A 115343-nucleotide genomic window follows, 5' to 3' on the forward strand; every position below is an offset into this window, starting at 1 on the left:
CGCTGTACCGGCGGCTGCACGTCTGACGGCGCGGCGCCGCGCGGCCGGGGCGCCGGGGCAGGGTCAGCAAGCGGAGACGGCCGTCTGACGGCACGCGCCGCGCGGCCGGGGCGCCGGGCCGGGTCAGCAGGCGGAGACGGAGCCCCGGTCGACGTGGCCGGCCTGCGGCGGCACGACCAGCGAACCGAAGGGGAACTCGCGCAGCTTGCGCCACACCCCGTCGGCGCCCTGCTCGTAGAGGGCGAACCCGGTGCAAGGCCACTCGGCCTCGTAGCCGGACAGTTCCTCGAAGGCCCGGTCCATGGCCGCTTCCTCGATGCCGTGCGCCACGGTGACATGGGGGTGGTAGGGGAACTGGAGCTCCCGGGCGACCGGACCGGAGGCGTCCCGGATCCGCCCCTGCAGCCAGGCGCAGGCCTCCGCGCCCTCCACCACCTTCACGAACACCACCGGCGACAGCGGCCGGAAGGTGCCGGTGCCGGACAGCCGCATGGGGAACGGACGGCCGCTCGCGGCGACCTCGCTCAGATGCGCCTCGACGGCCGGGACGGTCGCGGCGTCGACCTCCGTCGGCGGCAGCAGCGTGACATGCGTGGGGATACCGTGAGCCGCGGCGTCGCCGAAGCCCGCGCGCAGCTGCTGAAGCCGGCTGCCGTGAGGCTCCGGGACCGCGATCGACACGCCGATCGTTACGGTCCCCACGTCGTCTCCTGTCGTAGTGGTGGTGAAGCTCCGGTGAGCTCCGGGTGACCGTCGTGACGGTCACCCGGATATCGACTGTACGACTCCGGCCCGGCCGCGGGCAGGCGCAGCCGGAGTGATGTGCAGCGCTGTGCGGTGGTACGGATCGGAGCCCGGGGCGTGTTCAGTGCGCCGGCTCCGCGCCGCGCCGGACGCCCGGATCAGTGCTTGGCGGACACGAAACCGACCCGCTCGTACGCGAGGGCCAGGGTCTCCGCGGCGACGGCACGTGCCTTCTCCGCGCCCTTGGCCAGGATCGCGTCGAGGCTCTCGGGGTCGTCCAGGTACTGCTGGGTGCGCTCCCGGAAGGGGGTCACGAACTCGACCATGACCTCGGCCAGGTCCGTCTTCAGGGCGCCGTAGCCCTTTCCGGTGTACTGCTCCTCCAGTTCGGCGACACCCGTCCCGGTGAGGGTCGAGAGGATCGTCAGGAGGTTGCTCACCCCGGGCTTGTTCTCGACGTCGTAGCGGATCACGGTGTCGGTGTCGGTGACCGCGCTGCGGACCTTCTTCGCCGTGGCCTTCGGCTCGTCGAGCAGGTTGATGAGGCCCTTCGGCGTGGACGCCGACTTGCTCATCTTGACCGTCGGGTCCTGCAGGTCGTAGATCTTCGCCGTCTCCTTGAGGATGTGCGCCTTCGGGAGGGTGAAGGTGGGGCCGAACCGGCCGTTGAAGCGCTCGGCGAGGTCGCGGGTCAGCTCGATGTGCTGGCGCTGGTCCTCACCGACCGGCACCTCGTCGGCGTGGTACAGCAGGATGTCGGCGACCTGGAGGACCGGGTAGGTGAACAGGCCCACGGAGGCGCGGTCGCTGCCCTGCCGGGCGGCCTTGTCCTTGAACTGGGTCATGCGGGACGCCTCGCCGAAGCCGGTGAGGCAGTTCATCACCCAGGCGAGCTGGGCGTGCTCGGCCACATGGCTCTGGACGAAGAGCGTGCAGCGGTCCGGGTCGAGCCCCGCGGCCAGCAGCTGGGCGGCCGCCAGACGGGTGTTCGCCTGCAGCTCCTTCGGGTCCTGCGGGATCGTGATCGCGTGCAGGTCGACGACCGAGTAGAACGCGTCGTGGGTCTCCTGCAGGGCCACCCACTGGCGGACGGCGCCGAGGTAGTTGCCGAGGTGGAAGGAGCCCGCCGTGGGCTGGATTCCGGAGAAAACACGGGGTCGGTCAGTCGCCATGGGGCCCATTCTCTCAGGTCCCGGGAGGCCCTCCGGAACCGACCGGAAACAGGTGGGAACCGATCCCGGCCCGGCGGTGTAACAAAGGTGTGAGGACGCGGGAGGGGGGCCGCATCGTCGATGAGGCCGCGGTGATCGCCCGCGTGCGCGCCGGAGAGCCGGAGGCGTACGCGGAGCTGGTGCGCGCCCACACGGGCATCGCGCTCAGGGCGGCCGCCGCGCTCGGGGCGGGGCCGGACGCGGAGGACGTGGTCCAGCAGGCCTTCGTGAAGGCGTACTGCTCGCTGGGCCGGTTCCGCGACGACCTGCCGTTCCGGCCGTGGCTGCTGTCGATCGTGGCGAACGAGACGAGGAACACCGTGCGTGCCGCGGCACGCCGCCACCGGCTGGCCGACCGGGAGGCGGCCCTGACGGAGGCGGACCTCGTGATACCGGAATCGGCGGACCCCGCGGTGGCGACGCTGGAGACGGAGCGCCGCGCGGTGCTGGCCGCCGCCCTGGAGAAACTGAGCGAGGAACACCGGCTGGTCGTGACGTACCGCTATCTGCTGGAGATGGACGAGCGGGAGACCGCCCAGGCTTTGGGCTGGCCCCGGGGCACGGTCAAGTCCCGGCTGAACCGCGCCCTGCGCAAGCTGGAGCGCCTGCTGCCGGACTTCCGGCCCCGGATGTCCCCGGACACCGGGCCGCACCCGGGACCCCGGGTGCCCCGGCAGCCCGGGGAAGGGGGTGAGCCGGCATGAGCGGGCCGACCCCCGACGAGGCCGCCCGGCTGCGGGAGGAGCTCCGTGCGTTCGGCCGGTCCCTGGACGGGCCGGGCGGGACCGCGTCCCCCGAGTCCATGGCAGAGCGCGTGCTGGAACGGATACTGGCCGAGGGCGCGCCGGTGCCGGCGGCGCCGACCGGGGGCGGCCGGACGCGGCTGCGGGCGGTGCGGCAGTGGGCGCGGCTGCGGTGGCGGTCGCTGGTCGCCGCCCTGTGCGGGCTGCTGACGGTGCTCGTCCTGACGCCCCCGGTGCGGGCGACGGTGTCCGACTGGTTCACCTTCGGCGGCGTCGAGGTGCGCCACGACCCCTCGGCGGTGCCCTCGCCGGGTGCGCGGGTGCCGGGCTGCGGACCGTCGGTCACGCTCGGACGGGCCCAGCAGCGGGCCGGGTTCCCGCCGCTGGTGCCCGAGGCGCTCGGGACGCCGGAGGCGGTCACGCTGACCGGGCTGCCGCACGGCCGGTCCCTGGTGAGCCTGTGCTGGCGCGAGGAGGGCCGCACCGTCCGGCTGGACCAGTTCCCGGGCCGCCTGGACCCGACGTTCGTGAAGCTGGTCGCCGAGCAGCCGGAGTGGCTGACTCCGGGCGGGGGCGCCGGTGGGTCCGGCCCGCTGCTGTGGTTCGCCCGGCCGCACCGGCTGACGCTCCGGCTGGTGGACGCGGACGGCCACCGCTTCACCGGGCAGCAGCGCACGGCCGGGCCGACGCTGCTGTGGACCGTCGGCGGCGGCAGCGCCGAGGGGGCGGGCGCGGCGCCGGACGGAGTGACGCTGCGCCTGGAGGGGGTCGCGTCGAAGGCGCGGGCACTGGAGATCGCGCGGTCGCTGGAGCCGGCGGGCGCGGAGGGCGGGACGGCGGACGACTGAGCGGGGCGGGGGCCGGGCGGCGGACGACTCAGCGGCGCGGGGGCCGGGCAGCGGACGACTCAGCGGCACGGGAACCGGGCAGCGGACGACTCAGCGGCACGGGAACCGGGCAGCGGACGACTCAGCGGCGCGGGAACCGGGCAGCGGACGACTCAGCGGCACGGAAACCGGGCAGCGGACGACTCAGCGGCACGGGGGCCGGGCTCGGGCGTGCACGCGGCTTGTGGCTTGGGCTCGCCCGCTCGGGGCTCGGGCTCGGGGCTCGAAGCCTGGGGCTGGGGCATGCGGCTCGCCCGACGTGGCTTGTGGCCCGGGGCTCGGGGCTTGCGGCCCGGGGCTTGCGGCCCGCTCGCTCGGGGCTCGGGCGACGGTTCCCGGGTTGCTCGCGACACGCGCCACGCGGCACGGGCTCGCGGCCCGGGACCCGGCGCCCGGGCGCCCGCCCGCCCGTTGCTCGGGGGCGGCCTTGCGCGCCCGCTCGTGGCTTGTGGCTCGGCGCCCGGGGCTTGCGGTCCGCCCGCTCGGGCCGCCCGGGGCCCGCCTGCTCGAACCTCGCGGATTCTCCTCGTGGCTCGGTGGGAACCCCGGCGGCTCGGGCGGTGTACCAGAAGTGACAGGCGGCCCGTGGGCGGGCCGCACGGGGATCGGCCGGCCGAGTGGGGGTCCGGATGCGCAGGTGGTGGAAGGGCGGGTTCCGACGACTGACGTCGGGGCTCGGGGTGGTGACGGTGTGTGCGGCGCTGCTGGTGTGGGGTGCGTCGCCCGCGGCGGCCGGCGGGCCGACGAGCGTGCTGCTCGTCTCGCCGCCGAGCGGGGAGTCCGCGGCACTGACCCACACCGACAAGGAGTACGCCGAGCTGGAGAAGCTGCTCGGCCCGCCGGAGCGGGGCGTCGAGGACATGCCCCGGGAGGCCGGTGTCACGGCCCTGCTGATCAACGTCACCTGGATGGTGCACGACGTGTGGCCGTGGCGGGTGGACCGGGTCTTCCCCGCGGAGGACGGCGACGTGGTGTGGATCCACACGGAGCAGCGGCTCACGGAGGAACCGACCACCGGTGTGTGGCGGCGTGCCGCCCGTCCGGGCCCGCTGCGCGCGCTGCTGAAGGAGCTGGGGCTGATGGGCCCGGCGTCCGACGCGGGCACCAACTCCGCGATCTACCCGGTGCCCTGGGAGGCGGAGGGGGAGGCCGGCCCCGCGGGACCGGACGACGACGCCTCCGGCACGGAGCCCGACGGCTCCGCCGCCTCCGCACAGGCCGCGCCGCGGCCTGCGGCCGGTGGCACCGACTGGGGGTGGGCGATACCGGGAGCGGCGGCGGGGGCCGTGCTCGCCCTGCTGCTGCGCCCGTACGTGACGCGGCTGCCGTTCCCACGGCGGCGGCCGGGCGGCCGGGGAGGTGAGCCGGGGCCGCGGCAGGAGCTGCTCGACCTGTGAGTCCGGGGGCGGCCCGCCACGGGGGTGCGGGCCGCCGCCGGACGCCGGGCGGGGCGGGCGCGGTGCCCGCCCGCGCGGCCTCAGCCGAGGTCGACCTCCGGGTACAGCGGGAAGCCCGCCACGAGGTCGGTGGCGCGCTGGGAGATCTCGTCGGCGACCTTCGGGTCCAGGACGTGCTGGGCCTTGGAGGGGGCGCCCTTGCTGGTGGTGCCGGCCTCGGTGGCCGTGAGGACGCGGTCGATGAGACCGGCGACCTCGTCCATCTCGCCGGTGCCCAGGCCGCGTGTGGTCAGCGCGGGGGTGCCGATGCGGATGCCCGAGGTGTACCAGGCGCCGTTGGGGTCGGCCGGGATGGCGTTGCGGTTGGTGACGATGCCCGAGTCGAGCAGGGCGGCCTCGGCCTGGCGGCCGGTGAGGCCGTAGGAGGTGGCGACGTCGATCAGGTTGAGGTGGTTGTCGGTGCCGCCGGTGACGAGGGTGGCGCCGCGGCGCGTCAGCCCCTCGGCGAGGGCGCGGGAGTTGTCGACGATGCGCTGGGCGTAGTCCTGGAAGTCGGGGCGGCGGGCTTCCGCCAGGGCGACCGCCTTGGCGGCCATCACGTGCGGGAGCGGGCCGCCGAGGACCATCGGGCAGCCGCGGTCCACCTGGTCCTTGAGCGAGTCGTCGCACAGGACCATGCCGCCGCGCGGGCCGCGCAGCGACTTGTGGGTGGTGGTGGTGACGATCTGCGCGTGCGGGACCGGGTCGAAGTCACCGGTGAGGACCTTGCCGGCGACGAGACCGGCGAAGTGCGCCATGTCGACCATCAGCGTGGCGCCGACCTCGTCGGCGATCTCCCGCATCTTCCGGAAGTTCACCAGCCGGGGGTAGGCGGAGTAGCCGGCCACGATGATGAGCGGCTTGAACTCGCGGGCGGTGGCGCGCACGCCCTCGTAGTCGAGCAGCCCGGTGGCGGGGTCGGTGCCGTAGGACCGCTGGTCGAACATCTTGCCGGAGATGTTCGGGCGGAAGCCGTGGGTGAGGTGGCCGCCGGCGTCCAGGGACATGCCGAGCATGCGCTGGTTGCCGAACGCCTGGCGCAGCTCGGCCCAGTCGGCGTCGGAGAGGTCGTTGATCTGGCGGACGCCGGTCTTCTTCAGGAAGGGCGCCTCGACGCGGTCGGCGAGCACGGCCCAGAAGGCGACGAGGTTGGCGTCGATGCCGGAGTGCGGCTGGACGTAGGCGTGGCGGGCGCCGAAGAGCTCCTTGGCGTGCTCGGCGGCCAGCGACTCGACGGTGTCGACGTTGCGGCAGCCGGCGTAGAAGCGGCGGCCGACGGTGCCCTCGGCGTACTTGTCGCTGAACCAGTTGCCCATCGCCAGGAGAGTGGCCGGGGAGGCGTAGTTCTCGGAGGCGATCAGCTTGAGCATCTCGCGCTGGTCGGCGACCTCCTGGCCGATCGCGTCGGCCACGCGCGGCTCGACGGAGCGGATCACATCGAGGGCGGAGCGGAAGGCGGTGGAAGCGGTGGAGAGGGGCTCGGCTGACATGGGGACCTCCGGACGTGGCGTTCGGCGTTCACGGTGCGGCCCAGGCGCACGGCACGGTGCCGGTCCCGGTGGTGCACGGGCCCGGGGGTCGCTTCCCGATGGTTGCTCCATCCCAGCACGCCAGTCACGACCCGAGGTCAGCGTACCGGGCGGCACCCGGTGCCGTGGCCGGGCGTCCACGATGCGGGAGCGCAGGTGGCGGCCCATGGGGCGGGGTGTGACACGGCTCGGCCCCGCTCCGGATGTCGTGGACGTTCCGGGGCGGGGGCGGGCCGTGACCTGGGTGCTGCTGGAGGGCTACAGGATCACGTGCGGCAGGAAGCGCGCGTACGCGTCGGTGATCAGGCCGGCGGATTCGCGGATGCCGAGTCCGGCGGCCTCGTTCTCCACGACCCAGGTCCCGAGGACGACGTGGTTGCCGTCGAAGTCGGGCAGGGGCGCGAGTTCCTGGTAGCAGCAGCGTTCGTCGCGGACGGCGGGCGCCTCGCCCGGCCGGTGGACGGTCACCCCGGCGCCCTCGCGGCCCAGCAGCGGCTTGGCGACGTACCCGGTGGTGCGGGCCAGCTCGCGGGGGCCGTCGAGATACGAGGCGAGGAGGTTGGGGTGGCCGGGGTGCAGCTCCCAGAGGATGGCGAGCAGCGCCTTGTTGCTCAGCAGCATCTTCCAGGCCGGCTCGATCCACAGGGTGCTGCCGGTGCCGCCGCCGTTGTCGAGGGTCTCCAGGACGTGGTCGGCGAAGCGGTCGGTGGTGAGCCACTCCCACGGGTACAGCTTGAAGATGCTGCGGATGAAGCGCAGCCGGTTGTCCACGAAGCGGCCGGCGAGGCGGTCCCAGCCGATCTCCTCCACGGAGATCCAGTCGGTCTCCAGCCCTGCCTGTTCGGCCGTCTCCTTGAGATAGGCGACGGTCATGAGGTCCTCGCCGATCTCGTCGGCCGAGGAGTGGGCGAAGTAGAGGGGGGAGCCGGGCGGCAGCAGCGCGGCCTGCCGCTTCCAGGCGTCGATGAGGCGTTCGTGGAGGGAGTTCCACTGGTCGGCGCCGGGGAACCGTTCCTCCATCCAGAACCACTGCGGGGAGGCGGCCTCCACCAGTGAGGTGGGCGTGTCGGCGTTGTACTCCAGCAGCTTGGCCGGTCCGGTGCCGTCGTAGCGCAGGTCGAAGCGGCCGTAGAGGGAGGGCAGTTCGTCGCGCCGCTGCCACGCCTCGGTGACCGCGCGGACCACGCGCGGGTCGGTGATGCCGAGGTCGGCGAAGCGGTCCTCGGTGACGATGTGTTCGGCGGCCTCCAGGCACATGCGGTGCAGTTCCTCGACGACCTCCTCCAGCGCCTCGACCTCGTCCAGGGTGAAGACGTAGTGGGCTCTCTCGTCCCAGTAGGGGACCCAGGCGTCGTCGGGCACGGGATGCCCGGCGTCCCGGGCGGCCTCGTGCTCGGCGGGCAGGGTGAGCGGGTAGATGAGCCCCTGTTCCTCGACGGTCTGCTGCCAGCCGGGGCGGGGTGTGATGGTGCGGCGTTCCACGGTCGGGTCCTTCGTCCGCCGGGCCGCTCAGCCGCCACCGCTGCCGGAGCCGGAGCAGCCGAAGCCGCCCCGGTCGACGGCCGCGCTGCGGCTGAAGGTGCCGTGGTCGGCGTAGCCGCGGCTGACGTCGGCGTCGTAGTACCAATCGGCGTTGCCGCCACGGCTCTTGCGGTTCTTCCCGGCGGTCCCGGAGGACCCCCCGGAGGACGACTTGCAGTTCTTGTCGGCGACGACCTTGTAGCCCTTGAGGTAGTCATAACTGTTGCGGTCCACGCAGCGCCGGTCGGGGTCGGATCCGCAGGCGGACAGCGCCGCCGCCAGAACCCCCATCCCGCCGAGTACCACCGTGCTGGAGCGCAGTCGCCGTCGCGTTTCCGCCATGTCGGCCATTCCCCCTTGTATGCGTGTGTCCACGGCCGGGCATCCGCTCCCCGGCTCGCGGCGGACAGCCTAGAGACTCGTGCGACGGCGTGTGCCGCAGGGCCCTTCCCCGGCTCTGCCTCTAGTGTCTTTTTGTGATCTTTGGCATGGTGTGCGCCCTTGGTGCGGCGGTCTGTTACGGCACGGCGACGGTGCTGCAGGCCATCGCCGCCCGCGCGGCGGCGGACACGGACCCCGGCGGCGACGTGGTGCTGCTCCTGCGGGCCCTGCGGCAGTGGCGCTACATCGCCGGACTGGCCCTGGACGGGCTGGGGTTCGGGCTGCAGATCGTCGCCCTGCGGGCGGTGCCCATCTACGCGGTGGGCGCGGCTCTCGCGGCCAGTCTGGCGGTGACCGCGGTCGTGGCGGCGCTGCTCCTCGGGGTGCGGCTGAAGCGCGCCGAGTGGACGGCGGTGGCGGTGGTGTGCGCGGGGCTCGCGATGCTCGGGCTGGCCTCCGGGGCGGAGGGGGATCTGGCGGGACCGGGCTGGCTGGGCTGGGCGATGCTCGGCACGGGGGCCGCGGTGCTGCTGCTCGGCGCGGCGGGCGGACGGCTGCCGGAACGGGCCCGCGCGGGCGTCCTCGGCCTGGGGGCCGGGCTCGGCTTCGGCGTGGTGGAGGTGTCGGTCCGCCTGGTCGACGACGTCTCGCTGCCCTCCCTGTTCACCAACCCGGCCTCCTACGCGCTGGTGCTGGGGGGCGGCGCCGCGTTCCTGCTGCTGACCTCGGCGTTGCAGCGCGGCTCGGTGACCGCCGCCACGGCGGGCCTCGTCCTCGGGGAGACGGTCGGTCCGGCGCTGGCGGGCGTGGTCTGGCTGGGCGACCGCACCCGCCCCGGGTGGGGCTGGCTCGCGGTGCTCGGTTTCGCCGTGGCGGTGGTGGGCGCGCTGGCGCTCAGCCGCTTCGGCGAGGCACCGGAGGAGGCCGGGGCCGGTGCGCGGGAGGCCGGCTGAGGACCCGCCGGGACCGGCTCACGCCGGGGGCTGGCCCTTCACGGACCGGTCACGTCGCACGCGTCACGTCGGCTTGGGAGCGGGGGCGCGCTCCGGGCTCAAGCGGCCGAGGGGACGCAGGACGGCCCCCCGGATCAGGGAAGTGCCTTGCACAGCGCCTCCAGCGTGCCCGCCCAGGCGTGTTCGGGCGGGGTGCCGTAGCCGACGACGAGGCCGTCCACCGGGGTGTCGGTGGCGGCGGGATGGCGGAAGCGGCCGAGGCCGAGCACCCGGAGGCCCTGCCATGTCGCGGCCCGGACCACCGGCTGCTCGGTGCCGGGCGGAAGCCTGAGGACGGCGTGCAGCCCCGCCGCGATGCCGGTGACCCGGACGTCCGGGGCCCGCGTGGCCAGCGCCTCGACCAGGGCGTCGCGGCGACGGCGGTAGCGCAGGCGGGCCGCGCGGACGTGGCGGTCGTAGGCGCCGGAGGTGAGGAACTCGGCCAGCGCCAACTGCTCGACCACGCCGACCGACGGGCTGCCGCCGTGCGCGATGACGTCCGGCAGGAGGGACGGCGGCAGCACCATCCAGGCCAGCCGCAGTCCGGGCGCGAGCGACTTGCTGGCCGTGCCGAGGTACACCACGTGGCCGGGGTCGAGGTCCTGGAGCGCCCCGACGGGCTGCCGGTCGTAGCGGAACTCGCCGTCGTAGTCGTCCTCCAGGACCAGCCCGCCGGTCCGCCGGGCCCAGTCGATCACCTCGGCCCGGCGGGCGGGCGGCAGGGCACCGCCGAGCGGGAACTGGTGGGACGGCGTGAGCAGGATGGCGCCCGCGTCGCCCGGGTCGATGAGGGAACCCTGCTCGTCGAAGGGCAGCGGCACGGTGCGCGGTCCCGAGCGCTCGACGAGGTCCCAGTGGGCGTCCAGGCCGTAGGACTCGACGGCCAGGGTGCGCACGCCCCGGGTCCGCAGGACGTCGGTGAGGCGGCGCAGGCCGTCGGCGAAGCCGGCGCAGACGACGACGTGTTCGGGGTCGGTGCGCACGCCCCGGACCCGCGCGAGGTAGTCCGCCAGGGCCGCGCGCAGTTCCACCCGGCCGCGCGGATCGCCGTAGCCGAAGGCGTCGTTGGGGGCGGCGGCGAGCGCCCGGCGGGTGGCCCGGAGCCAGGCGGCGCGCGGGAAGGAGGAGAGGTCCGGCGTGCCGGGGACGAGGTCGTAGGGCAGCCGGCCGGGCGGGCGCGCGGGGGCCGGCCGGGCCGCCGGCGGGGGCACCGCGCGGTCGGCGACATGGGTGCCGGAGCCCTGCCGTGCGGTGAGCCGGCCCTCGGCGACCAGGTCGGCGTAGGCGTCGGCGACGGTGTTGCGGGCGATGCCCAGGTCGGCGGCGAGCGCGCGGGAGGAGGGCAGCCGGGTGCCGGGGGCGAGGCGGCCGGTGCGGATGGCGTCCCGCAGGGCGTCGGTCAGGCCGCGGCGCAGGCCGGGGCCGCTGCGTTCCAGGTGGAGGTCGACACCGTAAGTGGCCCAGGGTTTTGCCATGGAAATGGACCATACTCCTGGGCTGCCTCGCTTCTAGGCTCCGAAGCATGACGACAACAGCGAAGCAGGAGACCGGCACGCCGACCGCGAGCGGCACGGCGGCCGGGAAGAACGCGCCGGAGCCCGCTCCTCGGCTGGACTGGGCCGCCCTGGCCCCGGACGTGTACAAGGCGATGGTGCGGCTGGACGCGGCGTCCCGCAAGGGGCTCGACCCCACGCTGCTGGAGCTGGTCAAGATCCGCGCCTCGCAGCTCAACCACTGCGCCTTCTGCCTGGACATGCACTCCAAGGACGCGCTGGCGGCGGGCGAGAGCGTGGAGCGGATCGTGCAGCTCGCGGCCTGGGAGGAGTCGCCGCACTTCTACACGGAGAAGGAGCTCGCGGCGATCGAGCTGACGGAGGCGGTGACCGTCCTGACCGACGGGTTCGTGCCGGACGAGGTGTACGGGCGGGCCGCCGCCCACTTCGAGGAGGCGGAACTGGCGCAGCTCGTCGCCGCGATCACGGTGATCAACGCGTGGAACCGGTTCGGGGTGACGTGCCGTCTGACGCCGGGCCACTACCGGCCGGGACAGCAGCACTGACATACCACTCGGGGCGTCGGCCCCCGGAACGCGTCCGGCCCCCACGGCGCCGGTGCCGTGGGGGCCGGACCTGGAACTCCGGCAGCGCGCGGCGCTGCCGGAGTCCGCCGTGTGTTGGTGCCGGGACCGCGGGTCAGGGCAGCCACTTCTCCCAGACGTCCTTGTTGGCCTTGACCCACTTCTCGGCCGCAGCCTCCGAGCTCATCTTCTCGCCCGCGATCATCGCGGCGACCTCGTTCTGCTCCTCGGCGGTCCACTTGAAGTTCTTCAGGAACTTCGCGGCGTCACCGCCCTTCTCGGCGAAGTCCGCGTTGAAGTACTTCTGCAGCGGGGTCTCCGGGTAGGCGCAGGCCACCTTCTCCGGGTCGGCGTCGCAGCCCTCCTTGTGCTCGGGCAGCTTCACCTCGACCAGGTCGATGTCGGCGTTCAGCCACTGCGGGGTCCACCAGTAGCTGATGAAGGGCTTCTTGGCCTTGTAGTTCTCCCGGATCTGGGTGATCTGGGCGGCCTCGGAGCCGGCGTAGACCGTCTTGTACTCCAGGTCGAGGTTCTTGATGATCGCGTCGTCGTTGGTGGTGTACGACGGGGAACCCTCGAGCAGCTGGCCCTTGTTGCCGCTCTCCGCGGTCTTGAACAGGTCCTTGTACTTGTTGAGGTTCTTCCAGTCCGTGATGTCCGGGTGCTTGTCGGCCAGGTACTTCGGCACGAACCAGCCGATGTGGCCGACGACGCCGAGGTCGCCGCCCTCGACCACGGACTTGTTCTCCTCGACGTACAGCTGCACCTTCTTCGGCGCGCCGCCCCAGTCCTCCATGATGGCGTCGACCTTGCCGCTGTGGAGGGCGTCGAAGGCGACCGACTCGTCGAGCTGCTTGAGCTCGGCCTTGGTGTCCAGCTCGTTCTCGAGGATGTACTTGGCGACGGCGCCGTTGGCCTCCGCGCCGACCCACGACGGCACGGCGATGGTGACCTTGCCGGAGGAGCCCTTCGACGACGAGGAACCGGTGTCGGCGGCGCCGCAGGCGCTCACGCCGGTGAGGCCGAGGACCACGACGGCGGCGCTCGCGGCGCGGGTGAGGCGCGATCTGGCCCCTCTGGGCCCGGCGTTCTTGCGGTCGGCGGGCTGCTGGTTCTTCATGCGCATGGCGTCTTCTCTCTCGTTTCGTTTCTTCCGTCGGGACGGATCGTGCGGCGGGCGGTGCGGGGCCGGAGCCCCGCGGGCACGCCGGGACAGGGGGTCAGGGCGTGCCGGTGTCGGAGCGGGTGCGCTGGGTGGTGCGGTCCAGGACCAGGCCGAGCAGCACGATCGCGACGCCGGCGGTGAGGCCGGTGCCCAGGTCGCTCTTCTGGAGGCCGTAGACGACGTCGTAGCCGAGGGCACCGGAGCCGACGAAGCCGCCGACGATGACCATGGCGAGGACGAGCACGACGCCCTGGTTGAGGGCGAGCATCAGGGCCGGGCGGGCCAGCGGCACCTGGACCTGGCGGATCTGCTGGAAGGTGCCGGCCCCCAGGGAGCGGGACGCCTCCAGCGCCGCGGGGTCCACCTGGCGCAGCCCCTGCACGGTGATCCGGATGACGGCGGGCAGCGCGTACAGCACCGCCGCGGCGACGGCCGCGGACCGGCCCACGTTGAACAGCGCCACCACCGGGATCAGGTAGATGAACTGCGGCAGCGTCTGCATCGTGTCGAGCACGGGCCGCAGCACGCGTTCCACGACCGGCACCCGGGCCGCCAGCACACCGATGAGGAAGCCGAGCACCAGGGTGACGACGACGCCCGCGATGGCCTGCGACAGGGTGTCGAGGGACTTGTTCCACACGTCGATGACACCGGCTCCGGCCATGGCCGTGGCCGCCGTCGCCATGGCGCCCCAGCCGCCCGCGAGGAGGCCGAGCACCGCGGCGGCCAGGACCAGCACCCACCACGGGGTGGCGGTCAGCCCGGACCGGATCGGGTCGAGCACCCACGAGGTGAAGCCGTCGGCCCAGGTGCGGGTGCCGCCCAGGACGGGCACGCCCTCGGCGAGGTGGCCGGTGAACCAGTCCATAGCCCGGTTGACCGGCGTGGAGATGTTCACGACCCACAGCTGTGGCCACTCCTCGATGAGCAGCACGGAGCCCACCCAGGAGACCAGGACGCCCACGCCCGCCGTCAGGCCCCAGCCCTGCCAGCCGTGCAGCAGCGGGACGGGGGACGGGCCGGGCCCCTCCCCGAGGCGGTCCCCGGCCGCGGCCGTGGTGCGGTCCAGCCACACGGCCAGCAGCACGATCGGGATGCCCGCGGCGAGCGCCTTGCCGACGTCCACGGTGGACAGGGCCTGGAAGACCTCCTCGCCGAGACCGCCGGCGCCGACGACCGAGGCGATGGTGACCATGGACAGCGCCATCATGATCGTCTGGTTGAGGCCGAGCAGGGTCTCCTTGCGGGCCAGCGGCAGACGGGCCGTCAGCAGCCGCTGCCAGGGGCTCGCGCCCAGGGACTTGGCGGCCTCCATCACGCCCGGGTCGGCGCCCCGCAGGCCGAGCGCGGTGAGCCGGGCCATGGGCGGCGCGGCGTAGATGATGGTGGCGATCAGCGCGGAGGGCACGCCGATGCCGAACAGCAGTACCAGCGGCAGCAGGTAGGCGAACGCCGGCATGATCTGCATGGTGTCCAGCACCGGGCGCAGGATCTTCTGGAAGCGGTCCGACAGACCGCCGCCCAGGCCGAGCAGACCACCGATGACCGCGGACACGAGGACCGCGATCGCCATCAGGGCGAGGGTCTCCATGGTGGCTTCCCACATGCCCAGCACTCCGCACAGCGCGAAGCAGCCCAGGGTGACGCCGGCCAGCTTCGGGCCGCGCCGGCTCTGCAGGCCGCCGATGCGCCAGGAGAGCAGGACCGCCACCGCCGTGACGGGGAACCAGCCGACGTTCACCAGCAGGTCCGTCAGCCAGATCACGGAGTCGTCGGACCAGTTGCTCAGGTGGAGCAGGAAGTAGAGGAAGACGGGGTTGGTGTCCCGGTTGTGCACGACCCAGGTGTAGGCGTCGTCCAGCGGGGTCTTGACGTCGGCGGTCAGTGCGGCGGGCCAGGTCCCGCTGCCCCACAGGAGCGCCGCGGCCGGCACGAGCACGGCCGCGGCGACGAGCAGGGGCAGCAGACGGCGCAGCAGCGGGTGGAGGGTCCGCGCGCCGGTCGCCGGCGGCGTCTGCTGCTCCACCGGTTCGGCGGGCGGGGAGGGCGGGGCCGGGGTGGTGACGGCGCTCATCGTCGGCACCTCCCGGCCGTTGCGGGGGCCGTCGGTGCGGCCGCGGGTCTGGCACGGGTGGTCATCAGGCGGCCTCCTTCACCGGACCGCCGTCGAGACCGGCGACGACCCGCAGGAGGCCGGCGTGGTCGACCTGCCCGAGGCAGCGGCCGTCCTCGACGACGCAGGCGGCCCGGCCGGTGCGGGCGACCGTCTCGATGGCCCCGGAGACGACGGTGTCGGGCGCGAGGGCCCCCGGGTGGTCGGAGCCGCCGCAGTCGCCGGGCTTCATGGCGCTGCGGACGGTCATGACCTGTTCACGGGGGACGTCCCGGACGAAGTCGCGGACGTAGTCGTCGGCCGGCGAGCCGACGATCTCCTCGGGGGTGCCGAGCTGCACCACGCGGCCGTCGCGCATCAGGGCGATCCGGTCGCCGAGCCGGAGGGCCTCCTGGAGGTCGTGGGTGATGAAGACCATCGTGCGGCCCTCCTCGTGGTGCAGCCGGGTCACCTCCTCCTGCATGTCGCGCCGGATCAGCGGGTCGAGTGCGCTGAACGGCTCGTCGAAGAGGAGGACCTCCGGGTCGACGGCGAGGGCGCGGGCCAGGCCGACGCGCTGCTGCTGGCCGCCGGACAGCTGGGAGGGCCTGCGCTGCTCCATGCCCTCCAGGCCGACCTTGGCGACGACCTCGGCAGCCTTCTCGCGGCGTTCGGCCTTGCCCATGCCCTGGATCTCCAGGCCATAGGCGACGTTGTCGAGGACGGTGCGGTGCGGCAGCAGGCCGAAGTGCTGGAACACCATGGCGGCGCGGTGCCGGCGCAGTTCGCGCAGCCGGGCCTTGTCCATGGCGAGCACGTCCTCGCCGTCGATGGCGATGGTGCCCGCGGTCGGCTCGATGAGCCGGGTCAGGCAGCGCACCAGCGTGGACTTGCCGGAACCGGACAGGCCCATGACGACGAAGACCTCGCCCTTGCGGACGTCGAAGCTCACGTCGCGCACGGCGGCGGTGCAGCCGGTGCGGGCGCGCAGCTCGGCGGGTTCGAGGGCGGCGAGTTCCGGGTCCCCGGGGATCCGGTCCGCCTTGGGGCCGAAGACCTTCCACAGCCCCTGGACGGAGAAGACGGGCGCGGTGCCGTCCGGTCCGGCCGCGGGCGGCGTGGCGGGCGCGGCGGAGGTGGTGGTACTCATCGCGCATCGCCGCCGATCAGTTCGACGGCCCGCTCGCCGACCATCAGCACCGCGATCATCGGGTTGACGGCGGTCATGGTCGGGAAGACGGACGCGTCCGCGATGCGGATGCCCTCCAGGCCGCGGATGCGCAGCTCGGGGTCGACGACGGCCTGAGCGTCGTCGGCGGCGCCCATCCTGCAGGTGCCCGCCGGGTGGTAGACGGTGTGGGCGACCTTGCGGGCGTACTCGCTCAGCTCCTCGTCGCCGGTGACGTCCGGCCCCGGGGCGACCTCGCGCTTGAGCCAGTGGGCCAGCGGTTCGGTCTTCGCGATCTCGCGGGCGATGCGGATGCCGTCGACGAGGGTGCGGCCGTCGTAGTCGTCCTCGTCGGTGAAGTAGCGGAAGTCGAGGGCGGGCTTGACGTCGGGGTCGGCGCTGGTGAGGTAGAGGCGGCCGCGGGACTTCGGCTTGGGGATGTTCGGGGTCATCGACACGCCGAACTCCGGCCGCTGGTAGCCCAGTCGCTCCGGGTTGTCGGTGAACGGGATCTGGTAGAAGTGGAACATCAGGTCCGGGCCCGCGTGGCCGGGGTCGCGGCGCACGAACAGACCGGCGTCGGAGTCCATCGCGGAGTTGTCCGGGATGGGCCCGTCCGTCTCCCAGACGATCACGGACTCGGGGTGGTCCAGCAGGTTCTCGCCGACACCGGGCAGGTCGTGCGCCACGGGTATGCCGAGCGCCTCCAGGTCGGCGCGGGGCCCGATGCCGGAGTGCAGCAGCAGCCGCGGCGAGTCGACGGCGCCGGCGCACAGCACCACCTCGTTGCGGGCGGTGACGAGGATCTCCTCGCCGTCCTTGGTGCGGACGTGGACGCCGGTGGCGCGGGTCCCGTCGAGTTCCAGCTTGTACGCCCAGGTCTCCAGCAGGATCGTCAGGTTGGGCCGTTCGTCCATCACCGGGTGCAGGTAGGCCACCGAGGCGGAGGACCGCTTGTTGTTCTCCGGGTGGTAGGCGAGGTCGAAGAAACCGACGCCCTCCTGGAACGGCTTCTTGTTGAAGCTCTCGATCCGCGGCACTTCGAGGGCCTTCTGCGCGGCGTCCACGAAGTCGCGGGCGATCGCGTTCCGGTCCTTCTCGTCGACCGGGACGATGTTGTTCTTCAGGCGGGCGTAGTACGCCTCCATCTGGACCGCGCCCCAGCCCCGGGCGCCGGCCGCCTCCCACTCGTCCCAGTCGGAGGGCAGCGGCTTGAACGCGATGAGCGTGTTGTGGGAGGAGCAGCCGCCGAGCACCCGGGCGCGGCTGTGCCGGATGTGCGAGTTGCCGCGCGGCTGCTCGGTGGTCGGGTAGTCGTAGTCCAGTTCGCCGCCGAGCAGTCCCATCCAGCGGCGCAGGGTCAGCACGTCGTCGCGGCCGACGTCACTGGGGCCGCCCTCGATGACGGCGACGGTCACGTCCGGGTTCTCCGTCAGCCGGGAGGCGATGACGGAGCCCGCCGTGCCGCCGCCGATGACGACGTAGTCGTACAGGTGGGTGTGTTCTGGCATGGGAGCGGTACTCCTCCGGGAGGTTCGGAACGGATGGATGAGGTGAACTGCCGGTCGACGCCGTGCGTCGGACGGGAAGACGAGGACGGGATGCCGCGGCGCGGGGACGGGTGCACGGCACGCGGCCGTGGTGACGTGGTGCGCCGGGGCGGGGCGGGCCGCCGTGCTCCGGCCCGGCCCCCGGGTGGTCCGGGGACCGGGCGGCACCAAGCGGCACCGCGGTCCGCCGGGGCGCGGCGGATGTGCCGTGGGGCGGTGCGCCGCACTCGGGAGGTGTGTCACCGAGGGGCGGAGGTGCCCGGTCCACCGGCCGGTGGCCTGTGATTCAGCCCGCGAACCAGCGCACCGGCTTCGGCGCGAGGTTCTGGTAGACGTGCTTGGTCTCGCGGTACTCGGCAAGTCCGGCCGGGCCGAGTTCGCGGCCCACTCCGCTCTTGCCGAAGCCGCCCCACTCCGCCTGCGGCAGGTAGGGGTGGAAGTCGTTGATCCACACCGTGCCGTGCCGCAGCCGGCCGGCCACCCGCCGGGCACGGCCCGCGTCGGTGGTCCACACGGCGCCGGCCAGCCCGTACTCGGTGTCGTTGGCGAGGGCGACGGCCTCGTCCTCGGTGCGGAAGGTCTCCACGGTGAGGACCGGCCCGAAGACCTCCTCGCGCACCACCCGCATCTCGCGGTGGCAGTGGTCGAGGACGGTCGGCTCGTAGAAGTAGCCGCTCGCGGGGCGTTCGGCGGACGGTTCGGGCCGCTTGCCGCCGGAGCGCAGGACGGCGCCCTCCTCCAGCGCGGAGGCGACGTACGCCTCGACCTTGTCGCGCTGCTGCTCGGACACCAGCGGGCCGCACTCGACGCCGTCCTCGGTGCCCCGGCCGAGCCTGATCCGCTGGGCGCGGCGGGCGAGTTCGGCGACGAAGCGGTCCCGGACGGACTCCTCGACGATGAGCCGCGCCCCGGCCGAGCACACCTGGCCGCTGTGGATGAAGGCCGCGTTGAGGGCCTGGTCGACGGCGGTGTCGAAACCCTCCTCGGTGGCGCAGGCGTCGGCGAAGACCACGTTGGGGTTCTTGCCGCCGAGTTCGAGGGCGACCTTCTTGACGCCGGGCGCGGCGGCCTGGGCGACCTTGGTACCGCTGACCAGCCCGCCGGTGAAGGACACCAGGTCCACGTCGGGGTGTTCGGCGAGCCGGGCGCCGACGGTGTGCCCGGGGCCGGTGACGATGTTGGCCACCCCGGCCGGCAGTCCGGCCTCCAGGAGCAGGTCGATCAGGGCGACGGTGCTCAGCGGGGTGATCTCGCTGGGCTTGATGACGAAGGTGTTGCCGGCCGCCAGCGCCGGGGCGATCTTCCAGCTGGCCTGGAGGAGCGGGTAGTTCCAGGGCGTGATCATCGCGCAGACACCGACGGGTTCGTGCACGACGACGCTGTGGACGTCGGGCGTGCCGGCGTCCACGACCCGGCCGGGGGCCTCGCCCGCGACCAGGTCGGCGAAGTAGCGGAAGGCGTCGGCGACGCAGTCGATGTCGACGCGGCCCTCCTCCGCGGTCTTCCCGGCGTCCCGGCTCTCCAGCAGGCCGAGCGACTCCCGGTCCCGGGTGAGCAGGGCGGCGACCCGGCGCAGCAGTTCGGCCCGTTCGGCGACCGGGGTGTGCGGCCAGGGGCCCTCGTCGAAGGCCCGCCGGGCGGCGGCCACCGCCAGGTCGGTGTCCTTCTCGTCGCCCTCCGCGACCACGGCGAAGGGCTGCGCGTCCGCGGGGTCGATGATCTCGCGCGTGGCGCCGGACACCGCCGCCCGCCACTCGCCCCCCGCGTGGATCGTGCCGCGCGCCTCGAGTTCCGTCTTGTCCGCCATAGTCGGTACTGCCTTCCGTTCCTGGTGCCTCCCATGCGTCACACTGCCGCCACGCATGGGACCGGGTGCACCTGCCCCGAAGTGCCGAAAGCATGCGCGATTCCCGGCCAGAAGTGCGCCGTGTCACGGAAGATGGGCGCTTACGGGGCGAAAACGCCCACGCTGTGAGCGTACGGTCACAGCGCGGGACGTCCTCAAACGCGGATTCCGGTCATCCGCCGCCGGTCCCGCAGGTGGTGGCGGGAGGGCAGAAGCCGCTCAGCGCCGTCCGCAGCAACTCACGCCCGGCCTCCCGGCCCTCCGCGTCCGGCGTGTAGGCGGCGACGGCGTACAGCTTGCCGTCGGCGGCCTCGAAGCGTTCGTCGACCACGTGCCAACCGCCGACGTCCGGCTGCCCCCGCAGGGTGTCCACGCGGTACTCCAGCCGGGAGCCGGGCACCCCGGCGCCGCCCAGGTCCTCCAGGGAGAGCTCGGTGAAGCCCGGGGCCTTGTGCACCGCGTCGGAGAGGAACAGCCCGTGCGACTCGGCGGGCGACGCCTCGGACACCTCGAACACCTGGAGCCGGTGCGTGCGGTCGGCGCTGTAGTAGTTGACCACGTCGATGCCGTACTTGGAGTCCACGTCGTCGCGGCTCCACCCGGCGGGGCGGGCGATGGTGAAGCCTTCCCCGTCGGTGAACAGCTCGTACCCGGCGGGCAGGTCGTCGACGAGGGTGGACGGCTCCGGGATGCTGTCCTGGCCGGTCGGACCGGGCGGCGGCTGCTCCACGGTGCCGGTCGCCGTGGGCTCGGCCGTCGGGGACGGACTCGCCGTGACCGTGGGCCTGTCGTCCGCGCGGTCGTCGGTGCCTCCCCCGTTCCGCACGATCAGGGTGGCCACGAGCCCCACGGTCACCCCGAGGGCGGCGGCGCCCCCGACCACCAGCCAGACGCGCCGCCGGCGGGCCCCCGGCGCGGCTCCCGGCCCGGGCACCGGGGCGCCGGGCTGGTGCGCGGGGCCGTAGTACGGCTCGGCGGGGGTCCAGGGAGCGGGCGGCGGGGCGGCGTTGCCGGGCGGCGGGGGCGGGGGCGGCGCGGCGCCGGGCCACTGCAGGCCCGTGAGGGTCGGCGCCGACGGGGAGACGCCGGGGGCCGCGGGGGCGCCCTGCGCGGGTCCGGCCACGGGGCCGGCTCCGTCCGGTGCGGGAGGGCCGGCGTCGTTCGGCGGCGCGGCGGGGCCGGGGTCGTGGGCGGAGACCACGGTGGGTGTCGGCCACCCGCCCGGCCCTGCGGTGTCGTCCGCTCCTCCCCCTGCCTCCCCGCCGGGCCCGGCGGCGGCGCCGTCGGCGTCCGCCTCCTCCCAGCGCTGGGAGTCCTCGTTCCAGTACCGCGGTCCCCCGGTCATCGCATCCCCCTCGTCTCGCTCGCCGCCCGTGTCACATGCCGAGCAGCCCCGCGACGGTGGCGGCCGAGGCCAGCACCGCCGTCAGGGTCTGGGCATCCGTCAGGAGCTCCCGCACCCTGCGGCGGCGGCTCTCGCCCACCGCACCGGTGCGGTCGATCTCGTCCTCGGTGTCCGCCAGCGCCTCGTCCAGCTGCGCGGTCTGCTCACTCTGCCGCACCCGGGCCAGATCCGCCCGCAAATCGCGGACGGCCCGGAGAAGTTCCCGGGCTGCCGGGTCGGACCCGCCCGGTACGCCGTGGTGGCTCTCGGCATGGGCGTGACTGCCGACGCCGAAGGTGCTGCCCGTGACGTCCCCGATGCGGACGGCCGGTTCATCGTGTCCCATGTGTCCTGGGTCCCCTCTGCGGCCGCGGGCCGCCGTTGGTGGCACGGGCGTGGTCGCCGATGGCGAAGGTGGACCCCTCGACCCGGTCGATGTGCACGGCGCCGTTGCTGATGTTGACGATCTTCTGCATGAACTCGCCGGTCTCGTAGCCGGCTTCGGCCAGCGCCTGGCGCACTCCGCGCCCGATGCGGTCCTGGACGCTGCGCAGGTACCGGGCCACGTCCATCTCCTGGAACTTGGATCCCGAGCTCACCGCCGCCAGCTCCCGCACGGACGCCGCGGGCCCCTCCGGGGGCGCGTCGGTGTGACCGCCGGTCAGCAGCCGCCACAGGTCGGCCGCGCCCCGGCCGAGGGTGCCCAGGGCGGGCCCGGCGGAGCGCGGCACCTGGGCCAGCGCGGCGGCGGCCTTGGCGACCGGGGTGGCGGTGCGGATCCGCAGCGCGTCCCGGTCCGCGTCCTTGAACCCGGGGCGGACCGGGGTCAGCACGTGCGGGGCGATCTCCAGCATGAGCATGCCGCCCTGGGTGTGGACCCGCACGAAGACGGTGACGACCAGTTCCTCCTCCCAGCCGCCGACCCGGATGCGAAGGAAGTGCCGCCGCCGCTCCCCGCCCTCCTCGACGGCACGGTCCCGGTGCTGCTCGAAGGCGGCCGTGGAGTAGGGCGCCTCGTCCCGCCCGGCCAGCCCCTCGACGGGCAGGAACACGCACTCGTCGATCTCCAGCCGGCGCAGCCGGTCACGTACGGCGGGACCGGCGTGCTCGGCGGGCACCCGCAGCTGGGCGAGCAGCGGGCGGATCTTCTCCAGGATGGCGCGGTTGCTGAGCGGCTGCTGGGTGGCGTCCGGGTCCGGCCGCAGCTCGACGGCGAGCACCCAGGTGTCGTACGCCGACCCCGCGCCGCGGAACGGCCGGGCTTCGTCGTACATGACCAGCGGCGCGTGCTGCTCCCGCCGGATGCGGGTGACGACGCGCCGGAAGCGCTCGCCGTCGGCCTGCTCGGCGGGGTCGTCGGCCACGTCCGCGAAGTGCTCGGGGGACAGCTCCTCGGCGAAGACGCGGGCGAACCGGTCGCGCCGGGCGGCGGCGCACAGGGCGATCAGGACGAGCGTCCCGAGGCCGATCCAGGCCCGCCAGGGCTCGACCCCGCCGCCCCCGAACACCGGGAACAGCACGTCGAGCAGGTCGGAGGTGCCGTCCGAACTCCCGTAGGCCGAGGCGTCGCCGTAGGGGCCGTAGGGGTCGTACGACGACGAGGAGTCGTAGGAGGAGCCCGTCCCGGCCGGGGAGAAGGCACCGAACGCGGCGCCCAGCAGCACGGCCAGGGTGACGGCGAAGACGAGGTACCCGGCGGCCAGGACCAGCACCCGGTAGGCGGAGCCCTGTTGACCGCCCCGGCGCTCGGGGGCGAGGGCGAGCACCAGGCCGGCCAGCAGCAGCCCGGTCAACAGCCAGCCGCTGAGCGGCAGTCCCACCGCCCAGAGCGCCAGGACGGCGGCGGACCAGCCCAGTTCCTCCCGGCGGGCCCGCAGGGCGTGGGCGAGGACCCGGGCCGCGTCGTGGCCGAGCGCGGGCGCGGCGATCCGGTGCTCCTTGAGGTAGAGCTCCTCGATGACGCGGTCCCGGTACTTGGCGTCCTGGTAGGTCCCGGCGCACAGCAGCCGGGTGGCTTCGCTGGCGCCCGGCACGGCGGGCGGCGGGTCCGGCGGGGCCGGGCTCTGCGGGTGCGGCGGCTGTCGCGGCACGGGTGCGGTGCTCATGCCGATCCTTCGGGAGCGCGAGGGTCAGGGGTGACCCGAGGAGTGAAGGTGCATCAGCATAGAGGGTGATCTAGAACCAGCGACAGCAGAATGTCAAGATGGTGACCCTGTGATCTGCGTCAACTCTTGGCCAGAGATCGGTGGTCCGACCGCCCGGGCGGGGGACCGCCGGCCGCCCGGACGCAGCGGGGCCCCGTACCGGTCGTGACCGGTACGGGGCCCTGAGCCCGGGGCTCGCGCAGCCGCCGGTTCGCTCAGATCAGGCCGAGACCGCGGACCGCCTCGCGCTCCTCCTCGAGCTCCTTGACGGAGGCGTCGATGCGGGCGCGGGAGAAGTCGTTGATCTCCAGGCCCTGGACGATCTCGTACGCCCCGTCCTTGACGGTCACCGGGAAGGAGGAGATGAGGCCCTCCGGCACGCCGTAGGAACCGTCCGACGGGATGCCCATGGAGGCCCAGTCGCCCTCGGCCGTGCCGTTGACCCAGGTGTGGACGTGGTCGATGGCGGCGTTGGCGGCGGAGGCGGCCGACGAGGCGCCCCGCGCCTCGATGATCGCGGCACCGCGCTTGGCGACGGTCGGGATGAAGTCCTCGGCCAGCCACTTCTCGTCGTTCACGACCTCGGCGGCGTTCTTGCCGGCGACGGTGGCGTGGAAGATGTCCGGGTACTGGGTCGCGGAGTGGTTGCCCCAGATCGTCAGCTTCTTGATCTCGGAGACCGGGACGCCGGTCTTCTTCGACAGCTGGGTCAGCGCGCGGTTGTGGTCCAGGCGGGTCATCGCGGTGAACCGCTCGGCGGGCACGTCCGGCGCCGCGGCCTGGGCGATGAGCGCGTTGGTGTTGGCCGGATTGCCGACGACCAGCACGCGGATGTCGTCCGCCGCGTGGGCGTTGATGGCCTGGCCCTGCGGCTTGAAGATGCCGCCGTTGGCCTCCAGGAGGTCACCGCGCTCCATGCCCTTGGTGCGCGGGCGGGCGCCCACGAGGAGCGCGACGTTGGAGCCGTCGAAGGCCACGTTCGGGTCGTCCGTGATGTCGATGCCCTGAAGAAGCGGGAACGCGCAGTCGTCCAGCTCCATGGCCGTGCCCTCGGCGGCCTTGAGCGCCGGGGTGATCTCCAGCAGGCGCAGCTTGACCGGCACGTCCGCGCCGAGCAGCTGGCCGGAGGCGATGCGGAAGAGCAGGGCGTAACCGATCTGGCCGGCCGCGCCGGTGACGGTGACGTTCACGGGAGTGCGGGTCATGGCGTTCTCCGTATGACAGCTGGCGGTGGGGCGGTCCCTGCCCCGGGGTGCGGGATCCCGCTTCCGGCTCGTGACCGGTGCCCGCCGCGACGATCGATCACCGGTACGGAAGGATCGCCGACGGATGATCGATCTCTTGGCGTCAAGAGAGATCCAGCGGTCAGGCTATCGCGCATCCGCCGGCCCGCACGGTCGGGCTCCCTGTGGCCCACCCCACAGAGCGACCGTCTCCTGTACGCAGCGTGACCGCACCGTCCTCGGTGCGGAGGAGCGGGAGGAGCACGGGAGGCACACGGAGAAGGCGGCCGCCCGTCCGGGAGAGGGGGGACAGGGGCGGCCGCCGTCGGGAAACCGCTGCCGGACTCCCGTGGGGGTACCTGTCGGATGCCCCCGCCGCGGCGGGCCATGCCCGTCGCCACACATCCCCCACGAAGCCCGTTCGAGACCCCCATCGGGGACCGGGCCGGCGACCCGGCCGGCCGTCGGGCCGTCCGGGCACGGGTGCGGGGCGCTTCCCTCGTCGGGCCGGTCGGCGCCCCGGCCGCGTCACTCGGTGCAGCCCTCCTCGCCGGAGGCCAGCACCGCACAGGCGTTCGCCTGTTCCGCGTTCTTCACCGCCACCATCGCCGTGTACGTCACCGTGTCGCCGGCCTCGGTGATGTCGTTGGCCTGCTTGGCCTTGCCCGCGGTGACCTCCACCGCGTCGCCCTGCGTGGCCTGGGTGATGCGGCCCCAGGCGGCGGAGCAGGCCTCGCTGTAGCGGACCTCGACGGTGGTGGTGCCCACGGTCGCGGTCTTCGCCGTCGTCACGAGGTCACCGCTGCACCCCATGCTCTCCGCGTCCTTGCCCGTGCAGCTGTCACCGCTGCACTCCACCCCGGGGGGCAGATCGGCGTCGGTGGTGACGGTGGGCGACGGCGATGTGGTGACGGTGTCCTTCTTCTTGCCGTCCTCGGTGCTCGTGACGTAGAGCGCGGCGGCGATCACCACCAGCACGCCGACGGCGCCCGCGACGAACGTCGACGTGCGCCGCTTGCCGCCGGGACCGCCGGAGCGCGCGCGGCCCGCGCCGCCCCCGGGCGGTGCGCCGTGCGCGCCGGAGGACTTCGGGGCGCCGCGTCCGCGCCCCCCGGGCGGCGTGGCGCCGTGGCCGGGGCGGCCGGGCTGCGCGGGCCCGCCGTAGCCGCCGGTGACCCCCCAGGAGTTGACGTCGGAGGCGTCGCGCACGTCCGAGGCGGTCGGCTGCGGCGGCACGGACGGCGAGACCCCGGCGGGACCGGCGACTCCCGGCCGGACCGCGGCGCCGCCCTTGCGGGACCTGCCTCCTGCGCCCGGCCCGGCGAGCTCGCTGAGCGCGGCGCGCGCCTGGGAGATGCGGATCGCTTCCATGGTCATGTCGTGGCGCATCTCCGAGCGGCTCCAGGCGCGCTCGGCGAGCTCCCACATGGTGGTCAGGTGCATCGGGTTGGTGCCGGTGACCTCGGCCAGGGCCACGATGGCGCCTTTGGGCGCGAGCAGCCGGCCGTTGAGATAACGCTCCCAGGACGTCTTGCTGTAGCCCGTCCGGTCGGAGACCGACGCGACGCTCAGGCCGCTGCGGTCCACGACCCGCCTGAGCTGGCTGGTGAACTCCCTGATCTGCGGATCGAGTTCCTCAGGCAAGGCCTTCCAACGAGGCATTGCTTCCCCCCTCTTCCCCCCGGTACGTGCTGGTATTTCCCTCGCGCATGGTGCCCTTAAGCCGAGTCGCGTGCTGGCTACCCACAGGGATGCCGCCAGCCAGGATCTCAGTTCCCGGGGTGGGGGCGCACGGGAGCGTCAGGGCGCGGGCGTGCACCGTCGCACGCCTACTCGCTTGCGGTCCAGTGTCCCACCGGCGACCCCCTGTTCCGAACGAAACCCGGCACAAGCACGGAGAACACCCCGAAACATCCCGTTTGTCCGAGCTGACCGCACGACCCCGCCCTTGCGCCCCTTGGAGCGACATTCGCGCCCCTGTCAGGACATCCACCCCCACGCCCCCGTCCGCCCGGAGGCGAAGGTCGCGGGTCGGTCCGGGGGTTCCGGGCCCCGTAGCGGAACGGTCACTTCCGTGCCACAGCGGACCGGCAGCCGTTGAACAGGCCCATCGCCTGCCGGAAGGTGGTTCCCGACGGCGGCCCGTCCTTCACGGGGGTGAGGGCGGGCCGCCGCCGCTGGAGGCCCTAACCGCTGACGGTGAAGTGCAGCAGGTCCTTCAGGAACGGGATCTGCAGCTTGGGGTCCGGCTGGACCATCAGCGCCAGCACCACGATCCCCGTGCCGAGCACCCCGTACGTGACGATGTCCGTGAACCGGGAGCGCACGGCGAGCATGCCGACGTCCGGCACCACCCACCGCAGCACGGCACCGGCGAGCAGCGCCACCCCGATCAGCAGGGTGCCCAGCCGGAACAGGTCGAACGCGGTCAGCAGCAGCCCGAGTCCCACCGTGAGCAGCACGGCCAGGATCGGCCACTGCCGGGCGGGCGCGGGGGCGTCGCCGGCCGCGGCCCGGCCGCCGCCCTCCGGGCGCGCGGTGTCCCGGGTGAACAGCGGGAAGCGGCGGGTGGTGCGCCGGGGCCGTCCCTGCGCGTCGGGCGCGCTGACGGGGTCGCGCACCGTGATGTCCTCGTCGTGCTCCCCGTCCTCGCCGGCGGGCGTTTCCTCCCCGGCGGGCGCTTCCTCCGCCGCGGCCGCTTCCGCGCCCGGGGCAACGGGACGGCCGGCCGGGGCGCCGGCGCCCTCCGTGTCCCGGGGCTCGTCCGGGCCTTCGGCCGGGGCCCCGGCATCGCCGAGCACCCGTTCCCCGGCGCCCTCGCGGGTGCTCCGCTCAGCCGACACTGCGCTCCGCCGCCTCGACCACGTTGACCAGCAGCTGGGCCCGGGTCATCGGGCCGACGCCGCCGGGGTTCGGGGAGATCCAGCCGGCCACCTCGGCCACATCGGGGTGGACGTCGCCGACGATCTTCCCCTCGGCGCTGCGGGAGACACCGACGTCCAGCACGGCCGCCCCCGGCTTGACGTCCTCCGCCCGGATCAGGTGCGCGCTGCCCGCGGCGGCCACGATGATGTCGGCGCGCTTGAGGTGGGCCGACAGGTCACGGGTGCCGGTGTGGCACTGGGTCACCGTGGCGTTCTCGCTGCGCCGGGTCAGCAGCAGCGGCATCGGACGGCCGATGGTGACACCGCGGCCGACGACCACGACCTCGGCGCCCTTGATCTCCACGCCGTAGCGGCGCAGCAGGGTCAGCACGCCGTTCGGGGTGCAGGGCAGCGGCGCGGGCTCGTTGAGCACGAGGCGGCCCAGGTTCATCGGGTGGAGGCCGTCGGCGTCCTTGTCCGGGTCCATCAGTTCGAGGATGCGGTTCTCGTCGATGCCCTTGGGCAGCGGCAGCTGGACGATGTAACCGGTGCACGCCGGGTCCTCGTTCAGCTCCCGGACGACCGCCTCGATCTCGTCCTGCGTGGCCGTGGCCGGCAGCTCGCGCTGGATGGAGGCGATCCCGACCTGCGCGCAGTCCCGGTGCTTGCCGGCGACGTACTTCTGGCTGCCGGGGTCGTCCCCGACGAGGACCGTGCCGAGGCCGGGCGTGACCCCCTTCTCCTTCAGCGCCGCCACGCGGGCGGTCAGATCGGTCTTGATCGCGGCTGCGGTGGCCTTGCCATCGAGAATCTGGGCGGTCATGCCCCCATCCTCGCGGATGACGGGCCCCCGGTTCCAATCAGCCCGCAGCACGCCACGGCAGCAACGTCCGCGAACGCGCATCGAGCGACCGCGACCGGGCTCTCCCGCCCCGGTCCGCAGGGGTTCCGCCGCCGGTCCGGTCAAGATCGATGATGTTGCACTTGCACAACACCTGCGGCACGCGGCTGGACAAGTAAGAGAAAGGTCAAGAACGATGAACCCCAGAAGTGCCGCGGGCAGAACCGGGGGGACGGACCGCAACCACAGGACTTCCTCCGAGCCGTGCACGCGTCGTCCCCGCACGAGCGACAACGGAGGAAGGACCGCCATGAGTTTCGGCGACCCGAACAACCCCTACGGGCAGCCGCCCCAGCAGCCCCAGCAGGGCTACGGCCAGCCGCCCCAGTACCCCGGCACGCCCCAGCAGGGCTACGGCTACCCGGCGGCGCCGGCCTACGGCGGCCCGCCGCCCGCGCAGATGCCGATGCCCGGCACCGTCAAGGCCGCCCGCATCATGCTGTACGTCCTGGGCGGATTCCAGGTCATCGGCGGCCTGTTCATGATGGTGGCCTCCAGTTGGTTCACCGAGTACTTCGAGGACCTCGCCAACGACGACCCGTCCATCTCCGCCGAGGACGCCGACCGGGTCGTCAGCATCGGTGTCGGCGTCATGATCGTGTTCGGCGCGATCGTGATCGGCTTCGCCGTGTGGGCCATACTCACCGCGGCCAAGTTCGGCACCGGCCGGGGCGGTGTGCGCGTTTCCGCGATCGTCTACGCCTCGTTCATGGTGCTGTTCAGCGTGATCAGCCTGCTGAGTGCCAACGTGTTCGCGCTGATCAGCCTGGTGCTCGGCATCCTGATCATCGTGTACTGCGCCAACAAGAACGGCGCCGCCTGGTTCAACCGGCCCAAGTTCTGACGCCGGGAGCGCGCGCTCGGGCCGCGCGCCCGCCGCGCGGCACCGCACGGGGCCGTGTCTCATCCTTACGAGGGAGGCACGGCCCCGTGCGTGCGTCCTGGGGTGGACAGGAGGGCCGGAGGACACAGAAGGACTCCGCCTTGTACCGCATCGTCGTCGTACCTCCGCCGGCCACGGGCGTCGCCGCCGCCACGTACGGGGCGGACGAGCTGCGCACCGACCGGGGCGTGCCGCCCGCGTACCGGCTGCTGATCGTGCAGACGGCCCGCGACTGCGGGCGGCCCGGTGTCACCACGGCGCTGATCGCGGCCATGCTGAAGGTCGAGAGCGACTTCGACCCGAACCTCTCCGACCCCGCCCACGACGAGTACGGCATCGCCCGCTGGACGCCGAGGGTGCTGCGCTGGTGGATGCACGCGGGCCTGCCGGCGTCCGGCAGTCCCACCTGGGCCGGGGACACCTCGGCCCGCCGCGCCACCAGGAAGCGGCCGAGTTCGCGGAGGTGAGGAGACGTCACGCGCCTCGTCGAAGCGCCGTTGCTCATCGGGTGCGGTCCCCGTCCGTGGTGGCGGGGCAGGGGGAGGTGCCGGCCGATGCGGCTCCCCCGTGCCGTCACCCGGCAACAACCCTCCTTCCGGGTTTGTTTCCGCCCCCGGGCCCCGCTCACCCGGTCGGCCCCGCACAGCGGTACGACGCCCGTCGTCCGGAGGACGCTCGGCGGCATCCCACGCCACTCGCCGTCCTGCTGTGGCCCCGGCGGGTCCGTTCCGGTCGCTCCGCCCGGTGCCCGGCGTCGGCACCGGGACACGCCCGCGGCAGGGAGGCGGAGGAGAGGGCCCGGGTCGGCGTGGGCGACCGACTCGCCCCGGTGGGAGCCAACCGCCCGCCGTCCCGTACCGATCCGTGTACCGGTGCGGGACAGCGGCCGTCGTGTCAGTGGAAGAAGTGCCGCGTCCCCGTGAAGTACATCGTCACGCCCGCCTTCCGGGCCGCCTCGACAACCTGCTCGTCGCGGACCGAGCCGCCGGGCTGCACCACGGCCTTCACGCCGGCCTCGGTGAGGATCTCCAGGCCGTCGGGGAAGGGGAAGAAGGCGTCCGAGGCGGCGAAGGAACCGGCGGCGCGCTCGGCCCCGGCCCGTTCGACGGCCAGCTTCGCCGAGTCGACGCGGTTGACCTGGCCCATGCCGACGCCGACGGAGGCGCCGTCCTTGGCGAGCAGGATCGCGTTGGACTTCACGGCGCGGCAGGCCCGCCAGGCGAAGGCGAGGTCGGCGAGTTCGGACGGGCTCAGCGCCTCACCGGTGGCCAGCGTCCAGTGGGCCGGGTCGTCGCCCTCGGCCTGGAGCCGGTCGGCGACCTGGAGGAGGACGCCGCCGTCGACCGGCTTGACCTCGACGGGGGCGGCCGGGGCGCCGGGGGCGCGCAGCACGCGGATGTTCTTCTTCCTGGTGAGGGCCTCGAGCGCGCCCTCCTCGTAGTCCGGGGCGACCACGACCTCGGTGAAGATCTCGGCGACCTGCTCGGCCATCTCCCTGGAGACCGGGCGGTTCACGGCGATCACCCCGCCGAACGCGGACAGCGGGTCGCAGGCGTGCGCCTTGCGGTGCGCCTCGGCCACGTCCGCGCCGGTCGCGATGCCGCACGGGTTGGCGTGCTTGATGATCGCGACGGCGGGCTCGTCGTGGTCGTAGGCGGCGCGCAGGGCGGCGTCGGTGTCCGTGTAGTTGTTGTAGGACATCTCCTTGCCGTGCAGCTGCTCGGCCTCGGCGAGTCCGCCCGTGCCGGAGACGTACAGGGCGGCCGGCTGGTGCGGGTTCTCGCCGTACCGCAGGGTGTCCTTGCGCTCCCAGGTGGCGCCGAGGAAGTCGGGGAACCGCGAGTCGTCGACGGGCGCGTAGTCGGAGGCGAACCAGCTCGCGACGGCGACGTCGTAGGCGGCCGTGTGCTGGAACGCCTCGGCGGCGAGCCGCTTGCGGCCGGCGAGGTCGAACCCGCCGTCGCGGACCGCGGCGAGGACGTCGCCGTAGCGGCCGGGGCTGGTCACCACGGCGACGGAGGGGTGGTTCTTGGCGGCGGCCCGCACCATCGACGGACCGCCGATGTCGATCTGCTCGACGCACTCGTCGGGCGTCGCGCCCGAGGCGACGGTCTCGCGGAACGGGTAGAGGTTGACGACGACCAGGTCGAACGGCTTTACACCCAGCTCGCCGAGCTGCTCCCGGTGGGAGTCCAGACGCAGGTCGGCGAGGATGCCGGCGTGCACCTTCGGGTGCAGGGTCTTGACCCGGCCGTCCAGGCACTCGGGGAAGCCGGTGAGCTCCTCGACCTTGGTGACGGGGACGCCCGCGGCGGCGATCCTCGCGGCGGTGGACCCGGTGGAGACGAGCTCCACCCCGGCCTCGTGCAGGCCGCGCGCGAGGTCTTCGAGGCCGGTCTTGTCGTAGACGGAGACGAGCGCCCGTCGGATGGCCCGCTTGTTGCTCTCGGCGGTCACTGGATAACTACCTTTCGTCCCTCAATGCGATAGCCGTTGCGGGCGAGCCGCCCCACGACCTCGACGAGCAGCCTTCGCTCGACGTCCTTGATGCGCTCGTGCAGAGCGCTCTCGTCGTCCTCGTCCCGGATCTCCACCACGCCCTGCGCGATGATCGGACCGGTGTCGACGCCGTCGTCGACGAAGTGGACGGTGCAGCCGGTGACCCGGACGCCGTACGCGAGCGCGTCCCGCACCCCGTGTGCCCCCGGAAAACTGGGCAGCAGCGCGGGGTGGGTGTTGACGAACCGCCCGCCGAAGCGGGCCAGGAACTCCTTGCCCACGATCTTCATGAACCCGGCGGACACCACGAGGTCGGGCGCGTGGGCGGCGACGGCCTCGGTGAGGGCCGCGTCCCACGCCTCCCGGCCCGGGTGGTCCTTCACCCGGCACACGAAGGTCGGCAGCCCGGCCCGCTCGGCCCGGGCCAGCCCCTCGATGCCCGGCCGGTCGGCACCCACGGCCACGACCTCGGCCCCGTACGCCCGCGCACCCGTGGCGTCGATCTCGTCGAGGAGCGCCTGGAGATTGGTACCGGATCCGGAGACCAGCACGACGAGACGCCTGGGGCGTTCGGCCACGGGCTCGGCAGCCACGGTGGGGCCCTTTCTCGGGGAGCGTCTGCACGGTCGACGGCACAGCGCTTTGTACATTCATACGAATGCTTCGGGCCCCCGGATACGGGGAAGCCTACGAAGCGGCCGACCGTCAGCAACGATACCGGCACACCGGGCGGCCCCCGCGGGACGGGGGCGTGGCCGGAAGGTAGCGTCTGGGAAGAGCTGATCCGGGAACGCACGGGGCCAGGGGAACGCCGCCCGCGCACCGAGCGTTCACGGAGAGACGGACCCGGGCCGGAGAGCCGACGGGCACGCTCCAGCTCAGCCGTAGTCGATACGCCGTGCGCGGCGCACGCGCCGCACCACGCCGTACTTCATTAAGGGGAAGACGCTCACTTGATGCCGGACCGCAGCCTGCGATTCCTCACGTTCCCCCAGCAGTCGCCGCAGGGAGGGGAGCGTGGCGCCGTGCTGCTGCGGGAGCGCCCCTCCTCACCGCCCGATGCGCCCCAGAGCGAGGGCAACGGCGACGACCGGCGCCGCGACTCCCGGGGCGGGCCGGGCTCCGAGGGCTCCCAGCAGGACAATCCCTTCGCGCCGCCGCCGGAGGGCACTCCCGACCAGCCGTGGCAGCCCCGCCACCCGTCCGGCGACGAGGGCGGCGACGGCTCCCGGGGCGAGGGCGGCCGCTCCCTGTGGGGCCGGCAGTGGAGCGACCGGCAGCCCGGCCGTTCCTCCGGCGGCTTCGGCGACCGCCCTCGCGGCCCCGAGGGCCAGGGCGGCGGATCGCAGGGCCCGTCCGGCATGCGCTGGGACCCCACGGACCCGGCACAGCGCCGGGCACGCTACGCCCTGCTGTCCGGCATGTGGGCCTTCTTCTTCGCCCTGTTCAGCTGGCCCTACGTCGCCCTGCTGCTGGGCTCCCTCGCCCTGTACTGGGGCATCAGCGCCCTGCGCGCCAAGCCCCGCTCCGGCGACCCGGACTCCCCGGCCCGCGAGCAGAAGGGGCGCCCGCAGACCACCGCCGCGGTCAGCGGCCTGGTCACGGCCTCGCTCGCGCTCGCCCTGGTGGCCGCCTCCTTCACGGCCCAGCTGGTCTACAGCGACTACTACACGTGCACCAACGACGCCCTCACCGAGGAGGCGAAGCAGTCCTGCAACGACCTCCTGCCGGACGAGCTGCGCGGCCTGCTGGGCATGGAGGAGTAGCGCCGGGCGGCACACGCTCGGTCCTTCCTCGTCTGGTCCTCCGGGGCGGACGGGCCCGGGCGGCCGGGAGTTCAGGCCTCCGGGGCGGACGGGCCCGGGGGGGCCGGGGGTTCAGGCCTCCGGGGCGGACGGGCCCGGCCGGCCGGGGGGTGACGGTGGCGGCGGGGGAACGACAAGCGGAAGGTCCCGGTCCGGCCCGGCCTCGTCCGCGCCCCGGGTGCGCTGCGGGTTCGGTTCATCCTGAGCACCGAGGCTCTTCTCCCATCGGTCCGGCCTGACCGCTTCCGCCGACCGGCTCACCCCGGGGGTTTCGTCCGGCCGGCCTGCCCCGGGCGCCTCGTCCGGCCTACCGGTCCCGGGCGCCTCGTCCGGCCTACCGGTCCCAGCCGGTTCGCCGTCGGTGCGGGTGCGGGTCGGGATCATCGCCGCGTTCTCCTCGTCGCCCAGGGGCGACGGACGGGGCGCGTCCGCCACGTACGGCAGGAGGACGGAGTCCTCCCACAGCCTCGCCTCCCAGTCCTTCTCCGACGCGGCGGCCTCCGACGCCGGAGTGCCCCCGGCCCTGGAGGAGGCGGACGGAGCGGAGGCCCACGGCATCCGGAACGTCCGAAGGCGGCCCGCGAGGGTCTCCTGCGGGGGCTCGGTCCGCGGTCGCCCGATCCTCGGTCCTCGCCGCTCCCTCTCCGTCCCCGCACCGCGCGGCGCGCGGCTCCGCCAGGCCCGTACCGTCAGCGCCGTCAGGACGCCCACCAGTCCGGTCCACACCAGCGCCGCTCCCCCTGCCTGCCACCAGACGGGGCCGAAGCGGGACAGCCGGGCCGCGCCCAGGGGGCCGCCCGCGAGGGCGGCGAGCAACGCCACCAGGACCGCGCACAGGGCCGCCGCGAGGAGGGCCGTGCCGGCCGTCCGACCCGGCGACCGGACCGGGGCCGCCGCATCCCGTGCGACGAACCATCCGGTCACCACCCCGGCGGCGAGCGGCACCACTCCGGTCGCCCAGTTCAGCGGCGTCCCGGCGCCCGGGTCCGGAACGGCCGCCAGCAGCGGGAACGGGGGCAACAGCGGGGCCGGGGCGGAGGAGAACGGCGTCACGACGGTACCCGCACCGAGCAGGAAGCCCGGCCCGAGAGCGTACGCCGCCGCCCACACGGCCGCGTTCGGCACCAGGGCGACGGCGAGCAGCAGCACCGCGAACCGGCCCGACCAGCCCTCCGTCAGCCGCAGGAGCGCCCCCTGCGTCTCCGGCCCGTGCCACGCCAGCGACACCGTCAGCAGCAGGACGCCGCCCGCCCCCAGCACGGCCGTCCCGGCACCGGCCGCCCGCGCGGCGACGCCGAGGCGCCCGTCCGGGCGGATGACGAGGTGGCGCACCCGCCGCGGGAACACCGCGCCGAGAGCCCGCGCCGGCGGCCCGCTCGGGCTGCCGTAGGCGGACCACACGCCCGCGCCCGCCGCCACCACTGCGACGAGCGGCACGGCCACACCCACCGACCCCCACGCCGGCCGTAGTCCACCGCCGCCGGCGTACACGGCGGCGGGCGCGGCGACGGCGAGGTAGCCGAGGACGACACCCGCCCACGCCGTCCGGCCGGGCACGAGCGGGGCGTCACCCTCCACCTGCCCGTCGGTCGCGTCCCGGGCCGCCCGGTGCAGCAGCCACACGGGCAGGGCCAGCAGCAGCAGCGGAGGCAGACCCATGGGGGCGGGGACCCCGGAAAGGGTGTCGGTGCGGACCAGTTCGGCCCCATGAGCGAGCAGCCACAGCGCCGCCGCGGTGTGCAGGGCACGGTCGGGGCCGCTGTCGGGGTAGGGCGAACTGATCCACAGCAGCATCACGAGCACGGCGAACGCGGCGAGCCCCAGCCCGGCCGCCAGGGCGCCGCCGAGCAGGCCCCCGGACAGTCCCGGCGAGCGGTCACGCAACCGGGTGAGCAGACGGGCCCGTGCCGACCGGCGAACAGTGGTGTGGATCACGCCCGCCATGCTCCCAACGACACGCACTTTTCCGTTGTAACAGGCGAAGCTCGGCTGTGTCGCTCAATATACGTTTATGTCATTTTTCGTACGGAGGGATGGCGACCCGTGCCGCGAAGTCCAGCCGCCCCACTACCCCCGCCCGAGGAACGCCGACGCCTGCGCGCATCAGGTGCGCTGACGCAGGCTCAGGTCGCCGCGCGCCTGCGCGTCAGCCGCGAGACGGTGCGGGCATGGGAGTCCGGTCGCACGGCACCGCGCGGCCGGAACCGGCAGGAGTACGCGAAACTGCTGGCCGAACTGGCCGAACTCGCCGACCCGGCCGAGCGGACGCGACCAAAAGCCCCTCCGGCGGCAGCGGCGGAAGCGACGGCTCTGGAGGTGTCAACCAGCACGCCTGCCGTTCATGCGGCGCCGGCTGCAACGGCTCCGGAGGCGTCAACCCCTGCGACCGCTGCACCGGCTCTGGAGGTCGTGACGACCTCTGCCACCCCCGCGGCTCCGAAGGCCGTGACGACCTCTGCCACCCCCGCGGCTCCGAAGGCCGGGACGGCCTCTGCCACCCCCGCGGCTCCGGCGGCCCCGGCGGCAGCCGAGCCCGGCGATGCCCGTCGGCCGGCCCGCCCGAAGGCCCGGATCGGCCGCCGCGGCAGAGGCGCGGAAGCCGACGGCGAAGCCGAGGGGGGCGGCGGCGGGGTGACGGTGTGTCCGCAGGAGCCGGAGGCACCCGTCCGCACGGCACCGGAACGGGCGCCGCGGCCGGAGCCTCCCTCCCGGCCTCCGAGGGAGCCCCGGCGGGGACAAAGGCCCCGGTCCGGAAGGGCCCCCGAATCGGCGCCGGTGCCCGGCCGGGGACCGGAACCCGACCGGCGACCGGAGCCCGGGCCCGACGCGGGAGCCGACAGCTGGACGGAGCCGCGCAGGACGCGGCGACCGGATGCCCGAGTCCTGCGGAACCCGGTGGTGGTGGAGCCCGACCCGGACCCCTCCAGGGAGACACCCCCGGGCACGGCCGCCCTGACGCCCGCTCAGGCCTTCGACGCCCTTTACGCCTTCTGCGCCCCCGCGCTGGTCCGCCAGACCTACCTGCTCACCGGGCGCCGCGAGCTGGCTCGCGAGTCGGTGGAACGCGCGTTCCAACTGGCCTGGGAACGCTGGCCCGAGGTGGCCCGTGACCGTGACCCGGCCGGCTGGGTGCGCGCCGCGGCGTACGAGTGGGCGCTCTCGCCCTGGCACCGGTTCCGGCCCCGCTACCGGCACCCCGAGCCGCCCCCCTCCGACACGGCGGACCGCGCCCTCATGGACGCCCTGCTGGCGCTGCCCGCTCCGCACCGCCGCACGCTCGTCCTCTACGACGGTGTCGGCCTCGACCTGCCGGAAACGGCGGCGGAGACGGAGGCGAGCACCCCCGCGACGGCCAACCGGCTGCTGCGCGCACGCGAGACCGTGGCGGAACGGCTGCCCGAACTGTCGGACCCGGGCACGCTGCACGAGCGGCTGACCGTGCTGGCCTCCGCGGAGCGGCTGCGGGCCGCCCAGCCTCCCGCGGTACGCAGCGGCAGTGAGCGCCGGGCCCGCTTCTGGACCCGCGCCGCCATCGCCTTCACGGTCGCCCTGATCGGCACCACGGCGCTGACCCTGCGCACCGCCCCCACCCACTACGAGCCCCCGGTGCCGCCCGGTGAGACGGTGCAGGGTGTCCCGCCGCGCGTGGCCCCGGGACCGCTGTCGGACAAGGAGCGGAAACTGCGCAGCAAGCTGCGCAAGGAGCTGCTGCCGGGGCCCGAACGGCTGGCCCCGCAGTCACGGTGACACCGGGCTTCCGTCAGGACCAACCGATGCGCGGAAACGACGGTGGGCCCGTCCCCCGAGGGGGACGGGCCCAGCCGTGTGTCCTGTGCCGGGTCAGCCGGCGAGGATCTCCCGGGCCAGCTTGGCGGTCTCGGTCGGCGTCTTGCCGACCTTGACGCCGGCGGCCTCGAGGGCCTCCTTCTTGGCCTGAGCGGTGCCGGAGGAACCGGAGACGATGGCGCCGGCGTGGCCCATGGTCTTGCCCTCGGGCGCGGTGAAGCCCGCGACGTAGCCGACGACCGGCTTGGTCACGTTGTCCTTGATGAAGGCCGCGGCCCGCTCCTCGGCGTCGCCGCCGATCTCACCGATCATGACGATCAGGTCGGTGTCGGGGTCGTCCTGGAACGCCTTCAGCGCGTCGATGTGGGTGGTGCCGATGATCGGGTCACCGCCGATGCCGACGCAGGTCGAGAAGCCGATGTCACGCAGCTCGTACATCATCTGGTACGTCAGCGTGCCGGACTTCGAGACCAGGCCGATGCGGCCCGGCTTGGTGATGTCGGCCGGGATGATGCCGGCGTTCGACTGGCCGGGCGTGATCAGGCCGGGGCAGTTCGGGCCGATGATGCGGGTCTTGTTGCCCTTCTTGCCGGCGTACGCCCAGAAGGCGGCGGTGTCGTGGACCGCGACGCCCTCGGTGATGACCACCGCGAGCGGGATCTCGGCGTCGATCGCCTCGATGACCGCGTCCTTGGTGAACTTCTCCGGGACGAAGATGACCGTCACGTCGGCGCCGGTCTTCTCGATGGCGTCCTTGACGGTGCCGAAGACCGGTACCTCGGTGCCGTCGAAGTCGACGCTGGTGCCGGCCTTGCGGGGGTTCACACCGCCGACGATGTTGGTGCCCGACGCCAGCATGCGCTTGGTGTGCTTCTGGCCCTCGGAGCCGGTCATGCCCTGGACGATGACCTTGGATTCCTTGGTGAGGAAGATAGCCATGGTGTTCTGTGACCTCGTCCCTTACTTCGCGGCAGCAGCCAGCTCGGCGGCCTTGTCGGCCGCGCCGTCCATGGTGTCCACGCGCTGCACGAGCGGGTGGTTGCGGTCGTCGAGGATCTTCCGACCGAGCTCGGCGTTGTTGCCGTCGAGACGGACGACCAGCGGCTTGGTGACCTCTTCGCCCTTGCCCTCGAGGAGCTCCAGCGCCTGCACGATGCCGTTGGCGACGGCGTCGCAGGCGGTGATGCCGCCGAAGACGTTGACGAAGACGGACTTGACGTCCGGGTCGCCGAGGATGATCTCCAGGCCGTTGGCCATGACCTCGGCGGAGGCACCGCCGCCGATGTCGAGGAAGTTGGCGGGCTTGACGCCCTTGTGGGCTTCACCGGCGTAGGCCACGACGTCCAGGGTGCTCATCACGAGACCCGCGCCGTTGCCGATGATGCCGACCTCGCCGTCGAGCTTGACGTAGTTGAGGTTCTTCTCCTTGGCGGCGGCCTCGAGCGGGTCGGCGGCGGCCTTGTCCTGGAGAGCCTCGAAGTCGGGGTGACGGAACTCGGCGTTGTCGTCCAGCGACACCTTGCCGTCGAGGGCGATGACCTGGCCGGAGGCGACCTTGGCCAGCGGGTTCACCTCGACCAGGAGGGCGTCCTCCTTGATGAAGACGTCCCACAGGGTCACCAGGACGTCGGCGACCTGGTCCGCGACCTCGGCCGGGAACTTCGCGGCGGCCGCGATCTCCTGGGCCTTGGCCTTGTCCACGCCGTCGATGGCGTCGATCGCGATCTTGGCGACGGCCTCGGGGCGGCTGGCCGCGACCTCCTCGATGTCCATGCCGCCCTCGACGGAGGCGATGGACAGGAAGGTGCGGTTGGCACGGTCGAGGAGGAAGGAGACGTAGTACTCCTCGACGATCTCCGGAGCGGTCTCGGCGATCATCACCTTGTGGACCGTGTGGCCCTTGATGTCCATGCCGAGAATGTCCGTCGCGCGGGCGACGGCCTCGTCTGGGGTGGCGGCCAGCTTGACGCCACCGGCCTTGCCTCGACCACCGACCTTCACCTGGGCCTTGACGACCGACTTGCCGCCCAGACGCTCGGTGATCTCGCGCGCCGCCTCAGGCGTGTCGATGACTTCACCGGCCAGCACCGGTACACCGTGCTTGGCGAAGAGGTCCCTCGCCTGGTACTCGAACAGGTCCACGCGCTTCCGTCCCTATCAGTGATCTCGCGGTTCGTTGGATGCGTGGGCGTGCCGCGAAGGGCAACGTGACGTCCGCTCTGTCACAAGGGAGGCGCACACGGTGACCGAGCGCGCGGCATGTCCGCCTCGCAGGTTATCCCCGCTTCCCTGGCCACCCTAAATCGCGGGTCACACGTGAGCGGTGATACCTGTCACATGATGCCATTCTGTACGGCACGCCGTGCCGCCGCCGGGGGGGCCTCACCGGGCTGGGGTTGACCCGGTGAGGCCCGCTGTACAGCCCGGAGGGAGCGGTGGACCCCCCGTCCTCCGGGTTGCCGGGGAGTGGGCCCCCACCCCAATGGGAACCGCTCTCCCCGTCCGGGGGACTCCGGCCGGACGGTTCCGATGGCTTCGGCCGTCCGGGACCCGATGCCCCGCGGAGCTCTTTGTTACCCGAAAGTCAGGTCTCTGCCGCACGAGGGGTCGGCGCAGCCTGGCGGCAACGGCGGCCTTTGGCCAGGCGAAACCGGAATGTCCCGGCACCGCGCGCCCCTGCCGACCACCCGGCCGCTCCCGCGGGGCCCGGCCGGCCACCTCTGCGGACGACGGGCGTGCACGACGGCACGGCGCGGGCGCCGCCCGGACGCGGTGGACCGTGATCCGCGGCGCGGACCTGGCGCGACGGCCCCGCAGGACCCCGGCCGGGGCCCGCTGGCTGCTGACCGGCCGACGGGGGGCGCGCGGCGGCGTCCAGGGGGCGCCGGCGTGCTCCGTCACCCCTGGCGGGGATCCGGAACGTGTACGGGGCGGTCACCCCGGTCTCAGACGGTTTCCGGCGTTCGGCACCGCCGCGGACGCACCCGGTGACCGGCGCTCCGGCCCGCCACGCGCCGCCTACTGGTTCTCTGCGCCGTCACCCAACCCGGACCCCGTCGGACGGACGCGGGCGTCGGGCGGGCGGCCGGCGGTGGGGTGGCGGGCAGCGGGTGGTGAGTGGCGGGTGGCGGGCTGGGCCGGCGGTGGGATGGCGGGCGGCGGGCAGCCGACGGTGAGTGGCGGGTGGCGGGCTGGGACCGGCGGCCGTCGGAGGGGCCGCGCGCGCCAGGCAGCGACCGGGTGGCGGGCTTCGGTCGCCGGCCCGGCGGCCGTCGGACGGGCGAAGACGTCAGGCGGGCGGTCGTCCCCGGTCCGGCGTGCCGGCCGGGTCGGGTATCGGCAGCGGCCGCTTCTCGATCGCCGCCGCCATCACCTCCGGGAACAGATCCGGTGTGCACGCGAAGGCCGGTGCGCCGAGCGCGGCGAGGGCTGCCGCGTGCTCGCGGTCGTAGGCGGGCGCCCCTTCGTCGGACAGCGCGAGCAGGGCCACGAACTGCACCCCCGACGCCTTCATCGCTGCCACCCGCTTCAGCATCTCGTCGCGTATCCCGCCCTCGTAGAGGTCGCTGATGAGCACCACCACCGTCTCCGCGGGCCGGGTGATGCGCGACTGGCAGTACGCCAGGGCGCGGTTGATGTCCGTACCGCCGCCCAGCCGGGTGCCGAACAGCACGTCGACGGGGTCGTCCAGCTGGTCGGTGAGGTCGGCGACCGCCGTGTCGAAGACGACCAGGCGGGTGTCGAGGGACCGCATGGAGGCGAGGACCGCGCCGAACACCGACGCGTGGACGACGGACGCCGCCATCGACCCCGACTGGTCGACGCAGAGGACGATCTCCTTGCGCACCGACCGCGCGGCACGGCCGTGGCCGACGAGCCGGTCGGGCACCACCGTCCCGTACTCCGGCAGGTAGTGCTTCAGGTTCGCGGCGATCGTGCGGTGCCAGTCGATGTCGTGGTGACGCGGCCGCCGGACACGGGCGCTGCGGTCGAGCGCACCGGTCAGCGTGGCGCGGGTGCGGACCGCGAGCCTCTTCTCCAGGTCGTCGACGACCTTGCGGACCACCGCCCGGGCCGTCTCCCTGGTGGTCTCCGGCATGGCCTTCTCGAGCGACAGCAGGGTGCCGACGAGGTGCACGTCGGCCTCGACCGCCTCCAGCATCTCCGGTTCCAGCAGGAGGCTCGCGAGGCCCAGCCGGTCCATGGCGTCGCGCTGCATGACCTGGACGACCGGGGCGGGGAAGTAGGTGCGGATGTCGCCGAGCCAGCGGGCCACCGACGGCGCCGAGGCCCCGAGTCCCGCCGACCGGTCCTGCCCCGTCGGCGGCCGGTCGCCCTTGCCGTAGAGGGCGGCGAGCGCGCCGTCGATCGCCGAGTCCCGCCCGGACAGCGCGCATTCCGTGCCGTCCGCCGCGTCCCCGCCGAGCACCAGCCGCCACCGCCGCAGCCGCTCCCGCGCCGGGTCGGCCGGTTCCACCACCGGCATGCGCCCCTCCCCCGCTTCCCGCTCTGCCGTCCGCCGGCCGTTCGTCATGCCGTCACCCCCTCCGGCCCGGTGCGGGCCACCGCACCGTCTTCCTCCCGCCCCAGCAGCAGCCGTACGACGGGGAGCACGGCGTCGGCCCGCCCGGTGTCGAGGCCGGGTGTGCCGGGGCCGGTGACCGGCGTGCGCCCCGGTGCCCCCGGCCCGCGCCGGACCAGTTCCCCGAGGGTGCGGCGCACCCCCGGCTCGTACTCCGAGAACGTCCGTCTCAGCAGCGGCAGCACGTCGGTGAACGCCTCCGCCGGGACACCGGCCAGCCAGGTGTCGACCAGTGCGCGGAGCCGCTCGTCGTGCAGCAGGAGCATTCCGCCGCCGGAACCGCCGCCCAGGAAGCCCTCGATCCACGCGGCGGCGTCGGCCGGTGCCGTCCCCGGGGACAGCACGAGCCCCATGAGCCGCGCCGCCTCGTCGGGCACCAGGGCGCCGCCGTCCAGCAGCAGGCGTACCGCCCGCCCGCGGATGACGCCGGGCACGGTGTCCCGGCCGGACAGCGTCCGCAGCACCGCCTGCCAGCGTGTCCGCAGGGTGCCGTGGCCGCCCGGCGCGGAGGAGTCACCGAGCAGCCCCAGCGCCGTGTGCACCGCGTCGAGGTGACCGCGCATCTCCTGCGCCGCGTCGGCGTCCAGCGCGGCGCACGCCGGGGGCAGTCCGACGAAGACGCGCTCGGCCAGGCCGGTGGCGACGCCGGCCAGTGCCGCCGCGTCCGTGCCCCGTACGTCGCCGTAGCGCAGCGCACGCACGAGGGCCGGCAGCGCCTGGGCGAGGTGACCGACGTCGGTGTCGAGGGCGGCGCGGTCCGCGAGGACCCGCATCACCGTCGGCAGCGCGTCCGGCAGTCCGGCGAGCAGGCACTGCTCGGCGAGACCGGTGACCTCGGCGAGACCGCGCGCGGCGATCGCGTCGGCCTCCGCCCTGGCGGTCGCGGCACCGAGCACGGTCGTCCCCCACACGCCCGCCTCGGCGACCCGCACGGACAGCTCGGGCTCCCAGCGCAGCCGCCAGGTCTCCCGGAAGGTGCCGGTGCTGCCCCGCGAGGCCGCCGGTTCGCCCCAGCGGACGCCGAGCAGGCGCAGCCGGTGCAGCAGTCTGCTGCGGCCCGCGTCGGTGTCCTTGCGCAGGTCGAGTTCCACCTCCCGCTCGGCCGCCTCCGGTTTCAGCCGCAGCCGTCGCTGAGTCCGCGTCAAGTCGCGTTGCAACGGCACCGCGGGCGCGTCCGCCGGAACCTCGCCCAGCACGTCCCCGACGACCAGCCGGTCGTGCACCAGGGCCAGCGGTACGTCGGAACCGTCGCAGAGAACGGCCCGCACGGCGTCGGTGGTCTCGCCCAGCCCGGCCAGCGGGCGTCCGCGCATCGCGGCCAGCGTCTCCGCCAGGCGCACGGCCTCGATGACATGGGCGGCGGAGACGATCCGGTCCTCGGCCCGCAGCAGACCCGCCACCTTGGTCATCCAGCGCTCGACCGGCCGGTCCGGTGCGGCGAACAGGTGCCCGTACCAGCCCGGCGAGTCGATGCCCGCGCCGTAGCCGCTGCTCCGGGACAGCCTGCGGTGGGTCCAGGGGACCCAGGTGACGTCCGTCCGTACCCGGGGCAGTCCCCTCACCAGGGCCCGGTCGGCGGCGACGGTCGTCCTCCGGCGCAGCGCGGGCACGTGCCAGGCCCCGCACACCACGGCAACGCGCTCCCCGGCCTCCCGCCGGGCCGCCCGGATCGCCAGCCGCATGTGAGCCTCGCGCAGCAGGTCCCGGTGGTGTCCGCCGCTGCCGTAGGTGTCCCGGAGGGCCGTCATGGCCTCCTCCAGCGCGGTGAACGGTGCCAGGGCATCCCCCTTGTCCCCGCCTCGGTGCTCGACGACGTCCTCCCACCAGCGTTCGGCGTCGTCGTGGCCGGCGGTGCGGGCCAGCACGCCCAGGGGGTCGATCCGTATCGCGTCCCCCGGGCCGTCGGCTTCCCCCGGGCCGTCGGCTTCCCCCGGACCATCGGCTTCCCCCGGACCATCGGCTTCCCCCGGACCATCGGCTTCCCCCGGACCGTCGGCTTCCCCCGGGCCGTCGGCCCCGCCCGGTCCGTCCGCATCTTCCCTCCCGTCCCGGTCGGTGTCCCCCGCGTCCTCGGCGTCGTCGTCCTCCCACGCCAGGGTGTGGGCGGCGGGCAGGTCGATGAAGCGGGCCGGGATCCCGTGGTCGAGGGCCCACCGCAGGGCGACCCATTCCGGGGAGAACTCCGCCATCGGCCAGAACGCCGAACGTCCCGGCTCGTCCACAGCATGGGCGAGCAGCGCGACCGGCGGTCGCATGTCCGTCCCGGCGGCCAGCGGGACCAGCGGGTCCGCCTCGGGTGGCCCCTCGATCAGCACGACTGCGGGCCGGGCCGCCTCCAGGGCCGCCCGTACCGCCCGCGCCGATCCCGGGCCGTGGTGCCGGACGCCGAGCAGCAGCGGCCCCACCGCCGGCCACCCGGGCTCCGGCAGGCCCTCGTTCGTCACGTCGGCCGTTTCACCGCTCGTCCCACCAGTCGTCCCACTGGCCGTCATGCCTTCCGCCATGTCGTCCCCCTCCTGCCCGGACCCGGCGGGCCGGGCGGACCGGACGGACCCGGTGGGTGCTCCGGCCGGTGCCGCGGCGTCGGCGGCCCGCCGCTCACGCGCCGGCCTCCCGGCAGGCGCGGTAGAAGTCCTGCCAGCCGTCGCGTCCGCGGACCACGGTCTCGAGATACTCCTGCCAGACGACCCGGTCCGCCGCGGGATCGCGCACGATTGCGCCGAGCAGGCCCGCCGCCACATCCCCGGCCCTCAGCACCCCGTCGCCGAAGTGGGCGGCGAGGGCCAGCCCGTTGGTGACGACCGAGATGGCCTCCGCCGTCGACAGCGTGCCGCTGGGGGACTTGAGCTTCGTGCGGCCGTCGGCCGTGACTCCGCCGCGCAGCTCGCGGAAGACGGTGACGACCCGGCGGATCTCGTCGATGCCGTCGGGCAGTACCGGCAGGTCGAGGGAGCGCCCGATCTGGTCCACCCGCCGGGCGACGATGCCGACCTCCTCCTCGGGCGTGTCCGGCAGTGGCAGGACGACGGTGTTGAACCGGCGGCGCAGGGCGCTGGAGAGGTCGTTGACCCCGCGGTCGCGGTCGTTGGCCGTGGCGATGAGGTTGAAGCCGCGGACCGCCTGCACCTCCTCGCCCAGCTCCGGCACCGGCAGCGTCTTCTCGGACAGGATCGTGATGAGCGTGTCCTGCACATCGGCCGGTATGCGGGTCAGTTCCTCGACCCGGACGGTCATCCCCTGCGTCATCGCCCGCATCACCGGACTGGGCACGAGGGCGTCACGGCTGGGGCCTTGGGCGAGCAGCCGGGCGTAGTTCCAGCCGTAGCGGATGGCCTCCTCGGGGGTGCCGGCGGTGCCCTGGACGAGCAGGGTCGAATCACCGCTGACCGCCGCGGCCAGGTGCTCGGACACCCAGGTCTTCGCCGTGCCGGGCACACCCAGGAGCAGCAGGGCCCGGTCGGTGGCGAGGGTGGTGACCGCGACCTCGACGATGCGCCGCGGGCCCACGTACTTGGGGGTGATCACCGTGCCGTCGGGCAGGGTGCCGCCGAGGAGGTAGGTTGCGACGGCCCACGGCGAGAGCTTCCAGTTGGCCGGCCTGGGACGGTCGTCCTGGGCGGCCAGCGCGGCGAGTTCCGCGGCGAAGGCGTCCTCGGCGTGCGGCCGCAGCACCGGCGCGGCGGCATCGGCCGGCGGCGCGGGAACGGGCGCCGGGGCAGAGGGGAACGGGGCCCGCGAGGCGTCGGCGCCCACCGGCACGGAGCCGTTACGGCGCGGGGCGTCGGACGTCGGTTCAACGGGTACGGACATGGCTGAGTCGTCCCCCTCCAGCTCGGCCGGTTCGGATCTGGTTCCACCGTGCACCACACCACTGACAATCGGCTCGGCCTGTGGAAAACCTCCGTCGGGGCGGTTGTCAGTGGCGGCGCATACCGTCGGAGACATGAGTCAGCAGGGGGCGCTCCCGACCGCTGATCAGGTGTCGGCACTGGCGCCTGACCGGGCGTCAAGGGTGGCGGGAAGCGAACTGGCCGTGCCCGGCGCGTGGTCGGACACGGGATGGTCGGACGACGGTGTGGTGTGGGGGCTGTGCGTGGGCGGCGGCCCCCAACCCCACCGGACGGTCGTCGACGTCGCGGATGCGTGGTCCCCGGGCAGGTCGGCTCCCGGGTCCGCCGGGCCCGCGTACGAGTGCAGTTGCCCGAGCGGCACGACCCCGTGCGCGCACGCGCTGGGGCTGCTCCTGCTCCGGTCCGCCGAGGACGCGTCGGTCCGGCGGGCCGAGGCGCCGGGGTGGGCCGCGCGCTGGGCGGCGGACCGGCGCGGCCGGGCCGGCCGTGGGCGGGATGCGGGGCACGGGGAGGCACCGGAGGCCGTGCCGGGACCGGCCGATCCGGAGGCGGCGCGGCGCAGGGCGGAGCGCCGGGCCGAGCGCGTCACCGCGGGCGCCACGGAACTGGAGCAGCGCCTGGCGGACCTGCTGCGCGGCGGCCTGGCCGCGGCGGAGCAGGCCGGGTACTCCCTGTGGGAGGAGACGGCGGCCCGCATGGTCGACGCCCAGGCGCCGGGACTGGCCGCGCGGGTCCGGGAGTTGGGGACGATCCCGGGCACCGGCCCGGACTGGCCGGTGCGACTGCTGCAGGAGTGCGCGCTGCTCCACCTCCTCGTCCGAGGCTGGCTGCGGCGCGAGCGGCTGCCCGCGGACCTCGCGACGACGGTCCGCTCCCGTGTCGGCCTGCCCGCGTCGGCCGTGGGCCCGCCGGTGCGCGACCGCTGGCTGGTCCTCGCCCAGTACGACACGGCTGACGCCCGTCTGACGACCCGCCGGATCTGGCTGTACGGCACGGAGTCGGAACGCACGGCACTGCACCTCTCCTACGGTGCGGCGGGCCGCGTGCCGGAGCCGGCGCTGCCGGTGGGCCTGGCGGTGGACGCGGAACTGGCCGCCTACCCGGGCGCGGGGCAGGTGCGCGCCGCGCTCCGGGAGCGGTTCGGATCCCCCACGCCGACGACGGTGCGGCCCGCGGGCACGTCCACGGCCGGGGCGGTCCGCCGCTACGGCGAGGCGCTGCGCGAGGATCCCTGGCTGGACAGCGTTCCGGTCACGCTGGACCGGGTCGTTCCGGCCCCGGACGGCGGGCGCTGGCAACTCACGGACGCCGACGCCGGCACGGCCCTGCCGCTCACGCCGACGGCCCGGTCCGGGCTGTGGCGCCTGGTGGCTCTGTCCGGCGGGGCGCCGGTGCGTGTCTTCGGCGAGTACGGCCACCGGGGATTCACCCCTTTGGCGGCATGGCCCGAAGGACCCGGTGAGGTGGTGCCCCTGTGCTGAACCGGCTCGACCGCTCCGTTCACTCCTGTCCCCCGCACCTCATGCATGGCACGGGCCTCACGGGACACCCGATGCTCGTGATTCTTCGACCGCTCCGGGACACCCGACGGAAGGGAAGCTCATGAGCAGGATCTCCGCCGCCGCGGACCCGGCCGGCCCCCCGGCCGCGGCCCCGCCCGGAGACGCCCCGGCCCCCCTCGGGGCCCCCGAGGGGCGCTCCCGCTCCGCCGCCGTCGGCGCCGCGACAGTCCCCGAGGCGGCCGGGGCCGGTTCCTGGGAGGCACCGACGGGGTCCGGGCACGGCGCGCCGCTCTCCGACGAGAGCGCCCGGGAGGTAGAAGACGAGGGCGCCTGGGAGGAACTCGTCACCACCGCGCTCCTGGGCACCGACCGCCGTACCCCACCGGGGGCCGTGCCCGGCCCCGGCGCCCCCCTGCACCTGCTCGACGCGGCGGCCGAAGCGACCGTCCGGCGGCGCGCCGGGGCGCGTCCGGGCCGGGCCGCCGAGCGGCCCGCGCCCGCGCCGCCGGACCCGCGCCCCGCACTGCCCCCGGCCGCCGCCCGCCGGCTCGCCCTGCTGCTCACCGACCGCCCCGGACCCTCCGGCGGCCGCCGTGGCACCGCGCCGGACCTGAGGGAACTGCTCCCGCAATGGCTCGCCGCAGCGAACGACCGGGGCTTCGCCGCACCGGCCGCACTGCTGCCCGCCCTGCTGGACGCCGCGCGGGCACGGACGGACCTGCGTCCGGCGGCCCTGCGGTTCGCGGGCCCGCGCGCCCTGTGGCTGGCGCGGCTCAACCCGGACTGGCGCTTCGCGCTCCGTGCCACGTCGGGCGGTGGCCCGTCCCGGCCCGGCATCGAGGACCCGGCGGCGTGCCGGCGGCTGTGGCAGGAGGGCCTGTTCGCCGAGCGGGTCGCGCTGCTCGCCGCCCTGCGTTCGCGCCGGCCCGCCGCCGCCCGTGATCTGCTCGCCGGCACCTGGGCCACGGAGCGGGCGGAGGACCGCCTGATGTTCCTGGACTCGTTGCGCACCGGGCTCGGCCCCGGCGACGAGCCGTTCCTCGAACAGGCCCTGGCCGACCGCAGCCGCAATGTCAGGGCGACGGCGGCAGAACTGCTGTCGGCCCTCCCGGGCTCGGCACTGGCGGGCCGGATGGCGGCCCGGGCCACGGCGTGCGTGGCCATGGACCACACCCGGGACACCCCGACGATCGTCGTCGAGGCCCCGCACACCTGCGACGCGGGCATGGAACGCGACGGCATCGCCGCCAAGGCGCCCGCCGGACGGGGGGAACGGTCCTGGTGGCTGGGGCGGCTCGTGGAGTCGGCACCGCTGGACACCTGGCCGCGGCGGCTCGGCGGGCGGACACCGCGGGAGATCGTGGCGCTGCCGGTGGCCGACGACTGGCAGGGCGAACTGCACGCGGCCTGGTGCCGGGCGGCGGTACGGCAGCGGGATCCCGCCTGGTCGCGGGCCCTGCTGGGCGACCCTTCGGCGCCGGAGGCCGGTGGGCCGGGCGCCGTGTCGCTGGCCGAGCGGGCCCGGCTGCTCGCCACGCTCGCTCCGGACGAACGCGCCGCCTGGGTCGCCGGGTTCATCGAGACCCACGGCCTGTCCGAGGCGTTCCAACTGCTCGGGGTCTGTGCGGTCCCGTGGGCCGGGCCGCTGGGGCGTGCCGTGGTCGACGCGCTCAACATCGCTCGCGACGCGGGGAGTTACCCATGGAGTTTCAGTGGAGTGATGGGGCTGGCCGAGCGCTGCCTCGACCCTGGCGAGGCGGTGCGTCTCGACGCGCTGCTGGCCCTGCCGGACGAGCCCGAGGACGCCTCACCGGGGGCCGGCAGCTACTGGGCGGAGGCGTTCCAGCGGCTGGTCACGACGCTGCGCCTGCGCGCGGCGATGCTGGAGGAGCTGGGTCCGCCACGGACGCCCTGAGCCGCGCCACCACCGACGGCGCACGGCGCCGTCCCGCGGACCGGGCCGTGCCGTACAGCGGGACCTGCTGCTCCGGGCCGTGGGGCGGGAGCACGCCGCCCATGCCCCTCACCGGCTCCCCCTCCGGCTCCGCGTCCGGCCTCGCCGCTGGTCCGGGATCACGCCTCGGCGGGCTGCCGTACGTTCGCGCGCACCCAGTCGACGATCGACGCGGTCGTCGCACCCGGCGTGAAGATCTCCGCGACGCCCTTCTCCTTCAGCGGTGCGATGTCCGCCTCGGGGATGATGCCGCCGCCGAAGACCAGGATGTCCGCCGCGTCGCGCTCCTCGAGCAGCTCGATCACGGCGGAGAAGAGCGTGTTGTGCGCGCCGGAGAGGATCGACAGGCCGATGGCGTCCGCGTCCTCCTGGATCGCGGTGTCGACGATCTGCTCGGGGGTCTGGTGGAGCCCGGTGTAGATGACCTCCATACCGGCGTCGCGCAGCGCCCGCGCGATCACCTTGGCCCCGCGATCGTGGCCGTCGAGACCCGGCTTGGCCACCACCACGCGGATCGGACCGGCTGCCACACCCATCACTGCCTCCATGAAGCGACTACATCCATCCGTACCGACAAGTACCGCACACATCCGGCATGCCGTACACCTCACGCACACCGGCCCGGCCGCACCGGCCGCGTGTGCGGCCCCTGCCTCCGCCCGCTGCGCCGGGCGCACGACCGCGGCACGGAGGCCCCGGCCGGGTCCGCCCGGGGAGTGAACGAACGTTATCTCCAGCATCCCGCACCCGCCCGTTTCGCGGTGCGGAGCGAGGGGGAAATCACACACAGGGACACGTTCACCGCGCAGCGTTCCCGGGCCCCCGGGTCCGGACACCGCGTGCTCGTGCGACACGCGGGCAACAGTGGGAACATGCGCATAAGGGATCCGCGACGAGGTCGCCGCAGTACCGCGACCGTCCGACGCGACGCGTGCGCGCAGCGTCGGCCCTCGTCGTCGCGACGTCCCATGAGGGCACACGGGGGACAGGGCTGTCCTTCCGCGTGCCGACAGGAGGTCGGCCCATGAAGGTCACCCAGGCAGCTCTTCCTCTTCTTCCGCTGTGCCGGCGTCTTCTGCCGACCCGGCTCGCGGATCTCTCCCTGGCCCTGCTCAAAGCCACCGCCCTGGAACTCGCGATCTTCGCGGGCCACCTCCTCCTCTATCCCGCCGGCATCGTGCAGGAACGCCGGGGCGCCCGGCCGGTGCTTCCCGCCTCCGAAAGCACCGCGCAGCTGCCCGCGGAGGCCAAGCCGCCGGTCGTCCTCCTGCACGGCTTCATCGACAACCGCTCGGTGTTCCTCCTGCTGCGGCGCAGCCTCGCCCAGCACGGCAGGCAGCAGATCGAGTCGCTCAACTACTCCCCGCTCACGTGCGACATCCGCACCGCCGCAGAGTTGCTCGGCCGCCATATAGAGGAGGTGTGCGCACGCACGGGCAGCCGCCAGGTGGACGTGGTCGGGCACAGCCTCGGCGGTCTGATCGCCCGCTACTACGTGCAGCGCCTCGGCGGGGACGCCCGTGTGCGCACGCTGGTCACGCTCGGCACCCCGCACTCCGGCACCCGCGTGGCGCCGCTCGCCAACGCGCACCCCATCGTGCGTCAGATGCGGCCCGGCTCGGAGGTGCTCAAGGAGCTCACCCTTCCCGCACCGGGCTGCCGGACGCACTTCGTGGCGTTCTGGAGCGACCTCGACCACATCATGGACCCGCTGGAGACGGCCTGCATCGAGCACCCGGACCTCACCGTGGACAACGTGCGGGTGAGCGGCGTGGGGCACCTCGCCCTGCCGGTCCATCCGGCCGTGGCCACCGGCATCCGGCAGGCCCTCGACACGGCCCGGCCGGGAGAGCCGACCGCCGGCCGCGCGGGCGGGCTGACGGTGGCCTGAGGCCGACGCGGCCGACACGCCCGGGGGCACATGCCACCTGCCGGTGGCGTCCCGTCCACGAGCGGTCCGAACAACAGCCGTCCCATGGGGCCGACTTGTCGCCGTCAACCCCACCTCTTCCTCGAACGCATTTCGAACGCAGAGCCAAGACCTCGTGTGGGCGCCGCCAAAACGCAACCGAATGCCCGTTTCCTGCGAGCCTGAAACCTGCGGAAGATTGTCGCGCCCGCATACCGCCGGGTACAGTCGCCGCACTGCTCTGGCAGCCACCGTTGTCGAGGCGAAAGAGAAGTTGGTGAACGACCGTCACCCGTCGGGGACCATGCCCCCGGCCCCGGCTTCCGACGCCGCCTCGGCGCCCTACGCGGCCTACGGCACGCAGGAAGCCCAGTACGGCGACTTCACCACCTACGGTGCCTACGACGCCACCGGTTATGCGGCCGGCTCCACGACCAGCTTCGCGACCGATCCGCTCTTCGGTGACATGCCGGGCAGCGCCGGTGCCGCGGGCCCCTACGACTCTCGGCAGTGGACCGCCGACGGTCACGGCACCGCCCCCTACGACGCGTACGCGGCCCAGCACTACGCCGCCTACGACACCGGGTTCCACGACGCGACCGGCTGGGCCACCGGCCAGGCGCAGATGGCCGTGATCCCCACGCAGGTCGGCGCTCCCGACATCAGCGGCCAGTGGGACGCCTCCGCCTGGCTCCAGCCCGAGCAGTCCGGGCTTCCCTCGGACGGGACCCAGCAGTGGGACTGGGGCACGCAGACCTTCGACAGCGGCACCTACGACGCCACCCAGTGGAACTCCGACGGCAGCGCCGCGGGAGGGACGCCCGACTCCTACGAGCCGGGGGCCGTGCCCTTCGACCAGCAGGCCACCGCGACCTTCCAGCAGACCCCCGGGGACGAGCCGGACGTCGACGACGCCCCGGCGGAGGACGTCCGGGACACCGGCGAACTGCCCGCGGTGTCCCTGCTCGACGGCCAGGAGGAGATCGTCCCGGCGCCCGCCCCGCGGGCGGCCCCCCGCAGCGGCTCCCGCTCCCGCCGCCGTACGCCCCCGAAGCGCTCGGCGCTGCTGACCGTGGCCGTGCCGTCGATGTGCGTCATGGGCGTCGCCGGCATCGCCGCCGCCTCGGTCGGTGACCTGAGCGGCGACACGGGCGGCCAGGACACGAACACCTCCGCGGCGGACGCCCAGCCGGTGAAACCGTCCGCCGCGAACATCAAGCTGGACACACAGCTGGAGAGCCTCGCCGCCGGGGCCGACGACTTCGCCGACCGGGCCAGCCGTACCCAGGAACGCATCGACCTCAGGGCGCAGCAGGAGGCGGACCGCAAGCGCGCCGCCCAGGAGGCGGCCCGCAAGGAGCGGCTGCGTCCCAAGTTCGCTCTCCCGGTCGCCCTGCACGGACTGAGCGCCTTCTACGGCCAGGCGGGCACCAACTGGATGTCCGTGCACACCGGCATCGACTTCCCCGTGCCGTACGGCTCGACCGTGATGGCCGCGACCGACGGCACGGTCCGCACGCAGTTCAACGTCTCCTACGGCAACATGATGATCGTGACCGCGAAGGACGGCACGGAGACGTGGTACTGCCACCTCTCCAGCTACAAGGTCGCGCCGGGCACGACCGTGAAGGCCGGCGACCCGATCGCGTTCTCCGGCAATTCGGGCAAGTCGACCGGACCGCACCTGCACTTCGAGGTCCGTCCCGGCGGCGGCTCCACGATCGACCCGCTCGCCTGGCTGCGCAGCCACGGCCTCAACCCGTCCTGACGCACCGGCGCACCGCCCGCGGTACCGGCCGGGCCCCCGCCGTACCGCGCGAGGCCCCGGCCGTCCCCGCTACAGCTTCTCCACCGGCGCGTACCGCAGCAGCAGCCGCTTCGGCTTGGTGTCGCCGAAGTCGATGGTCGCCTCCGCGTTCGCGCCCGTGCCCTTGACCCCGACCACGGTGCCCAGCCCGAACTGGTCGTGCGTGACCCGGTCGCCGACCGCCAGCGACACCACCGGCTTCTCGGCCGTCCGCCGGGTGGCGAACCCGGAGGCACCCGACGCCGACGAACGGGACCGCGACGACGACAGCGAGGCCGCGATCCCCGACGCCGGTCCGGAGGACACCGGTGCGCTCGCCCCGGTGCGCTTCCAGTCCAGGTACGTCGCCGGGATCTCCTCCAGGAAACGCGAGGGCGGGTTGTAGGAGGGCTGCCCCCAGGCGCTGCGCAGTGTCGACCGGGTGAGGTACAGCCGCTCCCGGGCGCGCGTGATACCGACGTAGGCCAGGCGGCGCTCCTCCTCCAGTTCCTTCGTCTCGCCGAGGGCGCGCATGTGCGGGAACACGCCGTCCTCCATGCCGGTGAGGAAGACCACCGGGAACTCCAGGCCCTTGGCGGTGTGCAGGGTCATCAAAGTGATGACGCCCGAGCCGTCCTCCTCCTCGTCGGGGATCTGGTCGGAGTCGGCGACCAGCGCGACCTGCTCCAGGAAGTCGGCCAGGGTGCCGGTCTCCCCCTCGGCGCGCTCCTGCTCGAACTCCAGGGCCACCGCGGCGAGTTCCTGGAGGTTCTCGATCCTGGTCTCGTCCTGCGGATCGGTGGACGCCTGCAACTCGGCGAGGTAGCCGGTGCGTTCCAGGACCGCCTCCAGCACCGTGGCCGGGCCGGCGCCGGACTCGACGACCGTGCGCAGGTCCTCCATCAGCGTGTTGAACCGCTTCACGGCGTTCGACGAGCGGGCGGCCATGCCGTACGCCTCGTCGACCCGCTTGAGCGCCTGCGGGAAGCTGATCCTCTCGCGCTGGGCGAGCGCGTCGATCATGGCCTCGGCGCGGTCGCCGATGCCCCGCTTGGGCACGTTGAGGATGCGGCGCAGCGGCACCGAGTCCTCGGGGTTGGCGAGCACCCGCAGGTAGGCCAGGACGTCCCGGACCTCCTTGCGCTCGTAGAAGCGGACCCCGCCGACGACCTTGTAGGGCAGGCCGACGCGGATGAAGACCTCTTCGAAGACACGGGACTGTGCGTTGGTGCGGTAGAAGACGGCGACGTCGCCCGCCTTGGCCTCACCGGCGTCCGTGAGCCGGTCTATCTCGTCGGCGACGAACTGTGCCTCGTCGTGCTCGATGTCGGCGACGTACCCGGTGATCCGCGCCCCGGCGCCGGCGTTGGTCCACAGGTTCTTCGGCCGGCGGGACTCGTTGCGCTCGATGACCGCGTTGGCCGCGCTGAGGATGGTCTGCGTGGAGCGGTAGTTCTGCTCCAGCAGGATCGTGGTCGCGTCCGGGTAGTCCTCCTCGAACTGGAGGATGTTGCGGATCGTCGCGCCGCGGAAAGCGTAGATCGACTGGTCGGCGTCGCCCACCACGCACAGCTCGGCGGGCGGGACCTCCGCCTCCGGCGGCACGTCGACAGGGTGCTCCGAGGTGCCGACGAGCTCGCGGACCAGGGCGTACTGGGCGTGGTTGGTGTCCTGGTACTCGTCGACCAGGACATGCCGGAAGCGACGGCGGTAGTGCTCGGCGACGTCCGGGAAGGCACGCAGCAGATTGACCGTGGTCATGATCAGGTCGTCGAAGTCCAGCGCGTTGGCCTCGCGCAGCCGCGACTGGTAGAGCGCGTAGGCCTGGGCGAGGGTCTTCTCGAAGCCGTCGCTCGCCTGGGCCGCGAAGTCCTCCTCGTCGATCAGCTCGTTCTTCAGATTGCTGATCTTCGCGCTGAAGGACTTCGGCGGGTACCGCTTGGGGTCGAGGTCCAGGTCGCGGCAGACCAGGGCCATCAGACGCTTGGAGTCGGCGGCGTCGTAGATCGAGAACGACGACGTGAAGCCCAGCTTCTTGCTCTCCCGGCGCAGGATGCGCACACACGCGCTGTGGAACGTCATGACCCACATCGCGTTCGCCCGGGGGCCGACGAGCTGCTCGACGCGCTCCTTCATCTCGCCCGCGGCCTTGTTGGTGAAGGTGATCGCGAGGATCTGGCCGGGGTGGACACCCCGCTCGCCGAGCAGATGGGCGATGCGGTGGGTCAGCACGCGGGTCTTGCCGGAGCCGGCACCGGCCACGATGAGCAGGGGCGAGCCGGAGTGCACCACGGCGGCGCGCTGGTTGTCGTTGAGCCCCTCCAGGAGGGCGGCGGAGTCCACCACGGGGCGGGGGGCGCCGTCCCGGTAATAGGCGTCACGGTCCGGCGGCACGTCGAACTTCCCGCCGAACAGGTCGTCCGGAACCGGCTCCGGTCCGTGCTCGTCCTCGGGCGGCGGCGGGGGCTCGTCCACAGGGCCGCGCTGGGCCTGGAGGTCCGCCAGGAAGCTGTCGTCAAAGAGGCTGCTCATCGCTCTACGAGTCTAGGGCGCCCCACCGACAGCCCGGGGCCGCCCCGGAAACATCGCGCGGTTCCCTCCGTCTCCCCTCCCTCACCCCGCCCCGCGCACCGTGCAGCGCGGCACGGTCACCAAGGGTGACCACATCGGTCAGGTCACGAAAATGTATCGGGCATATCACCCATCAACCTTCACAAGGGCCACATCAGTTGGCTACGGTGCGGGCGGGCCGCTCGTCCCCCGCCGGCGAACCTCGCCGGGCCGTGCGGCCTCCGCCGAGTCCGTCACTGTCCGTCGTGGCAGCCGGAGCCGGGGAACCACCGAGACCATGGGGTGAATCGGCCCACTCCCCCGCGGAGCGGCCGTAGGGCAACCCTTCCGAAGCACCCGCCCGAACCCTCCCCGGCGCCCGCACGGCTCCGGGCGGGCCCCCCGCCGTTCCCCGCTGGGCGGAGTTCTGGAAGGAGTCGCCTCCCTTGGCGTCGCACCGCAAGTCGCGCACCCCCGGCACGCGCGTGGCAGGCATCCGCACCCCCGCGCTGGCCACGGCCGCCCTCACCTCCGTGGCCCTGTTGTCGCAGACGGCCGACGCCGCCCCGGTGGACGACGGGAAGCCCAGCCTGGAGGAGGTCGAGAAGAAGGTCGGCGACCTCTACCGGCAGGCGGAGTCCGCGACGGAGAAGTACAACGCGGCCAAGGAGAAGACGGCCAAGCAGCGCGAACGCGCCGACGCCCTCCTCGACGACGTGGCCAAGCGCACCCAGAAGCTGAACGACGCGCGCGAGGAGCTGGGTTCCTACGCCGCCGCCCAGTACCGCACCGGCGCCGGCGTCCCCGACACGGCCACCTTCCTGCTCGCCGACTCCCCGCAGGACTTCTTCGACGGCAGCCGGCTGATGGACCGGATGACCGGCCGCCAGAAGGAAGCGGTCGACGACTACGTCACCCAGCAGTCCGAGACGATGAAGAAGCGCCAGGAGGCGACCGAGAGCCTGGCGACGCTCACCGAGACGCAGAACGACCTGAAGACGGCCAAGGCGACCGTCCAGCGCAAACTGGCCGACGCGCGCGAGCTGATGTCGAAGCTGACCGCCGAGGAGAAGGCCCGGCTGGCGGCGATCGAGAAGAAGAAGCAGGAGGAGGCCGCCCGCAAGGCCGCCGAACTCGCCCGGCAGCAGGCCGAACGGCAGCAGGCCCAGGAGGATGCCCAGCAGGACGGCGGCGGCCAGGGCGGCACCTCCGGGTCCACCGGCTCCACGGCCACACCCCCCGCGTCGTCCGACGCCGGCTACGCCACCAAGGCCGACAAGGCGCTCTCGTTCGCCCGCGGCCAGATCGGCAAGCCGTACGTCTGGGGCGCCACCGGCCCCGGCTCCTACGACTGCTCCGGGCTGACCCAGGCCGCCTGGAAGGCCGCCGGTGTCGCCCTTCCGCGCACCACCTACGACCAGGTCAAGGCCGGCACGACGGTCCCCCTGGCGCAGGCACAGCCCGGTGACCTGGTCTTCTTCTACGACGACATCACCCACGTCGGCCTGTACATCGGCAACGGCAAGATGATCCACGCCCCGAAGCCGGGCACCTTCGTCCGCGAGGAGTCGGTGTACTACGACGGCGAGGCGTCCATCCACAGCGTGGTACGCCCGGCCTGAAGTCCCGGGGCCCGAGCCCGGGAGGCCGCCGGCCGACGGCACGCCACCCGCCGCCCGGCCTCGTCCGGCGCCGACGCGGGAGCGGGCCGGGCCGCGCTGCCAGGAGGCGTGCACCACCGGCGGCCGGGAGACGGGCGTTCGGGCGGCACGCGCGCGCCCCGGTGATCAGCGGGTGGTGCGCTCTTCTAGCATTCCGCCCATGCGCCGCGCCTCTCCCTCCCCCGTCCGCGCCTGGTGGGCGCAGCGTTCCCCGGCGGCCGGAGCCGCCGTGATGGCCACCGGCATCGTGTCGGTGGCCCTGCACCTGGCGGGCTACGAGATCCTGTCGCGCATCACCCTGGTCCTGGCCTGCGCCGCGTGGCTGGGGCTGGCGGCGGAGTTCGTCCTGCGGCTGCTGCGGGAGCACGAACGCTGGATCGCGGAGGCGGCGACACCGGGGGCGCTCACCGCCGTGGCCGCCACGACCGTGCTCGGCGCCGGGTTCGCGGCTCTGGATTTGCTCCACCTGTCCGAGGCGCTGCTGGCGCTGGCGACGGTGCTCTGGCCGGTGCTGCTCGTCCTGGTGGTCAGCCGCTGGCGGCCGAGGATGCCCGGGGCGGTGTTCCTGTGCTGTGTGGCCACGGAGGGACTCGCCCTGCTCGGTGCCACGCTCGCCGCGGCCGAGTCGACGGCCTGGCTCGCGCGCCCCGCGATGGTGCTGTTCTGGTTCGGGCTGGTGCTCTACGTGCTCGCCCTGTTCCGCTTCGACTGGCGGCAGGTCTTCGAGGGAGCGGGGGACCACTGGGTCGCGGGCGGGGCGCTCGCCATCTCGGGGCTGGCCGGCTCGAAGCTGCTCGCCGCCGACAGTTCGCGGCTGTACCTGTGGAACGAGGACGACAGCGGTGTGCTGCGGTTCGTGACGCTGAGCCTGCTGGTGCTGGATCTCGCCTGGTACGTGGTCCTGCTGGCCGGCGAGGTCCTGCGGCCCCGGCTCCGCTACGACACCCGGCGCTGGGCGACCGTGTTCCCCCTGGGAATGACGGCGGCGGCGACGCTGTCCGCGTCCGCCGCCGTCGGCGTCCCGTGGCTGGAGCACCTGGGACACGTGCTGGTGTGGGTGGCGGTGGCCGCCTGGCTGGCGGTCGGCGCCGGAGCGCTGGGCTCCGCGCGGACCGCCTGGGCCGGCCTGCCCGTGCCGGAGGGGATCAGGTCCAGAGCACGGCGATGAAGATGTTCGCCGTGGTCAGCAGGCCGACCAGCCCGAACAGGCCCTTGTCCGCCTTCTCCTCGTCCCGCTTCACATAGACGAGCCCCAGGATCACGATCAGCAGGGCCAGCTTGATGCCGATCTTGATGTGGTTGACGGTGTGGTCCTGGGCCTCGTTGAGGCCGACCAGGATGACTCCGGTGACCAGCATCGTCAGCGCGCCGTGCAGCATGGCGGGGCTGAAGCGGGCGGTGCCCTCGCCCATCGCCTTCATCTGCGTGAGGAAACCGCCGAGGAGCGACGCGATGCCGATGATGTGCAGGCCGACGAAGAGGTGGATGAGTACGTCCATGAGGCCGGAGCCTAGCCAGGCCCTTCACGGCTCCGGGCACCGGGCCGGTGATGCCGGTACGTCCCCCGTCCGGGCCCCGCGGCCGGCCGCCGGACCGGTGCCCCCTCGGCCGCGGGCCGGCCGCCCCGCCGGAGCGCCATAGCATCCGGTTCCCCGCGCTCCACGGGCCTTCCCCGCATCGGTCACCGGGCTCGGTGAAGGCGGCGGCGACGCGACGGGATCACGGTCGCATCCGGTCGTCGCCGGTCCGCCCGCATCACTTCCGCGCAACCCGGGGACAGGCCCCCGGCACCGGGTCTAGCGTCCTTCCCCAGGTGCCCGGCATCCCACCGCCGCCCGGACCAGGGGCGGCCGCCGGACACCACCGCAGAGAAGGTCCGGCGGCGGCCCGCTCCCCCTGTGCACACCGCCGCCGGACGCGCGGCCCACGGCCGTCCCTCCCGGGGGCGGGGCCCGCGTCCCGGGCCGTGCCGGCGGGTCAGACCAGCCGGCGGGCCGTCGCCCAGCGGGTCAGCTCGTGCCGGTTGGACAGCTGCAGCTTGCGCAGCACCGCCGAGACGTGCGACTCCACCGTCTTCACGGAGATGAACAGCTGCTTGGCGATCTCCTTGTAGGCGTATCCGCGGGCGATCAGCCGCAGCACCTCCCGCTCCCGCTGGGTGAGCCGGTCGAGGTCCTCGTCGACCGGAGGGGCGTCGGTCGAGGCGAAGGCGTCCAGCACGAAGCCGGCCAGGCGCGGCGAGAAGACGGCGTCGCCCTCCTGGACGCGGAAGATGGAGTCGACGAGGTCGGTCCCCGTGATCGTCTTGGTCACGTAGCCGCGGGCGCCGCCCCTGATCACCCCGATCACGTCCTCGGCCGCGTCCGACACCGACAGGGCGAGGAAGCGGACCGGCTGCTCGGTGTCGCCCATCAAGGGGGCGCAGCGGCGCAGCACTTCCACTCCGCCTCCGCCGGGCAGGTGCACGTCGAGCAGCACCACCTCGGGCCGGGTGGCGGTGATCACGGTGACGGCCTGGTCGACGTCGGCGGCCTCGCCGACGACCTCGACACCCGTCTGCTCGGTCTGCCCGATCTCGGCCTGGACGCCGGTGCGGAACATGCGGTGGTCGTCGACCAGGACGACCCGCACATGGCGTCGTCCGGCGGCGTCGGCCGGTGCCGCGGATCCGGCCGCCTCCGCCGGTCCCGTCGGTCGGTTCGCCTCGGTCGGCTCGCTCATGACTTCTCCGCCCTCTCCATCTCCAGCTCGACCTCCGTGCCGCCGTCCGGCACCGCGCGCAGCCGCGCCGTGCCGCCGTTGCGCTCCATGCGGCCGATGATCGATTCTCTGACGCCCATGCGATCGGCGGGTATCGAGTCGAGGTCGAAGCCCGGGCCGCGGTCCCGGACGGACACGAACACCGTCTTCCCCTCGACCTCGGCGTAGACCTGCACGGCACCCCCCTCGCCACCGTACTTGGCGGCGTTCACCATCGCCTCGCGCGCGGCCTGCATCTGCGCGCCGATCCGCTCGTCGAGGGGGCAGTCGCCCACGACGACCACTTCGAGGGGAACGCCGTGCTGGTCCTCGACCTCGGCGGCGTTGCGCTTCACGGCCTCGGCGAGGGTGCTGGGCTCCTCGTCCTCGTCCTTGCCGTTGCCCTCCGGCTTGTAGAGCCAGGCGCGCAGGTCGCGCTCCTGCGCGCGGGCGAGGCGGCGCACCTCTCCGGGGCTCTCGGCGTTGCGCTGGATCAGCGTGAGGGTGTGCAGCACCGAATCGTGGACGTGGGCGGCGACTTCGGCGCGTTCCTGCGCCCGGATCCGCATCAGCCGTTCCTCGGACAGGTCCTGGGTCATGCGCACGAGGTAGGGACCGGCGAGCAGTGTGATCCCGACGAGGACGGCGAGCGCCGCCTGGAGCACCGCGCCGAGGTGGGCCCCGGAGCCCTGCAGGACGAAGATGCCCGAGACGCCCGCCGTCACCAGCAGCACACCGGCGCCGGCCCTCAGCAGGGTGACCGTGCGGCGGCGGCGCCCCACCTCGACCCAGCGGGCCCGCCGGGCGTTGTCGGCCTGCCGCCAGACGAGGGCGACGCCCGCCCCGACGAGGACGGTCGGCCAGAGATAGGCCCGGGCGCCGTTGGTGAGGTTCACGTTGCCGACGAAGACCATGGCCACGACGACCATGAGGAGCAGGGCGACGATCTGGCCCTTGTCGGGTCTGCGGGTGACGAGTCTGCGGCGGCCGTCCGGCGAGGTCTCGGTGGTGACCAGGGAAGGGGGCCGCTGCGCGTCCACACCGCCGACGCCGAGCGGCACGAAGAACCAGAACGCCGCGTACAGCAGCGCGCCGAGGCCGTCGGCCGTGAACAGGCCGACGAAGACGAGCCGGACCCAGATCACGGGCAGCCCGAGGTGCCCGGCCAGCCCCCGCGCCACTCCGCCCAGCCAGCGACCGTCGCTGCTGCGGTAGAGCTTGCGCGGCGGCCGCGGCTCGACGACTGGCGCTGCTGCGGCTTCCGACATGTCAATGATGGTCACACGGTCCCCGCTGCCGGGGCATCAGGGTCGGTCCCTAAGACTCCCCTGATCTCCGGGACCGGCCCACTCGAACACCGTCCGGGCGTCCGCTCGGGGTCGATATCAGGGTCGGACCAGGGTCGTCCCGACTGCCGTCCGGGCGCCTCGCCCGTCACCATGGACGCATGACAGATCACCAGCACGCCGCGACGGGTCCGGGACCCGGCTCCGGCCCGCGCCCCTCCCAGGGTGCCGGGCCGCAGGATGCCGCGTCCGCCGCGGATGCCTCCCGCGCGCCCGGGCCCGCGGGTGCGCACGGCAGGGGTGGAGGGGAAGGACCGGCTGCCCCGCCGGGTGCCGCGGCCGGGGATCCCGCCGCGTCCGCCGCCCCCGGGGTGCCGCCGGCCCCCGAGGACGCCGAGCCGCCCCGCCGCTTCCGCCGGGACCCGGAGCACAAGCTGCTCGGCGGTGTCTGCGCCGGCCTCGGCCGGCACTGCGACATGGACCCGGTGATCTTCCGGATCACCCTCGCCGTGCTCTCCGCGACCGGTGGCATCGGCCTGATCTTCTACGGTTTCGCCTGGCTGTTCACCCCGTACGAGGGCGAGGAGGAGAACGAGGTCCGCAGGCTGCTGACCGGCCGGGTCGACGGCCACGCCCTGGCCGCCGTCCTCTTCGCCCTGGTCGGCTGCGGGGTCTTCCTCTCCATGCTCAACAACGGCGGGGTGCTGAGCTTCGCCGTCATACTGGCCCTCCTCCTGGCCGGGGCGGGCTACTGGTCCCGGCAGCGGGGCGCGCCCGGTCCCGACCCGCTGGCCGCCCAGGCCGTCGCGGACGCCCCGCCGGAGCCCCAGGCGCCGCCGATCGTCACCACCTTCCCCTCCTGGTGGCGTGAGCCCATCGTCAAGGACGGCCGGCACGTCGGCGGCACCGGCTACCTGTGGGGCCCGCGGGATTCGGGGGACCGGGACATCGCCACGGCCCTCTCGATCGTCCTCGCCCCCCGCCTCCACAAGGACGCCGGTGTTCCCGTGCCGCGGCCGCCGAAGCCGCGCGGGCCCCGCGGGATCGGCGGGTGGGTCTTCCTCTTCGCCCTGCTCGCGGCCGGTCTCGGCACGGGCCTGACATGGCAGGGGCAGCCGCTCGGCACCAGTCTGCAGACGGGTCTGGCGGCCGCGCTCGCCGTGTTCGGTCTGGGCATCGCGCTGAGCGCGTTCCTGGGGCGCACGGGCGCGGGGTCGATCGTGCTGGCCGTCCTCACCGCGGGCCTGCTGACGGGGGCGGCGGCCCTGCCCGACGACATCGGGACGCAGTGGATGCGCACCACCTGGGAGCCTGCCTCGGTGACACAGATACGCCCGGACTACGACCTGGGCACCGGCACGGGCACGCTGGACCTGTCGGGCATCGAGGTGCCGGAGGGGAAGACCGTGTCGACACGGGCGAACGTGGGGGTGGGCCGCGTGCACGTGATCGTGCCCGAGGGCGTGACGGTGCGGCTGAACGCCCAGGTGGGCCTGGGCGACATCCAGCTCCCCGGTGAGGCGAAGGGGGACGTCGACGTGGCTCCGGGCAAGCACAAGGAGGTGACCCTGGACCCGCCCGCGCGTGTGGAGAAGGGGGGCACGCTGGATCTGGAGCTCCATGTCGGTGCCGGACAGGCGGAGGTGAGCCGTGCTGCGTCATGAGTTCCAGCCGGGCAGGCTGGTCGCCGGCGCGGCCCTGATCGCGGCCGCCGTGCTCTTCCTCGGGGACGCGGGCGGCGCGTGGGAGACACCCTGGTTCGTCCTGTTCCCCGTGGTCGGTGGCGGCCTGTTCCTGGCGGGCGCGGTGGCAATGGTGACCGGCTCCATACGCCGGCGCAGACGTCCGGCCCGCACCGATGGGTCCGGCGGACCCGGCGGACCCATCGGACCCGGCGGGGCGTTCACCCGCGGGTGAGCCGCCCGGGGGTCAGCGGTACTCCCCCGTGCCGCTCCGTCGCCGGGCCCGGAGGGCGGCGTCCAGGGAGAGGACGGGCGCGCCCGCCAGCACGAGCGGGATCCAGGCCATGAGGTAGGGCAGGTCGTTGCCGTAGTAGTACGGGTCGGACGCCCAGCTCACGGTCAGCCACAGACTCAGCGAGATCAGCGCACCGCCCAGTGCGGCCAGGCGGGTGAGGAGACCGACGAGGACGCCGAGGCCGACGGCCAGTTCCCCGAAGGCGATGGCGTAGCCGAAGCCCACGGGGTTCTTCAGGGACAGGTCGATCAGGGCGGGGATGGCGGAGGAGTCGCGAACGGCACGCATCATGTCGCCGATCGAGCCGGCGCCCGAGTCCTTGAGGAAGGCGCTGTCCGTGAGCTTGTCGAGCCCTGCGTAGACGAAGGTGACGCCCAGGAAGATCCGGAGGGGAAGGAGCGCGTACCGGGTGGCGGTGTCCCGCCAGTCGCCGCCGCCCGGATGGGAGGAGTACGTGTCCGTGCGCATACTGTGAGTCATCGCTACCCGCCGCCTCTCGCCGCCTGCCGAGACCCCCTCAACAGACCATACGTACGACAATCCACCACGGCTCAATCATGACCGCCCGGTATTGCGGGCGATCAACAGCAAACCGACAGGTAGGCGGGGCCGGGGGCCGGGGGCCGGGGCGGGGCCCAGCTAGTCGGTCACGTCGATGGCGTAGCGGTTCGTCTCGACGCCCGCGGCCGTCACCACCTGGACCTCCACCCGGCCGGGCTCCACCTCCGCCGGCACCGGCACGGTCAGCAGCGTGTCCGTCGGGTTGTCGAAGCCGCCCGCGACGGGCACCAGCGGCACGTGCACGTTCACCGCGCCGACGCGGACGACCATCCGGGACAGCCGCTCGGCACCCTGGGCCCCCGGCGGCACGAAGCCGGTGCCGCGGATCTCGATGTCGTCCCCGGTCCGGATCGGTGCGTCCAGGGCCCCGGCCTCACGTGCCCGCACCACCGAAAGGATCACCGGCCGCCCGACCTCGGCGTACTTTCCGGCGAGATAGGTCGCGGCGGAGACCAGCACCACGGCCGCGAGTCCCCACGGCAGGTCGGGCAACTGGTCGGGGCGGCGGGCCAGCCGCACCGCGGCGAACGCGAGGGCGACGGCGCTGATCACCACGTACTGGATGTCCGCGAAGCTGCCGCGTCCCGCGTCGTCGGTGAGCAGGTCGGCCGCCCGGGGCCGGTCCGCGCGCACCTTCTGCAGCCGCTGCCCCAGGACCCGGAGACCCACCACCCGCCGCACCAGCACGGCGATGCCGCACACCACGGCGAGGACGGTCACCACACCCGCCCCGCGGACGAGTTCGAGTCCCGCGATCAGCGCATCGCGCTCCGCCGGGCCGGACGCGGCCGCCAGCCGCCCCACCAGGACCAGCACCGCGTAGGCGAGGAACAGCACCCAGGCGGCCGCCACGGCACGGGACGTGGAGAGACGGTTGTCCTCGCCGATCACCGGGGCCAGCGCTCCCCCGCGCACCCGGTGGAACCAGGAGGCGGCGGTGACCGTGCCCGCCACGACCACGGCGGCCAGCAGACCGGCCGAACGCGCGCTGGTCCAGCCCGCGCCGATCGCCGTGAGCGCCTGGACGAGGAGCAGCACCACGACCCCGGCCCAGACCGTCACCGCCGTCCGCTGCCACAGCCGCGCCAGCCAGGCGGTGCCCTCGGCCCGGCTGCGCTCGGCGACCAGTTCCGCGGCCTGCGTCAGCTCCTCCGAGACCCACTGCCGGGACGCCGACGCCGAGTGCGCCACGGCGGCCGGCAGCCCCTGCCCGGCGGCGAACTCGTCCCGCCGCAGCAGGAACGCGGCGACCGCGCGCCGGTGCCCCTCCCGGGCCCCGTGCGGGCAGTCCCCGCAGGTACAGCCGCCCTCGTGCGCGCCGGGGTCCACGCCGCCCTGTCTCGCCTCCTGCACCGCCACGCCCGAAGCCCGCCTCTCCTGCACCCGCGTTCCCACGCCGTCCTGTCGCCCGGGGGCAACTCCCCCGCGACGACAGCGAATTGTGCCCTACCCCGCGCCTCCATGGTCCGGCAGGTGCGGTCAGCCCGGGTGAATCCCCAGGCGCCGTGTTGACGCCGCCGTCGGCTCGCCCTCTCCGCCGCCGGTACGGCAGGCACCGGTGCTCCGGCACGACGGGCGGCGGCCTGAACCCGCCCGCCCTCCGCCGTGGTGCGGCCTCGCCCACCCACCGTTTCGTGGCGCGGCCTCGCCCACCCACCGTTTCGTGGCGCGGCCTCGCCCACCCACCGTCGTGGCGCGGGCCCGCCCGTCCGTCCGCCTTCGCGGCGCGGACCCGCCCCCCGTCGCGGCGCGGACCCCTCTCCGCTAGTCCAGCAGGTCCGGCTCGCTGCGGCTGATGTCCTGCCACAGCGGCTGGTAGTTGATCCAGGCCACCAGGTCCCCGCCGGCCTGTTCCCGGGTGGCCACCGCCTGCCGGTGGTCGATCAGGACCGGCCGGCCCGCCGCCTGGGCGGTGAGCTGGACCTGGGCGGAGCGTTCCATCGACAGGAACCACCAGGCCGCCGCGTCCACCGAGTCGCCCACGGTCAGCATGCCGTGGTTGCGCAGCACGAGTGCCTTGTGGGAGCCGAGCACCGCCGCGATGCGCCGCCCCTCCTCCACGTTGACGGTGACGCCGGTGTAGGCGTCATAGAGCGCCACGTCCTCGTAGAAGGCGCAGCTCTCCTGGGTGAGCGGCTGCAGCAGTTCGCCGAGGGCGGCGAGCGCGCGGCCGTGCACGGAGTGGCAGTGGGCGACGGCGACGACGTCGGGCCGGGCCGCGTGCACCTGGGCGTGGACGGTGAAGGCGGCCTGGTTCACGTGGTGTCCGCCCTCGACGACCTGGCCGTCCCGGTTGGCGAGGACCAGGTCGCTCACGCTGACGTGACGGAAGGACATTCCGAACGGATTGACCCAGAAGCAGTCGGTGAACTCGGGGTCGCGTGCGGTGATGTGCCCCGAGACACCGTCCTCGAAGCCGAGCCGGCCGAACAGCCGGAGCGCGCCCGCCAGCCGTTCCTTGCGGTGCCGGCGCTCGTCCTCCACGGACTCGTGCATCGGCGGCATGGCGAACCGCAGTGTGGCAGTGGGCAGCGGCGAGGGCGGGGTGGGCCCGTCCATGAGTCCTCCCGCGGGGGTGTGCGTACGGGGCGGAAGTTACCGTCGAGGCGCCCCGGACGACAGATCTGTGCGGTAAAGATGCGGCGCGCGGCGTAATCCGGAGGAAACTCGACAAGGGATGTCGGGTATCCGGGGCACGCTCTCGGCATGACAACGAACTGGGAGGCTTTCGCCACCGCCGAACCCGGCCTCGCGAGGACCGTCGAGGAACGCTTCGGTGCCCACACCCATCACGTCCTGGCCACGCTGCGCAAGGACGGCTCGCCCCGCACCAGCGGGCTGGAGGTGCGGTTCCTCGGCGGCGAACTGTGGCTGGGCATGATGCCCGGCTCGCTCAAGGCGCTCGACCTGCGCCGGGACCCCCGCTTCGCGCTCCAGGCGAACCCCGGGGAGGGCACCACCATGGGCGGCGGTGACGTCCGGGTCGCCGGCCGGGCGATCGAGGTCGAGGACGCCGGAGCCAGGGCCGCGTACGCCGAAGAGGTGGAACCGCCGGAGCCGTTCCACCTCTTCCGCACCGAACTGACGGAGGTCGTACGGACCTGCGTGGAGGACGAGAAGTACCTCGTCCTGCAGGTCTGGAAGCCCGGAGCGCCGGTGCGCACGCTCAAACGGACCTGAGCCCCTGGGGGCTCACTCCCACTCGATGGTCCCCGGCGGCTTGGAGGTGATGTCCAGGACGACCCGGTTGACGTCCCGCACCTCGTTGGTGATGCGGGTGGAGATCTTCCCGAGGACGTCGTACGGCAGCCGCGACCAGTCGGCGGTCATGGCATCCTCGGACGACACCGGGCGCAGGACGATCGGGTGGCCGTAGGTCCGGCCGTCGCCCTGGACGCCGACGCTGCGGACGTCCGCGAGCAGGACCACCGGGCACTGCCAGATGTCGCGGTCGAGGCCGGCCGCCGTGAGCTCCTCGCGGGCGATGGCGTCGGCCTCGCGCAGCAGGTCCAGCCGCTCCTTGGTGACCTCGCCGACGATCCGGATACCGAGGCCGGGACCGGGGAACGGCTGACGCTGGACGATCTCGTCGGGCAGGCCGAGTTCCTGTCCGACCATCCGCACCTCGTCCTTGAAGAGCTGGCGCAGCGGTTCGATCAGCTTGAACTCGAGGTCCTCGGGCAGCCCGCCCACGTTGTGGTGGGACTTGATGTTGGCGGTGCCGGTGCCGCCGCCGGACTCCACGACGTCCGGGTACAGGGTGCCCTGGACGAGGAACTCCACGGCCGGGCCCTCGTCGGCGATGATCTCGGCCTGGGCCTGCTCGAAGACCCGGATGAACTCGCGGCCGATGATCTTCCGCTTCTCCTCGGGGTCGGACACGCCCCTGAGCGCGGTGAGGAACCGCTCGCTCGCGTCGACCACCTTCAGCTGGACGCCGGTGGCGGCCACGAAGTCCTTCTCGACCTGCTCGGTCTCGCCCTTGCGCATCAGGCCGTGGTCGACGTAGACGCAGGTCAGCTGGGATCCGATGGCCTTCTGCACGAGGGCGGCGGCGACGGCGGAGTCCACGCCGCCGGACAGACCGCAGATGGCCCGCTTGTCGCCGACCAGTTCGCGGATGGCGGCGACCTGTTCCTCGATGACGTTGCCGGTGGTCCAGTCGGGGGTCAGGCCCGCGCCCCGGTACAGGAAGTGCTCCAGCACCTGCTGGCCGTGCGTGGAGTGCATCACCTCGGGGTGGTACTGGACGCCGTAGAGCTTCTTCTCGTCGTTCTCGAACGCGGCGACGGGCACGACGTCCGTGGAGGCGGTGACGGTGAAGCCCGCGGGAGCGGCGGAGCAGGCGTCGCCGTGGGACATCCACACCGCCTGCTCGGCCGGGGTGCCCTCGAAGAGGGTGGAGGACACCTTGGAGACGTGCAGCTCCGTGCGGCCGTACTCGCGGGCACCGGTGTTGTCCACCTGCCCGCCGAGGGTCTGGGCCATCAGCTGGAAGCCGTAGCACATGCCGAAGACCGGGACGCCGGCCTCGAACAGCGCCGGGTCGACGGTCGGGGCGCCGTCCTCGTACACGGACGAGGGGCCCCCGGAGAGGATGATCGCCGCGGGGTTCTTGGCGATGATCTCCTCGACCGGCATGGTGCTCGGCACGATCTCGCTGTAGACCCGCGCCTCGCGGACGCGACGGGCGATGAGCTGGGCGTACTGCGCGCCGAAGTCGACGACCAGGACGGTGTCGGGCGCGTGGGCAGCGGGAGTCGCTGAGGACACGAGGTGCCTTCCGGCGGTGGGGCGGGAGCTTGTGCCCCCCGATTCTACCGGGGGAAGCCGACGGGGCCGCCCGCCCCCGTCCGCTCACGTCTCACCATCCGGTCCGGGTTGGACGCGCGCCCGGGGCGCGGCATACTTGCCCCCATGCTCACGCACCCGGCCTTCCTCTTTACCTATGGCAACCGGCCCACCGGCTGCCATGGTCGTGCTGCTTGAGCCACTGACAAGCGACTTCCCAGGCGCCCCGGGCCGACAAGGCCCGGGGCGTCTGCGTTCGTCGGGGCCTTGCCGCTCCGGGGCACCGCATCCCGTTCAGCGAGGAGCCCCGATGACCGCCACTGCCACCCCCGACACCACCCCTGCCACCGCCCCTGTCCCCTCCCCCGTCGCCGACGGCCCGGCCGCCGTGTCCCCCGAGCGGACCGGTGCCCGTACCGCCGAGGCCGCCGAACTGATCACCGGTGCCCGGGAGCGGATCGACGCGCTCGACGACCGGATCATCGGACTGGTCCAGGAACGGATCGCCGTGTCGGCCGTCATCCAGCAGGAACGGATCGCCTCCGGCGGGCGGCGCGTGAACCTGTCCCGCGAGATGGAGATCCTCGCCCACTACCGGGACGCCCTGGGCCGGCCGGGCACCGCCCTGGCGATGACGCTGCTGGAGCTGTGCCGGGGCAAGATCTGACGTTCCCGGCACAGACGTACGCATGGTTCTCACCCGTACGGCGCGTGACCGCCGCCCCGGACGCTTCGTTGGAACCGGTGTCCGTGCCAGCCAGGGGCGGGCCCGAAAGAACCACGCGTGGCTCGCCGGAGCGATGAGACGTACGGATCGTGCCGTGCGTCGTGGGACCTCGCTCCGGACAAGTGACCGGACGGCAGGGGACAGCAGCCCGGTCACCCAAGAGAACGGTCGGCTCCGGGGACGCCCGGGGCCGACCGGCGGAAATCACCCGAGTCCGGGTCGAAAGGTTGCGGAGGCGGCGCACGTCGAGCACGATGCGTACAAGCCCAAGTCCCCCCGCAGACAACTGCATTGCCCTGCGCCGGCGCACCACCGCCGGACCGCCGGAGGTCACCGGCCGACGCGCGCATCCGCCGGATCCGGCCACCGGCGGCGGTGACAGGGCGTTCGAGACCAGCGGCGCTACCCCCCGGCGCCGCTCCCAGGCACCGGCGCAGCCCTGACGCCGGTGCTGACGAAAGGAAGGGCCCCGCGGCTCCGCCCCGCGGGGCCCTTCGCATGCCCGGACACCGGGCGCACTGCGAACCCCGGAAGAGAGCGACCGTCGGCACGGACCCGCCCTTCGAGTGATCCACGTCACACAGAATTTCGTGATTGACGGGACAACCATCCACCGGGCTCAGCGATCAAACCCACCGAAAGCCACAGGCCCGTCAGCGGCCGTCGGAGGACCTGCGCTCGGAGGGGGGCGCAGGTCCTCACCTTTTTCCGGCCGTCCGGCCCGCGGGAACGGGTCAGCACCGTCCAGCACGCCGTCACTTCTTCGGCGGCACCGCGGGGATCCCCAGGAACGGCAGCTTCAGCGCACCGAACGCGTCCCCCGGCACCGCCGGGGACTTCGGCTCGACCGGCTGCAGACGCCGGTAGGCCTCCCCCTGCCCGGGGCGCGGGTCCGCCTCGCCCTTGTTGGGCCAGTAGGACATCGCCCGCTCGGCCTGGGCGGTGATGGTGAGCGACGGGTTCACACCCAGGTTCGCCGAGACCGCGGCCCCGTCCACCACGGAGATGCCGGGGTGGCCGTGGAGACGGTGGTACGGGTCGATCACGCCGGTGTCCGGCGAGGCACCGATCGGGCAGCCGCCCAGGAAGTGGGCGGTGAGCGGCATGCCGGTCAGCTCGCCCACGTTGGAGCCCGCGAAGCCGTTGATCTCGGCCGCCAGCGCGGACGCGCCCTCGGTGGCCGCCTTGATCTGCTTGGGGTTGGGCGCACCGTGACCCTGGCGGGCGGTGAGCAGCCCCTTGCCGACACCCGACGGTTTGAGCTTCGTCGTCAGGGAGTTGTCCAGCGACTGCATCACCAGGGCGATGATGGTCCGCTCCGACCAGCGCCGGTTGGACAGTGAACGCACCATCAGCAGGGGATGCCGGGCGGCGTTGCCGAGCCAGCCCAGCACCCGGGCGGCGCCCGAGCCGCTGCGCGCGTACGGCACCTGGAGGATGGACAGGGCGCCCATCGAGTTGGAGCCGTAGCCGTAGCGGACGGGCTCGATGTGGGTGTTCTCGTCGGGGTGGATCGAGGACGTGATGGCGACCCCGCGGGTGAAGTCGGCCCGCGGCGCGCCCGTCGCCTTGCGGTAGCGGCGGTTGTCGGTCTGGGCGCCGACCAGGGCCTCGGAGTTGGTGCGGGTCAGTTCGCCCAGCTTGTCCGAGAGGTGCGGCAGCCGCCCTGCCGCCTTCATGCGGTGCAGCAGCGTCTGGGTGCCGTAGGTGCCCGCGGCGAGGACCACCCGGCGGGCCCGGAAGGTCCGGCCGCGCCCCTTGCGGCGGTTGTCGGTCGGCACGGTGGTCACGGCGAAGCCGCCGCGCGGGTCCTCCGTCACCGCCGTGACCGTCGTCATGGGGTGGACGACCGCGCCCGCCTTCTCGGCGAGGTGGAGGTAGTTCTCGTTCAGGGTGTTCTTCGCGCCGTGCCGGCAGCCGGTCATGCACTCGCCGCACTCGGCGCAGGCCCGCCGCGAGGGGCCCGCCCCGCCGAAGTACGGGTCGGGCACCTCCTGGCCCGGTGCGGCCTTCGCGGTCCCGTCGGCGTCCTCGCCGTCGCCGAAGAAGACACCGACCGGTGCCATGTGGAAGGTGTCGCCCACACCCATCCGCTCGGCCGCCGCCTTCAGGTGGACGTCGGAGGGGGTCATCGTCCGGTTCAGGCGGACCCCGAGCATGCGCCGGGCCTGGTCGTAGTAGGGCTTCAGCTCCTCCTGCCAGTCGGTGATGTCCCGCCACTGCGGGTCCTCGAAGAAGGGCTTGGGCGGCACGTACAGGGTGTTGGCGTAGTTGAGGGAGCCGCCGCCCACCCCCGCGCCCGCCAGCACCATGACGTTGCCCAGCAGGTGGATGCGCTGGATGCCGTACATGCCCAGCCTGGGGGCCCACAGGTAGTTCTTCAGGTCCCAGGAGTTCTTCGGAAGGGTCTCGCGGGTGAAGCGGCGGCCCGCCTCCAGGACACCGACGCGGTACCCCTTCTCGGTCAGGCGCAGCGCCGAGACCGACCCGCCGAAGCCGGAGCCGACCACGACGACGTCGTAGTCGTAGGCCGCGTCGTCCGTCCCGGTCTCCTCGGCCGTCTCGGTGTCGCCGGCCGTCCCGGTCTCCTCGGCCGTCTCGGTGTCGGCCGTCACGGTCCCGTCGGCCGTCGTGGTGTCCTCGTCCGTCGTGGCGCTGTCGGCCGCCGCGGGCGCGTTCGTGGCGGGGGCGTCCGGGGCAAGGGCGTCCTGCGCGAGCTCGTCCGTCGCGCGGGCGTCCGGGGCAGAGGCGTCCTGCGCAAGCTCGTCCGTCGCGCGGGCGTCCGGGGCAGAGGCGTCCTGCGCGAGCTCGTCCGTCGCGCGGGCGTCCGGGGCAGAGGCGTCCTGCGCGGTGTCGGCGGGCTCGTGGGCGGAGTTGTCCTGTGACACGTGCTCTCCTCGTCGAAAGCCGGCCGGAGCATGAGCCCTGCGCCGGAGTGGTGCGGGTACGGGCTCAGCGGAAACGGAACGCCTTCATCAGGCGCAGGCTCCGGCTCATGAACGCCGCGTACTGCGCGTCGTCCATGCCGAGCGAGGGCGCCATCGGCAGCAGCCGCTGGTGGGCGACGGTCTGGGACTCGGTGTACTTGTGGATGCCCTCGGAGCCGTGCCGCCGGCCGAGCCCGGAGTCCTTCATGCCGCCCATCGGCGACTGCACGCTGCCGTACGCGGACGCGTACCCCTCGTTGATGTTGACGGTCCCGGTGCGCAGCCGCGCGGCGATGTCCCGGCCGCGCCGGGGGTTCTTCGTCCAGACCGAGGAGTTCAGGCCGTACGGAGTGGAGTTGACGCGCTCCACCGCCTCGTCGTCGGTGCGGAAGCGGTAGACCGAGACGACCGGGCCGAAGGTCTCCTCGCCGCACAGGCTCATGCTGTCGGTGACGCCTTCGAGAATCGTGGGCTCGTAGAAGAACGGGCCGGCGTCGGGACGGGCGACCCCGCCCGCGACGACCTTCGCGCCCTGGGCGACGGCGTCGTCCACGTGCCGGGTCACGGTCTCCAGCTGCTGGCCGCTGACCAGCGAGCCCATGTCCGCGCCGTAGGCCAGCGCGCTGCCCAGCCGCATCGCGCGCGTGCGGGCGGCGAAGCGCTCGAGGAAGGCGTCGGCGATCGATTCGTGAACGTAGAGCCGCTCGATGGAGATGCACAGCTGGCCCGCGGAGGAGAAGCAGGCGCGGACGGCACCGGCCGCGGCCTTGTCGATGTCGGCGTCCTCCAGGACCACCATGGCGTTCTTGCCGCCCAGTTCGAGCGACACCCCCACCAGCCGGTCGGCGGCGACCGTGGCGACCTCCCGGCCGGTGCGGGTGGAGCCGGTGAAGGAGACGTAGTCGCCGCGCTTGACGACCTCCGGGCCGACGACCGGACCCGTGCCGAGGACGGCCTGGAGCACATCCGCGGGCAGCCCGGCCTCGATCAGCAGGTCACGGGCCCACAGCGCGGTCAGGCAGGACTCGGTGTCGGGCTTCATGACCACCGCGTTGCCGGCCACCAGGGCGGGCAGCGCGTCGCCGACGGACAGTTCGAGGGGGTAGTTCCAGGGGACGATCTGGCCAATCACTCCGCGAGGGTGACGCAGTTCGGTGACCTTGGTCAGCGCCGGCACGGCTCCCGCGTGGCGCCTGGGCCGCAGGTACGCGGGGGCACGGCGGCCGTAGTGGCGGGCGGCGACGGCGACCGCCTGCACCTCCTCGTGGGCGTGCAGCCGGGCCTTGCCGGTCTCCAGCTGGATGAGGTCGAGCACCTCGGCCTGGCGCTCCAGCACCAGGTCGTGGAAGCGCAGCAGGACGGCGGCGCGCTGCCGGACCGGCGTCAGTGCCCAGGCGACCTGGGCGGTGCGGGCCGCCTCGAACGCCAGCGCGACGTCCTCGGGTGTCGACTCGGGCAGGTCGGCCAGCTTCTCACCGGTGAACGGGGTGTGGTTGGCGGTGCGCCCCGAGCCGACGACGCCCTTGGTGAGCCGGGCCACCAGCTCCGGCGTGACCACGTCGGCGGCGGTGCGGACACCCTCGGGGGCGGGGGCGAGGGGATTGGTGCCGGTCGTTTCCCGGGTCTGCGCGTCGGTCATGTGCCGCAGGGTATGCCGGAGCGCACGCTTTGTGTACCCGTCGGTAACAGATTCACCGACCGCTCACACCGCGCCAGTGATTGCTGGCAACAAACGCCCTGATCAGGGCATTGGCAGCAGCCGAAGGCCCGTCGCACACGGCAGGATCTCAACTCGGTCACGGAACCTCCCGACCCGCCGCCGGGGTGCGGCGGGCACGGGGTCCCGCACCGGGCGGCGGGCGCTCCGGGCCCCGCCGCCGCGTCAGAGCTTGTCGACCTCGAGGTTGTCGATCACCGTCTTGGCGACCTCCCGTCCCCGCTCCGTGAAGTCGCCCTTGCCCGGGTAACTGACCGTGAGCTTGTACATGTCGCCCGCGGAGGACCGGTAGTAGAAGATCCGCAGCTCGCGGGGGCGGGGGTTCTGGCTGTCGTCGGTGGTGTAGACGATGGTGTTCTCGGCGGCCTTCCTGCCCTTGTACGTGAGGTTGGGCCGGGGATCGGTCTTCGGTCCCGACGGCATGTTCAGGTTGTAGCTGCCGCGGTCCTTGAACTGGGCGTCGTCGTCGTACATCTCCGCGTCCGCGGAGCCCGCGATGTTGTTGCCGGTGTCCTCGGTCTTCTTGTCCAGGTTGAGGCCGACCCAGACGCTGCCGCTCCAGTCGGTGTATCTGACCCAGTGGTCCTTGGACTTCTCGTCCGGCACGGAACGCTGGTAGTGCTGCGGGACCGCCAGGCTCACCGCCAGGTCCTTCTCCTCCCGCGTCTTCCAGCCGTCCGGGAGCGGGCCCGCGAACGGATCCGCGATCACCAGGTACGCGGCCACCGCACCCGCGACGACCGCCGCTCCCAGCCCGATCAGGGTCTTGCGGCCGAGCCGGACGCCCTTCCCCCCGGAGCCGGGGACGGGCACCTGCACGACCTGGGTGGGGGGCGGCGGAGCCGGCGGGTTCGCGGCGGCCTCCAGCAGGGCGCGCACCCGGGCGGCGTTCGGCCGCCGCGCCGGGTCCTTGTCCAGTAGCGCGGTGATGACCTCGGCCAGCGGCCCCTGCGCGGTGGCCGGCGTGGCCGGGATCGCGTTGAGGACCGACTGGAGCGTGGCCGGCGTGTTGCTGCGGCGGAACGGCGACACGCCCTCCGTCGCCGCGTAGAGCACCACACCGAGCGACCACAGGTCGGAGGCGGGGCCGGGGCGCTGGCCCAGCACCCGTTCCGGCGCGATGTACTCGGGGGAGCCGACGAAGCCGCCGGTGTCGGTGAGGTTGGTCTCGCCCTCGATCTGGGCGATCCCGAAGTCGGTGAGGACGACACGGTCGTGCCGGCCGAGCATCACGTTGTCCGGCTTGACGTCCCGGTGCAGGATGCCCGCCGCGTGTGCCGCCTCCAGGGCGCCGAGCACCTCCAGGCCGACCCGGGCCGCCTCACGCGGGGAGAGGGTGCCCTCCTCCTGGAGCACCGCGCCCAGCGAACGGCCCTGCACCAGCTCCATCACGATCCACGGCTGACCGTCGACGACCGCGACGTCGTGGACGTTGACGACCGCCGGGTGGTCGAGCCGGGCCGCGGCCCGCGCCTCACGGCGCATCCGCTCGAACGCGTTGGCACGTTCGCGGTCGGGAAGGTGGTCGGGAACGCGCGGCTCCTTGACGGCGACCTCCCGGTCCACCGTCTCGTCCTTGGCCCGCCACACGGTGCCCATGCCGCCGTGGCCCAGCTTGCCCAGCAGCCGGTACCGGCCGGCGATGACCCGCCCCGTACCCGGCTCGTGCGACACCCCGGACGGGGGCGGCGGCGCCTGCTGCGGGGAGCGGGGATCGCCCGGCGCGGACCGGGGTGCGCCCGGTGCGGGGACGGGCGGGTGATCCTGCGAGGGCAGCGGCGGGTGTTCCTGGGCCCGGGCTCCCGACCCGTCGTGATCGTGGGACGGGACCACCTGGGTCGGCGCCGCGTACGGGTTGCCGGGGTGCGGCACGGCCGCGGGCGGCTGCGGACTCGGCGGTTGCAGATCAAAACTGGTCGGATCGTCGGCGCCGTGGCGGGGTCCCCCGTTGCTGCTCATGGGTCCATCCATATCGCGCCATGCCCCGGCCGATCCACCGGGGGCCCCGTCCGGTCACAGACCCGTGACCCGCAGCGCGGCTTATCTCCCTTTTATACGGAACGGGCCGCCGAATACGGGTAACAGGGTCCATACACCGGACACCGCCGCGCGGGTCAGGACGGGGTGACCGTCACGGACGCGGACGCGGTCGGCGGCGGCGACTGTCCGGCCATGGGAGGCGGGCCGGCGGGGCTGGCGGCCGGGTCCGCTCCCGGCCCCGCCGTACCAGGCGCGGAACTCGCGGTCGTACCGGGCGTGGTGCGGGCGCGGGTGTCGGGCGTCGTGCCCGCCGGGGTGGCCGGGGTGGTGCGCGTCGGCGTCTCCGCCGTGCTGGCCGCGTGGCTCTCCGGTGTCGTGTGGCTCTCCGGTGCCGTGTGGCTCTCCGGTGTCGTGGTCGACGGCGGTATGCCGGCTTCGCCGTCGCGGTTCATGAGCAGCGCCGCCGCCGACACGCCGGCCACCGCCATCGCGGCGACCGCCAGCACGGCCACCAGCCTGCTCCGGGCAGGCGGCCCCGCCGGGCGCTGCCCGTCGGGTTCCGGTGACCGGTGCCCGACGTCGGTGCCCTCCACCCGGCCCAGGGACCGGCGCCGTCGCGGCCGCCGGTCCGGCGGCACCCCTTCGAGCGGCGGCACCTCGGGGGTGACGCCGGTCCGGCGGAAGGCGCGCAGCATGCGTTCCGCCGCGTCCGCGTCCAGCCGGCGGTCGGGCTCCCGCTCCAGCAGGCCGCGGACGACAGGCAGGATCGGACCGGCCTCCACGGGCGGCCGCACCTCGTCGACCACGACCGCGTGCAGGACCCCGCCGAGCGAGTCGCGCCGGAAGGGCGACTCGCCGTTGAGGGCCGTGCAGAGCAGCGCGCCCAGGGACCACAGGTCGGACTCCGGGCCGGTCCGGGCGCCGGCCATGCGCTCGGGGGCGGTGTACTCGGGCGAGCCGACGAAGGAGCCGTGCTCGGTGAGCGTGGTGGCGCCCGCGACCCGGGCGATGCCGAAGTCGGTCAGGACGACCCGGTCGGTCCCGTTCTCCAGCAGCACGTTGGCCGGTTTGAGGTCCCGGTGCAGCACGCCCGCGGCATGCGCGGCCCGCAGCGCGCACAGCAGGTCGATGCCGATGCGGGCGGCCTCGTCGGCGTCGACCGGCCCGTCCCGGGCAATCCGTTCGGCGAGCGACGGACCGTCGATCAGCTCCAGCACGATGTAGGGGCGTTCGTCGTCCTCGACGACGTCATGGACCACCGTGATGTGCGGGTGGCTCAACTGGGCCAGCGCGCGGGCCTCGCGCAGGGTGCGCTCCCGCTGCTTCCGGGCCTCCGCGGCGGAGAGCGTCTCGTCCACGGGGAGTTCCTTGACGGCGACACCCCGGCCGAGCAACTGGTCGGTGGCCCGCCACACCACACCCATGCCACCGCGCCCGAGCCTCTCCTCCAACCGGTAACGGCCCGCGATGACACGGGCGTTGTGCCGAGCGTTTCCGTTGCCAGACGCCCCCTCGGTCCCCATGCGCCCATCATGCCCCACCGGATGTGCCCCCTCCGGTACGGCGATTCGGCCAAGCGGGGGACGTCCGTGCAGGTGCGGCACGCCGTTGCCGGAGGCGTGTGCCCGGCGCAGATGCCGGACGCGGACGACTTCGGGTGCCGTCCGGGGGTGCCGGACCGGGCCGTCGGGACCGCCTCGGAGGGAGGGGCGGTGGGGGCCGCGGACAGGGGGTGAAACCGGTTCCGAGGCGAGGAGGGGGGGTTGAGACGGGCGACAAGTGCCACCGCCCGGCCGGGTGCGGGCCCGTCCGCTGTCTCAGCGCTCGCGCCACCCCTTGAGCACCGTCTCGAACTGGGCCCGCGTGGTGTCCCAGTCCTCGGCGGGTCCCGCCATGTAGAGGGCGTACTCGACACCGTCCCGCGCCAGGTACATCTGGTCGATCGCCCGGTAGGGCCCGGGGAACCCGGTGTCCTTCGGGAGCGCCGTCCAGGTGTACTCCAGCCGGGCGCTGTCGCGGTCCCGGTAGGTGAGACGCCGCAACTCCACCCGTCGGTAGTCGACGAGCCGTTGCCCTATTTGCTGGTCCAGGTCGCCGAGATGCTCGTAGGGGTCGTCGAAATCGGGCGAGTCGTCGACCGCGATGCGCAGGAAGTGCTTGCCGCCGTCGGGCGTGTAGTCGACCTGACGGCTCTCGCCGTCGACGACGACGCGCTTCCAGTCGGCGCCCGGCAGGACGACACTGAACCCGTAGGGATCCTTCCGGCGCACCCAGCCCGCCGGGAGGCCGCCCTTCGCCCCCTCGTCCTCCGGGTCCTCGGCCGCGGGCGAGGCGGACGACGCTGCGGACGTGCCACCGCCGCCCGGCCGGCCCCCGTCGCCCCGCTGCTGCAGCACGACCGCGGTCGCCCCACCGATGATCGCGGCCAGCGCGACGACCAGCGCGATCATGCGCCGGCGTCCTCCGCCCCCGGTGCTGCGGGGCGTGGCGGCACCGGGTGCGCCCGGGGGCTGCACGGCGGTCGGTCCCGTCCCCCGCGGACCACCCGGGCCCGGACCGGCGCCGGGCGCGCCCGCGGTGGCAGCCTGTGCGGACCCGAAGCCGGGGCCGAATCCGGGCCCGGAGCCGGAACCGGCCGCCGGCAGCGCGGTGTCCGGCCGCGTCTCGTAGCGCTGGGACCCCGGCGTGGCCACGGGCCGGGTCGGTACGTACGCCTGCGCGGCGTCCGGGCGGCGGCCCTCCGCGGCCTGGGCCAGCATCTCCTCGGCACGGACCGCGTCGGGCCGCGCGGCCGGATCCTTGCTGAGGAGGGCGGCGATGACGGGGGTGAGGGGCCCGGCGTGACGCGGGGCGTCGACCTCCTCCTCGACGACCGCCTGCATCGTCGTCAGGGGCGAGGTGCGCCGGAACGGCGAGGTCCCCTCCACGGCCGTGTAGAGCGTCGCGCCGAGGGCCCACAGGTCGGAGGCGGGTCCCGGATCGTGGCCGCGCACCCGCTCGGGTGCCAGGTAGTCGACGGAGCCGACGACCTCTCCGGTGCGGGTGATGGCCGTGTCGCCCTCGATCTGCGCGATGCCGAAGTCGGTGAGCAGGACCCGGCCGTCCCGGCCGAGCAGCACATTGCCGGGCTTCACGTCGCGGTGCAGCACACCGGCCCGGTGCGCGGCCCCCAGGGCACGCAGCACCCACAGGCCGATGCGTGCCGCCTCCCGCGGTTCGACGCGCCCCTGCTCCTTGACGGCGTCGGCGAGCGAACGCCCCTCGACCAGCTCCATGACGATCCACGGCCGGCCGTCGTGCTCCAGCACGTCGTGCACGGTGACGACGGCGGAGTGGTTGATACGTGCGGCGGCCCGTGCCTCGGCCCGGGTGCGCGCCAGCAGCATGGCCTGCTCGCTGTCGGAGACGTAGAGCGCCGCGGTCAACTCCTTGATGGCGACCGACCGGTGCAACACCTCGTCGTGTGCCCGCCACACCCGGCCCATTCCACCGTTGCCGATGGACTCGCCGAGCCGGTAACGGCCCGCGACGAGTTGGCCCTGCATCTGATTCACGTTGCCCCGCAATGGTCTTGACAGGGTCAGCGTAAGGACATAGGGCCATCCTGGGAACCGACGGGATGCCAAGGAGACCGCACTGTGATTGTTGTCGCGAAGTGAGCCGCGAGGCAACCAAACCGCAGGAAGAGGCGTACGCGGACGCCTGGTTCGACGGCCGGTCCGTCAGCCCCCGGCCTGGTAGGTCGCCGCAGCCTGTTCGAAGTGCCGGGTCACCGCGTCCCGCTCCCGCTCGGGGCCGCGCACCTGGACCACGTGGTAGCGGCCGTCGATCAGCGCCGCGAGGTTGCGGACGTACAGGTCACCGCGCGCGCCGGTCCAGGTGAACTGCCCCTCGGCCATGCTCCGTCCGCCGACCTCGATGTTTTTCAGCCCGGTCGAGGTGGCCCAGCTGGAGTCGCGGTACGGCTGGAGCTCCCGCTCGTCGTCCCGCTGGTAGGCCATGGGGTCGCTGCCGTACTCGGCCGCGCTGTCCCGGCCCGGCACGACGATGAGCTCGAAGTCGCCCTTGGCGTAGACGACCTGACCGCTGCCGTTCTTCCCGGTGCGGGTCCAGCCCTCGGCCACGGCGACCCGGAAGCCCTCGGGGTCCTTCTGCAGGGTGTAGCCGTCGGCGACCTCGGGGCCGGTGGTCTGGGTCTCGGCGGAGGGTGCCGACTCCCTGTCGCCGTTCGCGCCGTCGTCCTTGCCGCCGTTCCTGTCGTCGTCCTTGCCGCCGTTCCTGTCGTCGTCCTTGCCGCCGTTCCTGTCGTCGTCCTTGCCGGCGTCCGAGGGCTGCGGGGAGGTTCCGGCGTCCGGTGAGCCCGGCGTCGCGCCGACGGCCCCGGTGCGGTCGGTGGCCGCTCCCCCGGTGTCCTCGCCCGCCTTCGGCATGAACAGCATCGCGTAGGCGATCGCCGCGGCCATGGCGAGCAGCACCAAAAGGAGCAGCGTGCGCCCGAGCCGGCGGGGGGACCCGGTCTTCTGCCTGCTCCGCTTGTGCCGTGCCTGCCGGTCCGGGAGCGCGGCGCGCCGCCTGCGCACCAGCTCGCCGCGGCGTCGTACGACCGGCAGCCGGCGGGCGTCCACGGGCGGCGCGGTGATGACGTTGAGGCCTGCCTCCGGCTCGGGTGCCGACCGGACCAGCGAACGCAGCCAGCCCCGCAGCTCCTCGACGTCGCTGCGCTCGGTGGGGTCCTGGCGCAGCAGCGACTCCACCACCGGGCGCAGCGGACCGCACTCCTCGGCGAACGCCGGTGGCTCCGCGCACACCATCTGCACCAGCTCGGCCGTCGATTCCTCCGGGTAGGGGGCGTGTCCCTGCACGGCACGGAACAGCAGCGCGCCCAGCGCCCACAGGTCCGTCGCGGGACCGATCGGCGGGGCCAGCTGCCAGTTCTCGTGCACGGGCCCGGCCTGTTCCGGCGCCCACCGCTCCGTCACCGGTCCGACGACGGCCATCCGGGCCTGCCGTGCCCGCTCGGCGGCCAGGGCCGTGGTGGGTCCACGGCGGGCAGGGGTGCGCTCCACGAGGTCGTCCCAGCGGGCGGTGCCGGGGTGGTCCGCGCCGGGGGCCGGGCCGAGCGCCGGGGCGGGCACGGCACCGGGCGGCAGGGCGCCGTGTCCCGGCCCGCCGGGGTCACCGCCGCCGACGACGGGTGCGGCACCCGTGTCCTCGCCCTGGCTCCTGCCGGTACCGGTGCGGGGGGTGGCGCCGTGCCACCCGGCGGCACCGACGCCGTAGGGGTCAGCGATCTGTCCGGGCGGGGTGCTGCCGCCCTCGGCTGCGGGCCGGGCGCCGGGCAGCGCGGTCCGGCCGGTCTGCTGGGCCTCCTGCACCCGTGCGGCGGCACGGGCTCCCGCCCGGTAGGCGGCGATCGCACCGGCCCGGGCCGCCCGCACGTCCCCCGCCCGGTCGAGGGCCCGCGGAGCGGTGGCGGCGGACAGGCCGTGGGCCGGGTCGGTCCCGGCGGCGGGGAGCCGGCCGGCGCGCGCTTCGATGGCGGCCCGCCGGGCGGCGTCGGGGTCCGTGGCGGGAGCAGGGCCGAGGGCCGGGTCGGCGGTGAATCCGGGAGGCCAGGACGCCCCGCCTCCGGGTCCCTGTCCCTGTCCGTGTCCGTGTCCGTGTCCGGCACCCTGGCCCGGTCCTGACCGCAGGCCGGGCCCCGGGACGCCGCCTGGAGCCATCGGTGCGCCCCCGGGCGCCACCTGCGTCAACGCGTGCGGCCCGGCTGCTCCGCCCGCGCCACCCGGCGCCCCTGCGACCTGTCCCGCCGGGAACCGTCCGGCGCCCGCCGGGCGCGGCCCGGCCTCCGGCCCCGGGTCGGATTCCGGCTCCTCGGGGGAGGCGTCCGGCACCGGGTCGTATCCGCAGAGTGCCTCTTCCGCCGCGCCCACGGCCAGACCGGTGAGCATCACCCGGCCGTCGTCGCAGACGAGCACCGTGCGGGCGGTGATGTTGCGGTGCACCCAGCCGTAGGAGTGCAGCACCCGCAGCGCCATGAGGACGTCGGCGGCCACCTCCGCCGCCCGGTACGGCGACAGCGGCTTCTCGGCCAGCAGCGCGGACAGCGGACGCGCCGACACCAGCTCACTGACGATCCACAGCGAACCGCCCTCGGCGAACACGTCGAAGACCTGGTCCAGTCGCGGATGGTCGGGGATCGCGGCAGCCGCCTGCGCGGCCTCCACCGCCCGCCGCACCACCGGATCCGACGGCCGCCGCGTGCCCGCCCGCGCGGACGGACGCCCGGACGAGCGTCCGGAGGCACGCCGCTCGCCCCCGTCCCGTGCCGTGAAACCGTCGGGAAGGCCCTCGGCGTCGAGCACCTCAGCCTCGACCACCTCGGGCAACGGCACCTGCCTGACCAGCACTTCCTGTCCGCTGTAGGTGTCGAAGGCGCGCGTTTCGGTCAGTTCGTACTCATCGGAGGGCGGCAACGGCAGGCGGTAGCGGTCGGCGAGAACACGCCCCGCGTAGTCGTCCACAATGCCTCCCCCGGCGGTACGGTCGGTCAATTCCGTTCGTACGGCGGACCATTCCCGCTGCGTACGGTCCGCAAGCACTCACGATACGTGCCGGAGGCAACCCGCAAAGCGGGGATGCCACATCTCACTCCCCATTCCGCGGGCCGCTCATGCACGACCTCGCCGACAAGTTCGCCGACGACTTCACCCTGCACGCCGATCCGGGCGCCGGCCCGGCCGTCGGGTCCCTCCCGGCCGCCTGCCGTAACCGCAACGGCCGTGCGCCGGGACCCGTACCGGCTGTGTGTCGGCACCCGTACCGGCTGCGCTTCCGCACCCGTACCGGCCGTGCCCTGCTCAGGACTTCGGCTGGAACGTCTCCGTCAGCGTCCGCCACGTCGTCTCGCGCTGCTCGCCGTCCCAGTCGGCGGCCTTGGCCGTGTACATCAGCGCGTACCCGACCCGGCCCTCGACGACGAACCCCCGGTCGATGGTGCGGTACTTCGTCCCGCCTTCGGTGTAGGTGAATTCCCAGTCGGCCGCGTTCCAGCCGCGGTAGTCCACCTTCTCTATGCGGATCTGCCGGTACTGCGCACGCCGCATGAAGCGTTCCTGGCTCTTCCAGTCGGCGACGGGGTCGCTCTTCGGCGTCGACGTCCAGGCGATGAGCAGCTTCTGCCCGCCGGGCCCGGTGAACCGGTCGCCCGCAGCGCCCGTCGAGACGTACTTCCACCCGCCGGGCAGACCGATCGAGTAGCCCTGCTTCCCCTGGTGCGTCTGGTCGGCCGAGACGTCCGCGCCGCTGCCGGACCCGTCCGTGTCACCGTCCGTGTCGTCCTTGTCCTGGTTGGCACTGGGGCCGTTGTCCCCCGCACCGCTGCCCGAACCGCCGCCCGCGCCGTCCGCCGAGCCGTCGGGCTGGGCGTCGGCGCCCTTGTCGCCCTCGTCGCCCTTCGTGTCGGCACTGGGCGTCGCCCCGGCCACCGTCTTGTCGCCGCTCCCGCCCTTGGCTCCGTCGGTTCCCTCGTCGCCACCGAAGGTCAGCGCGAGCACGGTGCCGAGTACGGCGAGCGCCACGACCACCGCGATGACGATCAGCGTCCGCCGCGGCACCACGTCCGTCAGGGGCGCACGGCGCACCGGCCTCGGCGGCAGGTCCGGCGGCGTCATCACGGGCCAGCCCGAACTCCGCCCTCCCGAACCGGACTTCGTGCCCTGTCCCGTGTCGCCGGCCTGCCGTCCGGCGCCCGCACCGGAGGCCGCCGATCCCGAGGAGGACGGGGACGAGGAGGACGCGAAAGAGGAAGAGGAGGACGCCGAGGCCGGGGAAGGAGAAGTGGACGGAGGTGACGAGGGGGCGGGGGGCGCGGTGGAGGCGGATGCCGCCGCGGCGGCGGATGCGGTGGGGGCCGCGGTCGGGGTGCCCGACCCGCGGGGGCCCGGGACCGTGCCGGAGCCCGAAGCCGCCGTACCGCCCGCGGTCTTGGCGCGCGCCGCGAGAGCGGCACCCGCCGACCCTGCGGCGGTGGCCATCTTGCGTACCGAACTCAACGCGCCCCGCAGCCGCTCCCCGGCTTCTTCGCCCCGCTCGCCGCGGCCACGCCCCGTGGGCTGCTCGGGCAGCGGTACGACCTTCGTGGCGTCCGCCGGCTCGGGCTCCTCCTTGCGGGGTTCAGGCGCGTGGATGACCGAGTTCAGCATCGCCCGCGCCCCGGCGTCGTCGAGCCGCTGGGCGGGATCCTTGGTGAGCAGCCCGTGGATGACGTCCCGCAGCGGTCCCGCGTTCTTCGGCTCCTCGAGCGGTTCCGTCATCACCGCCGTGAGCGTGGCGATCGCGGACCCCTTGTCGTACGGCGGGGCGCCTTCCACCGCCGCGTACAACAGCCCGCCCAGCGACCAGAGATCCGCCGCCGGTCCCGGCTTGTGGCCTCGGGCGCGTTCCGGGGAGATGTACGAGGGGGCGCCGACCAGCATGCCGGTCGAGGTGATGGACGGGTCGCCCTCGACCTGTGCGATGCCGAAGTCGGTGAGCACGACCCGGCCGTCCTCGGCGATCAGCACGTTGGACGGTTTCACGTCCCGGTGCAGGATGCCCTCACGGTGTGCCGACCGCAGGACGTCCAGCACCGCGAGCCCGACCTCGGCGGCACGCCGGGGCTCCAGCAGGCCGTCCTCCCGGATGGCCTCGGCGAGCGACTTGCCCTCGACGAGTTCCATCACGATCCAGGGCCGGTCGTCCTCCTGGACCACGTCGAAGACGGTCACCGCGCTGTTGTTGCGGATCCGCGCGATCGCCTTGGCCTCGCGCAGCGTCCGGGTGATCAGACGGCGCTTCTCCTCCTCGTCGATGTTCGACGGGAAGCGGAGTTCCTTGACGGCGACGGTCCGGCCCAGGGTCTCGTCCTCGGCGCGCCACACCGTCCCCATGCCGCCGCGGCCGAGCACATCTCCCAGCCGGTACCGCCCGGCGAGGAGGCGTGCGCTCTTGTCCTGACGAGATGTCCCCGCCCGCTCCGGCTCCGACATGCGTCCCCTCATGCAACCCGCCCTGACAGAGCCTTCATTGTCCCTCACCCGACAAGTGCCCAACGCCCAGGGTGTCTCGGGCGGACGCCCCGGCTCCAGGGGATCACGGCCCCGGATGAAGGCCGCGTAAAGGCGCCTTGCATGATGTGTCCCCCGACCAGGGAGGAGCCCGGATGCTGTCGCTACGGACACTACTGGCCGTTCCTGTGTCCTTGGCCCTGCTCGCCTGGGCTCCGGCCGCCTCCTCCGCCCCGGCGGACCAGCCCACGAACGCCATCCTCCCCCTGCTGGTCACCGAGGGCGAGGCGTCCGCGGCGGCACTCCTGGCCAAGGAGGAGAGCGGGTACCGCTACGCGGACGCGGGAGGCGATGTGGCACGGGCCGACCACTTCCGCGCCGGGAGCATCACCAAGACGTTCGTGGCGACCGTGGTGCTCCAACTGGCCGAGGAACACCGCCTGTCGCTGTCGGACACGGTGGAGGAACACTTGCCGGGCGTGGTGCGGGGTGCCGGCAACGACGGCCGCGCGCTGACCCTGCGTTCCCTGCTGACCCACACCAGCGGTCTGTACGACTTCGCCGCCGACACCCGTGGCACGGTCCCCCTCACGCCGCTTCAGTCCATACGTCTGGCTCTCACCCACCCTCCGGCCGACCCAGGCCGCTACTCCTACTCGAACACCAACTACGTGCTGCTCGGTCTGGTCGTCGAGCAGGTCACCGGCCGCTCCTACGCCACCGAGGCCGAGCGGCGCATCATCGCTCCGCTGAGTCTGACGGGCACCTCCTTTCCCGGATCGCGCACCTCCCTGCCCTCACCGCACGGCCGGGCCTATGCCGCCGACGGAACCGACGTCACCGAGCTCGACCCGCGGGTGGCCGGCGCCGCGGGCGAGCTGGTGACCACGCTCGCCGATCTGGACCGCTTCTACGCGGCCCTGCTCGGCGGTGAACTGCTGCCCCCGCGCTGGATGCGCGAGATGCTCGACACCCGTGCCGCACACGGCTCGTACGGCATGGGCCTCTACCCGGAGACGCTTCCCTGCGGCACCACGGTGTGGGGACACAACGGCCGGATCTCCGGCAGCTACGTGCGCACCGCGGCCACCGTCGACGGCGAGCGTGTCCTCACGCTCCGGGTGAACTCGGACTCGATAGCGGATCCCGGCCTGGAGCCCGCGGTGCTCGCGGCCGAGTTCTGCCCTCGCACCTGGTAGAACGGCCGGGTTCCGAACGAGGATCCCGGAATGCGGCACTCGTTCGGGTGAATCGGGCCGGCGCGGGCCGGTGGCGTCGGGCTCGCGGCGCCGGAGCATGGCCCCGACCGGCACCCCTACCGGCACCTCGTCCGGACCCGGTCCCGGACCCGGTCTCAGTCCCGGCCTGGCAGACACGCTGATCCACGGCCCCGGGTCCGGCGGACCGACCCGGCCCTCGCTGACACCGCCTGGCGGGCCCAGGCCCGCTGGAACCAGCCCTCGCCCGCGCCGCTACCGGCTACCGGCTACCGGCTACCGGCTACCGGCTACCGGCTACCGGCTACCGGCTACCGGCTACCGGCTACCGGCTACCGGCTACCGGCTACCGAGGAACGATGTCCGGTGCTCCCAGCCTCGCCGCGTCGGCCGTCAGGTCGTCGGGCTGCCGCTGCGACTCCCGCTCGGCCTCCACCCGCTTCTCGTAGTGCTGCACCTCGCGCTCGATCTGGTCCTTGTCCCAGCCCAGTACCGACGCCATCAGCTCCGCGGCCTCGCGGGCGCTGCGCGTGCCCCGGTCGAAGGTCTCGATGGAGATGCGGGTGCGGCGGGTCAGCACGTCGTCCAGGTGGCGGGCACCCTCGTGCGAGGCGGCGTAGACGACCTCGGCCCGCAGATAGTCGTCGGCGGCCTGCAGCGGCTCGCCCAGCGCGGGGTCGGAGACGATGAGGTCGAGGACCTCGTCGGCCATCGCCCCGTACCGGTTCAGCAGGTGCTCGACGCGCACGGGGTGCAGCCCCGTCCGCGCGGCGATGCGCGCCCGGGCGTTCCACAGAGCCCGGTAGCCCTCGGCGCCCAGCAGGGGCACCTCCTCGGTGACGCACTCGGCGACCCGCATGTCGAGCCCGTGCACGGCCTCGTCCACCGCGTCCTTGGCCATGACCCGGTAGGTCGTGTACTTGCCGCCCGCGACCACGACGAGGCCCGGCACGGGGTGGGCCACGGTGTGCTCGCGGGACAGCTTGCTGGTGGCGTCGGACTCGCCGGCCAGGAGCGGACGCAGTCCGGCGTACACACCCTGCACGTCGTCCCTGGTGAGCGGCACCGCGAGCACCGAGTTCACGTGCTCCAGGAGGTAGTCGATGTCGGCGCTGGACGCGGCCGGGTGGGCCTTGTCGAGGTCCCAGTCGGTGTCGGTGGTGCCGACGATCCAGTGACGGCCCCACGGGATGACGAACAGCACGGACTTCTCGGTGCGCAGGATGAGCCCGGTCGTGGAGTGGATGCGGTCCTTGGGGACGACCAGGTGGATGCCCTTGGAGGCGCGCACATGGAACTGGCCGCGCTCACCCACCATGCCCTGGGTGTCGTCGGTCCACACGCCGGTGGCGTTGACCACCTGCTTGGCACGGATCTCGTACTCCCCGCCGCCTTCGAGGTCCTGGACCCGGGCGCCGACGACGCGTTCACCCTCACGGAGGAAGCCGGTGACCCGCGCGTGGTTGGCGGTCTTCGCGCCGTAGGCGGCGGCCGTGCGCACCAGCGTGGCCACGAAGCGGGCGTCGTCCACCCGCGCGTCGTAGTACTGCAGCGCGCCGACCAGCGCGTCCTTCTTCAGACAGGGCGCCACTCGCAGGGCGTGACGACGGCTCAGGTGCCGGTGCACGGGCAGACCCCGGCCGTGTCCCCGGGCCATGGACATGGCGTCGTACAGCGCCACGCCCGACCCGGCGTACAGCCGCTCCCAACCCTTGTGCTGCAGCGGATACAGGAAGGGGACCGGCTTGACGAGATGCGGCGCCAGCCGTTCCAGGAGCAGCCCCCGTTCCTTCAACGCCTCGCGGACGAGGGGAAAGTCGAGCATCTCCAGATACCGCAGCCCGCCGTGGATCAGCTTGCTGGAGCGGCTGGACGTGCCGGACGCCCAGTCGCGCGCCTCGACCAGTCCCGTGGACAGACCGCGCGTGACGGCGTCGAGCGCCGTGCCCGCGCCCACCACGCCTCCGCCGACCACCAGCACGTCCAGCTCGCGCTCGGCCATGGATGCGAGTGACTCGGCGCGTTGCGCCGGCCCCAGTGTCGCTGTCCTCACCGCTGCCTCCCGCTCATCGGTCGCGTCGGCCGCACCCGTCGGGCGAAGCCCGGTTCTTCCCCTCCCTCATGCCCAAATTCTGACCGGGTTGCCAGACTTCAGCCACCACGGACCGGTGACCTGTGGACAACGCCGGAGAGACGACTCTCCGAAACTCAGCCGATCAATCCCGCATATCGGTCATATTTACTCCTAGTCTGACATTGCGCTCGCCCGTCCTGTCCACAGGGCTTGCGCACCTGTCCCACTTCGGCTATCGGGAAGGACGGTCAACGCCATGCCCGCAGATCTCGCCGTCATCGGTCTCGGTCCGTACGGCCTGCCGCCGGCCCAGGCCGCGGTCGCAGCAGGCATCCCCACCATCGGCTACCGGACCGGCCCCGAGGCGAGCTCCCTCAGCCCGGCGGAGCTGCGCCGCATGCTCGCCCAGGGCTTCCGCGTGACCGCGAACCCGGCCGAGCTGGGGCGGGTGCGCACCGTCCTCATCTGCGCGCCGGCCGTGCGGGGGGCCGACGGTGACCCGGACCTGTCCCAGGTGGAGGCCGCCGTCCGCACCCTCGCGCCCCGGCTGCGCCCGCACACCACGGTGATCGTGGAGTCCCCGGTGGCGCCCGGGACGACGGAGGGTTTCCTGCTTCCGCTCCTGGAGCAGGGGTCGGGACTCCGCGCCGGCCGCGATTTCCACCTCGCCCACTCACCCAGTCGGGTCGACCCCGGGAACCGGGACTTCACGCCCGCCAACACCCCGAAGGTCATCGGCGGCCTCACCTCCGCCTGCACCGAGTCCGCCGCCGCCTTCTACGGGCGGCTCACCGACAAGGTCGTCCGGGCGCGCGGGCTGCGCGAGGCGGAGACCGTGCAGCTGCTGGAGAGCACCTTCCGGCATGTGAACATCGCCCTGGTCAACGAGATGGCGGTGCTCTGCCACGACCTCGGCGTCGACCTCTGGGACGTCATCCGCTGTGCGGAGACCAAGCCCTTCGGTTTTCAGGCCTTCCGCCCCGGCCCGGGTGTCGGGGGCCATGCCGTCCCCCAGGGCCTCACCACCGGTACCGGCCGCACGCTGCGCATGGCGGAACTGGCCGAGCAGGTCAATAGCGGGATGCCGGGATACGCGGTCCAGCGTGCCGCCGCGCTCCTCAACGAGCACGGGAAGTCCGCGCGCGGCGCGCGGGTGCTGCTGCTCGGTGTCACCTACAAGGCCGACCTCGCCGACCAGCAGGGCAGCCCGGCCCGGGAGATCGCGGTCCGGCTGATGGAACTGGGTGCCTCGGTCAGCTACCACGACCCCCACGTCCCGTCCTGGAGCGTCCTCGACCGGCCCGTTCCGCGCGCCGACTCCCTCTACGAGGCGGCGGCCGACGCCGACCTGACGATCCTGCTCCAGCAGCACCGCACGTACGACCTGCAGGGTCTGTCGGTGAAGGCCCAGCTGCTGCTGGACACGCGCGGCGCCACGCCCACGGGGGCGGCGCACCGGCTCTGAGGCCGGACGGGCCACGCGCGTGGCCTCCGTCGTGCGCACCGCCCGGCTGCTCGGCTACCCGGGCTACCGCGATCTGCGCCTGTGCCGGAGAACGCGCGTGTGCCGGAGAAGCGGACTCGCCACCGCCGCGGCCGCACCCACGCCCGCCCGGGACCGACCGGATCCCCGGATGTCCCGACGGCACCCATACACCCCTCATCACCCCCCTCCCGCATGCCGAAGGGCCGGTCACCCACCAGGTGACCGGCCCTTCGGGCTGTCCGCGACGGGAGCCGCGCCGGGGTTACCGCCGGTGCTCGGAGTCGGCGACGGTGACCTCCACGCGCTGGAACTCCTTGAGCTCGCTGTAACCGGTGGTCGCCATGGCACGGCGCAGGGCGCCGAAGAAGTTCATGGAGCCGTCCGGGGTGTGGGAGGGGCCGGTGAGGATCTCCTCGATCGTGCCGACCGTGCCGAGGTCGACCTTCTTGCCTCGCGGCAGCTCCTCGTTGACGGCCTCCATGCCCCAATGGTGGCCGCGGCCGGGGCCGTCGGTGGCCCGCGCGAGCGGCGAGCCCATCATCACGGAGTCGGCGCCGCAGGCGATCGCCTTGGGCAGGTCGCCGGACCAGCCGACCCCGCCGTCCGCGATGACGTGCACGTACCGGCCGCCGGACTCGTCCATGTAGTCGCGGCGGGCCGCGGCCACGTCGGCCACCGCGGTGGCCATCGGCACCTGGATGCCCAGCACGTTGCGCGTGGTGTGCGCGGCGCCGCCGCCGAAGCCGACGAGCACACCGGCGGCGCCGGTGCGCATCAGGTGCAGGGCCGCCGTGTAGGTGGCGCAGCCGCCGACGATCACGGGCACGTCGAGCTCGTAGATGAACTGCTTCAGGTTGAGCGGCTCGTGCGAGCTGGAGACGTGCTCCGCCGACACGGTCGTGCCGCGGATGACGAAGATGTCGACGCCCGCGTCCACCACGGCCTTGGAGAACTGGGCGGTGCGCTGCGGGGAGAGCGCGGCGGCGGTCACGACGCCGGAGTCGCGCACCTCCTTGATGCGCTGCCCGATCAGCTCCTCCTTGACGGGGGCGGCGTAGATCTCCTGCAGGCGGCGGGTCGCGGTGTCCGCGTCGAGGCCGACGATCTCGTCGAGCAGCGGCTGCGGGTCCTCGTGGCGCGTCCACAGGCCCTCGAGGTTGAGCACGCCGAGGCCGCCGAGCTCGCCGATGCGGATCGCCGTGGCCGGCGAGACGACCGAGTCCATGGGAGCGGCCAGGAACGGCAGCTCGAAGCGGTAGGCGTCGATCTGCCAGGCGATCGAGACCTCCTTCGGGTCCCGCGTACGGCGGCTGGGGACGACCGCGATGTCGTCGAAGGCGTACGCCCTGCGGCCGCGCTTGCCGCGCCCGATCTCGATCTCAGTCACGTCTGTGGCCTTTCCCTGATGCGTTGCAGCGCCTTCCAGTATCCCCGACGGTGACGACGGCCACCGCCCCGGACGTACGGCGAGGGCGGCCCCGGATCCGTCCGGAGCCGCCCTCGCCGAAGACGGCCGCTACTGGCGGCTGTAGTTCGGTGCCTCGACCGTCATCTGGATGTCGTGCGGGTGGCTCTCCTTGAGGCCCGCGGAGGTGATCCGGACGAAGCGGCCGTTCTCCTGCAGCTCGGGCACGGTCCGGCCGCCGACGTAGAACATCGACTGGCGCAGACCGCCGACCAGCTGGTGGACGACGGAGGCGAGCGGGCCCCGGTAGGGGACCTGGCCCTCGATGCCCTCGGGGACGAGCTGCTCGTCGGAGGCGACGCCCTCCTGGAAGTAGCGGTCCTTGGAGAACGACTTGCGGTCGCCGCGCGTCTGCATGGCGCCGAGCGAGCCCATGCCGCGGTACGACTTGAACTGCTTGCCGTTGATGAACATCAGCTCGCCGGGGGACTCCTCGCAGCCGGCGAGCAGCGAGCCCAGCATGACCGTGTCCGCGCCGGCGACCAGGGCCTTGGCGATGTCGCCGGAGTACTGCAGGCCGCCGTCGCCGATGACCGGGACGCCCGCGTCCTTGGCGGCGAGCGCGGCCTCGTAGATCGCCGTGACCTGCGGGACGCCGACGCCGGCGACGACGCGGGTGGTGCAGATGGAGCCGGGGCCGACGCCGACCTTGATGCCGTCGCAGCCCGCGTCGACGAGGGCCTTGGCCCCGTCGCGGGTGGCGACGTTGCCGCCGATGACGTCGACGCCGGAGGAGTTCGACTTGATCTTGGCGACCATGTCGCCGACCAGCCGGGAGTGGCCGTGGGCGGTGTCGACGACGATGAAGTCGACGCCCGCCTCGATCAGGGCCTGGGCGCGCTCGAAGGCGTCACCGGCGACACCGACCGCGGCGCCGACCAAGAGCCGGCCCTCGCCGTCCTTGGCGGCGTTGGGGTACTGCTCGGCCTTGACGAAGTCCTTGACCGTGATCAGGCCCTTGAGCACGCCGTGGTCGTCGACCAGCGGCAGCTTTTCGATCTTGTGGCGGCGCAGCAGCTCCATGGCGTCCGTGCCGGAGATCCCGACCTTGCCGGTGACCAGGGGCATGGGGGTCATGACCTCTCGCACCTGGCGGGAGCGGTCCGTCTCGAAGGCCATGTCGCGGTTGGTGACGATGCCGAGCAGCCGCTTGTTGCCGTCGGTGACGGGGACGCCGCTGATGCGGAACTTGGCGCACAGCGCGTCGGCCTCGGCGAGCAGGGCGTCGGGGTGGATGGTGATCGGGTCGGTGACCATGCCGGACTCGGAACGCTTCACCAGGTCGACCTGGTTGGCCTGGTCCTCGATGGACAGGTTGCGGTGCAGGACGCCGACACCGCCCTGGCGGGCCATCGCGATCGCCATGCGGGCCTCGGTCACCTTGTCCATGGCGGCGGACAGCAGCGGGATGTTGACCCGCACGTTGCGGGAGACGTGCGAGGCGGTGTCGATCTGGTCGGGCGCCATGTCCGACGCGCCCGGCAGCAGCAGCACGTCGTCGTAGGTCAGCCCGAGTGTCGCGAATTTTCCGGGCACTCCGTCGACGTTGGCAGTCATGACACCTTCCCCAAATGGCCTTGATCGGTGCGGATGCCCATGCTAACGGGAAGGACGGGTGGCTCATTCCACGATCAAGCAAGGCTCCGGTCTTCGTATGTTCGTACGGGGCCGGTCCCGGGGCCGTTCAGCGGCCGAAGGGGCGGCCGGACGCGCGTGGTTACTGCTCGGCCAGCGCGCGCAGTCTGCTGAGCGCGCGGTGCTGGGCGACCCGGACCGCGCCGGGTGACATTCCCAACATCTGCCCGGTCTCCTCCGCCGTGAGGCCGACCGCGATGCGCAGCAGGAGCAGCTCGCGCTGGTTCTCGGGCAGGTTGGCCAGCAGTTTCTTGGCCCACTCGGCGTCGCTGCTGAGCAGGGCGCGCTCCTCCGGTCCGAGCGAGTCGTCGGGCCGCTCGGGCATCTCGTCGGAGGGGACGGCCGTCGAGCCGGGGTGGCGCATGGCGGCGCGCTGGAGGTCGGCGACCTTGTGCGCGGCGATGGCGAAGACGAACGCCTCGAAGGGGCGTCCGGTGTCCTTGTAGCGGGGCAGCGCGAGCAGCACGGCGACGCAGACCTCCTGCGCGAGGTCCTCGACGAAGTGCCGGGCGTCGCCCGGGAGGCGGGACAGCCGGGTGCGGCAGTAGCGCAGGGCCAGGGGGTGGACGTGCGCCAGCAGGTCGTGGGTGGCCTGCTCGTCGCCGTCGACCGCGCGGTGGACGAGCGCACCGATCGCCCCTTGGGCAGTGCCCGCCTCGTCGTCGCGCATCGGTCCATGGTGCCTTGCGGCCGACGGGTCCGCGGCACCGCGTCCCTTGTTGTGCACCGAAGCGTTATGAGCAGGTGCGCCGGAACTCATCCCTCGCGCCCTCCCCTTCCGCTCGACCGACTCGTCCCCGAGGAACTCCACACCTCAAGGATGCGTCATCCGCGGCGAAACGAGCAGCGGGCACCCGGTGACCGCCGTCCCCACGCAGGTGGGGCGGCCGCGCGGGGTGTCCGTCACGGCATGCCCGGGAGGCCCTGGGACCTGTCGTTCGGATCGGGCCGGGGGCGCGGTGACCCGGTCTCCTCCGGCCCGGCCGGGGTGCGGGTCCGTCCGCCGCGCCCGGAGCGCCGCTGCCGGCAACCGGTGACCGCGCGTGTGCGGCCGGCCCGTGCGGGGGCAGCGATGTGCCCCCGCTCTCCGGTCGCCGTCCGGTGCCGGGCGCGGTGCCCGGTCCGATCCGAAGGACAGGCCCTAGCGCACCAGACCCCACCGGAATCCGAGCGCCACCGCGTGGGCCCGGTCCGACGCGCCGAGCTTCTTGAACAGGCGCCGCGCGTGCGTCTTCACGGTGTCCTCCGACAGGAACAGCTCGCGGCCGATCTCCGCGTTGGAGCGGCCGTGGCTCATGCCCTCGAGGACCTGGATCTCACGCGCCGTGAGCGTGGGCGCGGCGCCCATCTCGGCGGAGCGCAGCCGGCGCGGGGCGAGCCGCCACGTCGGGTCGGCGAGGGCCTGCGTGACGGTCGCGCGGAGCTCCGCGCGGGAGGCGTCCTTGTGCAGGTAGCCGCGGGCCCCGGCGGCGACGGCGAGCGCCACACCGTCGAGGTCCTCGGCGACGGTGAGCATGATGATGCGCGCACCGGGGTCCGCGGACAGCAGCCGCCGGACCGTCTCGACGCCGCCCAGTCCGGGCATGCGTACGTCCATCAGAATCAGATCCGAGCGGTCGGCACCCCAGCGGCGGAGGACTTCCTCGCCGTTGGCCGCCGTCGTCACGCGCTCCACACCGGGCACGGTCGCGACCGCGCGGCGAAGCGCCTCTCGGGCAAGCGGGGAGTCGTCGCAGACGAGGACGGAAGTCATGGCCGCCCTCCGCAGCTGATGCGCGTCACCTTGAGCCTCCAGGCTGGTACGAAAATCGTCACCTGTGCGGTCGACCGTCTCGGACGCCCGCCCGAGCGCTTGTTCCTTCAACCGCCTCGCACTCTCAACGACGGTCACTCGAAAGAGTTACGGGGCCGTCTGCCATCTTCGGCACTCTACGTGAGGAGGCGGACACGGTGCAGACATGCGCGGCAGACCCTCCAACTTTCATCACAACCCATGCCCCATTTAGACGCTTTTCTTCCCTCTTGTTGGTGTCTGCGACTAGATTCGCAATGAGTCATATTTTCATCTCCTTGGATCGTAGTTGTACGGTCGTGGACACCAGATCCGCCCAGAACGGCTACAAGGGGTCACGCAATGGCAGATTTCTCCCGCCTTCCCGGACCGAATGCGGACCTGTGGGACTGGCAACTCCTGGCTGCGTGCCGCGGGGTGGACAGCTCGCTCTTCTTCCATCCCGAGGGCGAGCGCGGTGCGGCGCGAAGCGCTCGCGAGAACTCGGCCAAGGAGGTCTGCATGAGGTGCCCGGTGCGCGCCGAGTGCGCCGCCCACGCACTTGCCGTACGCGAGCCGTACGGCGTGTGGGGCGGACTGACCGAGGACGAGCGCGAAGAGCTCATGGGCCGGGCGCGCCACCGGCTGGTGTCGGCGTCGGCCGGCAGTGGGCACGCCGCTTCGAACAACTGAAGGAACGTTTCTCCGCAGGGGGCACGCAGGTGCCCTTGTTTTGTCGCTGGAGGTGATCCGCACTGCTGGGCAGCTGGAGGTGATCCCCACGCGGCGGCCGAGGCGAGCGATCCCCACGCGGCCGCCGAGGCGAGCGCGCGGTGCCTGCAACGGCCCGTCCCGGCTCCCCTACCGGGCGGCCGCCCGCGCGAGGTGGTCGAGCGTCGCGGCGACCGCCGGGACCTGGGCGAGGTCGGGAAGGGTGAGCGCGACGATCTCCCGCCGCACGGCGGGCTCCAGGCGGACGGTGCGCACACCCCTGGGCCGGACGGACTCCACGGCCAGCTGGGGCAGCACCGCCACGCCCAGACCGGCGCCGACCAGGCCGGCCACCGCCGGGTAGTCATCGGTCGCGAAGTCGATGCGCGGGGTGAACCCGGCGGTCTCGCACACCTCCACCAGCTGTCCGCGGCAGCGCGGGCAGCCCGCGATCCACGGCTCGTCGGCGAGTTCCCCGATGGAGACGGACTCCGCGCGCGCGAGCGGGTGACGCTCCGGGACGAGCCCCACCAGCCGGTCCGAGAGCAGCGGCCGTACGACGAGGTCGTCCCACTCCTCGGCTCCCGCCGCACCCTCGTAGCGGAACGCGAGGGTCACGTCGCAGTCACCGTCGCGCAGCAGGCCGACGGACCGGGGCGGCTCGGCCTCCTCCAGGGAGACCCGGGTGCCGGGGTGGGCGTCTCGCAGCGCGGCCAGCGCCGTGGGCACCAGCGTGGAGCTGCCGCTCGGGAAGGAGACCAGCCGGACCCGCCCGGCCCGCAGGCCCGCGATGGCCGCGACCTCCTCCTCGGCGGCGGTGAGGCCGGCGAGGATCCCGGCCGCGTGCCGCACCAGCGCCTCACCGGCCTGGGTCAGCCGCATCTCGCGGCCGCTGCGGATGAGCAGGGGCGTCCCGACGGACGACTCCAGGGCCTTCATCTGCTGGCTGACGGCCGGCTGGGTGCAGCCCAGCTCCCGCGCCGCCGCCGAGAAGGAACCGGTGGTGGAGACGGCGCGCAGCACACGGAGATGACGGGCTTCGATCACGCCGCAAGGATAAGTGATCCTTTGACCTCCCGCCCCATACTCCTTCGACGCTTTGACTCGCATCCCTTACCGTGCGTCCATGCGGCTTCTCTCTGTGAACCTGGGGCGACCCCAGCCCGTGGCGTACACCTCCCAGCCCGACGGCCTGACCGGCATCGACAAACGGCCGGTGGACGGGCCCGTGCGGGTGTCCGCCCCGGGGCCCAAGGGAGTCGGGGGCAGCGGACTCGCCGGGGACGCGGTGTGCGAGAGGCGGCACCACGGCGGCGACGACCAGGCTGTCTACGCGGTGGCCCGGGAGGACCTCGACGAGTGGGAGCGCACCCTGGGCCGGGCGCTGCCCGACGGCTCCTTCGGCGAGAACCTCACCACCGAGGGCATCGACGTGTCCGGCGCGCTGATCGGCGAGCGCTGGGGCATCGGGGAGCAGGTGGTGCTGGAGGTCACGAGCGGACGCATCCCCTGCCGCACCTTCCAGGGCCACCTGGGTGAGAAGGGCTGGGTGAAGCGGTTCACCGAGCGGGGTGCGCCGGGGGCCTACCTCCGGGTCGTGCGCCCCGGCGAGATACGGGCGGGGGATCCGGTGAGGATCGTGCACCGCCCCGACCACGAGGTGACGGTCGCCCTGCAGTTCCGGGCCGTGACGACCGAGAGGACGCTGCTGCCCCGGCTGCTGGCGGCGGGTCCGGCACTCCACCCGGAAGCCCTGGCGGCGGCGCGGGCCCACGTGGAGAACAGCGGGTCCGTGCAGGCGGGCTGACGGTCCGGCACCGGGCGCCGCACGGCTCCTAGGGGGAAACCCCGGACCGCGGGCCGGGGTTGGCTCGGGGGTGGGTGGGGGCGGTTCCCCGATGTCCCGCGGCTCATGATCCACGACGCTCGGAGCATGTCTCGTCCTCCGACTTCGAGCGCGGTGCCGGCCGGAGATCCTCCGCCCGGCGCCTCCCGTCGCGGCTTCCGCTGGAAGCGCCTGGTCGCCGTGCTGGCCTCGCTGGTCACCGCCTTCGCGGTGGCCGTCGGCGCGCTGTTCGCCTGGTGGTGGACCGATGCCGTGGTGAGCACGGTCGGCCGGGAATCCTTCGACAACGCCCTGGCGATACCGCCGCTCGCCGAGCCGGCCGTGGACCAGGACGGCACGCGCGTCTTCTCCCTGCGCATGCAGGCGGGCGAGACGGAGTTCCGGGACGGTGTCAAGACACCGACGTGGGGCTTCAACGGCACCTATCTCGGCCCGACCCTGCGGGCCGAGCGCGGGGAGAAGGTGCGGGTGCGGATCACCAACGAGCTGGGCGAGGCGTCCACCGTGCACTGGCACGGCATGCATCTGCCGGCCCGCATGGACGGCGGCCCGCACCAGATGATCGCGCCGGGCGGCACCTGGGCGCCCCACTGGACGGTGGACCAGCCCGCGGCAACGCTCTGGTACCACCCGCATCCGCACGGCAGAACCGAGGAGCATGTGCGGCGCGGCCTGGCGGGCCTGTTCCTCCTGGACGACGACTCGTCGGCCGGGCTGCCCCTGCCCCAGCGATACGGCGTGGACGATCTGCCGGTCGTCGTCCAGGACGTGCGCTTCGACGGCGCGCGGCTGTCCAACGGCCGGGGCATCATGCAGAACGTCGGATTCCTGGGCGACCGGACCATGGTCAACGGCACCCTCCGGCCGTACCGGCAGGTGCACGACGAGCTGATACGCCTGCGGCTGCTCAACGCCTCCATCGCCCGCACCTACGACTTCGGTTTCCCCGACGACCGCGACTTCTCGCTGGTCGGCACGGACGGCGGCCTGCTGGAACGGCCGGCCGTCATGGACCGGGTGCAGCTGTCACCGGGTGAGCGGGCCGAGATCGTCGTCCGGGTCCGGCCGGGTGAGCGGGTGATGCTGCGCAGCTTCCCGCAGGACAACTACGGGGACGCCTGGCAGGAGCGGTTCGGCGGCGGCGACGACTCCTTCGACGTCCTGGAACTGCGGGCGGACCGGCAACTGCGTCCCTCGCCCGGCCTCCCGGACCGACTGGGCACGTTGGAGGTGCCCGGCGGTGAAGGGGCGGTGCGGGGGCGGCACTTCGATCTGAAGCGGTCCGGCATCAACGGCCGGGCGATGGACATGAAACGGATCGACGAGACCGTCACCCGGGGCACCACGGAGGTGTGGACGGTACGCAACACCAACGGCATGCCGCACAACTTCCATGTGCACGACGTGCAGTTCCGGGTGCTCGAGGTCGACGGAGCCCCTCCGCCCCCGGCGCTGCGCGGCCCGAAGGACACGGTGTTCCTGCCACACGGCACGACGATGAAGCTGGCGCTGAGATTCACCGGACCCGCCGACCCGGACGTGCCGTACATGTACCACTGCCATCTGCTGTACCACGAGGACGAAGGGATGATGGGGCAGTTCGTGGTGGTGGAGAAGGGCGGGTCGGCCGGCACCCCGCCGGACCACACCGGCCACGGGACCCACGGGCGTGGGACGGCGCACGGCTGAGGACGGCCGGGCTCCCGTGCACCGCCGCGGGGCGGGGACACCGAGCGGACGCCGTCCCTCCGGGTAACTACTCTTGCGCCATGACAACGGCTCTGATTACGGGTTCGACGGCAGGCATCGGTGCCGCGTTCGCGCGGCGGCTGGCGGCCGACGGACATGACCTGGTGCTGGTGGCCCGCGACATCGTCCGGCTGCGGGAGCAGGCCACCGAGCTGCACGACCGGCACGGCATCGAGGCCGAGGTGCTGTCGGCCGACCTGGCGGACGACAAGGGCATCGAGGCGGTGGCCGAACGTCTCGGCGACCGCAAGAACCCCGTCGACCTGCTGATCAACAACGCCGGATTCGGCAACAAGGGCCGCTACCTGGACGTCTCCATGGCCGACGAGCTGAGGATGATCAAGGTGCATTGCGAGGCCGTGCTGCGGCTGACCTCGGCGGCGGCCGAGTCGATGCGGGAGCGCGGCCGGGGAGGAGTCGTGAACGTGGCCTCCGTGGCGGCGTTCGTGCCGCGCGGCACCTACGGGGCGTCCAAGGCGTGGGTCGTGCAGTTCACCCAGGGCGCCGCGAAGGACCTGGCCGGCAGCGGCGTCCGGCTGATGGCCCTGTGCCCCGGTTTCGTGCGCACCGAGTTCCACGAGCGGGCCGGCATGGGCACGGACAGCATCCCGAACTGGATGTGGCTGGACGCGGACAAGGTGGCCGAGGCCGGGCTGGCGGACCTGGCCCGCGGCAAGTCGGTGTCGATCCCGGACCCGCGCTACAAGGCGCTGATGGGAGCGGCCAAGCTGGTCCCGCGCGGCATGCTCGGCGGCATCACCTCCCGCACGGGACGGAAGTACGGCCCGCAGTAGCAGGCGCGGAGACGGGACGGCAGCGGAGCGGTCGGCGGGGGCGGAGCGGGGGCCCGGGGCCTCGGGCCTCAGGCCTCGGGCCTCAGGCCTCGGGCCTCAGGCCTCGGGCCTCAGGCCTCGGGCCTCAGGCCTCGGGCCTCGGGCCTCGGGCCGAGCGGAGCATGCGCGGCGACGCCCCGGCCCGCTCGCCCGGCCGCGCCGCCCACCCCCAGATCACGCACGGCCGGTGCCGCCCCGGCCCCCACGCCCGGCCGTGCCGACGCCCGGCCCGGACCACCCGGATCGTCCGCAACCCCCGGCCACCCGCACCACCGCCCCGCCCAGCGTCACGCGAAGCAGACGAAGCAGAGGCAGAGTCGGCGGCCCGGGCCGGTGGCGAGCTGTGGGGCCGGTGTTCCGGTGGGAAAATGATGGGTGCGGCTCCCGCCCGGGCCGGACCTGAACGCAGGGGGGCCGGAGGTGAACGGCATGACCTTCGTCCAGCTCATCGACTGCCGGACCAACCGGTTCGACGAGATGAACCGCCTCATGGACCAGTGGGTCGAGCAGACCAGGGGAAAGCGCACGGCGACGCATGCCGTGCTCGGCAAGGACCGCTCGGACACGGCGCACGTCGTCGAGATCGTGGAGTTCCCGTCGTACGAGGAGGCGATGCGCAACTCGAAGCTGCCGGAGACCGACCGCATCTTCCGGGAGATGGTGGCGCTGTGCGACGGGACACCGACGTTCACCGACCTGGACGTGGTGCGGGACGCGCAGTTGCACACGGACTCGGCGCGGCGGTTCTTCGAGGTGCTGGCCGGCGGCGACCTCTCCCTCATGGCCGGGATGGTCGCGGAGCACTACCGCGACCACGACCCCTCTCACGAGCAGGACGTGATCGGGCTGGACCACATGCGGCGCGTGATGGACATGTGGCGGGACGGCTTCGACTTCGCCTTCCGCATCGAGGACCAGTTCGCCCAGGGCGACCGCGTGTGCACGCGGTGGTCCTGGGAGGGGACCCAGAAGGGCGAGTTCCTCGGCATCCCCGACACCGGGAAGAAGGTGACCATGACGGGGACGACCGTGTTCCGCTTCGACGGCAACGGCCGGATCGCCGAGGGCTGGTGGCAGTACGACCGGCTGGGCCTGATGGCGCAGCTGGGGGCCCTGGAGCCCACGGAGCTCTGAGCGGAGGGCCTCCCCCACCGGCCCCGGCGCCCTCGAGGCCCGGAAGCGCCGACGCCCGAGGTTTCCGATGCCTGGGAACGGGGAAGCCCCCGTTCCCTGCCGGGAGACGGGGGCTTCGCCGTGAAACGGTGCCTCAGTGGGCGTGGCCGTGGCCGTGGCCCGCGGCGGCCGGCTCTTCCTCTTCCTTCTTCTCGACGACCAGGGTCTCGGTCGTGAGGAGCAGGGAGGCGATGGAGGCGGCGTTCTCCAGGGCGGAGCGGGTGACCTTGACCGGGTCGATGACGCCGGCCTTGATCAGGTCCGCGTACTCGCCGGTGGCGGCGTTGTAACCGCTGCCCTTGTCGAGCTCGGCGACCTTGGAGACGATCACGTAGCCCTCGAGGCCGGCGTTCTCGGCGATCCAGCGCAGCGGCTCGACGGCCGCCCGGCGGACCACGGCGACACCGGTGGCCTCGTCGCCGGTCTTGTCGAGGTTGCCCTCGAGGACCTTGACGGCGTGGACCAGCGCGGAGCCACCACCGGAGACGATGCCCTCCTCGACCGCGGCGCGGGTCGCGGAGATGGCGTCCTCCAGACGGTGCTTCTTCTCCTTCAGCTCCACCTCGGTGGCGGCGCCGACCCGGATCACGCACACGCCGCCGGCCAGCTTCGCGAGGCGCTCCTGGAGCTTCTCGCGGTCCCAGTCGGAGTCGGTGGTCTCGATCTCGGCCTTGATCTGGGCGACGCGACCGGTCACGTCCTCCTTGTTGCCACCGCCGTCGACGATCGTGGTGTCGTCCTTGGTGACGGTGACGCGGCGGGCGGAGCCGAGCACGTCCAGGCCGACCTGGTCCAGCTTGAGGCCGACCTCCTCGGAGACGACCGTGGCGCCGGTGAGGACGGCCATGTCCTGCAGCATCGCCTTGCGGCGGTCACCGAAGCCGGGGGCCTTGACGGCGACGGCGTTGAAGGTGCCGCGGATCTTGTTGACGACCAGGGTCGACAGGGCCTCGCCCTCGACGTCCTCGGCGATGATCAGCAGCGGCTTGGAGGAGTTGGCCTGGATGACCTTCTCCAGCAGCGGCAGCAGGTCGGCGATGGCGCCGATCTTGCCCTGCGTGATCAGGATGTACGGGTCGTCGAGGACGGCCTCCATACGCTCCTGGTCGGTGACGAAGTACGGCGACAGGTAGCCCTTGTCGAAGGCCATGCCCTCGGTGAAGTCGAGCTCCAGACCGAAGGTGTTGGACTCCTCGACGGTGATGACGCCGTCCTTGCCCACCTTGTCCATGGCCTCGGCGATGAGCTCGCCGACCTGCTGGTCCTGGGCGGACAGCGCGGCCACGGCGGCGATGTCGGACTTCTCGTCGATCGGGCGGGCCGAGGCGAGCAGGTCCTCCGAGACCGCGGCGACGGCCGCGTCGATGCCCTTCTTCAGGGCGGCCGGGGAAGCACCGGCGGCGACGTTCTTCAGGCCCTCGCGGACCAGGGCCTGGGCGAGCACGGTGGCGGTGGTGGTGCCGTCACCAGCGATGTCGTTGGTCTTGGTCGCCACCTCCTTCACCAGCTGCGCGCCGAGGTTCTCGTACGGGTCCTCGACCTCGACCTCGCGGGCGATCGTGACACCGTCGTTGGTGATGGTGGGGGCGCCGAACTTCTTGTCGATGACGACGTTGCGGCCCTTGGGGCCGATCGTCACCTTCACCGTGTCGGCCAGCTTGTTGACGCCGCGCTCGAGGGCGCGACGGGCGTCCTCGTCGAACTTCAGGATCTTCGCCATGGCAGCGGGAGCCCTCTCGGAAATCTGGATGACAACACTGCGCCCCGGGCGCCCGGCTTCTCAGCGATTGCGGGGCCAGGGGCGCAGTTCGAGCAAATGTGCTACGAGGTGACTACTTCTCGACGATCGCGAGAACGTCGCGGGCCGAGAGGACGAGGTACTCCTCGCCGTTGTACTTCACCTCGGTGCCGCCGTACTTGCTGTAGAGCACGACATCGCCGACCTTCACGTCGAGCTCGACGCGCTTGCCGTCCTCGATCCGGCCCGGACCGATGGCCAGGACAACGCCCTCCTGGGGCTTCTCCTTCGCGGTGTCCGGAATGACCAGGCCCGAAGCCGTGGTCTGCTCGGCGTCGAGCGGCTGGACCACGATGCGGTCCTCGAGCGGCTTGATGGCAACCTTGGAGCTGGCGGTCGTCACGATCCGACCTCCCCCTTCGGAGATCTCACGGGGTTAACTGTCTGAGGTGGCGACCAGGTGGATCCGTCGTCGCGGGTGCCGGACCTGCCCGTCGCGTTGTTGGCACTCTCCAGGGGGGAGTGCCAGACCCGAGACTATGACCGCGATTAGCACTCGGTCAAGCGGAGTGCCAATTGCGTGCGGCGCGTCGCGAATGCGTGCGCGCTTCGTCCCGGGTCGCGGCGACCGGTGCAGTGCCCTGCCGGCCGCCCCACGACCGGGCACGCGGGTCCGTGGTACGCCGGTCCGCTCTGGTGTCCGGAACGGGGTGCCCGGTACCCCTCGCCGCGCGGCGCAACACCGGACCCGTCCCTTCCCCGTCGGCGCGGTACCGCAGAACCGCCCCCTCGCCCGCTCCTCAGGCTCCCCAGTAGTCCTCCGGGTCCGCCACCCTCAGGTCCCGGCTCTCCAGTTCGGCGAGCAGCCGGGCCGTCCGGTCCGCCAGGGACAGGGCCGGTGCGCCCGTCCCGCCTGTCCCGCCTGCCCCGCCCGACGGGACGGAGACGATGTCGCCGGGGGTCAGCTCATGGGGACCGTGGGCGAAGTCAAGGCTGCCGTCCGGCCGTACGGTCACTCTCGACAGGACCACCGCTGCGATGCCGCAGTCGGCCGCGGCGCGCAGCGTCGTGCTGTCGTACACGCCGTGGGGCGGGCGCAGGAAGCGGGGGCGGGCCCCGAAGCGGGCGCGGAGCTTGCGCTGCTGGCCGCAGATCTCGGCGCGCTGCCCGGCGTAGGGCAGACCCCGCAGGGCCGGGTGGTCCAGGGTGTTGTTCTGCAGGCTCACGCCGACCGCGCGCAGCCGCGCGAAGTGGGCGTATCCCGGGCCGGCCACGCTGTCGGTGAGGAACAGGGCGACGGGCAGGCGGCGTTCGCGGACCAGGTCGATGAGGCCCGGGTCCGCGCCGGCGCCGTCGTCGTAGGTCAGGAAGACGACCTTGTCGCGCGTCCGGACCCGGTCGAGCACCTGAGGAAGGCGCCCCTCCGCCGGTATTGCCGCCCCCTCCTCCCCAGCGGCCCGCCCCGCGCCAGGTCCGGCGCCAGAACCGGCACCTGCACCGGCACCGGCACCGCTGTCGGCGCCTCCGCCGGCCGCGCCGCCCGCCCCGGGGCCGCCGCCGTTCCCCTTGCCGTGCTGCACGGAGCCGCCCGGTGGTTCGGCCGGGGTGGTGCCGCAGGCGGCGACGGCGGTGAGCAGTGCGGCGCCGGCGGCCAGCAGGCGGAGTGCGGTCGCCGGGCCCCGCCTCACAGGTAGTCCTCCAGGCGTGCCACCGCGTATCCCTCGGCCGTGACCTTGTCGAGGAAGCGGCGGATCATGTCGGGCATCGAGCCCTTCCACTCGTCCCGCCCCCGGAAGTGGCTGAGGACGATGTCCCCGGGGCGGAGTCTGCGGTCCCACTCGCGGTACTCCCAGCGGTCGGCGAACACCTCCTCGTTCCACAGGGGCACGTGGGTGATGCCGCAGGACTTGGCGACGCGCAGGGTGTCCTTGTTGTAGTTGCCGAAGGGCGGCCGGAACAGGACGGGGCGTTCTCCGTACCGCTTCTCGATCACCCGCTGCATGCCGCAGATCTCGCGCTGCTGGCGTTCCCGGGACAGTCCGGGCAGGTAGGGGTGGTGGAGGGTGTGGTTGTGCAGGCCGGTGCCCAGGTCCTGCATCTTCTTGAAGTAGCCGTAGTCCTCCTTGACCAGGTAGTCGCTGAGGAAGGCGGTGTACGGGATCTTCAGCTCGTGCATCATCCGCAGGAACGCCGGGTCCTTCTCGGCGCCGTCGTCGATGGTGAGGAAGACGACCTTGTCCTTGGTGGGGACGGTGGTGAAGACCGGGGGAAGGCCCAGCCGCCGGTGGCCGTCCACCTCGAAGCCCTTGCGGGTGGTGATCCCGGGTTTGCGCGCGGGCGGTGCCGGGGCGGCGAGGGGCGCCTTCTTCAGGCCCCAGTGCCGGGCCGCGGCGACCCGGGCGGCCTGGCGCGCGCGCAGCTTGTCGGCGTAGGAGTCGAGGGCGCGGGCGGGGGGCGCATTGAGCGGCTGCCCCGCTCCCCGGACCTCGGTGGCGGCGCCCTGGCCGCAGCCGGCGGCGAGGGTGGCGAGGGCGAGCCCGGCGAGAGCGATCCGCGTCCTGCCGTAGGCCCACCTTTTGTCATTTTGTCCTACTACTCGCATGCTGCCGGATCCTCGCAGCCCGCCTCCCGGGCCCCGGGCCGACACCGCCGCCGGGCGCGCACGGTCCACCGACTGGCCCACAATGAGCCGGTGAACGACCTCGCCCCGCTTCTCACCCCCGAAGGCCGCGCGCTCCTCGACGAGGTGCGCGACACCGATCCGGCGCACGAACTCGCCGTCGCCACCCGGCTGCGCCGCACCCACCCGCCGGACCTGGTGTCGGCCGCGCTCGGCCAGGCTCGGCTGCGGCAACGGGCGGTGGCGAAGTTCGGGGAAGAGGACGCGTCCCGGATGTTCTTCACGCCGGACGGGGTCGAGCAGTCGACCCGGGCGAGCGTGGCCGCGTACCGGGCGCGGCGCTTCGCCGAACTGGGGGTGACCTCGGTGGCGGAACTGTGCTGCGGCATCGGCGGCGACGCGATCGCGCTGGCCCGCGCCGGGATCCGGGTGCTGGCGGTGGACCGGGACCCGTTCACCGCCGCGGTGGCGCGGGCGAACGCGCAGGCGCTCGGGCTCGGCGATCTGATCGAGGTGCGGGAGGCCGACGTCACCGAGGTGGCCACGGCCGGGTACGACGCCGTGTTCGTCGATCCGGCCCGCCGGGGCGGCCGGGGCCGGGTCTTCGACCCGGAGGCGTACTCGCCCCCGCTGTCCTGGGCCGTGGGCGCGGCCCGCACGGCGCCCCGCGCCGCCGCTCTGAAGGTCGCGCCGGGCATCCCGCACGAGGCCGTCCCCGACGACGCGTCGGCCGAGTGGATCTCTGACCGCGGGGACGTGAAAGAGGCCGTGCTGTGGTTCGGGCCCGAGCAGGACGTGCCGCCGGGCACGGTCCGGGCGACCCTCCTGCCCGGACCGCGCACGCTCCCCTCCCGCGGCCTGCCCGACCCGGCGGTGCGCCCGCCCGGCCGGTACCTGTACGAGCCGGACGGCGCCGTCATCCGCGCGCACCTGGTCGCCGAGGTGGCGCGGGAGGTCGACGGCGGGCTCGTCGACCCGGCCATCGCGTACATCACCGCCGACGCTCACCGTCCGACGCCGTACGCCACCGCCTACGAGATCACCGACCGGCTGCCCTTCAACGTCAAGAAGCTGAAGGCCCTGCTGCGGGAGCGCCGGGTGGGCACGCTGACCGTGAAGAAGCGCGGCTCGGCCGTCGCGCCGGAGGAACTGCGCCGCAAGGTCCTCCCCAAGCCCCACGGCAGCGCGGCCGTCACGGTCTTCCTGACGCGTGTCGCGGGCGCCCCGACGATGCTGCTGGGCCATCCGGTGCCGTGACCGGAGAGGGCCGCCCGGCCCGCCTCGGGGGCACCCGGGCCCGTCCTGGACCGCCGCCTCCCCGCCTCTGGCCCCGCGCCTGCCGCCCGCCCCTACCCGCCCGTCTCCTCCGCCCGGCGCAGCAACAGCCGCCGTTCCTGCTCGTTCCGGGTGAGGGACGCGGCCCGCGCGAACTCGGCGCGGGCCTCCCGCGTCCGTCCCAGGCGGGCCAGCAGGTCGCCCCGCACGCTCGGCAGCAGGTGGTAGTCCCGCAGCGCCGCGACGTCGGTCAGGGCGTCGACGAGCGGCAGCGCGGCGGCGGGCCCTTCGGCCATGGACACGGCGACCGCGCGGTTGAGTTCGACGACGGGGGACGGCGTACGGGCGGCCAGCAGCCCGTAGAGGGTGGCGATCCGGACCCAGTCGGTCTCCTCGTAGCGGTGGGCGTGGGCATGGCATGCGGCGATCGCCGCCTGAAGGGCGTAGGGGCCCGGCGCCCCGCCCGCGAGAGCCTCGGCGCGGCCGAGGGCGGTGACGCCCCGGGCGATGAGCAGGCGGTTCCAGCGGGCCCGGTTCTGGTCCTTGAGCAGCACCGGTTCGCCGTCCGGGCCGGTGCGGGCGGCGGCGCGCGCCGACTGGAACTCGAGCAGGGCAGCCAGCCCGTGCACCTCCGGTTCCTTGGGCATCAGCCCGGACAGCACCCGCGCCAGCCGCAGCGCGTCCTCGCACAGGGCCGGGCGCAGCCAGTCGTCGCCGGCCGTGGCGGCGTACCCCTCGTTGAAGATCAGGTAGATGACGTCGAGGACCGAGCCGAGACGGGCCTCGCGGTCGGGGCCCTGGGGCACCTCGAAGGCGACGTTCCGGGTCGCCAGGGTGCGTTTCGCGCGCACGATCCGCTGGGCCACCGTCGGCTCCGGGACGAGGAACGCACGGGCGATCTCGGCCGTCGTCAGACCGCCGAGCAGGCGCAGGGTGAGGGCGGTGCGGGCCGGGGCGGACAGCACCGGGTGGCAGGCGGTGAACACCAGACGGAGCAGGTCGTCGTCGATGGCGTCCGGGTCGGCGGGCTCCTCCGGCGGCACCCCGGCCGGCAGGTCGCGGCCGATTTCCGCCAGCTTGCGGGCGTAGGTCTCGCGGCGGCGGATCAGGTCGACGGCGCGGCGGCGGGCGGCGGTCATCAGCCAGGCGCCCGGGTTGTCGGGCACGCCGTCGGCCGGCCACCGTTCCAGTGCGGCGACCAGCGCGTCCTGGGCGAGTTCCTCGGCGATGCCGACGTCCCGGACGATCCGGGCCACCCCGGCGACCAGTCGGGGAAACTCCAGGCGGAAGACGGTGTCGATGGCGCGGGCGGTCTCGCCGGTCCCGGCTCCGCGGGGGCCGGCGGTGGGCTGCGGTGTCACAGCCCACCATCAGACACCCCTGACGCGACCGGGCCAAGCGGGACGCGGGGGCGGCCCGGCTGACTCAGCCCTCCTCGACCTGCCGGACCTCGCAGGTCACCGTCCAGTACGGCTCGTGGACCTTCAGGAACCGCTTGGTCCACTCGACCGCCTCGGCCGTGTCCTTGGCCTGAAGCAGGGCGTACCCGCCGATGACCTCCTTGGTCTCGGTGAACGGCCCGTCGGTCACGGACAGTTCCCCGCCCTCGTAGTGCACCCGGACGCCCTGGGCGGTCGGAGTGAGGCCCGCGGTGTCCAGGAGGACCCCGGCCTTCGTCATCTCCTCGATCAGCTCGCCCATGCGCTGCATCAGCTCGGGGCTGGGCCCCTCGGCGGGGGCGTTGTTCTCGTCGATCCGGATCATGGAGAGGTAGCGCGGCATGGTGACTCCTCGTGTCGTACGGGCCGGGCCCTTCCCGGCCTCTCACCCCTGCGTCGAACGGACGACGGCGGGATCGACACGCCTGCCGGAAATTCTCCGGACTTTTTTCCGGCACGGCACCACGGCACGACAGGCGCCTCCGGCACCGGCCGGCACCGCGCGGCAACCGTGGCACTTCAGCACCGCAGTGCACCGCAGCACCGCGACACCACAGCACCGCGACACCGCGACACCACAGCACCGCACACCGCAGCACCGTCCACGATCACCCGGCGTCGCCCCAGGAATGCCCAGCCCCTCCCCAGGAACGCCCGGCCCGCCCCCGGAACCGCCGTCAGGCGGCCGGTGCCGGTGCCGCCGTGCTGCTGCGTACGACCAGGCTGGTGGCCAGTTCGACCCGGGTCGCGGCCGGTGTCTCGTCGGCCCGGCCGAGGTCGAGCACCAGCTTCGCCGCCGCCTCCGCCATCTCCGTCAGCGGCTGCCGCACGGTCGTCAGCGGCGGGCCCACCCAGCGGGCGATCGGCAGGTCGTCGAACCCGACCACGCTCACGTCCTCCGGGATGCGCAGTCCCAGTTCCCGGGCCGCCTCGTACAGCCCGAGCGCCTGCAGGTCGTTGCCGGCGAAGACGGCGGTGGGCCGCTCGGGGCGGCGCAGCAGGGCGAGGCCCTGCCGGTAGCCGGCCTCGTGGTGGAAGTCGCCGGTGACGACGAGCCGCGGGTCCACCGGCAGCCCGGCGGTCTCCAGGGCGGCCCGGTAGCCGTCGATGCGGGCGCGGCTGCACATCATCCGGGAGGGGCCGCTGATGGCGCCGATGCGGGTGTGGCCGAGTTCGATGAGGTGCCGGGTGGCGGCGAGCCCGCCCTGCCAGTTGGTGGCGCCGATGGACGGCACGTCGGTGCCCGGGTCGCCGGCCGGGTCCATCACGACGAAGGGGATGGAACGGCTGGTCAGCAGCGCCTGTCCGGACGCGTCGAGCCCGGAGAGCACGAGGATCACCCCGTGCGGGCGACGGGCGGCGACCTGGTCCGCCCAGGTGCGGCCGGGCGTGAGCCGCCCCGCGCTCTCGGACAGGACGACGCTCAGCCCGGCGTTCCTGGCGACGTTCTCCACGCCCCGGATGACCTCCATCGCCCAGGCGCTCTCCAGCTCGTGGAAGACCAGGTCGATCAGCGGGGAGCGGGTGGCCTCGGCCCGCCGGCGCCGGTAGCCGTGGGTACGCAGCAGCTCCTCCACCCGGTGGCGGGTCCCGGGCGCGACGTCCGCGCGGCCGTTGAGCACCTTCGAAACAGTCGGTGCGGAGACACCCGCCTCACGGGCAATCTCGGCGAGGGTCGCGGACTGCGCGGTACGCCGTCGCGGCCGGGCATCGGCGGGCTGCGGGGAAGTCATGGCGGCGATCGTATCCCTGCGGGGCCCGGCGGCGAAGGGCTCGGTTGGCCTCAATTTTCCGGAACATTCGCCTCAGGAAACTAAACATTCGAGGCGGAGTCCTGCCCCCTCCGGCTTCGTCACCGGCGGACCGGCTGCGTCAGCCGGTCCCCAGCGACTCGAACCGCCACCGGTGCACCGGACGGGCGGTCAGCTCCCCGTCGGGGTCCGGGAGTTCGGGCAGCTCCGCGTCATACGGGGCGTCCCACCAGGTGATGACCAGGACCCGGTCCTGGGGCGCGCGGAAGGTCTCGCGGCGCACGGGGCGCCCGGGAAGCTCCCGCAGCCGCTCCCCGGCCCAGGCCAGCAGGTCGGCCCCGCGGCCGGGGACCGCGCGGGCCTCCCACATCAGGGCGACCGTCATGAGTAGAGGTTCTCCTTGGCGGTCTCGTGCACGTGGTGGTGGCCGTTGTGGTGGCCCTGGGTGTGGGAGCGGCCCGGCACGTGCGGGTCGGTGACCGGCAGGGAGGAGTCGGCCGACAGGTCCCAGTCGGAGGCCGGACGGCCCCGGGCGACCATCTCGGCCCCCAGGGCGGCGACCATCGCGCCGTTGTCCGTGCACAGCTTGGGGCGCGGCACCCGCAGCCGGATGCCGGCCGCCTCGCAGCGCTCCTGGGCCAGGGCCCGCAGGCGGGTGTTGGCGGCGACGCCGCCGCCGATCATCAGGTGGTCGACGCCCTCGTCCTTGCAGGCCCGCACGGCCTTGCGGGTGAGGACGTCCACGACGGCCTCCTGGAAGGACGCCGACACGTCGCGTACGGGGACCTCCTCCCCCGCCGCCCGCTTCGCCTCGATCCAGCGGGCCACGGCCGTCTTCAGCCCGGAGAAGGAGAAGTCGTAGGCGGGGTCGCGCGGCCCGGTCAGTCCGCGCGGGAAGGCGATCGCTTCCGGGTCGCCCTCACGGGCGTACCGGTCGATGACCGGGCCGCCCGGGAAACCGAGGTTCAGCACCCGGGCGATCTTGTCGAAGGCCTCGCCGGCCGCGTCGTCGATGGTGGCGCCCAGCGGGCGGACGTCGGAGGTGATGTCCGAGGAGAGCAGGAGGGAGGAGTGGCCGCCGGACACCAGCAGGGCCATGGTCGGCTCGGGCAGGGAGCCGTGCTCCAGCTGGTCGACGCAGATGTGGGAGGCGAGGTGGTTGACCCCGTAGAGCGGCTTGCCGAGGGCGTAGGCGTACGCCTTGGCCGCCGTGACGCCGACGAGGAGCGCGCCGGCCAGGCCGGGTCCTGCGGTGACGGCGATGCCGTCCAGGTCGCGGGCGCTCACCCCGGCGTCCTTCAGCGCCCGCCGGATGGTGGGCACCATCGCCTCCAGGTGGGCGCGGGAGGCCACCTCGGGGACCACGCCGCCGAAGCGGGCGTGCTCGTCGACGCTGGAGGCGACAGCGTCGGCCAGCAGGGTGGTGCCGCGCACGACACCGACGCCGGTCTCGTCGCAGGAGGTCTCGATCCCCAGGACCAGGGGTTCGTCAGCCATGGTTCTCGGTTCCTTGTACGCCGTTCACGGAACGGTCCGGTGCGGTGGGCGGGGTGGAGGGGTCGGTCAGGCGCATCACGAGGGCGTCCACGTTCCCCGGCTGGTAGTAGCCGCGGCGGACCCCGATGGTCTCGAAGCCGAAGCGTTCGTAGAGCTTCTGGGCGCGGACGTTGTCGACCCGGCACTCCAGCAGTACCTCGGAGCACTCGAACGCGGTCGCGGCGCGCAGCAGGTCGGTCAGCAGGCGGGTGCCGAGGCCGGTGCCCCAGTGGTCGCGGGTGACGGCGATGGTCTGGATGTCGGCACCGACACCGGATCCCTCGCCGTCGGGGGCCGCGTCCTGGCCCGCGGGCGGCGTGCCGTCCTGGGCCGCGCCGGCGGTGGCGAGTCCCGCGTAGCCGACGATGCGGTCGCCCTCCTGGGCGACCACGTACCGCCGGGTCGCCCCGGGGCCGCGGGCATGGGCGAGTTCGGACCAGAACATCCCCCGGGACCAGGCGTCCTCCGGGAACAGTTCACGTTCCAGTTCCAGCACGGGATCGATGTCCCACCAACGCATCTCACGCAGCACGACTGTCTCGGCTCCGGTCACTTCGGGGTGACCACCTTGTAGTTCTTGGGGACCTGGGCGTCGGGGCGGCGCAGGTACAGCGGCCGGGGCTCGGGCAGTTCCGCACCGGCCGCGAGTCTCTCGGCGGCCAGCCGGGCCAGCGCGGCGGCGGACACGTGCTCGGGTGCGTGGGCGTGGGGGAAGGTCTCCGGGTAGAGCAGCGCGCCCGCGCCGACCGCCGGCAGGTCCCGGACCTGCTCGGCGATGTCGGCGGGCCGGTCCACGGCGGGCTCGGTCACCCGGGTGCGGGGGTCGGCGTACCGCGCCCAGTAGACCTCTTTGCGCCGGGCGTCGGTCGCCACGACGAAGGGGCCCTCCACCGCTGCGGCGTGGGCGAGGCCGTCCAGGGTGCACACGCCGTGCACGGGGACGCCGAGGGCGAGACCGAAGGTGTCGGCGGTCATCAGGCCGACGCGGAGCCCGGTGTACGGACCGGGGCCGATGCCGACGACGATGCCGGTGACCGCGTCCAGGCCCCGGCCTGCGTCGGTGAGCACCCTGTCGATCGCCGGGAGCAGCAGCTCCCCGTGTCGGCGGGCGTCCACCTGGCTGGAGGAGGCGATGACGTCGTCGCCGTCGTGCAGCGCGACGGTGACGGCGGGGGTGGCGGTATCCAGAGCGAGCAAGAGCACGCAAACAGCCTACGGCGCCCGCGCCCGCGTCACGGCCGCACGGACCGGACGGTCACGTACTGCTACGGTCGGTCCGCGTACGCACATGTGGGACAGAGCGGGACAGAGGTGACAGCGGTGGCAGGGAGCAGCTCGGCGATCGTCACGGGGCTCACCGCGGCGGCCCTCGCGACGGTGGGCTGGCTCGGCTACCAGGCGTCGGCGAACGTCCCGGCCGACCTGCGGCAGGCGCGCGCCGGGACCGCCCCGACGGCACCCGACGCACCACGGGCCGGGAGCGGCCCCAACGCCCTGCCCGCCCGGTCCGGCCAGGGCGAACGCGTGGTGTACTCGCTCGGCGACGACCGGGTGTGGCTGGTCGGGGACGGCGGCCGGGTGTCGCGCACGTACACGGTCAGCCCCAGCACGGTGGACCCGGCGCCGGGCACCTATTGGGTCACCTCGCGGTCCAAGCGGATCACCGGTTCGGACGGTATCCCGGTCGAGCACGTCGTGCGGTTCGCCGCCGTCGAGGGCACGGTGATCGGCTTCAGCGCGGCGGTGGACGGCTCCACTCCCGATCTCGACCCCGGCGTGCGGACGGGCGGGATCCGCGAGAAGCGGGCGGACGGTGCGGCGATGTGGAAGTTCGCGACGATCGGCCGCACGATCGTCGTCGTCCGCTAGGAACGTACGCCAAGGGACTTACGCCAAGGGACTTTCCTTCGTCCGGCCTTCGTCCTGCCTTCGTCCTGCCTTCGTTCGGATCGGGCCGGACCAGGGAGCGTGGTGCGGGGACCGGCCCCTCGCAGCCCGCGGCTACGGCCCGGCCCGTCGAGGCCCGCAGCCCTCGGCTACGCGGCCTCGCGGTGGCCGTGGTCCTCCACCGGCCCGCACACCTGCGGTTCGGGGGCACGGGGCGGGGTGGAGACCGCCGTGGCGGCGGCGCAGGACGCCAGCAGTTCATGCATGGACACCCCGCGCGACGGCTGCGGGGACCTCGACCGGGCCTGGGCCCCGGGGTCGCTCTCGGTGGCCGGCATGGACGCCTCCTGGGAGTCGGGGGCGGGCGTGGTTAGGCATACCTAACCACGAACTGGATACCATGTGACCACGGCCGGGCGGCCGAACGCAACATTTTCCCGACACGGTGTCGGAAAGGACGGCGTCCGCCTCCCCGGAGCCGGCACCTCCCCGGAGCCGGCACCTCCCCGGAGCCGGCACCTCCCTTGCGGCGCCGGGCGACAGGTCTAGGCCGACAGCACGCTCGCGTCGGTGTCCGACCAGCGGTCGCCCACGCCGGTGAGCGTCACGTGGCGCACCTCGTCGGTGGTGTCCCCGACGGCCCGGTGGATGACGACCTGGAGCCGGTCGTCCGTGAGTTCCTCGACCTTGCCCTCGCCCCACTCGACCACGACCACCGACTCGGGCAGCGAGACGTCGAGATCCAGGTCCTCCATCTCGTCCAGGCCGCCCGACAGCCGGTAGGCGTCCACATGGACCAGGGGCGGCCCGTCGCCGAGGGACGGGTGCACGCGGGCGATGACGAACGTCGGGGAGGTGACGGCGCCCCGCACCCCCAGTCCCTCGCCGAGCCCGCGGGTCAGCGTGGTCTTGCCCGCGCCCAGCTCACCGCTGAGCATCACGAGGTCACCGGCGCGCAGCAGCTTCGCGAGCCTGCGGCCGAGGTCCCGCATCTGCTCGGGTGAGGTGACGGTGAGCTCTACGGGGCGCGCGTACGGCGGCTCAGCCGGGCCGTGCGGTGCTGCTGGTGCTTCCATAGCCCTTCACGGTAGCCGCTGCCGGCACCGCTCCCGCACGGGTGAGGAGGTCGGCGAGCCGGTCGGTGACCACCTCCGGGTGCTCCAGGATGACCAGATGCCCCGCGTCCGGGACCAGGACCAGCTCCGCGTCCGGGAGCAGGCCCGCGATGTCCTCGCTGTGCTCGCTGGGCGTGACCAGGTCCTGCACCCCGGCGAGCACCAGCACCGGCAGGTCGGCGAAGTGCGCGAGGGCCTCCGTCTTGTCGTGGTCGTTGAACGCCGGGTAGTACTCGGCGACGACGTCGATGGGGGTGCCCTCGATCATCCGCTCGGCGAACCGGGCGACCGCCGGATCGATGTCCCGGGTGGCGAACGAGTACCGCTTGATGATCCCGGCGAACAGGTCGGCGGTGGCCCGGCGGCCCTTCTCCACCAGCTCGGCCCGCTGCCCCAGCGCCTTCAGCACGCCCGGCAGCACCCGTCGGACCGCGTTGACCCCGGCCACCGGCAGGCCGAAGTTGACCTCGCCGAGCCTCCCCGAGGAGGTGCCGACGAGGGCCACGGCGACGACCCGCTCGCGGATCAGCTCGGGGTACAGGTCGGCAAAGGCCATCACCGTCATCCCGCCCATGGAGTGCCCGACCAGCACGATCGGCCCCTCCGGGGCGGCGGCGTCGACGACCGCCTTCAGGTCGCGTCCCAGCTGCTCGATGGTGACCGGCTCGTCCCGCTCCGCCTGGGCGACGCCCCGCCCGCTGCGGCCGTGGCTGCGCTGGTCCCAGTGGACGGTGCGCACGACGCCCCGCAGGGCGGCCCGCTGGAAGTGCCAGGAGTCCTGGTTGAGGCAGTAGCCGTGGCAGAAGACGACGGTGACCGGGGCCGGGGACCTGCGGCCGAACAGCCGCCGTCGCCGGGCGGGGGCGGGGTCCGGGTCGACGTCGTCGACCTCGTAGTACAGCTCGGTGCCGTCGTCGGCGTACGCCTTGCCCGGCGTGCCGCGCAGCGTCCCGTACGGTCCGGCGGAGTCGAGGGCGAGCCGCGCCTTGCGGCGCATGCCCCGGCCGACCGTCATCCGTTCCAGGGCGACCCCGGCCGCGGCACCGGTGGCGACCACGCCTATCGCGACGCCCGCCAGCCCGGTGGCCCGGCGCCAGCCGCCGGACGCCCCGGCGGCGGAGGCGGCGGAAGCGGCGGCCGCCGTGGCGGCGGACGCGACGGTCTCCGCACTGGTCTCGCTCACGTGCCGCTCCTCTTCGCCGGGGCCGCCCGGCCGCTGGTCGCGGGGGCGTCGGGTGTGACGGGCGGGTCTGCCGGGGCCGGGCCCGGCGGGACCTGCCCCACCGCACGGGTCCTACGTCGTGTGACGTCCCCGGGCCGGATCCGGTTCACCCGGCCCGGGGGTGTGCTCGTTCCTCAGGTGCCCGGTCAGGCCGTACCGGATGCGCCGGCGCCCGCTCCGGTCGCCGCCGCGCCGTCCCGCTCCTGTGCGCCGTCCGGGCCGCCGGGCCCTTCCGGCGTCTCGTTGACCAGGACGCGCGGGACCCGGCTGCCGACGCGGGTGACGATCTCGTACGCGATCGTCCCCGCCGCCTGCGCCCAGTCCTGGGCGGTGGGCTCACCGCGGTCGCCGGGACCGAAGAGGACCACCTCGGCGCCGGCCCGGGGCTCGTCCCCGCCCAGGTCGACGACGAACTGGTCCAT

91 protein-coding genes, 2 pseudogenes and 1 riboswitch (2 of these 94 cut by a window edge) are annotated in these 115343 nt (G+C 73.4%); of the genes and pseudogenes, 30 read left to right on the forward strand and 63 right to left on the reverse strand.

Annotated features, from left to right (window positions below):
* Positions 1-26: the 3' end of a decaprenylphospho-beta-D-erythro-pentofuranosid-2-ulose 2-reductase gene (locus tag ACIRPP_RS04295; protein WP_403637898.1), read on the forward strand. It extends 730 nt beyond the left edge of the window; only the last 26 of its 756 coding nucleotides appear in the window; its start codon lies off the left edge, out of view; the stop codon is at positions 24-26.
* A gap of 97 nt (positions 27-123) precedes the next feature.
* Here ACIRPP_RS04295 and ACIRPP_RS04300 read toward each other — a convergent pair whose 3' ends face one another.
* Together ACIRPP_RS04300 and trpS are read right to left on the reverse strand one after the other, a co-directional pair.
* Entirely contained in the window at positions 124-702 is a 579-nt protein-coding gene (locus ACIRPP_RS04300) for a 2'-5' RNA ligase family protein (protein WP_403637900.1), read from the reverse strand.
* Between the two features lie 200 nt (positions 703-902).
* Entirely contained in the window at positions 903-1916 is a 1014-nt protein-coding gene (gene trpS / locus ACIRPP_RS04305; RefSeq protein ID WP_403637901.1) for a tryptophan--tRNA ligase, read from the reverse strand.
* Between the two features lie 131 nt (positions 1917-2047).
* Here trpS and ACIRPP_RS04310 point away from each other — a divergent pair, with 131 nt between their 5' ends.
* The 3 genes from ACIRPP_RS04310 (at position 2048) to ACIRPP_RS04320 (ending at position 4982) form a co-directional block, all read left to right on the forward strand.
* Positions 2048-2659, forward strand: coding sequence for an RNA polymerase sigma factor (locus ACIRPP_RS04310; RefSeq protein ID WP_403637902.1), 612 nt, complete (start codon positions 2048-2050; stop codon positions 2657-2659).
* The gene (locus tag ACIRPP_RS04315) at positions 2656-3546 is read left to right on the forward strand and encodes a hypothetical protein (protein ID WP_403637904.1); all 891 of its coding nucleotides are present in this window, start codon (positions 2656-2658) and stop codon (positions 3544-3546) included. The genes ACIRPP_RS04310 and ACIRPP_RS04315 overlap by 4 nt, the downstream gene beginning before the upstream one ends.
* A 668-nt stretch (positions 3547-4214) precedes the next feature.
* Entirely contained in the window at positions 4215-4982 is a 768-nt protein-coding gene (locus ACIRPP_RS04320; protein WP_403637906.1) for a hypothetical protein, read from the forward strand.
* Between the two features lie 80 nt (positions 4983-5062).
* On the opposite strand, the gene ACIRPP_RS04325 is transcribed toward ACIRPP_RS04320, so the two are convergent.
* From ACIRPP_RS04325 to ACIRPP_RS04335, 3 genes are all read right to left on the reverse strand, one after another.
* Positions 5063-6511 (reverse strand): glycine hydroxymethyltransferase, encoded by a 1449-nt coding sequence (locus tag ACIRPP_RS04325; RefSeq protein ID WP_164338700.1) that lies wholly within the window; start codon positions 6509-6511, stop codon positions 5063-5065.
* Between the two features lie 31 nt (positions 6512-6542).
* Positions 6543-6649, reverse strand: a riboswitch (ZMP/ZTP riboswitch).
* Between the two features lie 159 nt (positions 6650-6808).
* Entirely contained in the window at positions 6809-8032 is a 1224-nt protein-coding gene (locus tag ACIRPP_RS04330) for a glutathionylspermidine synthase family protein (RefSeq protein ID WP_403637908.1), read from the reverse strand.
* Between the two features lie 27 nt (positions 8033-8059).
* A complete protein-coding gene (locus ACIRPP_RS04335) occupies positions 8060-8413 on the reverse strand; it encodes a hypothetical protein (RefSeq protein ID WP_403637910.1) in 354 nt (117 codons plus the stop codon).
* A gap of 146 nt (positions 8414-8559) precedes the next feature.
* Here ACIRPP_RS04335 and ACIRPP_RS04340 point away from each other — a divergent pair, with 146 nt between their 5' ends.
* Positions 8560-9405 carry a hypothetical protein gene (locus ACIRPP_RS04340; RefSeq protein WP_403638332.1) on the forward strand — a complete coding sequence of 282 codons (846 nt, stop codon included), beginning with the start codon at positions 8560-8562 and terminating at the stop codon, positions 9403-9405.
* A 134-nt stretch (positions 9406-9539) separates the two neighbouring features.
* Here ACIRPP_RS04340 and ACIRPP_RS04345 read toward each other — a convergent pair whose 3' ends face one another.
* On the reverse strand, positions 9540-10919 hold the full coding sequence (locus tag ACIRPP_RS04345) for a PLP-dependent aminotransferase family protein (RefSeq protein WP_403637911.1): 1380 nt from the start codon (positions 10917-10919) through the stop codon (positions 9540-9542).
* A 47-nt stretch (positions 10920-10966) separates the two neighbouring features.
* Here ACIRPP_RS04345 and ACIRPP_RS04350 point away from each other — a divergent pair, with 47 nt between their 5' ends.
* Entirely contained in the window at positions 10967-11503 is a 537-nt protein-coding gene (locus ACIRPP_RS04350; RefSeq protein WP_164333014.1) for a carboxymuconolactone decarboxylase family protein, read from the forward strand.
* 133 nt (positions 11504-11636) lie between these two features.
* On the opposite strand, the gene ACIRPP_RS04355 is transcribed toward ACIRPP_RS04350, so the two are convergent.
* The 12 genes from ACIRPP_RS04355 to ACIRPP_RS04410 all read right to left on the reverse strand — a co-directional run bounded on the left by ACIRPP_RS04355 (position 11637) and on the right by ACIRPP_RS04410 (position 27780).
* Positions 11637-12641: an ABC transporter substrate-binding protein gene (locus ACIRPP_RS04355; protein WP_403638334.1), complete on the reverse strand. Its 1005-nt coding sequence runs from the start codon at positions 12639-12641 to the stop codon at positions 11637-11639.
* 100 nt (positions 12642-12741) lie between these two features.
* Positions 12742-14760 (reverse strand): ABC transporter permease, encoded by a 2019-nt coding sequence (locus ACIRPP_RS04360; protein ID WP_403637913.1) that lies wholly within the window; start codon positions 14758-14760, stop codon positions 12742-12744.
* A 64-nt stretch (positions 14761-14824) separates the two neighbouring features.
* Positions 14825-15928, reverse strand: coding sequence for a glycine betaine/L-proline ABC transporter ATP-binding protein (locus ACIRPP_RS04365; protein ID WP_403637915.1), 1104 nt, complete (start codon positions 15926-15928; stop codon positions 14825-14827).
* Positions 15925-17457 carry a GMC family oxidoreductase gene (locus ACIRPP_RS04370; protein ID WP_403637916.1) on the reverse strand — a complete coding sequence of 511 codons (1533 nt, stop codon included), beginning with the start codon at positions 17455-17457 and terminating at the stop codon, positions 15925-15927. The genes ACIRPP_RS04365 and ACIRPP_RS04370 overlap by 4 nt, the downstream gene beginning before the upstream one ends.
* Before the next feature lie 325 nt (positions 17458-17782).
* Positions 17783-19303 (reverse strand): aldehyde dehydrogenase family protein, encoded by a 1521-nt coding sequence (locus ACIRPP_RS04375; protein ID WP_403637918.1) that lies wholly within the window; start codon positions 19301-19303, stop codon positions 17783-17785.
* 211 nt (positions 19304-19514) lie between these two features.
* On the reverse strand, positions 19515-20687 hold the full coding sequence (locus tag ACIRPP_RS04380; RefSeq protein ID WP_403637919.1) for a hypothetical protein: 1173 nt from the start codon (positions 20685-20687) through the stop codon (positions 19515-19517).
* 31 nt (positions 20688-20718) lie between these two features.
* Positions 20719-21072: a hypothetical protein gene (locus tag ACIRPP_RS04385; RefSeq protein WP_403637921.1), complete on the reverse strand. Its 354-nt coding sequence runs from the start codon at positions 21070-21072 to the stop codon at positions 20719-20721.
* The gene (locus tag ACIRPP_RS04390) at positions 21059-22831 is read right to left on the reverse strand and encodes a hypothetical protein (protein WP_403637923.1); all 1773 of its coding nucleotides are present in this window, start codon (positions 22829-22831) and stop codon (positions 21059-21061) included. The genes ACIRPP_RS04385 and ACIRPP_RS04390 overlap by 14 nt, the downstream gene beginning before the upstream one ends.
* 254 nt (positions 22832-23085) lie before the next feature.
* Complete coding sequence (locus ACIRPP_RS04395; protein WP_403637925.1) at positions 23086-24075, reverse strand: malate dehydrogenase; 990 nt, start codon at positions 24073-24075, stop codon at positions 23086-23088.
* Positions 24076-24621: 546 nt separating this feature from the next.
* Entirely contained in the window at positions 24622-25755 is a 1134-nt protein-coding gene (locus ACIRPP_RS04400; protein ID WP_403637926.1) for a DUF2690 domain-containing protein, read from the reverse strand.
* A 524-nt stretch (positions 25756-26279) separates the two neighbouring features.
* On the reverse strand, positions 26280-26894 hold the full coding sequence (locus tag ACIRPP_RS04405) for a DUF3017 domain-containing protein (protein ID WP_403638336.1): 615 nt from the start codon (positions 26892-26894) through the stop codon (positions 26280-26282).
* A 31-nt stretch (positions 26895-26925) separates the two neighbouring features.
* Positions 26926-27780, reverse strand: coding sequence for a bifunctional methylenetetrahydrofolate dehydrogenase/methenyltetrahydrofolate cyclohydrolase (locus ACIRPP_RS04410; RefSeq protein WP_164347060.1), 855 nt, complete (start codon positions 27778-27780; stop codon positions 26926-26928).
* Between the two features lie 328 nt (positions 27781-28108).
* Between ACIRPP_RS04410 and ACIRPP_RS04415 the strand changes: the two genes are divergently transcribed.
* Positions 28109-28702, forward strand: coding sequence for a hypothetical protein (locus ACIRPP_RS04415; protein WP_403637928.1), 594 nt, complete (start codon positions 28109-28111; stop codon positions 28700-28702).
* Positions 28703-28869: 167 nt separating this feature from the next.
* A pseudogene (locus tag ACIRPP_RS04420) lies at positions 28870-29145 on the forward strand (protein kinase); the annotation flags it as partial.
* A gap of 490 nt (positions 29146-29635) precedes the next feature.
* Here ACIRPP_RS04420 and purH read toward each other — a convergent pair.
* Both purH and purN read right to left on the reverse strand, forming a co-directional pair.
* Positions 29636-31198: a bifunctional phosphoribosylaminoimidazolecarboxamide formyltransferase/IMP cyclohydrolase gene (purH, locus tag ACIRPP_RS04425; RefSeq protein ID WP_403637929.1), complete on the reverse strand. Its 1563-nt coding sequence runs from the start codon at positions 31196-31198 to the stop codon at positions 29636-29638.
* Complete coding sequence (gene purN / locus ACIRPP_RS04430; protein ID WP_403637931.1) at positions 31195-31833, reverse strand: phosphoribosylglycinamide formyltransferase; 639 nt, start codon at positions 31831-31833, stop codon at positions 31195-31197. Before purN ends, purH begins: the two co-directional genes overlap by 4 nt.
* Before the next feature lie 363 nt (positions 31834-32196).
* Here purN and ACIRPP_RS04435 point away from each other — a divergent pair, with 363 nt between their 5' ends.
* Entirely contained in the window at positions 32197-33006 is an 810-nt protein-coding gene (locus ACIRPP_RS04435) for a hypothetical protein (protein ID WP_192233058.1), read from the forward strand.
* A 111-nt stretch (positions 33007-33117) separates the two neighbouring features.
* Here ACIRPP_RS04435 and ACIRPP_RS04440 read toward each other — a convergent pair whose 3' ends face one another.
* A complete protein-coding gene (locus tag ACIRPP_RS04440) occupies positions 33118-34989 on the reverse strand; it encodes a DUF6350 family protein (protein ID WP_403638338.1) in 1872 nt (623 codons plus the stop codon).
* A 99-nt stretch (positions 34990-35088) separates the two neighbouring features.
* Here ACIRPP_RS04440 and ACIRPP_RS04445 point away from each other — a divergent pair.
* Positions 35089-35214 (forward strand): annotated as a pseudogene (locus tag ACIRPP_RS04445) (RNA polymerase subunit sigma-24); the annotation flags it as partial.
* Positions 35215-35943: 729 nt separating this feature from the next.
* Positions 35944-36792: an RNA polymerase subunit sigma-70 gene (locus ACIRPP_RS04450; RefSeq protein WP_403638339.1), complete on the forward strand. Its 849-nt coding sequence runs from the start codon at positions 35944-35946 to the stop codon at positions 36790-36792.
* 93 nt (positions 36793-36885) lie between these two features.
* On the opposite strand, the gene sucD is transcribed toward ACIRPP_RS04450, so the two are convergent.
* From sucD to ACIRPP_RS04475, 5 genes are all read right to left on the reverse strand, one after another.
* The gene (gene sucD / locus ACIRPP_RS04455) at positions 36886-37770 is read right to left on the reverse strand and encodes a succinate--CoA ligase subunit alpha (protein WP_403637932.1); all 885 of its coding nucleotides are present in this window, start codon (positions 37768-37770) and stop codon (positions 36886-36888) included.
* A 21-nt stretch (positions 37771-37791) separates the two neighbouring features.
* A complete protein-coding gene (sucC, locus tag ACIRPP_RS04460; RefSeq protein ID WP_403637933.1) occupies positions 37792-38973 on the reverse strand; it encodes an ADP-forming succinate--CoA ligase subunit beta in 1182 nt (393 codons plus the stop codon).
* Between the two features lie 1147 nt (positions 38974-40120).
* Positions 40121-41317 (reverse strand): VWA domain-containing protein, encoded by a 1197-nt coding sequence (locus ACIRPP_RS04465; RefSeq protein WP_403637935.1) that lies wholly within the window; start codon positions 41315-41317, stop codon positions 40121-40123.
* 44 nt (positions 41318-41361) lie between these two features.
* Positions 41362-43905 (reverse strand): DUF5682 family protein, encoded by a 2544-nt coding sequence (locus ACIRPP_RS04470; protein ID WP_403638341.1) that lies wholly within the window; start codon positions 43903-43905, stop codon positions 41362-41364.
* Positions 43906-44011: 106 nt separating this feature from the next.
* Positions 44012-45223, reverse strand: a complete 1212-nt coding sequence (locus ACIRPP_RS04475; RefSeq protein WP_403637937.1) for an AAA family ATPase — start codon at positions 45221-45223, stop codon at positions 44012-44014.
* A gap of 133 nt (positions 45224-45356) precedes the next feature.
* Here ACIRPP_RS04475 and ACIRPP_RS04480 point away from each other — a divergent pair, with 133 nt between their 5' ends.
* Positions 45357-46745 (forward strand): SWIM zinc finger family protein, encoded by a 1389-nt coding sequence (locus ACIRPP_RS04480; RefSeq protein WP_403637939.1) that lies wholly within the window; start codon positions 45357-45359, stop codon positions 46743-46745.
* A gap of 121 nt (positions 46746-46866) precedes the next feature.
* Positions 46867-48681 (forward strand): DUF5691 domain-containing protein, encoded by a 1815-nt coding sequence (locus ACIRPP_RS04485; protein WP_403637941.1) that lies wholly within the window; start codon positions 46867-46869, stop codon positions 48679-48681.
* A 158-nt stretch (positions 48682-48839) separates the two neighbouring features.
* Here the strand turns inward: ACIRPP_RS04485 and ACIRPP_RS04490 are convergent, their stop codons facing one another.
* Entirely contained in the window at positions 48840-49256 is a 417-nt protein-coding gene (locus ACIRPP_RS04490; protein ID WP_403637943.1) for a cobalamin B12-binding domain-containing protein, read from the reverse strand.
* Positions 49257-49744: 488 nt separating this feature from the next.
* Between ACIRPP_RS04490 and ACIRPP_RS04495 the strand changes: the two genes are divergently transcribed.
* Positions 49745-50611, forward strand: a complete 867-nt coding sequence (locus tag ACIRPP_RS04495; RefSeq protein WP_403637945.1) for an esterase/lipase family protein — start codon at positions 49745-49747, stop codon at positions 50609-50611.
* Between the two features lie 181 nt (positions 50612-50792).
* Entirely contained in the window at positions 50793-52397 is a 1605-nt protein-coding gene (locus tag ACIRPP_RS04500) for a M23 family metallopeptidase (RefSeq protein ID WP_403637947.1), read from the forward strand.
* A 69-nt stretch (positions 52398-52466) separates the two neighbouring features.
* Here ACIRPP_RS04500 and pcrA read toward each other — a convergent pair whose 3' ends face one another.
* Positions 52467-54947, reverse strand: a complete 2481-nt coding sequence (pcrA, locus tag ACIRPP_RS04505; RefSeq protein ID WP_403637949.1) for a DNA helicase PcrA — start codon at positions 54945-54947, stop codon at positions 52467-52469.
* 464 nt (positions 54948-55411) lie between these two features.
* On the opposite strand from pcrA, the gene ACIRPP_RS04510 reads away from it, so the two are divergent.
* Together ACIRPP_RS04510 and ACIRPP_RS04515 are read left to right on the forward strand one after the other, a co-directional pair.
* On the forward strand, positions 55412-56587 hold the full coding sequence (locus ACIRPP_RS04510; protein WP_403637951.1) for an NlpC/P60 family protein: 1176 nt from the start codon (positions 55412-55414) through the stop codon (positions 56585-56587).
* Between the two features lie 199 nt (positions 56588-56786).
* Positions 56787-57794, forward strand: coding sequence for a tellurite resistance/C4-dicarboxylate transporter family protein (locus tag ACIRPP_RS04515; RefSeq protein ID WP_403637952.1), 1008 nt, complete (start codon positions 56787-56789; stop codon positions 57792-57794).
* On the opposite strand, the gene ACIRPP_RS04520 is transcribed toward ACIRPP_RS04515, so the two are convergent.
* The 3 genes from ACIRPP_RS04520 to ACIRPP_RS04530 form a co-directional block, all read right to left on the reverse strand.
* The gene (locus ACIRPP_RS04520) at positions 57772-58125 is read right to left on the reverse strand and encodes a hypothetical protein (protein WP_403637953.1); all 354 of its coding nucleotides are present in this window, start codon (positions 58123-58125) and stop codon (positions 57772-57774) included. The two genes, ACIRPP_RS04515 and ACIRPP_RS04520, sit on opposite strands and share 23 nt — an antisense overlap.
* 478 nt (positions 58126-58603) lie before the next feature.
* Positions 58604-59347, reverse strand: a complete 744-nt coding sequence (locus ACIRPP_RS04525; RefSeq protein ID WP_403637954.1) for a LuxR C-terminal-related transcriptional regulator — start codon at positions 59345-59347, stop codon at positions 58604-58606.
* Complete coding sequence (locus tag ACIRPP_RS04530; protein ID WP_403637955.1) at positions 59344-60633, reverse strand: PspC domain-containing protein; 1290 nt, start codon at positions 60631-60633, stop codon at positions 59344-59346. Before ACIRPP_RS04530 ends, ACIRPP_RS04525 begins: the two co-directional genes overlap by 4 nt.
* Positions 60634-60812: 179 nt before the next feature.
* Between ACIRPP_RS04530 and ACIRPP_RS04535 the strand changes: the two genes are divergently transcribed.
* Positions 60813-62315, forward strand: a complete 1503-nt coding sequence (locus tag ACIRPP_RS04535; RefSeq protein ID WP_403637956.1) for a PspC domain-containing protein — start codon at positions 60813-60815, stop codon at positions 62313-62315.
* Entirely contained in the window at positions 62302-62568 is a 267-nt protein-coding gene (locus tag ACIRPP_RS04540; protein WP_403637957.1) for a hypothetical protein, read from the forward strand. Before ACIRPP_RS04535 ends, ACIRPP_RS04540 begins: the two co-directional genes overlap by 14 nt.
* 12 nt (positions 62569-62580) lie before the next feature.
* Here ACIRPP_RS04540 and ACIRPP_RS04545 read toward each other — a convergent pair whose 3' ends face one another.
* The 3 genes from ACIRPP_RS04545 to ACIRPP_RS04555 all read right to left on the reverse strand — a co-directional run bounded on the left by ACIRPP_RS04545 (position 62581) and on the right by ACIRPP_RS04555 (position 65748).
* On the reverse strand, positions 62581-63108 hold the full coding sequence (locus tag ACIRPP_RS04545) for a DoxX family protein (RefSeq protein WP_403637958.1): 528 nt from the start codon (positions 63106-63108) through the stop codon (positions 62581-62583).
* A gap of 159 nt (positions 63109-63267) precedes the next feature.
* The gene (locus ACIRPP_RS04550) at positions 63268-64548 is read right to left on the reverse strand and encodes a hypothetical protein (RefSeq protein WP_403637959.1); all 1281 of its coding nucleotides are present in this window, start codon (positions 64546-64548) and stop codon (positions 63268-63270) included.
* Between the two features lie 405 nt (positions 64549-64953).
* Positions 64954-65748: a class II aldolase/adducin family protein gene (locus tag ACIRPP_RS04555; protein ID WP_403637960.1), complete on the reverse strand. Its 795-nt coding sequence runs from the start codon at positions 65746-65748 to the stop codon at positions 64954-64956.
* A 147-nt stretch (positions 65749-65895) separates the two neighbouring features.
* Between ACIRPP_RS04555 and ACIRPP_RS04560 the strand changes: the two genes are divergently transcribed.
* Positions 65896-66369, forward strand: a complete 474-nt coding sequence (locus ACIRPP_RS04560; protein ID WP_403637961.1) for a pyridoxamine 5'-phosphate oxidase family protein — start codon at positions 65896-65898, stop codon at positions 66367-66369.
* 12 nt (positions 66370-66381) lie between these two features.
* Here the strand turns inward: ACIRPP_RS04560 and guaA are convergent, their stop codons facing one another.
* A complete protein-coding gene (gene guaA / locus ACIRPP_RS04565) occupies positions 66382-67962 on the reverse strand; it encodes a glutamine-hydrolyzing GMP synthase (RefSeq protein WP_403637962.1) in 1581 nt (526 codons plus the stop codon).
* A 328-nt stretch (positions 67963-68290) separates the two neighbouring features.
* On the opposite strand from guaA, the gene ACIRPP_RS04570 reads away from it, so the two are divergent.
* Complete coding sequence (locus tag ACIRPP_RS04570; protein ID WP_403637964.1) at positions 68291-68647, forward strand: chorismate mutase; 357 nt, start codon at positions 68291-68293, stop codon at positions 68645-68647.
* An 815-nt stretch (positions 68648-69462) separates the two neighbouring features.
* On the opposite strand, the gene ACIRPP_RS04575 is transcribed toward ACIRPP_RS04570, so the two are convergent.
* From ACIRPP_RS04575 to ACIRPP_RS04605, 7 genes are all read right to left on the reverse strand, one after another.
* Positions 69463-71217 (reverse strand): GMC oxidoreductase, encoded by a 1755-nt coding sequence (locus tag ACIRPP_RS04575; protein ID WP_403638343.1) that lies wholly within the window; start codon positions 71215-71217, stop codon positions 69463-69465.
* A 442-nt stretch (positions 71218-71659) separates the two neighbouring features.
* Positions 71660-73273, reverse strand: a complete 1614-nt coding sequence (locus ACIRPP_RS04580) for a succinic semialdehyde dehydrogenase (RefSeq protein ID WP_403637965.1) — start codon at positions 73271-73273, stop codon at positions 71660-71662.
* 243 nt (positions 73274-73516) lie between these two features.
* Complete coding sequence (locus ACIRPP_RS04585; RefSeq protein WP_403637967.1) at positions 73517-75310, reverse strand: serine/threonine-protein kinase; 1794 nt, start codon at positions 75308-75310, stop codon at positions 73517-73519.
* A 155-nt stretch (positions 75311-75465) separates the two neighbouring features.
* On the reverse strand, positions 75466-76755 hold the full coding sequence (locus tag ACIRPP_RS04590; RefSeq protein ID WP_403637968.1) for a serine/threonine-protein kinase: 1290 nt from the start codon (positions 76753-76755) through the stop codon (positions 75466-75468).
* Positions 76756-77148: 393 nt separating this feature from the next.
* Positions 77149-78876, reverse strand: coding sequence for a serine/threonine-protein kinase (locus tag ACIRPP_RS04595; RefSeq protein ID WP_403637970.1), 1728 nt, complete (start codon positions 78874-78876; stop codon positions 77149-77151).
* Positions 78877-79053: 177 nt separating this feature from the next.
* A complete protein-coding gene (locus ACIRPP_RS04600) occupies positions 79054-81855 on the reverse strand; it encodes a protein kinase (protein ID WP_403637972.1) in 2802 nt (933 codons plus the stop codon).
* A gap of 336 nt (positions 81856-82191) precedes the next feature.
* Positions 82192-84360 carry a serine/threonine-protein kinase gene (locus tag ACIRPP_RS04605; protein WP_403637974.1) on the reverse strand — a complete coding sequence of 723 codons (2169 nt, stop codon included), beginning with the start codon at positions 84358-84360 and terminating at the stop codon, positions 82192-82194.
* Positions 84361-84533: 173 nt separating this feature from the next.
* Here ACIRPP_RS04605 and ACIRPP_RS04610 point away from each other — a divergent pair, with 173 nt between their 5' ends.
* On the forward strand, positions 84534-85577 hold the full coding sequence (locus ACIRPP_RS04610; RefSeq protein ID WP_403637975.1) for a serine hydrolase domain-containing protein: 1044 nt from the start codon (positions 84534-84536) through the stop codon (positions 85575-85577).
* 364 nt (positions 85578-85941) lie between these two features.
* Here ACIRPP_RS04610 and ACIRPP_RS04615 read toward each other — a convergent pair whose 3' ends face one another.
* The gene (locus ACIRPP_RS04615; RefSeq protein WP_403637976.1) at positions 85942-87648 is read right to left on the reverse strand and encodes a glycerol-3-phosphate dehydrogenase/oxidase; all 1707 of its coding nucleotides are present in this window, start codon (positions 87646-87648) and stop codon (positions 85942-85944) included.
* A gap of 277 nt (positions 87649-87925) precedes the next feature.
* Between ACIRPP_RS04615 and ACIRPP_RS04620 the strand changes: the two genes are divergently transcribed.
* On the forward strand, positions 87926-89134 hold the full coding sequence (locus ACIRPP_RS04620) for a nucleotide sugar dehydrogenase (protein ID WP_403637977.1): 1209 nt from the start codon (positions 87926-87928) through the stop codon (positions 89132-89134).
* 283 nt (positions 89135-89417) lie between these two features.
* Here ACIRPP_RS04620 and ACIRPP_RS04625 read toward each other — a convergent pair whose 3' ends face one another.
* The 4 genes from ACIRPP_RS04625 to ACIRPP_RS04640 form a co-directional block, all read right to left on the reverse strand.
* Positions 89418-90542: a GuaB3 family IMP dehydrogenase-related protein gene (locus ACIRPP_RS04625; protein WP_192232697.1), complete on the reverse strand. Its 1125-nt coding sequence runs from the start codon at positions 90540-90542 to the stop codon at positions 89418-89420.
* A gap of 129 nt (positions 90543-90671) precedes the next feature.
* On the reverse strand, positions 90672-92177 hold the full coding sequence (guaB, locus tag ACIRPP_RS04630) for an IMP dehydrogenase (protein WP_164338720.1): 1506 nt from the start codon (positions 92175-92177) through the stop codon (positions 90672-90674).
* Positions 92178-92337: 160 nt separating this feature from the next.
* A complete protein-coding gene (locus tag ACIRPP_RS04635) occupies positions 92338-92925 on the reverse strand; it encodes a sigma-70 family RNA polymerase sigma factor (RefSeq protein ID WP_164338721.1) in 588 nt (195 codons plus the stop codon).
* A gap of 471 nt (positions 92926-93396) precedes the next feature.
* On the reverse strand, positions 93397-94008 hold the full coding sequence (locus ACIRPP_RS04640) for a response regulator transcription factor (protein ID WP_003948568.1): 612 nt from the start codon (positions 94006-94008) through the stop codon (positions 93397-93399).
* Positions 94009-94389: 381 nt separating this feature from the next.
* Here ACIRPP_RS04640 and ACIRPP_RS04645 point away from each other — a divergent pair, with 381 nt between their 5' ends.
* Positions 94390-94719 carry a WhiB family transcriptional regulator gene (locus ACIRPP_RS04645; protein ID WP_164332668.1) on the forward strand — a complete coding sequence of 110 codons (330 nt, stop codon included), beginning with the start codon at positions 94390-94392 and terminating at the stop codon, positions 94717-94719.
* 168 nt (positions 94720-94887) lie between these two features.
* On the opposite strand, the gene ACIRPP_RS04650 is transcribed toward ACIRPP_RS04645, so the two are convergent.
* Positions 94888-95784, reverse strand: coding sequence for a LysR family transcriptional regulator (locus tag ACIRPP_RS04650; protein WP_403637979.1), 897 nt, complete (start codon positions 95782-95784; stop codon positions 94888-94890).
* A gap of 79 nt (positions 95785-95863) precedes the next feature.
* On the opposite strand from ACIRPP_RS04650, the gene ACIRPP_RS04655 reads away from it, so the two are divergent.
* From ACIRPP_RS04655 to ACIRPP_RS04670, 4 genes are all read left to right on the forward strand, one after another.
* The gene (locus ACIRPP_RS04655; protein WP_403637980.1) at positions 95864-96544 is read left to right on the forward strand and encodes an MOSC domain-containing protein; all 681 of its coding nucleotides are present in this window, start codon (positions 95864-95866) and stop codon (positions 96542-96544) included.
* Between the two features lie 126 nt (positions 96545-96670).
* Positions 96671-98272, forward strand: coding sequence for a multicopper oxidase family protein (locus ACIRPP_RS04660; RefSeq protein ID WP_403637982.1), 1602 nt, complete (start codon positions 96671-96673; stop codon positions 98270-98272).
* An 80-nt stretch (positions 98273-98352) separates the two neighbouring features.
* Positions 98353-99126, forward strand: a complete 774-nt coding sequence (locus ACIRPP_RS04665) for an SDR family NAD(P)-dependent oxidoreductase (protein WP_403637984.1) — start codon at positions 98353-98355, stop codon at positions 99124-99126.
* A gap of 468 nt (positions 99127-99594) precedes the next feature.
* Positions 99595-100299, forward strand: a complete 705-nt coding sequence (locus ACIRPP_RS04670) for an ester cyclase (protein WP_403637986.1) — start codon at positions 99595-99597, stop codon at positions 100297-100299.
* A gap of 133 nt (positions 100300-100432) precedes the next feature.
* Here the strand turns inward: ACIRPP_RS04670 and groL are convergent, their stop codons facing one another.
* From groL to ACIRPP_RS04690, 4 genes are all read right to left on the reverse strand, one after another.
* Entirely contained in the window at positions 100433-102058 is a 1626-nt protein-coding gene (groL, locus tag ACIRPP_RS04675) for a chaperonin GroEL (protein WP_164336623.1), read from the reverse strand.
* A 112-nt stretch (positions 102059-102170) separates the two neighbouring features.
* Positions 102171-102479: a co-chaperone GroES gene (gene groES, locus ACIRPP_RS04680; protein ID WP_073932713.1), complete on the reverse strand. Its 309-nt coding sequence runs from the start codon at positions 102477-102479 to the stop codon at positions 102171-102173.
* 397 nt (positions 102480-102876) lie between these two features.
* A complete protein-coding gene (locus tag ACIRPP_RS04685; RefSeq protein WP_403637988.1) occupies positions 102877-103482 on the reverse strand; it encodes a polysaccharide deacetylase family protein in 606 nt (201 codons plus the stop codon).
* Positions 103483-103760: 278 nt separating this feature from the next.
* On the reverse strand, positions 103761-104678 hold the full coding sequence (locus ACIRPP_RS04690) for a polysaccharide deacetylase family protein (RefSeq protein ID WP_403637989.1): 918 nt from the start codon (positions 104676-104678) through the stop codon (positions 103761-103763).
* A 90-nt stretch (positions 104679-104768) separates the two neighbouring features.
* Between ACIRPP_RS04690 and ACIRPP_RS04695 the strand changes: the two genes are divergently transcribed.
* Positions 104769-105953: a methyltransferase domain-containing protein gene (locus ACIRPP_RS04695; RefSeq protein WP_403637991.1), complete on the forward strand. Its 1185-nt coding sequence runs from the start codon at positions 104769-104771 to the stop codon at positions 105951-105953.
* A 92-nt stretch (positions 105954-106045) separates the two neighbouring features.
* Here the strand turns inward: ACIRPP_RS04695 and ACIRPP_RS04700 are convergent, their stop codons facing one another.
* From ACIRPP_RS04700 to tsaB, 7 genes are all read right to left on the reverse strand, one after another.
* The gene (locus tag ACIRPP_RS04700; protein WP_403637992.1) at positions 106046-107332 is read right to left on the reverse strand and encodes an RNA polymerase sigma factor; all 1287 of its coding nucleotides are present in this window, start codon (positions 107330-107332) and stop codon (positions 106046-106048) included.
* Between the two features lie 64 nt (positions 107333-107396).
* Complete coding sequence (locus ACIRPP_RS04705; protein WP_164336876.1) at positions 107397-107753, reverse strand: YciI family protein; 357 nt, start codon at positions 107751-107753, stop codon at positions 107397-107399.
* A 334-nt stretch (positions 107754-108087) separates the two neighbouring features.
* The gene (locus ACIRPP_RS04710; protein WP_403637994.1) at positions 108088-109143 is read right to left on the reverse strand and encodes a LacI family DNA-binding transcriptional regulator; all 1056 of its coding nucleotides are present in this window, start codon (positions 109141-109143) and stop codon (positions 108088-108090) included.
* Between the two features lie 139 nt (positions 109144-109282).
* On the reverse strand, positions 109283-109546 hold the full coding sequence (locus tag ACIRPP_RS04715; protein ID WP_403637996.1) for a hypothetical protein: 264 nt from the start codon (positions 109544-109546) through the stop codon (positions 109283-109285).
* Positions 109543-110658, reverse strand: coding sequence for a tRNA (adenosine(37)-N6)-threonylcarbamoyltransferase complex transferase subunit TsaD (tsaD, locus tag ACIRPP_RS04720; RefSeq protein ID WP_403637997.1), 1116 nt, complete (start codon positions 110656-110658; stop codon positions 109543-109545). The genes ACIRPP_RS04715 and tsaD overlap by 4 nt, the downstream gene beginning before the upstream one ends.
* Positions 110651-111250 (reverse strand): GNAT family N-acetyltransferase, encoded by a 600-nt coding sequence (locus ACIRPP_RS04725; RefSeq protein ID WP_403637999.1) that lies wholly within the window; start codon positions 111248-111250, stop codon positions 110651-110653. The genes tsaD and ACIRPP_RS04725 overlap by 8 nt, the downstream gene beginning before the upstream one ends.
* Complete coding sequence (gene tsaB / locus ACIRPP_RS04730) at positions 111247-111900, reverse strand: tRNA (adenosine(37)-N6)-threonylcarbamoyltransferase complex dimerization subunit type 1 TsaB (RefSeq protein ID WP_403638001.1); 654 nt, start codon at positions 111898-111900, stop codon at positions 111247-111249. Before tsaB ends, ACIRPP_RS04725 begins: the two co-directional genes overlap by 4 nt.
* A gap of 117 nt (positions 111901-112017) precedes the next feature.
* Here tsaB and ACIRPP_RS04735 point away from each other — a divergent pair, with 117 nt between their 5' ends.
* Positions 112018-112566 (forward strand): hypothetical protein, encoded by a 549-nt coding sequence (locus tag ACIRPP_RS04735; protein ID WP_403638003.1) that lies wholly within the window; start codon positions 112018-112020, stop codon positions 112564-112566.
* 167 nt (positions 112567-112733) lie between these two features.
* Here the strand turns inward: ACIRPP_RS04735 and ACIRPP_RS04740 are convergent, their stop codons facing one another.
* From ACIRPP_RS04740 to alr, 4 genes are all read right to left on the reverse strand, one after another.
* Positions 112734-112922, reverse strand: coding sequence for a hypothetical protein (locus tag ACIRPP_RS04740; protein ID WP_403638005.1), 189 nt, complete (start codon positions 112920-112922; stop codon positions 112734-112736).
* Positions 112923-113129: 207 nt separating this feature from the next.
* A complete protein-coding gene (tsaE, locus tag ACIRPP_RS04745; RefSeq protein WP_403638007.1) occupies positions 113130-113660 on the reverse strand; it encodes a tRNA (adenosine(37)-N6)-threonylcarbamoyltransferase complex ATPase subunit type 1 TsaE in 531 nt (176 codons plus the stop codon).
* Positions 113626-114882, reverse strand: coding sequence for an alpha/beta fold hydrolase (locus tag ACIRPP_RS04750; protein ID WP_403638008.1), 1257 nt, complete (start codon positions 114880-114882; stop codon positions 113626-113628). The genes tsaE and ACIRPP_RS04750 overlap by 35 nt, the downstream gene beginning before the upstream one ends.
* Positions 114883-115067: 185 nt before the next feature.
* On the reverse strand, positions 115068-115343 hold the 3' end of the coding sequence (gene alr / locus ACIRPP_RS04755) for an alanine racemase (protein WP_403638010.1). The gene runs 984 nt beyond the window's last position; only the last 276 of its 1260 coding nucleotides appear in the window; its start codon lies off the right edge, out of view; the stop codon is at positions 115068-115070.

It is taken from the genome of Streptomyces sp. NPDC101219 (assembly GCF_044767675.1).
Classification (GTDB): Bacteria; Actinomycetota; Actinomycetes; order Streptomycetales; family Streptomycetaceae; genus Streptomyces.

What these genes read in the sequence shown, in the direction of transcription:
- trpS (WP_403637901.1), bottom strand. Translation starts at nt 1,916, where the DNA reads ATGGCGACTGACCGACCCCGTGTTTTCTCCGGAATCCAGCCCACGGCG.
- ACIRPP_RS04315 (WP_403637904.1), top strand. Translation starts at nt 2,656, where the DNA reads ATGAGCGGGCCGACCCCCGACGAGGCCGCCCGGCTGCGGGAGGAGCTC.
- ACIRPP_RS04320 (WP_403637906.1), top strand. Translation starts at nt 4,215, where the DNA reads ATGCGCAGGTGGTGGAAGGGCGGGTTCCGACGACTGACGTCGGGGCTC.
- ACIRPP_RS04325 (WP_164338700.1), bottom strand. Translation starts at nt 6,511, where the DNA reads ATGTCAGCCGAGCCCCTCTCCACCGCTTCCACCGCCTTCCGCTCCGCC.
- ACIRPP_RS04335 (WP_403637910.1), bottom strand. Translation starts at nt 8,413, where the DNA reads ATGGCGGAAACGCGACGGCGACTGCGCTCCAGCACGGTGGTACTCGGC.
- ACIRPP_RS04340 (WP_403638332.1), top strand. Translation starts at nt 8,560, where the DNA reads ATGGTGTGCGCCCTTGGTGCGGCGGTCTGTTACGGCACGGCGACGGTG.
- ACIRPP_RS04345 (WP_403637911.1), bottom strand. Translation starts at nt 10,919, where the DNA reads ATGGCAAAACCCTGGGCCACTTACGGTGTCGACCTCCACCTGGAACGC.
- ACIRPP_RS04350 (WP_164333014.1), top strand. Translation starts at nt 10,967, where the DNA reads ATGACGACAACAGCGAAGCAGGAGACCGGCACGCCGACCGCGAGCGGC.
- ACIRPP_RS04355 (WP_403638334.1), bottom strand. Translation starts at nt 12,641, where the DNA reads ATGAAGAACCAGCAGCCCGCCGACCGCAAGAACGCCGGGCCCAGAGGG.
- ACIRPP_RS04360 (WP_403637913.1), bottom strand. Translation starts at nt 14,760, where the DNA reads ATGAGCGCCGTCACCACCCCGGCCCCGCCCTCCCCGCCCGCCGAACCG.
- ACIRPP_RS04365 (WP_403637915.1), bottom strand. Translation starts at nt 15,928, where the DNA reads ATGAGTACCACCACCTCCGCCGCGCCCGCCACGCCGCCCGCGGCCGGA.
- ACIRPP_RS04370 (WP_403637916.1), bottom strand. Translation starts at nt 17,457, where the DNA reads ATGCCAGAACACACCCACCTGTACGACTACGTCGTCATCGGCGGCGGC.
- ACIRPP_RS04375 (WP_403637918.1), bottom strand. Translation starts at nt 19,303, where the DNA reads ATGGCGGACAAGACGGAACTCGAGGCGCGCGGCACGATCCACGCGGGG.
- ACIRPP_RS04380 (WP_403637919.1), bottom strand. Translation starts at nt 20,687, where the DNA reads ATGACCGGGGGACCGCGGTACTGGAACGAGGACTCCCAGCGCTGGGAG.
- ACIRPP_RS04385 (WP_403637921.1), bottom strand. Translation starts at nt 21,072, where the DNA reads ATGGGACACGATGAACCGGCCGTCCGCATCGGGGACGTCACGGGCAGC.
- ACIRPP_RS04390 (WP_403637923.1), bottom strand. Translation starts at nt 22,831, where the DNA reads ATGAGCACCGCACCCGTGCCGCGACAGCCGCCGCACCCGCAGAGCCCG.
- ACIRPP_RS04395 (WP_403637925.1), bottom strand. Translation starts at nt 24,075, where the DNA reads ATGACCCGCACTCCCGTGAACGTCACCGTCACCGGCGCGGCCGGCCAG.
- ACIRPP_RS04400 (WP_403637926.1), bottom strand. Translation starts at nt 25,755, where the DNA reads ATGCCTCGTTGGAAGGCCTTGCCTGAGGAACTCGATCCGCAGATCAGG.
- ACIRPP_RS04410 (WP_164347060.1), bottom strand. Translation starts at nt 27,780, where the DNA reads ATGACCGCCCAGATTCTCGATGGCAAGGCCACCGCAGCCGCGATCAAG.
- ACIRPP_RS04415 (WP_403637928.1), top strand. Translation starts at nt 28,109, where the DNA reads ATGAGTTTCGGCGACCCGAACAACCCCTACGGGCAGCCGCCCCAGCAG.
- ACIRPP_RS04435 (WP_192233058.1), top strand. Translation starts at nt 32,197, where the DNA reads ATGCCGGACCGCAGCCTGCGATTCCTCACGTTCCCCCAGCAGTCGCCG.
- ACIRPP_RS04440 (WP_403638338.1), bottom strand. Translation starts at nt 34,989, where the DNA reads ATGGCGGGCGTGATCCACACCACTGTTCGCCGGTCGGCACGGGCCCGT.
- sucD (WP_403637932.1), bottom strand. Translation starts at nt 37,770, where the DNA reads ATGGCTATCTTCCTCACCAAGGAATCCAAGGTCATCGTCCAGGGCATG.
- ACIRPP_RS04465 (WP_403637935.1), bottom strand. Translation starts at nt 41,317, where the DNA reads ATGCCGGTGGTGGAACCGGCCGACCCGGCGCGGGAGCGGCTGCGGCGG.
- ACIRPP_RS04470 (WP_403638341.1), bottom strand. Translation starts at nt 43,905, where the DNA reads ATGACGGCCAGTGGGACGACTGGTGGGACGAGCGGTGAAACGGCCGAC.
- ACIRPP_RS04475 (WP_403637937.1), bottom strand. Translation starts at nt 45,223, where the DNA reads ATGTCCGTACCCGTTGAACCGACGTCCGACGCCCCGCGCCGTAACGGC.
- ACIRPP_RS04480 (WP_403637939.1), top strand. Translation starts at nt 45,357, where the DNA reads ATGAGTCAGCAGGGGGCGCTCCCGACCGCTGATCAGGTGTCGGCACTG.
- ACIRPP_RS04485 (WP_403637941.1), top strand. Translation starts at nt 46,867, where the DNA reads ATGAGCAGGATCTCCGCCGCCGCGGACCCGGCCGGCCCCCCGGCCGCG.
- ACIRPP_RS04490 (WP_403637943.1), bottom strand. Translation starts at nt 49,256, where the DNA reads ATGGGTGTGGCAGCCGGTCCGATCCGCGTGGTGGTGGCCAAGCCGGGT.
- ACIRPP_RS04495 (WP_403637945.1), top strand. Translation starts at nt 49,745, where the DNA reads ATGAAGGTCACCCAGGCAGCTCTTCCTCTTCTTCCGCTGTGCCGGCGT.
- ACIRPP_RS04500 (WP_403637947.1), top strand. Translation starts at nt 50,793, where the DNA reads ATGCCCGTTTCCTGCGAGCCTGAAACCTGCGGAAGATTGTCGCGCCCG.
- pcrA (WP_403637949.1), bottom strand. Translation starts at nt 54,947, where the DNA reads ATGAGCAGCCTCTTTGACGACAGCTTCCTGGCGGACCTCCAGGCCCAG.
- ACIRPP_RS04515 (WP_403637952.1), top strand. Translation starts at nt 56,787, where the DNA reads ATGCGCCGCGCCTCTCCCTCCCCCGTCCGCGCCTGGTGGGCGCAGCGT.
- ACIRPP_RS04520 (WP_403637953.1), bottom strand. Translation starts at nt 58,125, where the DNA reads ATGGACGTACTCATCCACCTCTTCGTCGGCCTGCACATCATCGGCATC.
- ACIRPP_RS04525 (WP_403637954.1), bottom strand. Translation starts at nt 59,347, where the DNA reads ATGAGCGAGCCGACCGAGGCGAACCGACCGACGGGACCGGCGGAGGCG.
- ACIRPP_RS04530 (WP_403637955.1), bottom strand. Translation starts at nt 60,633, where the DNA reads ATGTCGGAAGCCGCAGCAGCGCCAGTCGTCGAGCCGCGGCCGCCGCGC.
- ACIRPP_RS04535 (WP_403637956.1), top strand. Translation starts at nt 60,813, where the DNA reads ATGACAGATCACCAGCACGCCGCGACGGGTCCGGGACCCGGCTCCGGC.
- ACIRPP_RS04545 (WP_403637958.1), bottom strand. Translation starts at nt 63,108, where the DNA reads ATGACTCACAGTATGCGCACGGACACGTACTCCTCCCATCCGGGCGGC.
- ACIRPP_RS04555 (WP_403637960.1), bottom strand. Translation starts at nt 65,748, where the DNA reads ATGGACGGGCCCACCCCGCCCTCGCCGCTGCCCACTGCCACACTGCGG.
- ACIRPP_RS04560 (WP_403637961.1), top strand. Translation starts at nt 65,896, where the DNA reads ATGACAACGAACTGGGAGGCTTTCGCCACCGCCGAACCCGGCCTCGCG.
- ACIRPP_RS04570 (WP_403637964.1), top strand. Translation starts at nt 68,291, where the DNA reads ATGACCGCCACTGCCACCCCCGACACCACCCCTGCCACCGCCCCTGTC.
- ACIRPP_RS04580 (WP_403637965.1), bottom strand. Translation starts at nt 73,273, where the DNA reads ATGACCGACGCGCAGACCCGGGAAACGACCGGCACCAATCCCCTCGCC.
- ACIRPP_RS04585 (WP_403637967.1), bottom strand. Translation starts at nt 75,310, where the DNA reads ATGAGCAGCAACGGGGGACCCCGCCACGGCGCCGACGATCCGACCAGT.
- ACIRPP_RS04590 (WP_403637968.1), bottom strand. Translation starts at nt 76,755, where the DNA reads ATGGGTGTGGTGTGGCGGGCCACCGACCAGTTGCTCGGCCGGGGTGTC.
- ACIRPP_RS04595 (WP_403637970.1), bottom strand. Translation starts at nt 78,876, where the DNA reads ATGCAGGGCCAACTCGTCGCGGGCCGTTACCGGCTCGGCGAGTCCATC.
- ACIRPP_RS04605 (WP_403637974.1), bottom strand. Translation starts at nt 84,360, where the DNA reads ATGTCGGAGCCGGAGCGGGCGGGGACATCTCGTCAGGACAAGAGCGCA.
- ACIRPP_RS04610 (WP_403637975.1), top strand. Translation starts at nt 84,534, where the DNA reads ATGCTGTCGCTACGGACACTACTGGCCGTTCCTGTGTCCTTGGCCCTG.
- ACIRPP_RS04620 (WP_403637977.1), top strand. Translation starts at nt 87,926, where the DNA reads ATGCCCGCAGATCTCGCCGTCATCGGTCTCGGTCCGTACGGCCTGCCG.
- guaB (WP_164338720.1), bottom strand. Translation starts at nt 92,177, where the DNA reads ATGACTGCCAACGTCGACGGAGTGCCCGGAAAATTCGCGACACTCGGG.
- ACIRPP_RS04635 (WP_164338721.1), bottom strand. Translation starts at nt 92,925, where the DNA reads ATGCGCGACGACGAGGCGGGCACTGCCCAAGGGGCGATCGGTGCGCTC.
- ACIRPP_RS04640 (WP_003948568.1), bottom strand. Translation starts at nt 94,008, where the DNA reads ATGACTTCCGTCCTCGTCTGCGACGACTCCCCGCTTGCCCGAGAGGCG.
- ACIRPP_RS04645 (WP_164332668.1), top strand. Translation starts at nt 94,390, where the DNA reads ATGGCAGATTTCTCCCGCCTTCCCGGACCGAATGCGGACCTGTGGGAC.
- ACIRPP_RS04655 (WP_403637980.1), top strand. Translation starts at nt 95,864, where the DNA reads ATGCGGCTTCTCTCTGTGAACCTGGGGCGACCCCAGCCCGTGGCGTAC.
- ACIRPP_RS04660 (WP_403637982.1), top strand. Translation starts at nt 96,671, where the DNA reads ATGTCTCGTCCTCCGACTTCGAGCGCGGTGCCGGCCGGAGATCCTCCG.
- ACIRPP_RS04665 (WP_403637984.1), top strand. Translation starts at nt 98,353, where the DNA reads ATGACAACGGCTCTGATTACGGGTTCGACGGCAGGCATCGGTGCCGCG.
- ACIRPP_RS04670 (WP_403637986.1), top strand. Translation starts at nt 99,595, where the DNA reads ATGACCTTCGTCCAGCTCATCGACTGCCGGACCAACCGGTTCGACGAG.
- groL (WP_164336623.1), bottom strand. Translation starts at nt 102,058, where the DNA reads ATGGCGAAGATCCTGAAGTTCGACGAGGACGCCCGTCGCGCCCTCGAG.
- ACIRPP_RS04690 (WP_403637989.1), bottom strand. Translation starts at nt 104,678, where the DNA reads ATGCGAGTAGTAGGACAAAATGACAAAAGGTGGGCCTACGGCAGGACG.
- ACIRPP_RS04705 (WP_164336876.1), bottom strand. Translation starts at nt 107,753, where the DNA reads ATGCCGCGCTACCTCTCCATGATCCGGATCGACGAGAACAACGCCCCC.
- ACIRPP_RS04710 (WP_403637994.1), bottom strand. Translation starts at nt 109,143, where the DNA reads ATGACTTCCCCGCAGCCCGCCGATGCCCGGCCGCGACGGCGTACCGCG.
- ACIRPP_RS04715 (WP_403637996.1), bottom strand. Translation starts at nt 109,546, where the DNA reads ATGACGGTCGCCCTGATGTGGGAGGCCCGCGCGGTCCCCGGCCGCGGG.
- tsaD (WP_403637997.1), bottom strand. Translation starts at nt 110,658, where the DNA reads ATGGCTGACGAACCCCTGGTCCTGGGGATCGAGACCTCCTGCGACGAG.
- ACIRPP_RS04740 (WP_403638005.1), bottom strand. Translation starts at nt 112,922, where the DNA reads ATGCCGGCCACCGAGAGCGACCCCGGGGCCCAGGCCCGGTCGAGGTCC.
- tsaE (WP_403638007.1), bottom strand. Translation starts at nt 113,660, where the DNA reads ATGGAAGCACCAGCAGCACCGCACGGCCCGGCTGAGCCGCCGTACGCG.